The following is a 115,343-nucleotide window of genomic DNA, read 5'->3' as shown; positions in this document are numbered from 1 at the left end:
GCGACGCCAGCGTGCCGCGCACGCTCGAGGGGCTGACCATCGTGGTCACCGGTTCCCTGGCGGGTTTTTCGCGCGACGACGCCAAGGAGGCGATCGTGTCGCGCGGCGGCAAGGCCGCGGGATCGGTGTCGAAGAAGACCGATTACGTCGTCGCCGGCGACGCGCCGGGTTCCAAGTACGACAAGGCGGTGGAATTCGGCGTGCCGATCCTCGACGAGGACGGGTTCCGAAAGTTGTTGGCCGACGGTCCTTCCGAGGCCGAAGAGTGAGCCTCACCTCCGTTGCCGACGTGATCGCGCGCATGCGCGCGATCGCGGCACAACAACCGCCCAGTGACGGTGCCGAGGTGTTCAACGGCGTCTATCTGCGGGTGACCGAGATGATGGCGGACCGGCTCGCGACGAGCGGCGTGTTTCACGACAACGCTTTCGTCACCGACCTCGATGTCCGGTTCGCCGGTTACTGGTTCGACGCGTACGACGCCGCCGGCGCCAAGCCCGACGCGTGGGAACCGCTGTTCGCCGCCCGAAAAAGCCCGCGCGTGTTGCCGATTCAGTTTGCGCTCGCCGGCATGAACGCCCACATCGAGCACGACCTGCCACTCGCCGTGATCGCCACCTGCGCCGCACGCGGATGCACGCCGGACAGCCCGGGCGTGCACGCGGATTACCAGACAATCAACGACGTCCTCGCCAGCGTCGAGGCCGATATCCGGCGGTCCTTCCTCACCGACCTCGAACGGGCCGTCGACGATCACCTCGAGCCGGTCGCGCACCTGATCACCTCGTGGGACATCGCGAAGGCACGCGATTTCGCCTGGCTGACCGCGCAGACGATGTGGGAGCTACGACGCGTCAGCGGGCTGTTCGACGCGTATGCCGATGGGCTGGCACACACGGTCGGGATGGGTTCCCGGCTGCTGCTGACCCCGCTGACCTGAACGCGTCAGCGCAGCATCGTCGCGACGATTCCCGCCAGATAGCCCAGCCGGGCGATCTCCGACGGCCGGAACTCCGGGCCGGGACGGCCCAGGACCACCGCCGTGTGCGGGTCGCCCAGCGGCGCTGCGACCATCGTGGTGTCCATGTCGCGCCACGCCTGCGGCACCCACTCGCCGGTGTGGTCCAGCGCCGTCGCGCGCTCGATCGGCAGCCACGGCGCCGAATCCGCCCGGGTTTCCGGACACCCCGGGCTGCCGGCGAGGCGCTCCAACTGCCCCTCCGAACTGCGCAGCACCGCGCACCAGCTGACGCGCAGCACCTTGGGCGCCCCGTTGACCAGGACTTTCAGCCGCGACTCGTTGTCGCCGGCGGCGGCGACGTGGTCGAGTAGCTCCAGCTCGCGGTGCGCCTCCAGCAGCCCGGTGTGCGGGCGCACGCTGTCCACCCGGACGTTGGGCAGCGACTCCGCGGCGGTGATCAGCCGGTCCGGCATCGCCCCCGGCGGCAGCTCGATGACCAGGTCGTCGATCGCATAACCCGAGCTGCGCTCCACCACGTCGAGCGACAGGATGTCGGCGCCCGCCGAACCGAGCGCCACGGCCAGCGAGCCCAGGCTGCCCGGGCGGTCGGCCAGCTCGATGCGCAACAGATACGACGGCACGGCCAACACTTTTACACAGCGATGTATCCACAGCATTTCGGCGAGCCCTGAGTGCCCGGCGGTCTCGGCCGCCCGACTAGGCTTTCCGGTCGTGTCCCAGATCTCCCGCGACGACGTGGCGCACCTCGCCCGGCTGGCCCGGCTGGCGCTGACCGATGCCGAGCTGGACAGCTTCGCCGGCCAACTCGACGCCATCCTCACCCACGTCAGCCAGGTCCAATCGGTCGACGTCACCGGCGTCGAGCCGACAGACAACCCGCTGAAAGACGTCAACGTCACCCGCCCGGACGAGATGACACCGTGCCTGACGCAGGCCGAGGCGCTGGCCGCGGCGCCCGAGGCCGTCGAGGGCCGCTTCGCTGTGCCGCAGATCCTGGGGGACGCCGAGTGAGCGCGCCCTCCGACATCGTCCGATCCGACGCGGCGACGCTGGCCGCCCAGGTCGCCGCCGGGGAGCTGTCGTCCACGGAAATCACCCGGGCCTGCCTGGACCAGATCGAGGCGACCGACGACCGTTACCACGCTTTTCTGCACGTGGCGGCCGACGAGGCGCTGGCTGCCGCGGCCGCCGTCGACGACGCGGTGGCCGCCGGCGAGCCGCTGCCGTCGGCGCTGGCCGGGGTCCCGCTGGCGCTCAAGGACGTGTTCACCACCCTCGACATGCCCACCACGTGCGGCTCCAAGATCCTCGAGGGCTGGCGTTCCCCCTACGACGCGACCGTCACCGCCCGCCTGCGCGCGGCCGGGATCCCGATCCTGGGCAAGACCAACATGGACGAGTTCGCGATGGGCAGCTCGACGGAGAACTCCGCCTACGGCCCCACCCGCAACCCGTGGGACCTCGACCGGGTGCCCGGCGGTTCCGGCGGCGGCAGCGCGGCGGCGCTGGCCGCGTTCCAGGCCCCGCTGGCCATCGGGTCCGACACCGGCGGTTCCATCCGCCAGCCGGCCGCACTGACCGCGACCGTCGGCGTCAAACCCACCTACGGCACGGTGTCTCGCTACGGGCTGATCGCCTGCGCGTCGTCGCTGGACCAGGGCGGCCCCTGCGCGCGCACCGTGCTGGACACCGCCCTGCTGCACCAGGTGATCGCCGGGCACGACGCCCGCGACTCGACGTCCGTCGACGCCGCGGTGCCCGACGTCGTCGCCGCCGCCAGGGCGGGCGCGGGCGGCGACCTCAAGGGCGTGCGCGTCGGGGTGGTCTCCCAGCTGCGCGGCGAGGGTTACCAGCCTGGGGTGCTGACGTCGTTCGAGGCCGCCGTCGAGCAGCTGACGAAGCTGGGCGCCGAGGTCAGCGAAGTCGACTGCCCGCACTTCGATCACGCGCTGGCCGCCTACTACCTGATCCTGCCGTCCGAGGTGTCCAGCAACCTGGCCCGCTTCGACGCGATGCGCTACGGGCTGCGGGTCGGCGACGACGGCACGCATTCCGCCGAGGAGGTCATGGCCATGACGCGCGCCGCCGGCTTCGGCCCGGAGGTCAAGCGGCGCATCATGATCGGCACCTACGCGCTGTCCGCGGGTTATTACGACGCCTACTACAACCAGGCGCAGAAGGTCCGCACGCTGATCGCGCGCGACCTCGACCGGGCCTACGAATCCGTCGACGTGGTGGTGTCGCCGGCGACCCCGACCACGGCGTTCCCGCTGGGGGAAAAGGTCGACGACCCGCTGGCCATGTACCTGTTCGACCTGTGCACGCTGCCGCTGAACCTGGCCGGCCACTGTGGCATGTCGGTGCCGTCCGGGCTGTCCCCGGACGACGGCCTGCCGGTCGGGCTTCAGATCATGGCCCCCGCGCTGGCCGACGACCGCCTGTATCGGGTGGGCGCTGCCTACGAGGCGGCGCGCGGGGCGCTGCCGAGCGCGGCCACCGTCTAGCGCGCAAATTTGCGCCAGGTCGCGCCATTCGTGCCCCGTGCGGGCAAGATAAACAGATGCGGATCGGAATTCTCACCGGGGGCGGCGACTGTCCCGGGCTCAACGCCGTCATCCGGGCGGTGGTGCGTACCTGCGACTCGCGGTACGGCTCGTCGGTGGTCGGATTTCAGGACGGGTGGCGCGGGCTGCTGGAGAACCGGCGCATCCAGTTGCAAAACGACGACCGCAACGACCGCCTGCTCGCCAAGGGCGGAACGATGCTGGGCACCGCGCGCGTGCACCCCGACAAGCTTCGGGCCGGGCTGAACCAGATCAAACAGACCCTGGACGACAACGGCATCGACGTGCTGATCCCCATCGGCGGCGAGGGCACGCTGACGGCCGCGCACTGGCTGTCCGAGGAGAACGTTCCCGTCGTCGGCGTGCCCAAGACCATCGACAACGACATCGATTGCACCGACGTGACTTTCGGGCATGACACCGCGCTGACCGTGGCCACCGACGCCATCGACCGGTTGCATTCCACGGCCGAATCCCACCAGCGCGTGATGCTGGTGGAGGTGATGGGCCGCCACGCCGGATGGATCGCCCTGAACGCCGGGCTGGCGTCCGGAGCGCACATGACCCTGATCCCCGAGCAGCCGTTCGACGTCGAGGACGTGTGCCGGCTCGTCAAACGGCGCTTCCAGCGCGGGGATTCGCACTTCATCTGCGTGGTCGCCGAGGGCGCCAAACCGATCGCCGACTCAATCACGTTGCGCGAGGGCGGGATTGACGAGTTCGGCCATGAAAGGTTCACCGGCGTCGCCCAGCAACTCGGCGCCGAGGTCGAGAAGCGGATCAACAAGGAGGTCCGGGTGACCGTGCTGGGCCACGTCCAGCGCGGCGGCACCCCGACGGCCTACGACAGGGTGCTGGCGACCCGCTTCGGCGTCAACGCCGCCGACGCCGCCCACGCCGGCGAGTACGGCCAGATGGTGTCGCTGCGCGGCCAGGACATCGGCCGGGTGTCGCTGGCGGACGCCACGCGCCAGCTCAAGCTGGTGCCCGACAGCCGCTACGACGACGCGGCGGCCTTCTTCGGCTAAGCGGCGGCGAACAGCCGGTGGCACCGACCTGGCCACCGGCTGAATTTGCCGCCGCCGCCGGAAGCTCAGGCCGGGTCGTCTCGATATTCGTGGTTTTCCGCCAGCTCGAAGCGGTTATACCGACTCCTATGAGCAACCGCGGATCGATTCGCGGAGTCATTCACCAGCCGGGGTCGGGCCCGCGAGACCGTCAGCGGCCGCCGCCGCGCGGGCGCGACGACCCCAATTGGACGTCCGCGACGGTGCCCCGACCGCCGCAGCCTCCACCCACCGCGCCGGCACCGGCGCGGCGGGTCCCCCCGCGGTCCCGCCCGGAGCTGACCGTCGGCGGGACGGCCCTCGACAGCCTCGAGCTGCAGGCCGTCGAGGACTCGGTCGGGTTCAGCTGGCGGGACCTGGTCCGGCGCCTCACCGGCATCGACCTCGGCCCGGGCAAGGGCTCGGCGTACGAGCAGGAGCTGCGGGAGCGCGTCCGCACGCCCGTGGGCGGCGCGTTCCCCATCGCCGTCCTCAACCTCAAGGGCGGTGTCGGCAAGACCGTCGTAGTCGAGGCGCTCGGTTCGACCTTCGCCGCCGTCCGCGACGACCGGGTGGTCGCCGTGGACATCGACGCCGGCGACCTGGCCGAGCGCCACGGCCGCCGCAATCCGCTGAGCATGGCCGAGCTGTTGCGGGACGGCGCGGCCACTCACTATTCGGATGTGCGGGCGCACACCTACATGAACAGCTTCGGCCTGGAGGTGCTCGGACTGCCGGACTACGCCCGAACTGACTGGCGGCTCGAGCGGCAGGACGTCGTCAGGGCGTTTTCGATTCTGCGCAAACATTATTCGGTGGTGTTGGTGGACTGCGTGAAGGCGGTCAATTCGGCCGTGATGGACGCCGTCCTGCCGGAGTCGCGCGCCCTGGTGGTGGTCACCAGCACCTCCATCGATGCGATACGCAAGACCAGGACCACCCTGGACCTGTTGCGCAACAAGGGATATCAGCGCCTGATGAGGCGGACCGTGCTGGCGATCAACCACGTCGAGGCGGGCAAGGTCGCCGTCGTCGCCGCCAAGGAGCTCGACCAGTTGTCCGCTCGCGTCGGCGCCACCGTCGTGCTGCCGTTCGACCGGCACGTGCACGACGGCAAGGAGATCGGCCTGGATCGGCTGAGCAAGGAAAGCCGGCGCAGCTATCTGGAGATGGCGGCCACGCTGGCCGACATGTTTCCCGGCGCGGGCGTGGAGCAGGAGCTCCGGCTGGGGGCCCGCCGACCGCCGCCCGGATCCTGACGCGCGATTCTAGTTAGGATCGACGGCATGAGTATTGCCACCGGGTCCGAGCTGCTGGATTACGACGAGGTCATCGCGCGTTTCGACCCCGTCCTCGGCCTCGAGGTGCACGTCGAGCTGTCCACCGCGACGAAGATGTTCTGCGGCTGTTCCACCACATTCGGCGCCGAACCCAACACCCAGGTGTGCCCGGTGTGCCTTGGGCTGCCGGGCTCGCTGCCGGTGCTCAACCAGGCCGCGGTCGAGGCGGCGATTCGGATTGGGCTGGCGCTGAATTGCGAGATCGTGCCGTGGTGCCGATTCGCCCGGAAGAACTACTTCTACCCGGACATGCCCAAGAACTACCAGATTTCGCAGTACGACGAGCCGATCGCCATCAACGGCTATCTGGAGGCGCCGCTGGAAGACGGCTCCACCTGGCGGGTGGAGATCGAGCGGGCGCACATGGAGGAAGACACCGGCAAGCTCACCCACCTGGGCAGCGAGACCGGCCGCATCCACGGCGCCACGACGTCGCTGATCGACTACAACCGGGCCGGCGTGCCGCTGATCGAAATCGTCACCAAACCGATCGTGGGCGCCGGCGAGCGGGCCCCGCAGATCGCCCGCGCCTACGTCACCGCGCTGCGAGACCTGTTGCGCGCCTTGGGCGTGTCCGACGTCCGGATGGATCAGGGCTCGATGCGCTGTGACGCCAACGTGTCGCTGATGCCGACCGGGACAACCGAGTTCGGCACCCGCACCGAAACCAAGAACGTCAACTCGCTCAAGAGCGTCGAGGTCGCCGTGCGCTACGAAATGCGGCGCCAGGCCGCCGTGCTGTCCTCCGGCGGACGGATCACCCAGGAAACCAGGCACTTTCACGAGTCGGGCTACACCAGCCCCGGCCGCACCAAGGAAACCGCGGAGGACTACCGCTACTTCCCCGAGCCCGACCTCGAGCCGGTCGCGCCCAGCCGCGAGTTGGTCGAGCAACTGCGCCAAACCATCCCCGAGCTACCGTGGTTGAGCCGCAAGCGAATTCAGGAGGAGTGGGGCGTCTCCGACGAGGTGATGCGTGATCTGGTCAACGCCGGGGCCGTCGAACTGGTCACCGAGACCGTCAAGCATGGCACGGCGAGCGAGCAGGCCCGCGCCTGGTGGGGAAACTTCCTGGTGCAGAAGGCCAACGAGGCCAACATCGAGTTGGACGAGCTGGCCATCACCCCCGCTCAGGTGGCCGCGGTGATCGCCCTGGTCGACGAGGGCAAGCTGTCCAACAAGCTGGCCCGCCAGGTCGTGGAGGGCGTGCTGGCCGGGGAGGGCGAACCCGAACAGGTGATGACCGCCCGCGGCCTGGCGCTGGTGCGCGACGACTCGGTGACGCAGGCCGCCGTCGACGAGGCGCTGGCCGCCAATCCGGATGTCGCCGAGAAGATTCGCGGCGGCAAGGTGGCCGCGGCCGGCGCGATCGTCGGCGCGGTGATGAAGGCCACCCGTGGGCAGGCGGACGCCGCCCGGGTCCGCGAGCTCGTGCTCGCCGCCTGCGGGCAGGGCTGACCGCGAGGGGCCCCGCCGTGTTCGACGACTTGATGGCCATGCTGGACAGCCCGGTGTTCGTCGTGACGACCCAAACCGATGCTCAACCGTCGGGTTGCCTGATCAGTTTCGCCACTCAAACCAGCGTGCAGCCGCCGAGTTTCATGGTCGTGGTGCCCCGCAGCAGCGCCACCTGCGAGGCGGCCCGCCAATCCGAGCACCTGGCGGTGCACGTGCTCTCGCAACGCCACGTCGCGCTGGCCGAGCTGTTCGACGGCGAAACGGACGAGCAGGCCGACAAATTCGCCCGCTGCTCGTGGCGGGTCGGCCCGCACGGGATGCCGATCCTCGATGAGGCGATCGCCTGGTTCGTCGGCAGGACCGCGCATTGGATCGACATCGGGGATCACGTCGCCTACATCGTGGAGCCCGTCGCCGGATGGGTTCCGGATTCCTACGAGGACGTGCTTTACCTCTCGGATCTCGACGAGATCGAACCCGGCACCGAGGCCCCGGAGCGGTTCGTCTTGCACAAGCCGGCCGCCGAGCCGCGCAAATACGGCGTGAGGTTCACCCTCGAGGGGCCCGTTTAGGTCTTGTCGTCGTTGTTGCGCGGGAAGCCGCCGCCCTGCGGGAACAGCGGGAACACCACGTCGTCGAGCTTCTCGGCGTCGCCGGCCGTCTTGTTAACCGTTGCGCCCCAAACGTTTCCGTCCGGCGACATCCGCAGCGCCCAGGCATGGGCGTGGGTGTCCTTGCGCACGACGTCGGGTTCGCCGGTGACCGCGCCCGTCTTCGGCGCGAGCCGCACCGCCACGGTCAGCTTGGTGTTGATCAGGTTCACCAGCACGGTCCCGTCCATCGCCGCGCACCCGGCCACGCCGGGCTTGTCCGGCCACGTCCACACCGTGGAGACCTCGGAGGTCTTGGTGATGCGCTGCAGGCGGTCCGCGGTGGGGGTGCGGTCGGCGACGTACAGCGAGCCGTCGACGGGGTCGATGCACATGCCGCCGCCGGAGCCCACGCCGGACAGCGCGGTCGTCGGCGGCGCCTGACCGATGGTGGTCGGCTGCTCGATGCGCAGCACCTTGCCCGCCAGGGACCTGGGGTCGGCGGCCATCGCCGGGTTGCCCGCGTCGCCGGTCATCACGACCAGCGTGGTCGGGCTGGTGAAGATCAACGCCCCGGTGTTGCCGGTGGCGCCCTTGGGGATCCCGGTCAGGATGTCCTTCGGGATGTCGCCGTCGGCTACGCGGATCACCCGGTTGTCGGTGGGCGTGCTGATGTAGGCGTACATCAGGCGGTCCTGCTGATAGGTGGGCGACAGCACGATGTCCATCAGCCCGCCGTCACCGGACGGGTCGACCGGGATGACCATCTTGACCTTCGGCTCGGCGTTGACCGAGATGTCCTTGACGGCGCCGGTGGTGCGCTCGGCCACCAGCGCGGTTTTGCTGTCGGGACCCATGATCAGGCCGCTGGTGCTCTCCAGGCAGCCCTGCATGACCCCGGGCGCCGGGCACGCTTTGGGAAAGGGCGTGGGCGGCAGCGGCGGCGGCGGGGGAGGCGTCGAGCTGGGCTGCGGCTTGAGTTCGGGGGCGGTCGTGAACGGCTGGGATTGGGCGTCATTGAATCGCGCGCACCCGCTGGCGACCAATACCACCGCGGAGAGGGCGGCGAGCGCGCCGCGAACCGAGCCCCGTATCCGCATGACCGACAGGCTACGGACTGCGCGGGCACCGCCGCCACACGCCCGCCCCGGGTGCCGCCGTAGCTCGGCCGGTCGGGCGCCATTTCGCGCTTTTTGGGCCTCCGGGAGGGGCGGAAACGGCGATTTGGGCCCCATCCGGGGTGTTTTGGCGGACTAAGTGCGCGAAAGCGCCGCTCAAATCCCCGATTCGGGCGCGTTTGCCCTTACCCTGACACCCGTGACCAGTCAATCGAATGACGCACATTGGAGCCGGTCCGGCGAATCCGCGGAGCCGGTCGCGGGGCGCCCCGCCTCGGCGCGCTTGGTCGACCCCGAGGATGACCTGACGCCGGTCGGGTACCCGGGCGACTTCGGAAACACCACCGTCATCCCGTACGTCGACCCCGCCGGCTCGGGCGCCCCCGGGTCCGGCGGATATCACCTGCTCGACCAGCAGGAGCCCCTGCCGTACGTGCAGCCGACGTCGGTGGCGCAGCCGACACCGATCAACGCCACCGAGCCGGCCCAGATCGACGGGGACACCGACGACGAGCGGCACCGCGAGGTCGGCAAGCGCGGCACGCAGCACCTGGGTTTGCTGGTGCTGCGGATTGGGCTGGGCGTGGTGCTGGGGGCGCACGGGCTGCAGAAGCTGTTCGGCTGGTGGGGCGGCTCGGGGGTGACCGGTTTCAAGAACTCGCTGTCCGACGTCGGCTACCAGCACGCCGACGTGCTGGCCTACGTGAGCGCCGGCGGCGAGACCGTGGCCGCCGTGCTGCTGGTGCTGGGGCTGTTCACCCCGATCGCCGCGGCGGGCGCGCTGGCGTTCCTGATAAACGGCCTGCTCGCGACCATCTCCGCTCGCCCGCACTCGCACACGTTCGCGTACTTCCTGCCCGACGGGCACGAATACCAGATCACCCTGATCGTGATGGCAGTGGCCGTCATCCTGTGCGGACCGGGCCGCTACGGCCTGGACGCCGGCCGGGGTTGGGCCCACCGCCCATTCATCGGGTCGTTCGTGGCCCTGCTGGCCGGCATCGCCGCCGGAGTCGCGGTCTGGGTCATGCTCAACGGGGTCAACCCGATCGCCTGACCCTCACCGGTAGGGGTTGGGGACCCGTCCCGCGCTGGCCTCGGTGAGCTGCGGCAGCGTGGCGAAAGTCACCGCGGGCAGGCGCAGCTCGTCGCCGCTTTTCAGGCGGGCGCGCGCCCAGGAACCGCGGTTGAAGCGCAGCCCGTCGATGTCTTCCCAGCGCACCGTGCGGCTGCCGAGCAGTGTCCGAACGGTCACGCCCTTCTCGTCGGCGACCGTGCGCAGCCGGATGATCAACGCGGACAACACCACCGGGATGACCAGCAGCGGTGCCGTCACCGGCCAGGCCAGCACCGGTATCAGCAGGCCGAGGGTGAAGAACCCGACGGCGAAGTGGGCCATCGGGGACACTTTGATCACGACGCGCGAATCGGTAACCACCCTGGCATCATCGCATCGCGCCGCGTCGGTGCACGGCGCGACCGGATTTGACTGTTGAGCTGTGCGAAGGCTACCGTCGGACGTTATGGAAACCGCCGGAAAGCCCGGGATGCTCGTAGTACTTAGTCAGCGCGTTGGTGCCTGACTGAGCCCTTCAGCATTTGAAGCGATCCAGCACCAACGCGCAACCCTCGTTCAGCCGATGAGCTGGCGGGGGTTTTTTCTTGCGCAGCAACGAAACTTCTAAGAGTGAATAGGACCCCAGGACAGTGAGCGCTCCCACCAGGCCACCCGCCACGCAGGCGCAGGATCCGGCCAGCGTCGCCACGGATGCCGTGAAACCCGCCGCGAAAACCCCCGCCGCGCAACAGAAACGCGTTGCTCCGGAGCAACTTACCGGTGCGCAGTCGGTGATCCGGTCGCTGGAGGAACTCGACGTCGAGGTCATCTTCGGGATCCCCGGCGGCGCCGTGCTGCCGGTCTACGACCCGCTGTTCGACTCGAAAAAGCTGCGGCACGTGCTGGTTCGCCACGAGCAGGGCGCCGGCCACGCCGCCAGCGGCTACGCGCACGCCACCGGCAAGGTCGGTGTGATGATGGCGACCTCGGGTCCCGGCGCCACCAACCTGGTCACCCCGCTGGCCGACGCGCAGATGGACTCCATCCCCGTCGTCGCCATCACCGGGCAGGTCGGGCGCGGGCTGATCGGGACCGACGCCTTCCAGGAGGCCGATATCTCGGGCATCACGATGCCGATCACCAAGCACAACTTCCTGGTCCGCTCCGGCGACGACATTCCCCGGGTGCTGGCCGAGGCCTTCCACATCGCCCGTTCGGGACGCCCGGGCGCCGTGCTCGTCGACATCCCCAAGGACGTGCTGCAGGGTCAGTGCACGTTCAGCTGGCCCCCGAGGATGGATCTGCCCGGCTACAAGCCCAACACCAAGCCGCACAACCGGCAGGTCCGGGAGGCCGCCAAGCTGATCGCGGCCGCACGCAAACCGGTGCTGTACGTGGGCGGCGGCGTCATCCGCGGCGAGGCGACCGAGCAGCTGCGCGAGCTGGCGGAGCTGACCGGTATCCCGCTGGTCACCACGCTGATGGCGCGCGGCGCCTTCCCGGACAGCCACCCGCAGAACCTGGGCATGCCCGGCATGCACGGCACCGTCGCCGCGGTGGCGGCGCTGCAGCGCAGCGACCTGTTGATCGCGCTGGGCACCCGCTTCGACGACCGGGTGACGGGACAGCTCGACTCCTTCGCCCCCGAGGCGAAGGTCATCCACGCCGACATCGACCCCGCCGAAATCGGCAAGAACCGGCACGCCGACGTGCCGATCGTCGGCGACGTGAAGGCCGTCATCACCGACCTCATCGCGATGCTGGCGCACCACGACGTCCCCGGCAACATCGAGATGACGGACTGGTGGGCCTATCTGCACAGCGTCCAGTCCACCTATCCGCTGAGCTACGGACCGCAGAGCGACGGCAGCCTGAGCCCGGAATACGTGATCGAGAAGCTGGGCGAGATCGCCGGCCCCGACGCGGTGTACGTCGCCGGAGTCGGCCAGCACCAGATGTGGGCCGCGCAGTTCATCTCCTACGAAAAGCCGCGCACCTGGCTCAATTCCGGCGGGCTGGGCACCATGGGCTTCGCCATCCCGGCGGCCATGGGCGCCAAGATCGCCCGCCCGGACGCGGAGGTGTGGGCCGTCGACGGCGACGGCTGCTTCCAGATGACCAATCAGGAGCTGGCCACCTGCGCGATCGAGGGTGCGCCGATCAAGGTGGCGCTGATCAACAACGGCAACCTGGGCATGGTGCGCCAGTGGCAGACGCTGTTCTACCAGGAGCGCTACTCGCAGACCGACCTGGCCACGCACTCGCACCGCATCCCGGACTTCGTGAAGTTGGCCGAGGCGCTGGGCTGCGTCGGATTGCGTTGCGAGCGTGAGGAAGACGTCGTCGACGTGATCAACCAGGCGCGGGCGATCAACGACCGCCCGGTGGTGATCGACTTCATCGTCGGCGCCGACGCGCAGGTGTGGCCGATGGTGGCTGCCGGCACCAGCAACGACGAGATCCAGGCCGCCCGTGGGATCCGCCCGCTGTTCGACGACGAAAGCGAAGGGCACGCCTGATGCAGACGCACACGCTCTCGGTCCTGGTGGAGGACAAACCCGGTGTGCTCGCGCGCGTGGCGGCGCTGTTCTCCCGGCGCGGCTTCAACATCGAGTCGCTGGCCGTCGGCGCGACCGAACAGAAGGACATGTCGCGGATGACCATCGTGGTCTCCGCCGAGGAGACCCCGCTCGAGCAGATCACCAAGCAGCTCAACAAGCTGATCAACGTGATCAAGATAATCGAGCAGGACGACGACAACTCGGTGTCCCGGGAGTTGTCGCTGATCAAGGTGCGGGCCGACGCCGGCACCCGTAGCCAGGTCATCGAGGCGGTGAACCTGTTCCGCGCCAAGGTGATTGACGTGTCGCCGGAATCGCTGACCATCGAGGCCACCGGTGACCGCGGCAAGATCGAGGCGTTCCTGCGCGTGCTGGAGCCGTTCGGCATCCGCGAAATCGCTCAATCCGGAATGGTGTCGCTATCCCGCGGTCCGCGCGGTATCGGCACAGCCAAATAGCAAACAAGGAGAAAGTTCACCGTGGCATTAGAGATGTTCTACGACGACGACGCAGATCTGACGATCGTCCAGGGCCGCAAGGTCGGCGTGATCGGGTACGGCAGCCAGGGGCATGCGCACTCGCTAAGCCTGCGTGACTCGGGCGTGCAGGTGCGCGTCGGGCTCAAGGAGGGTTCGAAGTCGCGGGCCAAGGTCGAAGAGCAGGGCCTGGACGTCGACACCCCCGCCGAGGTCGCCAAGTGGGCCGACGTCATCATGCTGCTGGCCCCCGACACTGCTCAGGCCGACATCTTCAAGAACGAGATCGAGCCCAACCTGAAGGCCGGCGACGCTTTGTTTTTCGGTCACGGGCTCAACATCCACTTCGACCTGATCAAGCCGCCCGCCGACGTCACCGTCGCGATGGTCGCCCCCAAGGGGCCCGGCCACCTGGTGCGCCGCCAGTTCGTCGACGGCAAGGGCGTGCCGTGCCTGATCGCCGTCGACCAGGACCCGACCGGTCAGGGCGAGGCGCTGGCCCTGTCGTACGCCAAGGCCATCGGCGGCACCCGGGCCGGCGTCATCAAGACGACCTTCAAGGACGAGACCGAGACCGACCTGTTCGGTGAGCAGGCCGTGTTGTGCGGCGGCACAGAGGAATTGGTGAAGGCCGGCTTCGACGTCATGGTCGAGGCGGGCTATCCGCCGGAGATGGCCTACTTCGAGGTGCTGCACGAGCTCAAGCTGATCGTCGACCTGATGTACGAGGGCGGCATCGCCCGGATGAACTACTCGGTGTCCGACACCGCGGAGTTCGGCGGCTACCTGTCCGGACCGCGCGTCATCGACGCCGGGACCCGGGACCGGATGCGCGACATCCTGCGCGAGATTCAGGACGGCACCTTCGTCAAGAAGCTCGTCGCCAACATCGAGGGCGGCAACAAGCAGCTCGAGCAGTTGCGCAAGGAGAACGCCGAGCACCCCATCGAGGTCACCGGCAAGAAGCTGCGCGACCTGATGAGCTGGGTCGACCGCCCGATCACCGAGACGGCATAGTCGGTGAGCGGCTGCGCACAAACAAACCTTCGCAGGCCGTATCGGGATGTTTAATTCGACGCGATCCTGATTTGCGCGAATACGGCATCGCCAAGCCGCAACTCATGTACTCTGCGTCGCATTGTCCGTACGTCGTGCAAGGGGGGCACGGGTTGGCAATTGATATTGGACGCCCAGGTGGTGGGAATGTCGGCGGTCGCACTTGACAAGACGCCGGCTGGAGCCACACCTGCGACGCGAACAGCTGCTGGACACGGCAGCCGCGTTGTTCGCCGAAAAGCCATACGAAGTTGTCCAAATGGACGACATCGCCGCGCGCGCGGAGGTGTCGCGAGCGTCGCTTTATCACTACTTTCCGAGCAAGCGAGACTTATACGTAGCGATATTCGAGCGCGCAACTGACCGCTTCCTGGCACACAGCCCCGATCCGCAGCTGCCGCTCGCGGAACAGCTCGCCGCCGGACTAGAGGCCCACATTCAATCGTTCGTCGATCATCCTTATGAAGCTGTCACGATCAACCGCGGTGCATTATCGGATGACCCGGCGATCCAGGCGATCATCTCCGAAGAGCTGAATGTCGTGGGCCAACGCCTGATCGATCAACTCGTCGCGAAGGGATGTGCGCGCGATGCCACCGAGATCGCCGTCGAGGGCTGGTTGGCGTTTGTTCGCGCAGCCTGCGTGAAATGGATTCAGTCGCAGAATATCTCGCGGGCCGAACTCACCGAAATGTGCCTACGCGCATTCGACTGTGCTGTCGGTACCCCAACGGGCCGGTCGCGTCGCTTGAGCGGAGGCCTTGCCACCTCCGCATCCACCAAGAACCGCCGCCTAGGGCCGGCATTCTCCCGCCCGAGATCGTTGACCCGTTTGGCCTCGTCCGCCTTCAATCCACCGAGCTGGTTACGCCACCGGTGACTGGGCGCCGTCCCCAACCGGCGACGCCGCGAGCCGGCCGGCGACCGACACCACCCGGCGGGCCAGGTGCTCGAGGGCGTTGCCGGTGGGCTCGTCGAATTCGTTGATGTTGTCGTGGGTCGACACCAGGCTCACCCCGTACGGGTTGCCGTCGACGAACTTGACCGGGTCGGTGTAGCCGGGCGGCACGATGATGCCGCCGAAATGCATCAGCGTGTAGTAGAGCGCGACGAGCGTGGTCTCCTGGCCGCCATGCAGCGTGTTGGACGACGTGAAGGCCGCGTAGACCTTGTCCGCGAGTTTGCCCTCGGCCCACAACCCGCCCAGCGAGTCCAGGAAGGTGCGCAATTGCGCGGCGGGCGAACCGAACCGGGTCGGCGAGCCGAAGATTACCGCGTCGGCCCAGACGATGTCGTCGCCGGTGGCCGCCGGAAGGTCCTTGGTCGCTTGGTAGTTCGCGGTCCAGGCCGGGTTGTGCGCGAACGATTCCGGGTCGTGGGTCTCGGCGACGTGCCGCAGGCGCACCTCGGCACCCGCCGACTCGGCCGCCGCGGCGACGCGCTTGGCCATCGCGGTGCCGTGACCGGTGGCCGAGTAGTAGATGATCGCGAGTTTGGTCACGGTTCCAGCTTAGGCATGCTCAGGCCGAATTCACGGCGCAACAAGGTGCGCGCGGCGTAGTAGCCGGACATGCCGTGCACGCCGCCGCCGGGCGGGGTGGCCGCAGAGCACAGATATGCCTTCGGAATCGGTGTGCTCCAAGGGTTTAGCCGCGGCGTGGGGCCGGCGATCGCTCGCCAGGCGGAATTTCCGCCCATCCCGATGTCGCCGCCGACGTAGTTCGCGTTGTGGTCGGCCAGCCGGGCGGCGGGCACGGCGCGGGCCGCCACCACGATGTCGCGGAAGCCTGGCGCGAACCGCTCGACGATCCCGGTGACGGCCTCGGTCGCGTCGACGGTGGAACCCGACGGCACGTGGGCGTAGGTCCAGAACGGCCGGCGGCCCACGATGTCGATGCGGCCCGGGTCCGCGATGTGCGGCGAGGCCGCCAGCACCATCGGCCAGTCCGCGTGACGCCCGGCGGCGATGTCGGCCTCGGCCCGCGCCATCTGCGCGCGGGTGCCGCCCAGGTGCAGGGTCGGTGCCTGCCCCAGCCGCGCGTCCGTCCACGGGATGTCCTCGCTGAGCACGAAGTCGACCTTGGCGACCCCGGGGCCAAACGTGTACCGGCGCAACGCCTTGGCGTAGCGCTCCGGCAGCGCGTCACCGTAGATCCGCAGCAGCGCGGTCGGCGCCGTGTCGAACGCGACCACCCCGGCCGGCGGCTCCGTGACCTCGACGCCGGCGATGAGCTCGCCGCCGTGCGCGCGCAGGTCGGCGATCAGCGCCTCGGTGATCGCCTGGCTGCCGCCCACCGGGATCGGCCAGCCGACCGAATGGGCGAGCGTGGCCAGCATCAACCCGGCCCCGGCGGCCGTCAACGACGGCATCCGCGAAATCACATGCGCGGCAACGCCCGTGAACAGCGCGCGGGCGTCCTCTCCGGCCAACGACCCCCAGGCGGGCGTGCCCTGCGCCAGCATCCGAAGGCCCAGTCGCAGCGCTGCCGGCGGCGAGCCCGGCACCGATCGTTTGTCGCCGAGCAACAACCCCACGACCGCGTCGGAATGCTCGACCAGCGGGCCGAGCAGGCGCCGCCAGGACGCGCCGTGCTCCAGTTCCGCGCAGGTGCGCTCGAGATCCCGGTAGGCGATCACCGCCGGGCGGCCCGGCAGCGGGTTCGCGTAGGAGATCTCCGGGACCGCCAGTCGCACGCCGCGCGCGGGCAGGTCGAACGCCGCGAAAAACGGCGACGCCAGCGCCAGCGGGTGAACCGCCGAGCACACGTCGTGTAAGACTCCCGGAGAATCTGGGTCGGGCGCCGTGCGGGCGCCGCCGCCGAAGGTGGGCTGGGCCTCGATGACCTGCACTTTCAGCCCCGCGCGGGCGCAGATGACCGCCGCGGTCAGCCCGTTGGGTCCGCTGCCGATGACGGTGACGTCCACCCGTCAATTACAGCCGATAGGCTGTCCGGGTGAATCTGCCTGTTGTACTTATTGCCGACAAACTCGCCGAATCAACCGTCGCCGCGCTGGGGGACCAGGTCGAGGTGCGCTGGGTGGATGGCCCCGACCGGCCCAAGCTGCTGGCCGCCGTCCCCGAGGCGGACGCGCTGCTGGTGCGCTCGGCCACCACCGTCGACGCCGAGGTGCTGGCGGCCGCCCCCAAGCTGAAGATCGTCGCCCGCGCCGGGGTCGGTCTGGACAACGTCGACGTGGACGCCGCGACCGCGCGCGGTGTGCTGGTGGTCAACGCCCCCACGTCGAACATCCACAGCGCCGCCGAACACGCGATGGCGCTGCTGCTGGCGGCGTCTCGCCAGATCGCGGCGGCCGACGCCACCCTGCGGGAGCACACCTGGAAACGGTCGAAGTTCTCCGGCACCGAAATCTTCGGCAAGACCGTCGGTGTCGTCGGGCTGGGCCGGATCGGCCAGTTGTTCGCGCAACGGATCGCGGCCTTCGGCACCCACGTCGTCGCCTACGACCCGTACCTGGCGCCGGCCCGTGCCGCGCAGCTCGGCATCGAACTGCTCTCCCTGGACGACCTGCTGGCCCGCGCCGACTTCATCTCGGTGCACCTGCCGAAAACCCCGGAGACCGCGGGCCTGATCGACAAGGAGGCGCTGGCCAAGACCAAGCCCGGCGTCATCATCGTCAATGCCGCGCGCGGCGGCCTGGTCGACGAGGCGGCGCTGGCCGACGCGATCAACAGCGGCCACGTCCGCGCCGCCGGCCTCGACGTCTTCTCCACCGAACCGTGCACGGACAGCCCGCTTTTCGAGCTGCCGCAGGTGGTGGTGACACCGCATCTCGGGGCGTCGACCGCCGAGGCGCAGGACCGGGCCGGCACCGACGTCGCGGAGAGCGTGCGGCTGGCGCTGGCCGGGGAGTTCGTTCCCGACGCCGTCAACGTCGGCGGGGGAGTGGTCAGCGAGGAGGTGGCGCCCTGGCTGGACCTGGTGCGCAAGCTCGGCCTGCTGGCCGCCGCGCTGTCCGGCGAGGTGCCGGTGTCGCTGTCGGTGCAGGTGCGCGGCGAGCTGGCCTCCGAAGACGTTGAGGTGCTGCGGCTTTCGGCGCTGCGCGGCCTTTTCTCGGCGGTCATCGACGAGCCGGTGACGTTCGTCAACGCGCCGGCGCTGGCCGCCGAGCGCGGCGTTTCCGCCGAGATCAGCACCGCGTCGGAAAGCCCCAACCACCGCAGCGTCGTCGACGTGCGGGCCGTCGCGCACGACGGGTCCTGCGTGAACGTCGCGGGCACGCTGTCCGGGCCGCAGCTGGTGGAGAAGATCGTCCAGATCAACGGCCGCAACTTCGACCTGCGCGCCCAAGGCACCAACCTGGTGATCAACTACGCCGACCAGCCCGGCGCGCTGGGCAAGATCGGCACCCTGCTGGGCGCGGCCGGCGTGAACATCCAGGCGGCGCAGCTGTCCGAGGACGCGGAGGGCCCGGGCGCGACGGTGCTGCTGCGGCTGGACCAGGACGTGCCCAAGGACGTGCGCGCGGCGATCTCGGCGGCCGTCGGCGCCAACAAGCTGGAAGTGGTTGACCTGTCATGAAGCTCGCGCTCATCGGTGGCGACGGGATCGGGCCGGAGGTAGTCGCCGAGGCCGTCAAAGTCCTCGACGCGGTCGTTCCGAACGTCGAAAAGACCAGCTACGACCTGGGCGCCCGGCGTTTCCACGCCACCGGCGAGCTGCTGCCGGACTCGGTGCTCGCCGAATTGCGCGAGCACGACGCCATCCTGCTCGGGGCGGTCGGCGACCCGTCGGTGCCCAGCGGCGTGCTGGAGCGAGGTCTGTTGCTGCGCCTGCGCTTTGAGCTCGACCACCACGTCAACCTGCGGCCGGGCCGGCTGTACAAAGGGGTGAGCAGTCCGCTCGCCGGAAACCCCGAGATCGACTTCGTGGTGGTGCGCGAAGGCACCGAGGGCCCCTACACGGGCAACGGCGGCGCGATCCGCGCCGGAACGCCCAACGAGGTGGCCACCGAGGTCAGCGTGAACACCGCGTTCGGTGTGCGCCGCGTGGTGCGCTACGCGTTCGAGAAGGCCCGGCTGCGCCGCAACCACCTGACGCTGGTGCACAAGAACAACGTGCTGACGTTCGCCGGGAAGCTATGGACTCGGATCGTCGCCGAGGTCGGCGCGGAATACCCCGACGTCGAGGTCGCCTACCAACACGTCGACGCCGCCACCATCTTCATGGTCACCGACCCCGGGCGGTTCGACGTGATCGTCACCGACAACCTGTTCGGCGACATCATCACCGACCTGTCCGCGGCGGTGTGCGGCGGAATTGGCTTGGCCGCCAGCGGAAATATCGACGCCACCCGCGCCAACCCCTCGATGTTCGAGCCGGTGCACGGCAGCGCCCCCGACATCGCCGGTCAGGGCGTCGCGGATCCGACAGCGGCGATCATGTCGGTGGCGCTGCTGCTTTCCCATCTCGGCGAGGACGCTGCGGCGGCCCGGGTGGACGGGGCCGTCGAGACCTATCTGGCGACTCGTGGGAGCGAACCGCGCGCCACCACCGACGTCGGCGAACGGATCGCAGCCGCGCTGTAGTTTCCAGGCCGGGCGGCAAGAGCCGCACCGGCACCAACGGCACCGCGGCCAGCGGGAACAGCCCGCACAGCAGCCACGCCGACGGGTAGCGTGCCGCGCCGATCAGCACACCGAACAGCGGGGGGCCGACGGCCGCCATGACGCGCTGGGTGGTGTTCTGGATGCCCAGGGCGCGCCCGCTCCAGAATGGCCCGGCGAATTCGGTGATGGCGGTCGCCTCCAGGCCGTTGTCGAGCACGGCCAGCACCGAGACGGCGACCATCAGTGGGATGTCGAACCGCGAGTCGAGGTGGTCCGAGAGGGCCAGCAGGAACAGGGTCAGCGCGGCCGCGGCGGCGATGACGGCGACGGGTTGCATGCGCGAGCCGATGCGATCGGACCAGCGGCCGACCGCGACGCGGCCCACCGCGCCGAGCAGCTGCGACAGGGTGACCAGGCCGCCGGCCGCCGCGACCGACCAGTGCTGGTGGTTCATCAGCCAGACCAGCATGAACGTCACGGTCACCGTTTGCGGCATCATGAGCAGGCCCGCGACGGCGTGGATTCGCCACAGCACCGAAGACCCGCGGTAGGGGCTGGCCAGCTCCTCCTCGGAGGCCGCCGCGCGGGGCTTGCGCGGCGGGTTCACGATGCCGACCGCGCTGACCACCGCGGCCGCCGTGCACACCAGCGCCGGAAACATCAGGCCCGCGTGCACGCCGTGCTCGGCCAGCTCGGGCATGACCAGCGCGCCGGCGGCGATGCCCAACGGCTGCGCGGTCTGGCGGATCCCCATCGCGAGGCCGCGCTGCTGCGGGGGAAACCATGCGGACACCAGCCGGCCGCCCGCGGTGTTGCAACTCGCGGCCGCCATGCCGCCGAGGAACAGGTAGACGGCGACCCACACCATCGAGTGCGCCGACGCCGCGGCGTAGGCGGCGGCCGCGGTGAGCCCCGAGCCCAGCGTCAGCACCAGCCGCTCGCCGACGCGGTCGAGCACGTAGCCCCACGCGATCAGCGTGACCACCATGCCCCAGCTCGGCATCGACGACAGCAGGCCCGCCTCGGCCAGCGGCGTGCCGCGCGTGGCCTCCAGCGACGGGATCAGGAAGGCGACGCCGTTGATGAATAGGAAAGAACTGGTCGTCACGAACAGCGACACGATCATGATCGACCACCGCTTGCCGGCGCCGACGGTGCCACGGTGCCCCTCGGGCATCCGTCCATGCTTGCACAAGCACGGCACCGGTTGGCGGAGCCGCGACTGCCGGTCATTAGGCTCGTGCGAATGCGCCTCGGTCGAATCGCCAGCCCGGACGGTGTCGCGTTCGTCAGCATCGAGGGCGAACTCGACGATCCCGCCGCGATGATCGCCCGCGAGATCGCCGAGCACCCGTTCGGCACCCCGACGTTCACCGGCCGGTCGTGGCCGCTGGCCGACGTCCGCCTGCTGGCGCCGATGCTGGCCGGCAAGGTGGTGTGCGTCGGCAAGAACTACGCCGATCACATCGCCGAGATGGGCGGCTTCGAAACCGGCCCGGCGCCGGCGGACCCGATCATCTTCCTCAAGCCGAACACCGCGATCATCGGGCCCAACGTGCCGATTCGACTGCCCGCCAACGCATCACCGGTGCACTTCGAGGGCGAGCTGGCGGCGGTCATCGGGCGGCCGTGCAAGGACGTGCTGGCCGCCCAGGCCGCCGACAACATCCTCGGCTACACCATCGCCAACGACGTGTCGGCGCGCGATCAGCAAAAGGCCGACGGCCAATGGACCCGCGCCAAGGGCCACGACAGCTTCTGCCCCGTCGGGCCGTGGATCGTCACCGATGTCGACCCGGCGGATCTCGAACTGCGCACCGAGGTCAACGGCGAAGTGAAGCAACACAGCCGCACCTCGCTGATGATCCACGACGTCGGCGCCATCGTGGAGTGGATCTCGGCCGTGATGACGCTGCTGCCCGGCGATCTCATCCTCACGGGCACGCCGGCCGGCGTCGGACCGATCGAGGACGGCGACACGGTGTCCATCACCATCGAGGGCATCGGCAGCCTCGTCAATCCCGTTGTCCGAAAAGGGAAGTCGTGACCGTTCGCGTCCGGTTCTGCCCGTCGCCCACCGGCACCCCGCACGTCGGGATGGTACGAACCGCGCTGTTCAACTGGGCCTACGCCCGACACACCGGCGGCACCTTCGTCTTTCGCATCGAGGACACTGACGCGGCGCGCGACACCGAGGACAGCTACCTGGCCCTGCTCGACGCGCTGCGCTGGCTCGGCCTGGACTGGGACGAGGGGCCGGAGGTCGGCGGACCCTATGGGCCGTACCGGCAGTCGCAGCGCGGCGAGATCTACCGTGACGTGGTGGCGCAGCTGCTCGAGGCCGGCGAGGCCTACTACGCGTTCTCGACGCCGGAGGAGGTCGAGGCGCGGCACATCGCCGCGGGCCGCAACCCCAAGCTGGGCTACGACAACTTCGACCGGCAGCTGACCGATTCGCAGCGCGCGGCGTTCCTGGCCGAAGGCCGGCAGCCGGTGGTGCGGCTGCGGATGCCCGACGACGACCTCGCCTGGGACGACCTGGTGCGCGGCACCACCACCTTCGCGGCGGGCAGCGTGCCCGATTTCGCGCTGACCCGCGCGACGGGAGATCCGTTGTACACGTTGGTCAACCCGGTCGACGACGCGCTGATGAAGATCACCCACGTGCTGCGCGGCGAGGACCTGCTGCCGTCGACCCCGCGCCAGCTGGCGCTGTATCGGGCGCTGATGCGGATCGGTGTGGCCGAACGCACACCGCAATTCGCGCACCTGCCAACCGTGTTGGGCGAGGGAACCAAGAAGCTGTCCAAGCGCGACCCGCAGTCGAACCTGTTCGCCCACCGCGACCGGGGCTTCATCCCCGAGGGTCTGCTGAATTACCTTGCGCTGCTGGGCTGGGCGATCGCCGACGATCACGACCTGTTCAGCCTGGACGAAATGGTGGCCGCCTTCGACGTCGTCGACGTCAATTCCAACCCGGCCCGATTCGACCAGAAGAAGGCCGACGCGCTCAACGCCGAGCACATCCGGATGCTGGACGTCGCCGACTTCACCGCCCGGCTGCGCGACTACTTCGACATGCACGGCCACGACACGGGACTCGATGACGCCGGATTCGCCGAGGCCGCCGCGCTGGTGCAGACGCGCATCGTCGTCCTGAGCGACGCGTGGGAGCTGCTGAAGTTCCTCAACGACGACGAATACGCGATCGAGGAGAAGGCCGCCGCCAAGGAGCTCGGCCCGGACGGCATGGCGGTATTAGAGGCCGCGCTGGCCGCGCTTGCCGGTGTGACGGACTGGAACACGGAACGCATCGAGGGCGCGCTCAAGTCCGCGCTCATCGACGGGCTGGCCCTCAAACCGCGCAAGGCGTTCGGCCCGATCCGCGTGGCCGCGACGGGAACAACGATCAGCCCGCCGCTGTTCGAATCGCTCGAGCTGCTGGGCCGCGAGCGCAGCCTGGCGCGGTTGCGGGCCGCGCGCGACGGGGCGGTCTGACTTTTTGGTAGTCTGCACAGCGGTTTACAAAGGCCGACGACGGCCGGCCACGGCGGCGCGGGAAACCGCAGAACCGTTGTGACCAGCGGTTTTAGGCAGCCAATGGGGTATGGTGTAATTGGCAACACAGCTGATTCTGGTTCAGCCATTCTAGGTTCGAGTCCTGGTACCCCAGCAAGATCGCGGCACGGCTTGCGATTAGGTCGCCTTTCTCCGGTGAGCTATGCTGGCTGCTCGGATCGGTTCAGGCCCCGTCGTCTAGCGGCCTAGGACGCCGCCCTCTCACGGCGGTAGCGTGGGTTCGAATCCCATCGGGGCTACAAACAACTACTGGCCGGTCCCCAGCACCGCCGGTGCGGTCGAGCCGCCCACCGGCATGGCCGGCAAGCCCAGCTTGCGGTGATCCCACGAACGCGCCCGGCGGGCCACGATGCGCACGCACACCCGCTTGTTCATCATCTGCTCGACGAAGGGCTTCATGTCGTCGGTGTAGGGGCCGGTGTAGCGCTCGAACACGCTGACACCCACCCGGTGCGCGACGTCGGGATCGTCGACGATCTCCGCGACGCCCTCGAACGACACCCCGCGCAAGGTGTCGTAGGTGTCGCCGTCCTCGATCAGAAAGCTCACCCGCGGGTCGCGGGTGAGGTTCACCGCCTTCTGCGACTTCGCCTTGGTCTCGAGCCAGACCTCGCCGTCGACGACGGCGTACCACATGGCGGTCAGGTGCGGTTGGCCGTCGGGGCCGACGGTGGCCAGCGTTCCGGTGCGGCTCTTGACGACGAAATCGGCGATCTCGTCCTCCGACATGACGATGCTCGCGCGCTGATTGGTTCCCATGGCCGTCAGTTTGTCAGGTCGCTTTTCGGTGTGCGTGCAGGGCGCCCGGTACGCACGATCTGCGCCCTGACGTCACACGCGGCGCCCGCCTAGAGCCGGCGGGTGAGCGCCTCCGCGGCGGACAGCAGATCGGCGGCCCAGCGCGACCCCGGGCGGCGCCCGATGCGGTCGACGGGTCCGGACACCGATATCGCGCCGACGACGACACCGCGGCCGTCGCGCACCGGCGCCGACACGCTCGCCACCCCAGGCTCGCGCTCGGCAACGCTTTGCGCCCAACCGCGCCGGCGCACTTCGGCCAGCGCCCGGTCGGTGAATTTCGCCGTGGGCAGCACGGCCTTCTGGGTGGCGGCGTCGGCATAGGCGAGTAGCACCTTGGCCCCCGAGCCCGCCGTCATCGGCAGGCGCGCGCCGACCGGAACCGTATCGCGAAGACCCGCAGCCGGTTCCAGGGCGGCCACGCAGACCCGTGACGTGCCCTCGCGGCGATACAACTGGACGCTCTCGCCGGTGGTCTCGCGGAGGCCGGGCAGCACCGCCGCGCTCGCCGCCAGCAGCGGATCGTTGACGCGCGCGGCGAGTTCGGTGACCGCCGGACCGAGCCGCCAACGCCCTTCGTCGTCGCGCGCCAGCAGCCGATGGACTTCGAGGGCCGCCGCCAGCCGGTAGGCGGTGGCCCTCGGCAGCCCGGTTCGCTCGCACAGTTCGGCCAGGCCGCACGGGGATTCCGCGATCGTGTGCAGCACGACCACCGCTTTGTCGAGGACGCCGATGCCGCTATGCTGTCTCACAAGGAGATACTAGCGTCTCGCATTATGAGATGACCAGCCAAAGACCGGATAGGGGCTAATTCGATATGGGATCCGAAGCCAAGCCGCGCACCCTGGCCGAAAAGGTTTGGGACGACCATGTTGTGGCGCCGGGGGGCGATTCAGATCAGGCCGGGGCCCCCGACCTGATCTACATCGACCTGCATTTGGTGCACGAGGTGACCAGCCCGCAAGCGTTCGACGGCCTGCGCCTGGCCGGGCGGGGAGTGCGGCGCCCCGACCTGACGCTGGCCACCGAGGACCACAACGTGCCCACCGTCGACATCGACAAGCCGATCGCCGACCCGGTGTCGCGCACCCAGGTCGAGACGTTGCGGCGCAACTGCGCTGAATTCGGCGTCCGGCTGTATCCGATGGGCGACATCGAACAGGGCATCGTGCACGTCGTCGGCCCGCAGTTGGGTCTCACCCAACCGGGGATGACGATCGTCTGTGGCGATAGTCACACGTCCACGCACGGCGCATTTGGGGCGCTGGCCATGGGGATTGGCACGTCGGAGGTGGAGCACGTGCTGGCCACCCAGACGCTGCCGCTGCGGCCGTTCAAGACGATGGCGGTCAACGTAGACGGGCAGTTGCCCGCCGGCGTGACGGCCAAGGACATCATCCTCGCGCTGATCGCGAAGATCGGCACCGGCGGCGGACAGGGTCACGTCATCGAATACCGGGGCAGCGCCATCGAATCGCTGTCGATGGAAGGCCGGATGACGGTCTGCAACATGAGCATCGAAGCGGGGGCCAGGGCGGGCATGGTGGCCCCGGACGAGACCACGTATGACTTCTTGCGTGGCCGCCCGCACGCCCCGACCGGCGCGCAGTGGGACGCCGCGGTGGCCTACTGGCAGCAGCTGCGCACCGACCCCGGCGCCGTCTTCGACACCGAGGTCTACCTCGACGCGGCGTCGCTGAGCCCGTTCGTCACGTGGGGAACCAACCCCGGCCAGGGCGTGCCGCTGGGCGCGGCGGTGCCGGACCCCGAACTGATGGCCGACGACGCCGAGCGGCAGGCCGCCGAGAAAGCCTTGGCGTACATGGACCTTCGACCCGGCACCCCGATGCGCGCGATCGGCGTCGACGCCGTGTTCGTCGGCTCTTGCACCAACGGTCGTATCGAAGACCTGCGGGTGGTGGCCGACGTGTTGCGGGGACGCAAGGTCGCACCGGGGGTGCGGATGCTCGTCGTGCCGGGCTCCATGCGGGTGCGCGCGCAGGCCGAAGCCGAAGGGCTGGGCGAGGTTTTCACCGCCGCGGGCGCCGAATGGCGCCAGGCGGGATGCTCGATGTGCCTGGGCATGAACCCCGATCAGCTGTCCCCGGGGGAGCGGTGCGCCGCGACGTCCAACCGCAACTTCGAAGGGCGGCAGGGCAAAGGCGGCCGCACCCACCTGGTATCCCCGGCGGTCGCCGCGGCGACGGCGGTGCGGGGCACGCTGTCCGCGCCGGCCGACTTGAACTCCAACTGATTTTGAATCGAGGACGAAAATGGAAGCCTTTCGCACCCACACGGGCATCGGTGTGCCGCTGCGGCGGTCGAATGTCGACACCGACCAGATCATTCCGGCGGTGTTCTTGAAGCGGGTAACCCGAACCGGTTTCGAGGACGGCTTGTTCGCCACGTGGCGGTCCGATCCGTCATTCGTGCTCAATCTCAGCCCCTTTGACCGCGGCTCGGTTCTGGTGGCCGGACCCGATTTCGGCACCGGCTCGTCGCGCGAGCATGCGGTGTGGGCGCTCATGGACTACGGGTTCCGGGTGGTCATCTCGTCTCGATTCGGTGACATTTTTCGCGGCAACGCCGGCAAGGCGGGCCTGCTGGCGGCAGAAGTTTCTCAGGACGGCGTGGAACTGCTTTGGAAGCTCATCGAGGGCAGCCCGGGCTTGGAAATCACTGCCAATCTTCAAGATCGAAATATCACCGCCGGAACGACGGTGCTGCCGTTCAAGATTGACGACCACACCGCTTGGCGATTGCTCGAGGGCCTCGACGATATAGGCCTTACGCTGCGGAAACTCGACAAGATCGAGGCCTTCGAGGCGGCGCGTCCGGACTGGAAACCGCGCACTCTGCCCACCTCCTGACGGGTGGATCGGGAGGGTGATTTCGCCCCCGAGGTTTAGGTAGCCCGTCTTAATTTGGGGCCGCGCCACCGGTCAAGGGCGGCAACCGGATTGCGAAAAATTCGGTTGTTCCGGCTTGAAATTGCGCGTGGCTCTTGGAAATTTGCTGGGTGAGGGTTTACCGTGTTCGCAGTCGGTTCCCAAAAATGGGACCACTGGCTTCGGAGGGTTTGGATGAACAAAGCAGAGCTCATAGATGTGCTCACACAGAAATTGGGCTCGGACCGTCGGCAGGCGACCGCCGCCGTCGAGAATGTTGTCGACACCATTGTGCGCGCCGTGCACAAGGGCGACAGTGTGACCATTACCGGGTTCGGTGTCTTCGAACAGCGCCGGCGCGCGGCGCGGGTGGCCCGCAATCCGCGCACGGGCGAAACGGTAAAGGTAAAGCCGACATCGGTCCCGGCGTTCCGGCCCGGTGCTCAATTCAAAGCGGTTGTGTCTGGCGCACAGCGCCTCCCGGCGGAAGGACCTGCAGTGAAACGTGGTGTGGTAGCAGCCGGCGCAGCCAAGAAGGCGGCGAAGAAGGCTCCGGCGAAGAAGGCAGCGAGCAAGGCTCCGGCCAAGAAGGCTGCGGCCAAGAAGGCTCCGGCCAAGAAGGCCGCGGTTAAGAAGGCTCCGGCCAAGAAGGCCGCGGTTAAGAAGGCCCCGGCCAAGAAGGTCGTGAAGAAGGCTCCCGCCAAGAAGGCCGCGGTGAAGAAGGCTCCGGCCAAGAAGGCCGCGGTGAAGAGGGCTCCGGCCAAGAAGACGGCGAGCAAGGCTCCGGCCCGCAAGGCTCCCGCCAAGAAGGCCGCCGCTCGGCGCGGTCGCCGGTAGGAAGTTCCACACGCGAATACCCTTCGGGGTGGCGCAATGCCACCCGGAGGGTATTTGTGTGTCAGGCCCGCACGTTGGCGGCCAGCGCGCCGCCGATGTGGTCGGCCGCCACCAGACGGCCGCCGGACAGCGACAGCACCCACGTGCTGCCCTTGTGGTTGCGCGACTTGTCGGCGCGCACCCCGTCGCGTTCGCACCACCAGGCGATGAGGTCCGGAATCACCTTGCCCTGCGTGCAAATCACGGGCGTGCCGGCCGCCTCCTCGGCGATGCGCAGCATCCGGTGGCGCGCCCGCTTGGGGCTCTTCGCGTACGACTCCTCGGTGAGGGCGGGCTCGTTGTGGACCGTCACACCCAGTTCCTCGGCGAGCGGCTCGACGGTCTGGTGACAGCGGAGCCGGTCCGCGGCGTACACCTCGGTGGCGCCGAAGGCCAGCAGCTGGGGAACCAGGGCCTCCGCCTGCGCGCGCCCGCGCTTGTCGAGCGGGCGCTTGGTGTCGTCGCCCTTGAAACGTGATTTGCGGCCCGCGGTTCCGTGCCGCACCACCAGCACGGTTCGCGTGTCTTCGGGTTGTTTCGCGAAGTGGCGCAACATCTTTCGATCGTGGGGGTAGCTGAGTCTGTCCTTCGCCCCGGCGACCGGCAGCCACACCAACTCGTCGACCTCGCGTCCCGGCGCGAATTCGCCGCCGGTGTCGCGCGCCGCCCAGTAGTAGACCTTCTTGACGCCCTGCTCGATCGGATAGCTCACCATGTCGAGGCGCCGGCCGAGGATGGCGCGGTGGCCGGTCTCCTCGAGCACCTCGCGGACGGCCGCCACGGGGGCCGTCTCGCCGGGGTCCACCTTGCCCTTCGGCAGCGACCAGTCGTCGTAACGGGGCCGGTGGATCACCGCGACCTCGAGGCTCGCGTTCGCCGGATCGTCGCCGCCGGTCCGCCACAGCACCGCGCCCGCCGCGTACACGATCCGGCTTCCCGACCGCCGACCCGCCGATGAGGTCTGGTTCGACACCTAAACTCCTGCAGGTCAATTCGCTCGCGGTCGTGGATGCGACCTGGAAGCTATCACACGGCGTCAGGGGCTGCGGTGCCGCTCCATCAGCGATACCTGATGGTCGCGCACGGTCTGACCCTCCTGGGGCGACGCGATCCACTGCCCGTCGGAACCCAGTTCCCAGCACCGGGTCGACGGATCCAGCGCGGAGGTGAACAGGTCGTCCAGATATGCGGTGAGCCGCGGATCCTTGACCTGAACCAGCGCCTCGACCCGCCGGTCGAGGTTGCGGTGCATCATGTCGGCGCTGCCGATCCAGAACTCGCTGATGCGGTTGAAATGCATGATCCGCGAGTGCTCCAGGAAGCGGCCGAGGATCGAACGGACCGAGATGTTCTCCGAAAAGCCCTCCGCGCCCGGGCGCAGCGCGCAGATGCCGCGCACCACCACCTCGACTCGCACACCGGCCCGCGACGCGCGATACAACGCGTCGATCACCTGCTCGTCGACCAGAGCGTTCATCTTCATCCGGATCCGGCCGCCGCCGTGTTCGCGGTGGGCGGCAATCTCGCGCTCGACGCGTTCGATGATGCCGGTGCGGATACCGTGCGGGGCGACCAAGAGATTGCGATAGGAAACCTTGCGCGAGTAGCCGGTAAGCGAATTGAACAAATCGGTCAGGTCGGCGCCGATTTCGGGGGACGCCGTGAGCAGACCGACGTCCTCGTACAGTCGCGCCGTCTTCCCGTTGTAGTTGCCGGTCCCGATGTGGCAGTACCGGCGGATCGCCGAACCCTCGCGGCGCACCACGAGGCAGGTCTTGCAGTGTGTCTTCAGCCCGACGTACCCGTAGACGACGTGCACGCCCGCCTGCTCAAGTGTGCGCGCCCAGCGGATGTTGGCCTGCTCGTCGAAGCGCGCCTTGATCTCCACCATGGCCACGACTTGCTTGCCGGCCTCGGCCGCGGAGATCAGCGCCCGAACGATCGGCGAGTCACCGGAGGTGCGGTACAACGTCTGCTTGATCGCCAGCACGTTGGGGTCGGCGGCGGCCTGCTCGATGAAGCGCTGCACGCTGGTCGAGAACGAGTCATACGGATGATGAAGCAGCACATCGCCTTCGCGCAGAGTCGCGAAGATGCTGCGCGGTGTCTCGCGGTCGGCGAAGGCTGGGTGGGTGTCGGGAACGAACGTCGGATCCTTGAGCGCCGGCCGCTCGATCCCGTAGATCTGCCACAACGACGAAAGGTCCAGGAGGCCGGGCACTTCGATGACGTCGCCGGGGTGCACGTCGAGTTCGCGCAGCAGCAGCTCCAGCATGCTCTCGGTCATGTCGTCGGCGATCTCGAGCCGCACCGGCGAACCGAACCGCCGGCGCGCCAGCTCGCGCTCCAGCGCCTGCAGCAGATCCTCGTCGCGGTCCTCTTCAACCTCGTAGTCCGCGTTGCGGGTGATGCGGAAGGCGTGATGCTCAACGATTTCCATACCCGGGAACAGCTCGGGCAAAAAGGCCGCGATCAGTTCTTCCATCGGTAGATAGCGGACGATTCCCGGCCCGTCGTCGGACGCACCGCGGACGTCGAGCTCGACGAAACGATCGACGTTGTTGGGCACCTTGACCCGGGCGAAGTGCTGGCCACCATCCTCGGGCTGGCGCACCATGACCGCCAGGTTCAGGCTCAACCCGCTGACGAACGGGAACGGGTGAGCGGGATCGACCGCCAGCGGCGTCAGGACGGGAAAGACTTGTTCGGTGAAATAGGTGGACAATTCGTCGCGCTCCGCCTGATCCAGATCGGCCCACGTGACGATGCGGATGCCTTCCTCGGCGAGCGCCGGTCGCACCGAATCGAGGAACACCCGCGCGTGGCGGGTGGCGATTCGCTGGGTCTGCTCGCCGATGCGGGCCAGTTGCTCGCGCGGGGTCAGGCCGTCGGCCGACCGGACGGACAGGCCCATCTCGTCGCGGCGCTTGAGGCCGGCCACCCGCACCATGTAGAACTCGTCGAGGTTGGACGCGAAGATCGCCAGGAACTTCGCGCGCTCCAGCAGCGGCAGCGAGTTGTCGGCGGCGAGCGCCAGCACGCGCGAGTTGAAGTCCAACCAGCTCAGTTCCCGGTTGAGGTAGCGGTCCTCGGGCAGCTCGTCGGAGATCGCGGCCGGGGTGGCCGCGGGTGGGGCCGCCACGTCGGCCTCGCCTGAATGCCACGTGGTCTCGTCGGGCCGTGCCTCGGCTTCGGTTTCGGTCACCCTGCGATCATTGCTCATCACCCGCTGGTGCTGCTAGCGCCCGGCGGACATCCATTCGCAGTTGGCGCGCCGTTCATCGCCCGTACAAGTTTGCTGTTGCGGGGTTTCGTTAGAGCTGCGCTCGTGCTATTTGATGGCCCGGGCGGTCGCGGCCCCGACCCCGAGGCGACGCGCGGCCGCCAGGTCGGCGGGGGTGTCGACATCGCATCGCAGGCCGGGCCAGGCGCCGGTGAGCTCGATCGCGCCCGAACGCCGGTGCCGCGCGCACGAATCCGGGCCGAACTGCGGATCCAGCGGGGCGCCGAACGCGCACAGCGCGGCGGTTCCCGTGGCCAGCCGGTCGGCGACGAAGCTGCGCCGGTGCTGGCGGGCGGCGGTAATCGCCTCGGCCAACTCCTGGGTCTGCAGCGCGGGCAAATCACCTTGCAGCACAACGATATTGGTGAACGCCCCGGCCACCGCTCGTTCGGCGGCGGTGATCGCGCTGTTCAGCGGGTCGCGGTCGCCATCGGGTGTGGGGTCGGCCAGCACGCCGGCCCCGAGCTCGGCCGCCGCGGCCGCCGCGGCTTCGTCGGGCGTGACGACGGTGATCGATCCCAGCGCATCGACACCCGACGCGGCGGTCAGGGTGTCGACCAACATGGCCAGCACCACCTTCTCCCGCGTGCGCGCCGAGAAGACCGGGGCCAGGCGGGTCTTGGCGGCGGCGAGCCGCTTGACGGCGATGATCAACGCGACGTCACCCGCGCCGTCGTCCGCCCCCTCGGCCCGTGTGCCGCTCATCCCGCCATCCTGCCAGCGGGATCGATGCGGCTAGGCGTCGCGGTAGCGTGACGGAACACCGTCGCGTCACAGATAGGGGATCAAATGGCCAGCACGGTTGCCGGTTCGGATGGCGCCGTCGCGGTGATGGGTGCCGGCGCCTGGGGGACGGCGCTGGCCAAGGTGCTGGCTGAGGCGGGGGGGCCGGAAGCACAAGTCGCGCTGTGGGCGCGGCGCTCCGACGTCGCCGACGAGATCAACTCCACTCGGTACAACCCCGCCTATCTGCCCGGCACGCTGTTGCCGCCGGGCATCCGCGCCACCGCCGACGCCAGCGAGGCGCTGGCCGGCGCGACGACGGTGCTGCTGGGGGTGCCGGCGCAGACGATGCGCGGCAACCTCGAGCGCTGGGCGCCGATGGTGGCCGACGGCGCGACCCTGGTCAGCCTCGCCAAGGGCATCGAACTGGGCTCGCTCATGCGGATGAGCCAGGTGATCGTCTCGGTGACCGGCGTGGACCCGACTCAGGTCGCGGTCATCTCGGGGCCCAACCTGGCCAGCGAGATCGCGCAGTGCCAGCCCGCCGCCACGGTCGTCGCGTGCAGCGACTCCGGCCGCGCCGTCGCCGTGCAGCGCATGCTGAACAGCGGCTACTTCCGTCCTTATACCAATAGCGACGTGGTGGGCACCGAGGTCGGCGGGGCCTGCAAGAACGTCATCGCGCTCGCCTGCGGAATGGCGGCCGGCGTCGGGCTCGGCGAAAACACGGCCGCGGCGATCATCACGCGGGGCCTGGCGGAGATCATGCGGTTGGGCATAGCCCTCGGCGCCAAGGGGGCGACGCTGGCCGGGCTGGCCGGCGTCGGGGACCTGGTGGCCACCTGCACCTCGCCGCATTCGCGCAACCGGTCGTTCGGCGAATGCCTGGGCCGCGGCGGGACCATGGAGTCGGCCACGCAGGCGGGGGAGGGGCACGTGGTCGAGGGCGTGACGTCGTGCGAGGCCGTGCTCGCGCTGGCGGCCAGCTACGACGTCGAGATGCCCCTGACCGAGGCCGTGCACCGGGTCTGCCACAAGGGGCTGTCGGTGGACGAGGCGATGGCGTTGCTGCTGGGCCGCAGCACCAAGCCCGAATGAGGCGCTCCGGCTAGCGAAAGCCCAGCTGGCGGTCCGGTGCCCGACCCCGGGGCCCCGCACCCGGTAGCCTCTCCAGGTTGTGAATGCCAGCCAGCGCGTGCGCGTCGCCGTCGTCTTCGGCGGGCGCAGCAACGAGCACGCGATCTCGTGCGTGTCGGCGGGCAGCATTCTGCGCAACCTCGACCCGCAGCGTTTCGAGGTGATCCCGATCGGCATCACCCCGCAGGGTTCGTGGGTGCTCACCGACGGCGACCCGGATGCGCTGGCGATCACCGATCGGCAGTTGCCCGAGGTGACCGCCGAATCGGGCACCGAGCTGGCCCTGCCGGCGGATCCGCGGCGCGGCGGTGAGCTGGTCTCGCTGTCGCCCGGGGCCGGTGAGGTGTTGACGTCGGTCGACGTGGTGTTTCCGGTTTTGCACGGCCCCTACGGCGAGGACGGCACGATCCAGGGTCTGCTGGAGCTCGCCGGGGTGCCCTACGTCGGCGCCGGGGTGCTGGCCAGTGCCGCGGGCATGGACAAGGAGTTCATGAAGAAGCTCCTTGCCGCCGAGGGGCTTCCGATCGGTCCGCACGCGGTGCTGCGCGCGCCGCTGGCGGCGCTGAGCCTCGACGAGCGCGAGCGCCTGGGCCTGCCGGTGTTCGTGAAGCCGGCGCGCGGCGGCTCCTCGATCGGCGTCGGCCGGGCCGCGAGTTGGGACGAGCTGGCCGCCGCGGTCGCGAACGCCCGTCGGCACGATCCGAAGGTGATCGTCGAGGCGGCGATCAACGGTCGCGAGCTGGAGTGCGGCGTCCTCGAAATGCCCAACGGCACAGTGCAAGCCAGCACCGTGGGCGAGATCCGGGTGGCCGGGGTGCGGGGCCGCGAGGACTCGTTCTACGACTTCGCGACGAAATACCTCGAGGACGCAGCCGAATTGGACGTGCCCGCGAAGGTCGAGGACGACATCGCCGACGCGGTGCGCGAATTGGCGATCCGGGCGTTCAAGGCGATCGACTGCCAGGGTTTGGCCCGGGTCGACTTTTTCCTCACCGAGAACGGGCCAATCATCAACGAAATCAACACGATGCCGGGCTTCACGACCACCTCGATGTACCCGAGGATGTGGGCGGCCAGCGGGGTCGACTATCCCACCCTGCTCGCCATCATGGTGGAGACGGCGCTGGCGCGGGGCGTCGGTCTTCGCTGACTACGAGCGCGCGGGTGCCGGGTCGATCGGCGCGGCCGGGATGCTGTGGTCGATCGCGTCGGAGAGCTGCTGGATGGGCGTGGGTCCCGATCCCGCGGGCAGCGTGAGCGCCACGTACACCGGCCGGTCGACGGTGTACCACGTGGCCCTGCCGGCCTCGCCCGCGGATTGCTGGCCGGCGGCCACCTCGAACCACTGCACGCGGTCGACGATCTGGATCGGGGACCCCACCACGAACTCGGCGGGGCGGTCGAGCCCGCAGCGCAACACCACCGGCTGGCTGTCCGGCGAGGTCCGCCACGCCGCCGCGCCGTCGGGCGCCGGCTGCGCCAGCTGCGCGCGCTGGTAATCGCCGAGCCGTTGCGGCAGCGCGTCGGCCAGCGCCCGGCAGGCGGCGCTGGTCGCCTGCGGCGCCGGGAAGGCCGCGACGGTAACCGGCTGCGGCGGCGCCTGGCGGGTCGCCGCGATGGCCAGGATCACCCCGATCGCCGCGACGGCCAGCGCGATCGCCGCGATCATCACGGCGCGCGGTGGTCCGGTGTCGGTTGTGGGGCCGCTTGCGGGTTCGGCGTTCACCGCCCGCGCACCTCCTTCTCTTACACTGGCGCGATCGGGCAGAGACCCAACTTACCGGAGGTCGGGGCGACCGCAGAGGGCCGGAGGAGGTGGCGTGCGCGACGACACATCGGGGGAGTCCCCCACGCTGGCGCGGCTCGGCGAGTTCGCCGTCATCGATCGGGCGGTGCGCGGCCGTCGGCAACCCGACGCGGTACTGGTCGGGCCCGGCGACGACGCGGCGCTGGTGTCGGCGGGCGACGGCCGCACCCTGGTCTCGACCGATGTGCTGGTGCAGGACCGGCACTTTCGGCTGGACTGGTCGACGCCCCACGACGTCGGCCGCAAGGCGATCGCGCAGAACGCCGCCGACATCGAGGCGATGGGCGGGCGGCCCACGGCCTTCGTCGTCGGGTTCGCGGCGCCCGGCGATACCCCGGCCGCGCAGGTGGACGCGCTGGTCGACGGGATGTGGGACGAGGCGGCCCGGCTCGGCGCCGGCATCGCCGGCGGCGACCTGGTCAGCTGCCCGCAATGGGTGCTGTCCGTGACGGTGCTGGGTGACCTCGAGGGCCGCGCCCCCGTGCTGCGGTCCGGGGCGAAGGCCGGCTCGGTGATCGCCGTCGCCGGCGAGCTGGGCCGCTCCGCCGCCGGATATGCCCTGTGGCAGAACGGGATCGAGGGTTTCGACGAGCTGCGGCGCCGCCATCTGGTGCCGGAACCGCCCTATGGCCAGGGCGCCGTCGCCGGGGCCGCCGGCGCGCAGGCGATGATCGATGTGTCCGACGGCCTGATCGCCGACGTGCGGCATGTCGCCGACGCGTCCGGGGTCGGCATCGACTTGTCCACCGCGGCGCTGAGCGCGGACCAAGCCGCGCTGGCCGCGGCCGGTCACGTCGTCGGCGCCGACCCGTTGGCGTGGGTGCTCTCCGGCGGTGAGGACCACGCCCTGGCGGCCTGTTTCGCCGGCACGGCGCCGGCCGGCTGGCGCGTGATCGGCCGCGTGCTCGAGGGGCCGGCCCGCGTGCTCGTCGACGGCGCGGAGTGGAGCGGCTACGCGGGCTGGCAGTCTTTCGCCCGGTGACGATGCGGGCCGCGTCGCGGCCCGAGGAGGAGGCGGGCATCGGAGTGGGCGCTAGTGTGACGCGGTGACCGTCTACGCGATCGCCCAACTGAGGTTCACCGACCGGGCAGCCTACGACCGGTACCAGGCGGGGTTCATGGAGGTCTTCCGTCGCCACCAAGGAACGCTGCTCGCCGCCGACGAGTCGCCCGAGGTCGTCGAGGGCGACTGGGACCGCGAGAAGCTGGTGCTGATGTCATTTCCCGACCAGGCCGCGTTCCGCGGTTGGGCGCAATCACCGGAATATCAGGAGATCTCGAAGGACCGGCGGGCGGGGGCCGACACGGTGGTGCTGCTCGTCAAGGGGCTGCAATGACCGCGCGCCCGCTGAGCGAGCTCGTCGAACCGGGCTGGGCCACCGCGCTCAAACCCGTCACCGAGCAGGTCGCCCAGCTGGGGCAGTTCCTGCGGGCCGAGATCGCCGCGGGTCGCCGGTACCTGCCGGCCGGGCCAAACGTGTTGCGCGCCTTCACCTATCCGTTCGACGATGTCAAGGTGCTGATCGTCGGGCAGGACCCCTACCCGACGCCCGGGCACGCCGTAGGCCTGAGCTTCTCGGTGGCGCCCGACGTGCGTCCGCTGCCCCGCAGCCTGGCCAACATCTTCGACGAGTACGCCGCCGACCTGGGCCACCCGCAGCCGGTGTGCGGCGACCTGACGCCCTGGGCGCAGCGGGGCGTGATGCTGCTGAACAGGGTGCTCACCGTGCGGCCCAACAATCCGGCGTCGCACCGGGGCAAGGGCTGGGAGGCGGTGACCGAGTGCGCGATTCGCGCGCTGGCCGAGCGGTCCCTGCCGCTGGTGGCCATCCTGTGGGGCCGCGACGCGTCGACGCTGAAACCCATGCTGGCCGAAGGCAATTGCGTGGCGATCGAGTCGCCGCACCCGTCGCCGCTGTCGGCGTCTCGCGGCTTTTTCGGCTCGCGCCCGTTCAGCCGCGCCAACGAGCTGCTGGTGGGGATGGGCGCCGACCCGATCGATTGGCGGCTGCCGTGACCGAGATGACCGCCCTGCGCGCACATCGGCGGGGCGGCCCCGAGGTGTTGGTCGTCGAGGGCGCGCCGATTCCGGTGCCCGCGGCGGGGGAAGTGCTGATCGCGGTGCACGCCGCGGCCATCACCTTCGACGAGCTGACGTGGGAGGAGACCTGGACGCGTGGCGGCGCCGACCGGACCCCGGTGATCCCGTCGCACGAGGTGTCTGGCGTGATCTCCGAAATCGGTTCGGGCGTAGCCGATTTCACCGTCGGCGACGAGGTGTACGGGCTGACCCAATTCGACCGCGACGGCGCTGCGGCCGAATATGTCACGGTGCCGGCGGCCGACCTGGCCGCCAAGCCGTCCACGGCGTCGCACGTCGCCGCCGCCGCGCTGCCGCTCGCCGGGCTCACCGCGCTGCAGGCGCTGGTCGACCATGCCGCGGTCCGGCCGGGGGAGGACGTCCTGGTGCACGGCGGGGCGGGCGGGGTCGGCGCGCTGACGGTTCAGCTCGCCGCCATCCTCGGCGCGCGGGTCACCGCCACCGTCCGCAGCGACACAAGCGAGCTCGTCATAGGTTTCGGTGCGCAACGGGTCATCGACGTGCGCACCGAGGCGTTCGACGGCGACGGTCCCGCGTACGACGTCGTCATCGACACCGTCGGCGGCGAGACGCTGGACCGGTCGTATGGCGTGCTGCGCCGCGGGGGACGGCTGATCACCCTCTCGGCACCCCCGCCGGAGGGGAAGGCCGACGACTACGGCGTGAGCGCCACCTTCTTCATCGTGACGCCCGATCGCGCGCAGCTCGCCGAGCTAGCCGCGCACGTCGACGAGGGGCGATTGCGCGTTCAGATCGCGCGGACGTTTCCGCTCGAGCGCGGGCGGGATGCGTTCGAAAGCGGTCGGCAACCGGGCCGGAAGCCGGGCAAGACCGTCCTCGTCGTGCGGGATTAGCCGCGAACGACTTTGCCGGCCTTGATGCAGGACGTGCAGACATTCAGCCGCTTCTTGTTGCCACCCGGACGGGTCACGACGTGCACGGTCTGAACGTTGGGGTCCCACCGGCGGCTGGTGCGGCGGTGGGAGTGCGACACCGACTTGCCGAAGCCGGGGCCTTTCCCGCAGATATCGCACACAGCGGCCATTGTTCAAACTCCTCAAATGTTCGGGGGTCCGGCTCGGCGGTCTAGCAAGGCCGGGACAGCCCGGAATGACTCGGGCCTGCCCAGGATACCGACTGACATGGGCAACTACCAAAACGATCAACACCCGCCCGGCGACGCGGACCCGGCATTGTCGCCCGCTCTGGCTAGGCTCGATGGGTCGGCGCACTCAGGCAGCGGGCGCGTTGTCGTGGCTGGCCGCTGGGAGGCTCCGAGGGAGGTGGGTCGCTTGGGCACGTCAGAGGCGCTACTGGACGCCGCGACCCTGCGGGACTGGGCCCACACCGCCGTCAGCGACCTGATCACCCATATCGACGAGATCAACCGGCTCAACGTCTTCCCGGTCGCCGATTCCGACACCGGCGCGAACATGCTGTTCACCATGCGTTCCGCGCTGGCGGAGGCCAACTCCGGGGCCGGCGGCGATGGATGCGTGGCCCGGGTGGCCGCGGCCCTGTCGACCGGCGCGCTGAACGGCGCCCGCGGCAATTCCGGGGTGATATTGTCGCAAATCCTGCGCGGCATCGCTGATGTCACCGCGACCGCGGCGGCTGAGTCCGGCGGCGAGCTGCCCCACCTGGACGCCCCCGTCCTCGGCGCCGCATTGCGGCGCGGCGTGGAACTGGTCATCGCGTCAATGGGCGGCGCCGAAGTCCCGGGGACCATCGTCTCGGTGTTGCGGGCGGCCGCCGAGGCCGTCGAGGAGTGCGCCGCCGAAGGGCTGCCCGCCGCGATCACCGCGGCCGGCGACGCGGCGGTGATCGCGTTGGAAAAGACCCCCGAGCAGCTCGACGTCCTCGCCCACGCCGGCGCCGTCGACGCCGGCGGGCGCGGCCTGCTCGTCCTGCTGGACGCGCTGCGCTGCGCCGTCACGGGCCTGGCGCCCCGCCGGGCGGTGTACGCGCCGTCGCCGCGCGCGCACTGGCCCGAAGCCGCCGCCGAACAGCCGGCGCCGCAGTTCGAGGTGATGTACCGGCTGGACGGCTGCGATTCCGCGGCCGCGGACGAACTGCGAAATCGGCTCGAGGGCCTGGGGGAATCCGTGGCCATCGCCGCGGCGGCCGCGCAGGAGGCCACCACGCTGGACAGCTACTCGGTGCACGTACACACCGACGACGCCGGGGCCGCCGTCGAGGCCGGACTGGCGGCCGGGCGCCTCAGCCGCATCGTCATCTCGGCGCTGACCTCCGGCGCCACCGGGATGCCCGCCGGCGGCTGGACGCGCGAACGCGCGGTGCTGGCCGTCGTGGACGGCGACGGCGCGGCCGAGCTGTTCTCCGGCGAGGGCGCCTGCGTGCTGCGGCCCGATCCGGACATCGGCGACGTCAGCGCCCACCAGCTGGTGCGGGCGGTGGTCGACACCGGCGCCGCCCAGGTGATGGTGCTGCCCAACGGTTATGTGGCCGCCGAGGAGCTGGTGGCCGGCTGCACGGCGGCCATCGGCTGGGGGATCGACGTGGTGCCGATACCGGCGGGATCGATGGTGCAGGGGCTGGCCGCGCTGGCCGTGCACGAGACGGACCGGCAGGCGGTCGACGACGGCTTCACGATGGCGCGCGCGGCCGGTGCGGCCCGGCACGGGTCGGTGCGCGTGGCCACCGAGAGCGCGTTGACGTGGGCCGGCCGCTGCCAGCCGGGCGACGGCCTGGGCATCGCGGGCGACGAGGTGCTCATCGTGGCCGCCGACGTGGCCGCGGCGGCGATCGGCCTGCTCGACCTGCTGCTGGCATCCGGCGGCGACCTGGTGACCGTGCTGATCGGCGCCGGCATGGCGGAGGCCGACGGCGTCGCGGTCGGCGAGGTGCTGCAGGACCACGTGCACGACCACCACCCGGGGACCGAGCTGATGACCTACCGCACCGGTCACCGCGGCGACGCCCTGCTGATCGGGGTCGAGTAGCCGTGGCGTCGCTGTCCGACCGGCTGACCTACGTGGTGGGAGGCAAGGCGGTCAAGCTGCTCGACGAAATATTCGGCATCCGGACCGTGGACGACTTGCTGCGCCATTACCCGCGCGGCTACTCCGAAGGCGCGAGCCTTTGGGGCTTCGGCGACGAGCGGCCCGAAGAGGGCGAGCACATCACCATCGTCGACGTCATCACGGATGCCTTCACGAAGTCGATGAACAAGGACCCGAAGAAGAAATACTGCCGCATCACCGTTGGCAGCGGACGCAACAAGGTGACGGCGACGTTTTTCAACGCGGCCTGGATCAGCAAGGAGCTGACCAAACAAACCAAGGTGATGTTGTCCGGCGAAGTCGGTTACTACAAGGGCGCTATGCAGTTCACGCACCCGGCCTTTCTCATTCTCGATTCACCGGATGGCAAGGCCCACGGCACCAAGTCGCTGGCCAAAATCGCGGGCGCGTCGCGAGCCTCCACCGCCGAAGAGGTCGTGGATGCGTATGAACGCCGCTTCTTCGCGATCTATCCCGCCAGCGCGAAATTGCAGAGCTGGGACATCTTCGCGACCGTCCGCCAGGTGCTCGACGTCCTCGACCCGGTGCCCGATCCGCTGCCGGAAGACCTGCGCGCCCAACTCGGCCTGATGCCCGAGGACCAGGCGCTGCGCGCGATCCATCTCTCGGAAGACGAGCGCGAACGCCAAAGGGCGCGTGAGCGATTGACCTTCGACGAGGCCGTCGGCCTGCAGTGGGCGCTGGTCGCCCGGCGACACGGTGAGTTGTCCGAGTCTGGGCCGCAGGCGCCACCGCGACCCGACGGCCTCGCGGCGGAGTTGTTGCGGCGGTTGCCCTTCGAGCTGACGGCGGGCCAGCGCGAGGTGCTCGACGTGCTGTCCGACGGCCTGGCCGAGAACCGCCCGATGAACCGGCTGCTGCAGGGCGAGGTCGGCTCCGGCAAGACGATCGTCTCGGTGCTGGCGATGCTGCAGATGGTGGACGCGGGCTACCAGTGCGCGCTGCTGGCGCCCACGGAAGTCCTTGCCGCACAACATCTCCGGTCGATCCGAGACGTCCTCGGCGAGTTGGCGATGGCGGGCCAGCTGGGCGGGGCGGACAACGCGACGCGGGTGGCGCTGCTCACCGGCTCGATGACGGCCGCGCAGAAGAAGCAGGTCCGCGACGAGGTCGTCGGCGGTCACGCCGGCATCGTCATCGGCACCCACGCGCTGCTGCAGGACGCGGTGAACTTTCACAACCTGGGCATGGTGGTGGTCGACGAACAGCACCGGTTCGGCGTCGAGCAGCGAGATCAACTGCGCGCCAAGGCTCCCGAGGGCATCACGCCGCACCTTCTGGTGATGACCGCGACGCCGATACCGCGGACCGTCGCGCTCACGGTGTACGGCGACTTGGAGACCTCGACGCTGCGCGAACTTCCGCGCGGACGCCAGCCGATCAGCACCAACGTCATCTTCGTCGACGACAAGCCCACGTGGCTCGAGCGTGCCTGGCACCGCATCATCGAGGAGGTCTCCGCGGGCCGCCAGGTCTATGTGGTGGCGCCCCGAATCGACGAGGCCGACGACCCCGAAAAGGAAAAAGAGGAGGGCCGCCGTCCTTCGTCGACCGCGGTGGGGATGTTCGAGCGATTGCGCTCCCGGGAGCTGGCCGACCTGCGGCTGGCCCTGATGCACGGGCGGCTGTCGGCCGACGAGAAGGACGCCGCGATGGCCGCCTTCCGCGCCGGTGACGTCGATGTGCTGGTGTGCACCACCGTCATTGAGGTCGGAGTCGACGTCCCCAACGCCACGATCATGCTGGTGATGGACGCCGACCGGTTCGGCATCAGCCAGCTGCATCAGCTGCGCGGGCGCATCGGCCGGGGCGAACATCCGAGCCTGTGCCTGCTGGCCAGCTGGGTCCCCCCGGACTCGCAGGCCGGGCGGCGGCTGCGCGCCGTGGCCGAGACCATGGACGGCTTCGCCCTCGCCGACCTGGACCTCAAGGAGCGCCGCGAGGGAGACGTGCTGGGCCGCAACCAATCCGGCAGGGCCGTCACGTTGCGGTTGCTGTCGCTGGCCGACCACGGGACGTACATCGAGGTCGCCCGCGACTTCTGCGTGCGGACCTACGAGCGCGATCCCGACAACCCCGAATTGCGTTTGCTGGCAGCGCGTTTCACGGACACCGACCGGATCGAATACCTGGACAAGGCTTGAACAAGAAGCTGCTGCTGTGGTTGTCGGCGGCCGCGGTGCTCGCGGTGCTGGTCGCCTACCAGACGCTGGGATCGGTTTCGTCCAAGCACGCCGAAGTCGCCGCCCGCGCCGACGTGCCCACGGTGCAACCCGGCGCCGACGTGCTCGCGGGCGTCGGGGTGCTGCCGGAGCGGGTCCACCGCTACGACTACCGCCGCCCGGCGTTCGGCGACGCGTGGGACGACGACAACGACGCCCCGCTGGGGCACAACGGGTGCGACACCCGCGACGACATCCTCGACCGTGATCTCGTCGACAAGACCTACGTTTCGGTCAAGCGGTGCCCCAACGCGGTGGCGACCGGAATCCTGCACGACCCGTACACCAACACCACGGTGATGTTTCAGCGTGGCGCCAAGGTCGGCGAGGCGGTGCAGATCGACCACATCGTCCCGCTGGCCTACGCCTGGGACATGGGGGCCTGGGCCTGGCCGATGCCCGAGCGGCTGCGTTTCGCCAACGATCCGGCCAACCTGCTGGCCGTCGAGGGGCAGGCCAATCAGGACAAGGGCGATTCGCCGCCGGCCCAGTGGATGCCGCCGAACGCCGCGTTCGCGTGCCAGTACGCGATGCAATTCATCGCCGTGCTGCGTGGTTACCAGTTGCCGGTCGACCAGCCGTCGACGACAGTGCTGCGCCAGGCCGCGGCCACCTGCCCGGCGGGATAGCCCAGCCGCTTAAGCGCCGTCGTAGGTGTCCGGGTCCGGGCGCAGCCGGGTGCCGTCGTTGAGGGCGTTGATCGTGTCCATGTGCTCGCCGGCCAATTCGAAATCGAAGATGTCCAAATTGCTGGCGATGCGCTCGGGGTTGCTCGAGCGGAAAACGACCGAATTGCCCAGTTGCACGTTCCACCGGAGCAGCACCTGGGCCGGCGTCTTGCCGTATTCGGCGGCCACCGAGGTCACCGTGGGGTTTTCGGTCAGCTTGCCCAGCGCGAGCGGCGTGTAGGACTGGGTGACGACGTTGTGCTGCGCGTTGGCCTTGCGCATGCCGTCCTGGTTGAGCAGCGGGTGCAGCTCGATCTGGTTGACCGCCGGCGTGACGAACGTCAGGTCGATCACCGTGGAGAGCTGGTCCTCGGTGAAGTTGGACACGCCGATCGAGCGGGCATTGCCGTCTCCGCGGGACTGGATCAAGCCGCCGAAGGCGTCGACGAACAGGCCCTGCGCCGGGGCGGGCCAATGGACCAGGTAGAGGTCGACGTAGTCCAGGCCGAGACGCTCCAGGCTGGCGATGCAGGCCTGCGGCGCCTTGGCGAAACCGTGGTCCGCGGTGGCCAGCTTGCTGGTGACGAACAGCTCCGCGCGCGGAATCCCGGACGCCGCGATCGCGCGGCCCACGGCGGCTTCGTTGCCGTAGGCGGCCGCGGTGTCGATGAGCCGGCAGCCGACTTCCAGCGCGGCCGACACGGCGCGCTCGGTGTCGTCCTCCGACAATTCGGCGACTCCGAGGCCGAGCGCCGGGATGGTGTTTTCGTCATTGAGTGCTATCGACGGTATGGCGGCGCCCGACTCGCGAGTCAACGTCATTCACCTACCTGTGAAATTGAAGGTTCGTGGATCCGGATCCGCCGCGGAAATCACTCGCAATCCGTGTGGGTTCACCGACTTGGGGATCACGATATTACCCAGCTGCGAACGCCAGGTGAGCGACGCCCGCGCGGGCATCCCCTGTGCCGCGCGTTGTCGACGCCCGTAAAGTTGGTCGCAAGGCACGCCGGGTACAGACGGGTACCGGACGACCGTTGTCCGGCGTGACTGGGGGAGCAGGAGAAAGTCATGACCAAGAGTCTCGCGGCGGACCTCGACCTCGGAGCCAAACGCGCATCGATGCGGTGGACGAGCCGCGTGCAGGGCGCCGTGTCCACCATCGGCGTCAAGGTCATTCCGTGGATTCCGACCCCCGCCAAGCGGGCGCTGTTCGGCGGGCGCTCGGTCATCATCGACGGCAACACGCTGGACCCGACGCTGCAGCTGATGCTGTCCGGCTTGCACGCCGTCGGCATCGACGGCCTGGTCTTCGACGACGACGCGGCCGCCTCCCGGGCCCAGCTGCGCGAGACGATGGCGGCCTTGCCTGGACCTCAGGTTCACGTCGAGGTGGACGAGATCTCGCTGCCCGGACCGGCGGGCGAGATCCGCGCTCGCCACTACCGCCCGGTCGACGGGGCGGACGCGCCGCTGCTGGTCTTCTACCACGGCGGGGGATGGGTGATCGGCGATCTGGACACCTACGACCCGCTGTGCCGCCTGACGTGCCGCGACGCCGGCATCCACGTGTTGTCGATCGACTATCGGCTGGCCCCCGAGCACCCGGCGCCCGCCGCGGTCGAGGACGCCTACACCGCCTTCCGGTGGGCGCACGAGCACGCCGCCGAACTCGGCGCGGCCCCCGGGCGCGTCGCGGTCGGTGGCGACAGCGCCGGCGGCAACCTGGCCGCCGTCGTCGCCCAGCTGGCGCGAAACGAGGGCGGCCCCGCCCCGGTGCTGCAGTGGCTGATCTACCCGCGGACCGACTTCACGGCGCAAACCCGGTCGATGAGCCTGTTCGCCCGCGGATTCGTGCTGACCCGGCGCGACATGGATTGGTTCCAGGCGCAGTACCTGCGGGGTTCCGGGGTCGATCCGACCGATCCGAGGCTGTCGCCGCTGCTCGCCGAATCGCTCTCGGACCTGGCGCCGGCGCTGATCGCGGTCGGCGGCTTCGACCCGCTGCGCGACGAGGGCGAGGCCTACGCCGCGGCGCTGCAGGCCGCCGGGACCGCGGTGGACCTGCGCTACCTGGGCTCGCTGACCCACGGCTTCGTGAACCTGTTCCAGCTCGGCGGCGACAGCGCCGTCGCGACCAGCGAACTGATTTCGGCGTTGCGCGCCCATCTGAGCCGCGCCTGAGTCACGGGGCCGCACGCCGGTACGCTAGAGGCGCCTCTCAAGCGTCATCACCGTCCCGAAGGATCAGCGAACCCGTGGCCGACAAACCCAAACGCCCCCCGCGCTACGACCTGAAGTCCGGCACCGGGAAGTCCGGGCGCCTCTACCAGATCGCCGGCACCGCGATTGTCGTACTCCTGCTGGTCGGCGTCGTCTACTGGGCCGTCAGCCACAAGAAGAAGCCGGGCGCCACCGGCGAGGGCGACACGGTGCGGGTGACGTCGAGCAAGCTGGTCACCCAGCCGGGGACCAGCAACCCCAAGGCCGTGGTGACGTTCTACGAGGACTTCCTCTGCCCGGCCTGCGGTAATTTCGAGCGCAACTTCGGGCCCACCGTTTCCAAGCTGATCGACGTCGGCGCCATCGCGGCCGATTACTCAATGGTGGCGATTCTCGACAGCCAGCGGAACCAGAATTATTCGTCGCGGGCGGGGGCGGCGGCCCTGTGCGTCGCCGACGAATCCATGGACGCGTTCCGCCGTTTCCATAGCGCGCTTTACAGCACCGACATCCAGCCCAACGAGCGCGGCACCAGCTTCCCCGACAACGCGCGGCTCATCGAGCTGGCCCGCGAAGCCGGCGTCGTCGGCAAGGTTCCCGACTGCATCAACAGCGGCAAGTACCTTCCCAAGGTCACCGGCGAGGCGGCCGCCGCCAAGATCAACGCCACGCCGACCATCAAGATCAACGGCGAGGACTACGAGCCGTCGACGCCCGACGCGCTGGTCGCCAAGATCAAGTCGATAGTCGGCGACGTGCCGGGCCTGGACACCGCCGTCGCTCCCGCGGCGTGACGACCACCCCGGTGTCCGCGCAACCCGCCGAGGACGGCGGTGAGGCGACGCCGGATTCGCCGGGCCGGGTGCCCGCGCCCAGCGCATGGTGGGTGCTCATCGCCGGGGTTATCGGCCTGGCGGCGTCGATGACGCTGACCGTGGAGAAGATCCAGCTGCTGCTCAACCCGGCGTACGTGCCGACGTGCAACATCAACCCGATCGTGTCGTGCGGGTCGGTGATGGTGACGCCGCAGGCGTCGGTGCTGGGATTCCCCAACCCGCTGCTGGGGTTGGTGGGCTTTTCCGTGGTGATCGTCACCGGTGTGCTGGCCGTCGCGAAAGTCCCTCTGCCGCAATGGTATTGGGTTGGTCTGACGGTTGGGGTGCTGCTCGGTTCGGCGTTCGTGCACTGGCTGATCTTCCAAAGCCTGTATCGCATCGGCGCGTTGTGCCCGTACTGCATGGTGGTCTGGGTGGTCACCATCGCGCTGCTGGTGGTGGCCGCGTCGATCGCGTTTCGTCCGGCGCTGCAACGGCGGCAGGGCGGTCCGGCGTGGGTGCTCTACCAGTGGCGGTGGTCGATCGCCGCGCTGTGGTTCACGGCGGTGTTTCTGCTGATCATGGCGCGGTTCTGGGACTACTGGTCGACGCTGTTGTGAACGCCTGCGCGTGACCCGGATCATCGGCGGCGTCGCCGGGGGACGGCGCATCGCCGTCCCGCCGCGCGGAACCCGGCCGACCACCGACCGGGTGCGCGAATCGCTCTTCAACATCGTCACCGCGCGCCGCGACCTGGCCGGGCTGGCGGTGCTCGACCTGTACGCCGGGTCGGGCGCGCTCGGGCTGGAGGCGCTGTCGCGCGGGGCGGCCTCCGCGCTGTTCGTGGAATCCGACCAGCGCACCGCGGGGGTCATCGCGCGCAACATCGAGGCACTGGGCCTGCCCGGCGCTACCCTGCGGCGGGGCGCCGTGGCGTCCGTCCTGGCGGCCGGGGCCGCGTCCCCGGTGGACCTGGTGCTGGCCGACCCGCCCTACGACGTCGACGCCGCGGAGGTGAACGCCGTGCTGGCGGCGCTGACCGCGCACGGCTGGGTGCGCGACGGAACCGTCGCCGCGGTGGAGCGTGCGGCCAGCGGCATGGCGTTGACGTGGCCCGCGGGCTGGTCCGTGTGGCCCGAGCGCGTTTACGGCGACACCCGCCTCGAGCTGGCCGAATTTGGGTGAACCGGCCGTGTACCGTCGTTCCACATGAGCGGCGCGGTATGCCCGGGCTCCTTCGACCCGGTGACATTGGGCCACATCGATGTCTTCGAACGCGCCGCGGCCCAATTCGACGAGGTGGTCGTCGCGATCCTGGTCAACCCCGCCAAGAAGGGCATGTTCGAGCTCGACGAGCGGATCGCCATGATCGACGAGTCGACGGCGCACCTGCCCAACCTGCGGGTGGAGGCCGGGCAGGGCCTGGTGGTCGACTTCGTCAGGGCGCGCGGCATGACCGCGATCGTGAAAGGCCTGCGCACCGGCACCGACTTCGAATACGAGCTGCAGATGGCGCAGATGAACAAGCACATCGCCGGTGTGGACACGTTTTTCGTCGCCACCACGCCGCGCTATTCGTTCGTGTCCTCGTCGCTGGCCAAAGAGGTCGCGATGCTCGGCGGAAACGTGACGGAGCTACTGCCCGAACCGGTGAATCGCCGCTTGCGCCAAAAGCTTTCGCAGCGGCCCTAGAGCGCGCCGGGTAGCGCGGCCGAAATCAGAACTCGGAAACTCGAAGTTTTGACGCCCATAACGGTGGTCCGTGAGAAACTCCATGCTGGATTTCCCCAGCACCCATATTGAAGGGAATTGGCAGTGGAGGAGCGACCTGCCGTCGTATTGGAGCCTCGCACCGAGCCCGGGGTGACCCCGGTGTTGGGTGGGTGGCGCCCGACCACCGCGTCGGCGGCGTTCGCGCCACCGGACATCGCCCGCATCCTTCAATACGTTCGCCACCCGGTGCACGTGGTCCGCGAGGACGCGACCGGGCAGCTGGGGCTGGCCATGGGCGGTGAGCTGGTGAGCGCCGGCGCGTCGGAGATATCGCTGGTCGCGACCTTGCCTCCGATCTACCCGGAGTGGCTCGGCGACCGCGAGTTCTGCGAGGCCCACGGGACCCGTTTCCCGTACGTCACCGGCGCGATGGCCAACGGCATCGCGACACCGGAGCTGGTGGTGGCGATGGCGCAGGCCGGCATGCTGGGCTTCTTCGGCGCGGGCGGCCTCGCGTACGCGGGCGTGGAGCGCGGCGTGGCCGACATCCGGGCGAGGCTGGCGGGCCGGCCCGGACTCGCCTGGGGCGCGAACCTCATTCACTCACCCACCGAGCCCGGCCTCGAGGCGCGGGTGACGGAGCTGTACATCGCGCAGGACGTCCGCGTCGTCGAGGCGTCGGCGTTCATGAAACTGACCCCCGCGGTGGTCCATTACGCGCTGTCGGGTCTGTCGACCGATCCGGCCGGGGCGATCGTCCGGAAAAACCATGTGATGGCGAAGATCTCGCGGCCCGAGGTCGCCCGCATGTTCATGGAACCCGCGCCGGCGGCGATGGTCTCGGCGCTCGAATCGGCCGGCAAGCTGACCGCGCGAGAAGCCGAACTTGCGCGGCACGTGCCGGTGGCGGAAGACATCACGGTCGAAGCCGACAGCGGCGGGCACACCGACAACCGCCCGCTGGCATCGCTGTTCTCCGAGATCGTCCTGCTGCGCGACGAGCTGGCGCAACGGCACGGCCTGAACGGCCGCGTGCGAGTGGGCGCCGGCGGCGGCATCAGCACGCCGCAGTCCGTTGCGGGCGCGTTCGCGATGGGGGCCGCGTACGTGGTGACCGGCTCGGTCAATCAGTCGTGCGTCGAGTCGGGGCTGTCGGCACGCGCGCGCGAAATGCTCGCCAAGGCTTCGGTGGCGGACGTGATGATGGCCCCCGCTTCCGACATGTTCGAGATGGGCGTGAACCTGCAGGTGCTCAAGCGCGGCTCGATGTTCGGCCCGCGGGCGAGGAAGCTCTACGGGTGGTACGCCGGCTACCCGGACCTGACGGCGGTGACGGGCGAACACGGCGCGGAGCTGGAAAAGATCCTCGGCAAGAGCGTCGACGACGTCTGGGCCGAAACGCAACAGTATTGGGAGCAGCGGGAGCAGGCGGTGCTCGAACTCGCGGCCCGAGACCCGAAGTACCGAATGGCGCTGGTGTTCCGCTGGTATCTGGGCAAATCAAGCCGGTGGGCGATCGACGGCGATCCCGAGCGCGTCCTGGACTACCAGATCTGGTGCGGCCCGTCCATGGGAGCCTTCAACAGCTGGGTGGCGGGCAGCTACCTGGAGGACTGCGCGCACCGCAACGTCGACCAGGTGGCGCTTAATCTGCTCGAGGGAGCCGCCCGAATCAGCCGCGCGCAGCAGGCCCGAACATGCGGGGTACCCGTCGGAGTAAGCGCATTCCGCTATATTCCGGAGCCATTATCGATTGCGCGCGACGGTGCGGTGTCCACCTGATCGTCCCGCCCGACTCGGCTCGAATTGCCGGCGCGGGAGAATTCGACGCGACGGAAATGGTGACCGCGCGGCAAATATTACTTACTGGTAGTTTTTGCCGCCCGCATGCGGCCAGGATGCCGACGAATACCACGGGGCCCGGTGCCTCCCGTCCGGGCGGGCGCCGCCTCGCCGCGAGGACAACCTGAAGTTATTGACATTCCGTCAATACGACCGCCTATGCTCTGGTATCGTCCGGCGAGCGTTCGACCCGTCTTGGCTGATCAATCCGGTAAAACCTTACGGTCAGTCTTTGCGACTCGGGTTGACAGGCGGTGCGGTACGTGTTAACGACGCGAAGGAGACCGGTGGTATCCAAGCATCCCCCCGTTGCCGTTGTCGGGGTGAGCGCGCTGTTTCCCGGGTCTCCGGAGGCCGAGCGCTTCTGGCGCAACATCGTCGGGGGCGCCGACCTGTTCTCCGAGGTTCCGGCGTCGCACTGGAACGTTGACGATTATTACGACCCCGCTCCGGGCATTCAGGGCAAGGTTTACGCCCGCCGCGGCGGATTCTTACCCGATATCGATTTCTCGCCGATGGATTTCGGAATTCCACCGAATGTTGTGCCCGCGACCGACACCGCGCAATTGCTTGGTCTGCGGGTCGCGCAGCAGGTATTAGAGGACGTTGCGGGCGGTGACTTTTCTGCGCTGGATCGCGAGCGCGTCAGCGTGATTCTGGGTGCGTCCGGCGGCACCGAGATGACCAACTACATGGCGGGCAGCCTGCACCGGCCGATCTGGGAGCGCGGGCTGCGCGCCGCCGGGCTCGCCGAGGCCGAGATCACCGCGTTCAGCGAGAGCGTCGCGTCCGGCTACACGCCGTGGCAGGAAAACACGTTCCCCGGCCTTCTCGGCAACGTCATCGCCGGGCGAATCGCCAACCGCTTCGACCTCGGCGGGACGAACTGCGTCATCGACGCCGCGTGCGCGAGCTCGCTGGCCGCGCTCGAGGTCGGGCTACACGAGCTGTATCTGGGCGAGTCGGACATGGTGATCGCCGGTGGGGTCGACGCCTTCAACGACATCCTGATGTTCATGTGCTTCGCCAAGGTCACCGCGCTGTCGCCCACCGGCGACTGCCGCCCGTTCTCCGACCAGTCGGACGGCACCATGCTGGGCGAGGGGCTGGCGATGCTGGCGCTCAAGCGCCTCGACGATGCCGAACGCGACGGTGACCGGATCTACGCCGTTATCCGTGGCATCGGCACGTCTTCGGATGGCCGCGCCAAGAGCATCTATGCCCCGAGCCCGGCCGGTCAGGCCAAGGCCCTTCGCCGCGCCTATGCCGCCGCCGGCTACGGGCCCGAAACGGTCGGGCTGGTGGAGGCGCACGGCACGGGCACCAAGGCCGGTGATGTCGCCGAGTTCACCGCGCTGCGCGAGGTGTTCGACGGCTCGGGGCGGGCGGACCGGCAATGGTGCGCGCTCGGCTCCGTCAAGTCTCAGGTCGGCCACACCAAGGGCGCGGCCGGTGCCTGCGGCCTGTTCAAGACCGTGCTGGCGCTGCACCACAAGATGTTGCCGCCGACCATCAAGGTCGATCGGCCCAACCCCGCCCTCGAAATAGAGCAGTCACCGTTCTACCTCTCGACGCAGGCGAAGCCGTGGGTGGCCGCGGACGGCGTCCCGAGGCGCGCGTCCGTGAGCTCGTTCGGCTTCGGCGGCACCAACTTTCACGTCACGGTCGAGGAGTACACCGGCGGCGGAAACCGCGCGTGGCGCTACCGGTCCTGGGACGCGGAACTGATCGTGCTCGGCGCGCCCTCGGCCGCGGCGCTTTCCGAGCAGGCCGCCCGGCTGTCCGCGTCACTGGTCGACGATCCCGACATGCTCGGCTACCTCGCACGCAGCACCCAATCCGCCTACGACGCTGCCGCGCCGCACCGCCTGGCCGTGGTCGCCGACAGCGTGGCCACCTTGCGCACGATGCTCGACGAAGCCGCGGCGAAACTCGGAAGCCCGGACCTGGCGGCATCGTTCAGCTCGCCACGGGGCTACTACTACTCGGCGCAACCGCCGGGCCCGGTCGCGCTGCTGTTCCCCGGGCAGGGCAGCCAGTACGTCGGCATGGGCGCCGACCTGCCGCAGCTCTACGAGCCGGCGCTGTCGCCGTGGGAACTGGCCCGCGCCGACCGGTTCAACGCCGACCGCGACCTGCACCAGGTTGTCTGGCCGAGAACGGCGTTCAGCGACGACGAGCGCGCGCTGCAGGCGGCCGAATTGACCAGGACCGAGTGGGCGCAACCCGGCATCGGCGCGCACAGCCTGAGCCTGCTGTCCGTCATCCGCGCGCTCGGCATCGCGCCCGTCGCCGTCGGCGGACACAGCTTCGGCGAGGTCACCGCGCTGTGCGCCGCCGGTGTCTTCGGCGACGAGGTCGCCCTGTTGATCGCACGCGCGCGTGGCGCGCTGATGGCCGAAGCAGCGACCAACAGCGACGGGGCGATGTGCGCGGTGACCGCACCCGTCGAGCAGGTCCGCCACCTGATCGAAGAGTGGGGGCTCCCGGTCGTCATCGCCAACCACAACGCGCCCAGCCAGATCGTGCTGTCGGGCGACAGCACGGCGATCAACCATGCCGCCCAACGCTTTGGCGCGGTCGGCATCAACGCGCGGCTCCTCGACGTCGCCACCGCCTTCCATTCCGACATCGTCACCCCGGCCGCGGCTCCGTTCGCCTCGTTCCTCGCCGAGATCCCGTTCGGGGTGCCCGAGGTGCCGGTCTACGCGAACGCGACGGCGCAGCCGTACGCCGGCGACGCCCACCAAATGCGCAACACGCTCGCCAACCAGATCGCGCAGCCCGTGCGGTTCGCCGAACAGATTCAGGCGATGTGGCAGGCCGGCGCCCGCACCTTCGTCGAGGTCGGTCCCGGCGGCGTGCTGACGGGCCTGGTCGGCAAGTGCCTCGCCGGCGAGGAGCACTTCGCGGTATCCCTGGATACCAAGGGCCGCAACGGCATTCGATCGCTATGGCAGGGGCTCGCGCAACTCGCGGCCGCCGGCGTCCCGATGAATTTCGAAGCCCTCTGGGCCGACTACCGCGCCGTCGACGACCCGCGCGCCCGCGAGCGGCCCAAACTCACGCTCAAGATCAACGGATCCAACTATGGACGCCCGCAGGCGAGCGACGAGCCCGTCCAACGGGCCGCCGAAACCCCCACCGACCACAGTGTTCGAAGCAACGGGCACCGGACCGAATCGGAGTATAAATTGGCGCCATCCGAGTCGAATACGACCGCAATCCAGACCAATGGCGCCGACGCCCACGCGCCCGTCGCACCTTCGGCGCCGGCGCTCCAGCTGGGCGCCGACGTGGTGACGGAGCTGATCGCCGCGGTGGGAACCGTGCAGGAGGGGATCGGCCAAATCCAAAGGCTCCTCAAAGCTCTCGTGCCGGAGCCGGCCGTCGCCTCGCCACCCGCCGCGCCCCCCGTCATCCCCAACGGGAAACCGGTGATGCCCACCCCGCCGCCGGCCCCGGCCAACCGCAACGGCGGCCCGTCGATGCCCGCGGCACCCGCGGCCCCGGCCGTCCCCGCCGCCCCGCCCGCCCCCGCCGCCCACAACGGCACCACGGCGGGCCACAACGGGACGGCGGCCCCGGTGAGCACGCTTGCGCCGGTGGTGGTTTCGGTTGCCGGTGGTGAGTTGGTGACGCAGATGCTCGAGGTGGTGGCGGACAAGACGGGTTATCCGGTGGAGATGCTGGATTTGTCGATGGCGCTGGAGGCGGATCTGGGTATTGATTCGATCAAGCGGGTCGAGATTTTGTCGGCGGTGCAGCAGCGGGTTCCGGCGCTGCCGGAGGTGGAGGCCTCGACGATGGCGGCGTTGGGCACCCTGCAGGAGATCGTCGACTATCTGCAGGGCTTGACCGCTCCGGCTGCGAGTAATGGCAGTGCGGTTGCGCCGGTGGCGGTTTCGGTTGCCGGTGGTGAGTTGGTGACGCAGATGCTCGAGGTGGTGGCGGACAAGACGGGTTATCCGGTGGAGATGCTGGATTTGTCGATGGCGCTGGAGGCGGATCTGGGTATTGATTCGATCAAGCGGGTCGAGATTTTGTCGGCGGTGCAGCAGCGGGTTCCGGCGTTGCCGGAGGTGGAGGCGTCGACCATGGCGGCGTTGGGCACCCTGCAGGAGATCGTCGACTACCTACATGGCCTGAGCGCCCCGACCGAGGCCGGTGATCGCCTCCCTTTTGACTTAGCCGGAGCGGGGATCGCGCGCTATGCGGTGCGTGCGATTCCTGCTCCGGCTAGTGGGATGGGGATGCCCGGTCTCTACACCGCCACCAGCGTCGAGATCGTCGCCGCGCCGGACGACGCCACCGGCGCCACCGCCGACGCCCTGGCCGCGATCCTGCGCACGCACGGCGTCAACGCGGCGATCGTGTCCGAGCCGGGCGCGGATGCCGAGGCGGTGATCCTCCTCGGCGGTCTGCGGCGAACCGCCACCCGCGAAGACACGCTGGCCATCAACCGGACGGTCTTCGCGGACGCCCAGCGCATCGCCGCGAGGTTCGCCGAACACGGCGGCGTCTTCGTCACCGTCCAGGACACCGGCGGCACCTTCGGCCTGCTCACCGACCCCGGCCCCCGCGCCTGGGCCGGCGGCGTCGCCGCCCTCGCCAAGACGGCCGCGCAGGAGTGGCCCCAGGCGCAGGTCAAAGCGATCGACATCGCGGTCGAACAGCAGTCGCCGATCACGGTCGCCGAACAGCTCGCGCAGGAGTTGCTTGCCGGCGGGGCCGAGCTGGAAGTCGGCCTGGGCAGCGGGCACGGCCGCGTCACGGTCGTCGCGGACGCCAGCCAGGTGACCTCCCGCGCGCACCGCATCGACCATCGCGACGTGATCGTCGTGTCGGGCGGGGGCCGCGGCGTCACCGCGGCGTCGGTGATCGCGCTGGCACGGGAGACCCAGGCCTGCTTCGTCCTGCTCGGACGCACGGAACTCTCCGACGAACCGCACGAGGCGCTCGGGCTGACGACCGACGCCGAACTCAAACGGGCGCTGCTCAGCGCGGCCGTGACGCGGGGGCTCAAGCCCACCCCCCGGGAGTTGGAACAGCAGGTGCAGCGCATCCTCGCCGACCGCGAGGTGCGGGCGACCGTCGCCGCCCTGACCGCCGCGGGCTCGCGGGTCCGCTACGCCGCGACCGATGTGCGCGACGCGTCGGCGCTCGGCGCCCTACTGCACAGTGTGCGAGCCGAATTCGGGCCGATCACCGGATTGGTGCACGGGGCCGGCGTGTTGGCCGACGCGCCCCTGCACAAGAAGACCCTCGACGGGTTCGACCGCGTCTTCGAGACGAAAGTCGGCGGCTTGTGCGCGATGCTAGACGCCACGGCCGGCGATCCGCTGAAGGTCATCTGTCTGTTCTCGTCGGTGGCGGCACGCAGCGGCAACGCCGGCCAAAGCGACTACGCCATGGCCAACGAGATCCTCAACAAGGTCGCCCTGGCGGAGCAGGCCCGCCGCGGCCCGGCCTGCCTCGTTCGCGCCTTGGGCTGGGGCCCTTGGGATTCCGGCATGGTCACGCCCGGCCTGAAGGCGATGTTCGAGTCCCGGGGCATCGGGTTGATCCCGCTTGCCGACGGCGCGCGGGCATTCGTCTCGGACGTGCTGGACGGAAAGACCGACGATCCCGAGGTCACCCTCGGAGACGGGGTATCGGCCGGCGCGCTGCCCGCCGAAGGCCGGATCGCGCGCGTTCTGGCCCATGTGCGACGGCAGCCCCAGTTGGCGGATCACCGGGTCCGCGGCAACGTCGTGCTGCCGGTGGTGCAGGTCCTGGAGTGGTTCGTGCGGATGGCCGAGGCGTGCCGGCCCGGACAACTGGTGCAGCGGCTTCTCGACCTCAAGGTGCTGCGCGGCGTGACCCTGCACGACTTCGACCAACAGGGCGACCCGATGCTGGTGCGCGCCGCGCCGGTGGACGATCGGCCGGACCGGCTCGCGTGCACGCTGTCCGACGCCTCGGGATCGACCGCCTACTACTCCGCCACGGCCGAAATGGATTCGGCCCCAACCGCTGCGCCCGCCGGACCGACGGCGCCGGCCGGTGGTCACCGGCTGAACCGCGACACCTGCTACGGCAACGGCGCGCTCTTCCACGGGCCCGCCTTCCAGGTCCTCGAGGACGTCGAATGCCAGGCCACGAGCGCGACGGCGGCGCTGCACGGCCTGCCCGCCGCGGGCTGGCAGGGCGACGGCTGGGCCACGGATTCCGCGGCGCTCGACGGCTGCCTGCAACTGGCGTTGGTGTGGTGTTACGAACAGCTGGGCCGCACCGTGCTGCCGCTGCGGGTGGGCGAGATCGTGCGTTACCGCGCCGGGGCGCTGGGCCACGGATTGCGCTGCGTGCTCTCCAACGGCGATGCCAAAAACAGTGGGGCCGTCTGCGATCTGGATCTTGTCGACGCCGAAAACCGCGTGGTGGCCAGCCTGAAACGACTCGAGTTGTACCCCTACGGCGGCTGATGTTTGAGCCCATTGCGATCGTGGGCCAGGGCTGCGTCCTGCCCGGCGGCCTGAGCCCCGACGAGTTATGGCGGACCGTGCGCGACGGCCGCGACGCGCTCGGCTCACCGCGGCCCGGCTATTGGGGGGTATCGGCGGAGCGCATCGTCCGCGACGAGAAGAACGGCCCCTTCCTCGACCACGCCTGGTCGGACCGCGGCGGGTACGTGCGCGGCTTCGACGAGATCTTCGACCCCCACCGCTTCCTGCTCGGCGCCGACGAATTCCGCGGCCTCGACCCGCTGTACCTGTGGGCCGTCGAGGCCGCCCGGCAAGCCCTGGAAAGCGCCGGCTGGCGCCCGGGCGAGGTCCCGGGCCCGGCCGGGGTCGTCCTGGGCAATTTGAGCTACCCGACGAAGTCGATGATCGACCTGGCCGAAAAGGTCTGGCGCGGAGACGAACAGGGGATCGACTGGCGCAACCGCTTCATGTCCGGCCTGCCGGCCCACTTCATCGCCAACGCGCTGGGATTGACCGGGGGCGCCACTGCCCTCGACGCCGCGTGCGCCTCGTCGCTGTACGCGATCAAGCTGGCGTGCGACCGGCTCCACGACGGCACCGCCGACGTGATGGTGGCCGGCGGCGTGAACGGCGCCAGCGACCTGCTGCTGCACGTCGGCTTCAGCGCGCTGCAGGCGCTGAGTCGCACCGGCAAGTCCCGCCCCTTCCACCGCGGGGCCGACGGACTCGTACCCGCCGAGGGCGCGGCATTTTTGGTGCTCAAGAGGCTCGACGACGCGATCGCCGGCGCCGATACCATCCTGGGCGTCATCCGCGCGGTCGGGCTCAGCAACGACGGCCGGGGACAGGGCCCGCTCGTGCCGTCGCAGGAGGGGCAGGAGCGGGCCATGCGGCTCGCCTACGAGATGGCCGAGCTGCGGCCGCGGGAAATCTCGCTCGTCGAGTGCCACGCCACCGGAACCTCGCGGGGCGACCTGACCGAGCTGATGAGCATGGCACGCATCTTCGAGGGCGTGCCGGAGCTACCCATCGGATCGCTGAAATCCAATCTGGGACACTCGATCACGGCGTCGGGCGCCGCGGGGGCGATCAAGGTGCTCGCGGCGATGCGCGCGGGCATCCGGCCCCCGACGCTGCACGCCGACGACCCGTTGCCGTTCCTCGCCGGGTCGCCCTTCCGGCTACTCACCGAGGCCGAACCCTGGGTGTGCAGCGGGCCGCGCCGCGCCGCCGTCAACAACTTCGGCTTCGGCGGCAACAACGCGCACCTGCTGCTCGAGGAATGGATCCCGCCCGCCGGCGGCCCCGACCGGCCGAGGGTCGTCACCTCCCGCGCGGAGGACGACATCGCGATCGTGGGCGTCAGCCTGCTGGTCGGAGACGACGAAACCGTCTCGGTGGCAGAGCATCTGAAGGCCTCCGAACCGATTCCCACCCGCGAGGCCGACGGCACCCGCAGGGCCCGGATGACCGAGGTCCGCCTGGACGTCGCGCAAACACGCTTTCCCCCCGCAGATCTGAAACAGACGCTGCCCCAGCAACTGGCGCTGCTCGGTGCGGCCGTCAACATCGACACGTTGATCGCCGGCCTGCCGCCGGACCGGACCAGCGTCCTCGTCGGGATGGGTTGCGACACCGAGATCACGCGGCTGGGGGTGCGATGGCGGCTGGCCGGCGACATCGATGACCCGGCCGAACTGGCCGCTGCGCGCGACGCCGTCGTGCCGGGGTGGACGGCCGCCGGCGTCGTCGGCGCCATGCCCAACATCGTCGCCAACCGCCTGAACCGCCAATTCGACCTGCGGGGGCCCAGTTTCACGGTGTCCAGGGAAGAACTCTCCGGAACCACTGCGCTGGAGCTGGCCGCCCGCGCCCTGCGGCGGGGCGAGATCGACGCGGCCGTCGTCGGCGCGGTGGATCTCAGCTGCGAGCCGGTGCACGAGGCCGCGGCGCGTGCGCAGCTCGGATCCGGCGAGCAGACGCCCGGCGACGCCGCCGTCGTCGTCGTCCTCAAACGGGCCGCCGACGCGCGCCGTGCCGGTGACACGGTTCTGGCCATCCTGCCCGCGGATCAGAAGGCGCGCGGCGAGTGCCTGCACCTCGGCACCGCGCCAGGCGCGTTGAACCTGTCGTCGGTGCTGGGTCACGCCCACGCAGCGTCGGGCCTTGTGCACGTCGCCGCGGGCGCGCTCTACGGCGTTCTGGGCGTGTGTCCCGACGGCACGCCGTGGACGGCCGAAGAGCGGTCGGTCGTCGTCGCGCTCGCCGCACTCGGCGGCCAGCAGCAGCAAATCGTCCTCGCGCCAACGGCACCCGGGGAGCTGTCGTCCCCGGTGCACCCGGGGAAACACGCACTGCTGCGGTTTCCCGCCCACCTGCCCGACGTCCGGCTGCCGGCGCGCGTCCCGACTCGCCATGCCATCTCTCGACTGGAGCGGCCCATGACAACACACCTGCCCGTCCCGCCGGCTCTGCCCAAGGCCGCGGAGGCGGCGGCGCGGGTGCCGCTGGGCGCTGACCTGTTCGGGCAGTCGCCGCCCGAGCCGGCATCGATCGGCGGCAACGGGACGCCGCCGCCCCAACCGCCGACCCAAGCGCCGGCCAGCGCGGGCGCCTACCGGGCGACCCAGCCGTCCCCGCCCGCCGCCGTAGAGCCGCCCAAGCCCACGGTCAAGCGCGCCCCGGTGGGCCTCACGCTGGACAAGGACGGCCTGCGCGTGCACGCGTCGGGCAAGATATCCGAGATCTTCGGCCCGGCGTTCACCGTGCAGGACGACTACGCGCGGCAGGTACGGATGCCGGAACCCCCGCTGCTGCTGGCGGATCGTCTGCTGGGCATCGACGCCGAACCGGGCAAGGACGGCACCGGAACCCTGTGGACCGAAACCGATGTCACCGCCGACGCCTGGTGGTTGCACGAGGGCCGGATGCCGGCCGGAATCATGATCGAGGCCGGGCAGGCGGACCTGATGCTGATCTCCTGGATGGGTGCGGACTTCGCCAACAAGGGCGAGCGGGTGTACCGCCTGCTGGGCTGCGAGGTGACCTACCTGGGCGGCCTGCCCGAGATCGGCGACACCCTGCGCTTCGACATCCACGTGGACGGCCACGCCCGGCAGGGCGACATCCGCATGTTCTTCTTCCACTACGACTGCACGATCGACGGCGTCGAGCGGATGTCCATGCGCAACGGCCAGGCCGGGTTCTTCTCCGACGAGGAGCTGGCGGCGTCGGGCGGGATCCTCTGGCGCCCCGAGGACGAGACCGTCAGCGGGCCAATGGAATCGACACCGGTGCGAACATCGCGCACGTCGTTGCAGCGCGCCGACCTGGAGGCGTTGGCCGCGGGCGAAATCTGGCACACGCTGGGACCCGGCTTCGAGCGCGGGGCCAGCCACACCCGCACGCCGAGCATTTCGGCCGGCGACATGCTGTTCGTCGACGAGGTGACACATTTGGACTTCGCCGGCGGGCCGTGGGGCCGGGGCCATCTGCGCGCGGTCGCGCACGTGACACCCGAAACCTGGTATTTTGCAGGTCATTTCAAGAACGACCCCTGCATGCCCGGCACGCTCATGTACGAGGCCACGATGCAGACGATGGCCATCTACATGACCGCCCTCGGCATGACCTTGGAGTGCGACGGGTGGCGGTTCGAACCGGTGCCGTTCGAGACCTACAAGCTGGTCTGCCGCGGCCAGGTCACGCCGCAATCGCGCGAGCTGGTCTACGAGGTGTTCGTGCGCGAGGTCATCGCCGGGCCCGAGCCGACGCTGTTCGCCGACCTGCTGTGCACCGTCGACGGTTTGCCGGCCTTCCACTGCCGCCGGATGGGTTTACGGCTCTCACCCGGATGCCCGATGGATATGGGCGTCAAGGAGCTGGACGGCTACGTCGAACCCAAACCCGTCGCCGAAGGCCACGGGGTCAAGTTCGACTACGCCGCGATGCTGGCCTGCGCCATCGCCAAGCCCTCCCTGGCGCTCGGCCCGCTCTACGAGAAGTTCGACACCCACCGCAGGGTGGCGCGGCTGCCCGGGCCGCCCTACCACTTCGTGTCGCGCGTCACCGAGGTCGTTGGCGAACTCGGCGTCGCTAAACCCGGCGCGCAAGTCGTCGCGGAATACGACGTGCCAAGCGACGCTTGGTATTTCGCCGAGAACAAGGGCGCGAACGCGACACCGACAATGCCCAACGCGGTCCTCATGGAGATCGCGCTGCAGCCCTGCGGCTGGCTGGGCGCCTACGCCGGTTGCCCGCTGGACTTCGACGTGGACCTCTTCTTCCGCAACCTCGACGGAACCGGCATCCAGCACCGCGAGATCACACCCTCGACCGGGACGCTGCGGATCAAGGCAGTGCTGAAGAACGTCGCCCAGGCGGGCGGGACCATCATCGTGACGTTCGACGGCGAAATCTCCGCCGACGACGGCATCGTCTACACGTTCGACACGGTGTTCGGCTACTTCCGACTCGAAGCGCTGCAGCAGCAGGTCGGGCTTCCGGTCAGCGGGGAACAGCGCGCCCTGCTGGAGCTGCCCTGCGGGGCACCGGTCGTCGACCTGGGCGCGCGCCCGGCGGGATTCTTCGGCCCGGGAGCGCGGCTCGCCGATCCGATGCTGCTGATGATCGACCGGGTCACGGGCCGCTGGCCCGCCGCCGGCGGCGCCGGCCTGGGCCGGTGGCGCGCCGTCAAGGACATCAACCCCGCCGAGTGGTACTTCAAGGCGCACTTCTACCGCGACCCGGTGCAGCCCGGATCGCTGGGCATCGAAATGCTGCTGCAGCTCCTGCAATTCGCGATGCTCGACCTCGGGTTCGGCGAGGAGATGGGGCCCTCGGCGCGCTTCGAGCCGGTGGCCATCGGAGAAGCGATCACCTGGCGATACCGCGGTCAGATCGTGCCCACCAACAAGCAGATCACCGCGGAGATCGAACTCACCCGCGTCGGGCGCGGCGATGCCGGCGTCCTGGCGGTGGCCGACGCCTCCCTGTGGTGCGACGGGATACGGATCTACAGCGCAACGAATTTGGCCATGCGCATCGCGCCCGGCGCGCCGGACGATCGAGAAGTCCTCGACGCCGGCTCGGCCACCACGCTGGAGATCACCATCGATCCCGCGCGGGACACCTGGGTCCTCGATCACTGCCCGACCTACGTGATCCCTTCGCTGCCAATGATGTCGGTGCTGGACCTGTTCGCCCAGGCGGCCGGCCGCGCGACGGGCGGGGCCAAGGTGGTCGAAATCAGCGACCTGCGCCTGGTGCGCTGGGTCGTCGTCGACGCGCCGACGCGGCTCCGGGTGGTGGTCGAGCCCGTCGACCCGGGCCGCTTCGACGGACGCCTACAGGTGTGGCGCGACGCGCCCAGAGCGGAGTTGTCGCGCTGGGAGACCCACGCGGAGGCCGTGATCTTCACCGCCGACCGCTATTCGGGCGAACCCGTGACACCCGCCCCGCTGCGGGACGCGGTGCCCTACGCCAGCCCGTACGACGGCACAGTGTTCCACGGGCCCGCGTTCCAAACGCTGATGGGCGGGGCCCGGATCGGCCGCAACGGCTCGTCGGGAACGCTCGCGGTCGACCGCTGCCAGGTCCCCGCGGGTCGGCAACACCCGGGGCTGCTCGACGGCGCGTTCCACATCGTTCCCCACACCGCGATGAACATATGGACCACGGACGGCGCGGATGTCGCGTCCTACGCGGACGCGGCGGACACGACCGTCGGATTCCCGCGCCGCGTGATCTGGGCGCGCTTCTACGGCGACGCCCCCCTGGACGGGACCGTCGACGTGCAGACCCGGTTCGTCGGGTTCGACGACGCCGACGACCGACTGCCGATCGTCGACCTCTGGCTCAGCGCCGAGGGCAAGCCCTGGGCCTACCTGCGCGTCGTCGAATTCCTTTTGGACAAGGGGCATCTCGTCCAGGTCAGCGGCGCAAAGCGGCGCGCGTTCATTGCCGAGCGGCGCGCGGTCCCCGGGATGTCGCTGAGCGACCGGGTGGGCCGCGGGGCGGTCGCGCTCGATCCGGCGCGCGCGGCGACGCAGGACTGGTTCAAGGGCACGTTGCGGGCGGTGTACGACACCGAGGGCCAAGGTGATTCGCTGATCGCCGACATCGCCGTCAAAGAGGCCGTCGCGGACGCCGCCCACAGCGCGACCCACCCGGCCCAGGTGCGTGTCGCCGACGGGCGGGCGAGCTGCCCGGCGCTGCCGCTGGAGCGGATCTCCGTCGAACTCGAGCAAGCGGGCACGGGCGAATGCCGGGCGAGCGCGTCGTTGCGGACGGACTGGCAACCGGTGCGCGGCTGGTCGACCGACCGGCTGGGGATTCAGCCGGGCGGGTTCGCCGACCTTGTCCACTGGGCGCTGCTGTCGCGCTACGTCCGGCACGTGATCGTCACGGATCCCGTGGCGATGGCGGCGGTTCGGGGCCGTCCCGTGTTGCTGCTGGGCAACCACCAGGTCCAGGTCGAATCGATCCTGGGCACGTCGATCGCGTCGTGGCTGACCGACACCAAGGTCGTGACGATCGCGCACGCCAAGCACGAAACCCGTTGGGTCGGTGCGCTGACCCGGCTGGCCGATGCCGCGGCGAACGGAAAGCCGGGCAGCACACGCTATTTCGACCAGCGCAACCCCGAGCAGTTCTTGAGCCTGATCGAAGAGATCAAGCGCGACGTCGCCGCCCACGGCGTGTCGACGATGGTGCACGCCGACGGAACCCGGGCGGTGCGCTCCGGCCAGCGCGTCGAGCGGCTGACCTCCACGCTGCTGGACCTGTCGATCGCCGCGTCGCTGCCGATCGTGCCGGTGTACTTCGCCGGGGGCCTGCCCGAGGAACCGGTGGAGCACAAGCTCGAGGTGCCCTATCGGCATGGGGCGCAGGACTACATCTTCGGCCGGCCGATCATGCCCGACGAGGTGGCCGCGTGGCCCTACGCCGATCGCCGGCGCCGTGTCATGGACGCTATCAACGCGCTCGCGCCGTTCAGCGATGCGCCGCACGAGCCGAATCACGCTGTGGAGGACCGGATTGCCGCCGCGGCCCCGGGCGCGTCCTCCCTCGAGTCGATCTGGGATTGCATCGAAGACGCGCTGGACGGTCTCCCGGTGGACTGGCGAAGCACGATCAGCGCCGACGAATGGATGGCGGCCCGGTCAACCCAGCGCCACAGCCCTCAGTCGCATTGATGGCTGTGATCGTGGCCCTCGCTCGCGGCGGGGGAGCCGCCCATCATCCGTAGCATCGGGACTCCGCCGGAGGTGACGAATCGCACGATCAGGACCGCCGCGATGACGAGGAAGGCGATGTTGAGCCAGGTGGTGTAGTTCCACGAGATCGACGCTTCCATCACCGTGGCGTTACGCTGCCGTGGAATGAGACCCGTTGTGCCGAACAGCAATTCGACCAGATAGCCGGCGGCGACCATCGCGGCGTAGAAGGTGCCGAGCAGCGTCAGCATCATCCTGGTGCCGTAGTACTTCCGGTAGATGTTCAGGATCGGCAGGATCAGCAGGTCGGCATAGATGAATGCGATGACGCCGCCGAAGCTGATGCCGCCGTTCCACAGCACCGCGGCCAGCGGCACGTTGCCGATCGAGCAGACGAACGACACGATCGCGACGATCGGCCCCACCAGCGGGCCCCACACCGCCGACCACGTCGGGTGATCGGTCAAAAAGAAGATCCGCCAAAAGCTTTCGGGGACCCACGCCGCGATCGCACCGGCGATCAGCAAGCCCAGGACGAGGTCGCGCAGGATCGCCATCCACTCCATCACGAACACGTGCGAGACCGAGGTGAAGCCCTGCGGGGAGAACAGCCGTCGGGCAAACGAGCCCTCCTTCTGGATGGACATGTCCATGGCGGCATGGCCTTCCATCGAGCCGGCGATGCCGCGCTCGGCCTGCTCCCGGGCCGCATCGACGAGCCGGGACCGCACGAACAGCCGGAACAGGACGGCGAGCACCACGATCATCAGCGGGCCGCCCACGAATTCCGCGGCGGTGAACTGCCAGCCCATCAGCAGCGCCAGGATGATGCCCAGCTCGACCACGAGGTTCGTCGAACCGATCTCGAACGCCATCGCTGCGGTGAAGTTGGCGCCCTTGCGGAACAGCGAGCGGGCCAGGGCCACCGCGGCGTAGGAGCACGACGACGACGCCGCCCCCAGCCCGGCCGCCACCGCCAGCGTGCGCGGCCGGTCGTCGCCCATCAGGGTCACGATTGTCGACCGGCGCACGACGGCCTGCACCACCGCCGACAGCGCGAAGCCCAGGATCAGTGCCCATAGGATTTCCCACGTCATCGACCCCGCCAAGCCCAGGGCGTGACCGACCGCTGCCAGCGCTCTCATCGAGGCCTCCGCTTCGGTTGCGTGATTCGGCGATTTTCTGCCGGTAGCTTATACCCCCCAGGGGTATTAGTCAACGCGAGTGAAGGCCGTTCGCGCGCCGAGGGCGGCCGTGATCCCTAGAATGGCTGCAAATCGGTGCGGGGGCCGGCAAAGAATATGGACGGAACAACCCCGCGCGGCGGTCGGGCCCGCGGAAACGGCGTGAACGGGCATTTTCTATGGATTTCCCAGGCAGCGAATGGGCGCGGAGGGCAAATGCCCGACACACCGCGTCGCCACCGCTGTCACAGACGTAACAGCAGGCACACTGGTAACAACGAGATTTTTGGGCAAGACGCCAGGAGGGTATGGCCGTGTACCGAGTTTTTGAAGCACTGGACGAACTGGGCGCCATCGTCGAAGAGGCGCGTGGCGTGCCCATGACGGCCGGCTGCGTCGTGCCCCGCGGTGACGTGCTGGAGCTGATCGACGACATCAAGGACGCGATCCCCGGCGAGCTGGACGACGCCCAGGACGTGCTCGACGCGCGTGATTCCATGCTGCACGACGCCAAGACGCACGCCGAATCCATGGTTTCCTCGGCGACCACCGAATCGGAGTCGATGCTCAACCACGCCCGCGCCGAGGCGGACCGGCTCCTGTCCGACGCGAAGGCACAGGCCGACCGGATGGTCAGCGAGGCGCGCCAGCACAGCGAGCGGATGGTCGGGGAGGCTCGCGAGGAGTCGATTCGCATCGCCACCGCGGCGAAACGGGAGTACGAGGCCAGCGTCAGCCGCGCGCAGGCCGAGGCCGACCGGCTGATCGAGAACGGCAACATCTCCTACGAGAAGGCCGTGCAAGAGGGCATCAAGGAGCAGCAGCGCCTGGTCTCGCAGAACAGCGTGGTGGAGGCGGCGAACGCCGAGGCCACCCGCCTCATCGACACCGCGCACGCGGAGGCCGACCGGCTGCGCGGCGAGTGCGACGTCTACGTCGACAACAAGCTCGCCGAGTTCGAGGAGTTCCTCAACGGCACGCTGCGGTCGGTGGGCCGCGGCCGCCACCAGCTGCGCACGGCCGCCGGCACCCACGACTACGCCACCCGCTAGCGGTCGGGCGGCGCCCTTTCCTTACGCGCGTGGCGCCGTAGGATTTCCTCTATGACGCGGCATAGCAGCACCACGCAGCGCCGTTCGACGTCGCCTTTGACGGTCGACATCACCCGGCTGGGGCGGCGCCCTGGGGCGATGGTCACCCTGCGCGAGACCGTGCCCAGCCCGTCGCGCACCGGCCTGGACATGATCGCCATCGAGGCGGGCGCCCCGTTGGAGCTGGACTTGCAGCTGCAGTCGGTGTCCGAAGGCGTGCTGGTGACCGGAACCGTGGACGCGCCCACCACCGGCGAATGCTCCCGTTGCCTGAAGCCGGTGACCGGGCGGGTGCAGGTCCGGCTGACCGAACTGTTCGCCTATCCGGACAGCACGACCGAGGCGACCACCGAGGAGGACGAGGTCGGCCACATCGTCGACGACACCATCGACCTGGAGCCGTCCATCATCGACGCCGTAGGGCTGGAGCTGCCGTTCGCGCCGCTGTGCACCCCGGATTGCCCCGGGTTGTGCCCCGATTGCGGCGTCGCGCTCGCGGCCGAGCCCGGCCACCACCACGACCGCATCGACCCGCGCTGGTCCAAGCTGGCCGGGATGCTGCCGGAGCCGCGCGACCCCCACGACACCGCGGGGGACCAGCGGTGACGTCGCGGCAAGCCCTGCTCGAGGCGCTCGGTGTCGAGCTCCCCGACGAGCTGCTGTCGCTGGCCCTGACGCATCGCAGCTACGCCTACGAGCACGGCGGGCTGCCCACCAATGAGCGCCTGGAGTTCCTGGGCGACGCCGTGCTGGGCCTGACCATCACCGACGAGCTCTACCACCGCCATCCCGACCGGTCCGAGGGCGACCTGGCCAAGCTGCGGGCCAGCGTGGTCAACACCCAGGCGCTGGCCGACGTCGCGCGCAACCTGTCCGACGATGGTCTCGGCGTGTACCTGCTGCTCGGCCGCGGCGAGGCGAACACCGGGGGGGCCGACAAGTCGAGCATCCTGGCCGACGGCATGGAATCGCTGCTGGGCGCGATCTACCTGCAGCACGGCATCGACACCGCGCGCGAGGTGATCCTGCGGCTGTTCGGCGCGCTGTTGGACGCCGCGCCGACGCTGGGGGCCGGGCTGGACTGGAAGACGAGCCTGCAGGAGCTCACCGCCGCGCGCGGCATGGGCGCCCCGTCCTACGTGGTCACCTCCACCGGGCCGGACCACGACAAGGAGTTCACCGCCGTCGTCGTCGTGATGGACACCGAATACGGGTCCGGGGTCGGCCGCTCCAAGAAGGAGGCCGAGCAGAAGGCCGCGGCGGCGACCTGGAAAGTGCTGGAGACGCTGGACACCGCGGGCAAGACCTCCGCGTAGTTTGATGACCCCCTAGATGCCCGAACTGCCCGAGGTCGAGGTGGTGCGCCGCGGCTTGGCGGCCCACGTCGTGGGCAAGACGATCACCGCGGTCCGGGTGCATCATCCCCGCGCGGTGCGCCGCCACGAGGCCGGGCCGGCCGACCTCACCGCTCGGCTGCTCGAGGCGAAGATCACCGGGACCGACCGGCGCGGCAAGTACCTGTGGCTGCTGCTGGACGACCCGGACGCGGCGCTCGTCGTTCACCTCGGCATGAGCGGGCAGATGCTGCTGGGCAAGGTGCCGCGCGCCGACCACGTGCGCATCTCCGCGCTGCTGGACGACGGGACCGTGCTGAGCTTCGCCGATCAGCGGACGTTCGGGGGGTGGATGCTCGCCGACCTGGTCACCGTCGACGGCAGCGTGGTTCCGCAGCCCGTCGCCCACCTGGCGCGCGACCCGCTTGACCCGCTTTTCGACGCCGACGCGGTGGTGAAGGTGTTGCGGCGCAAGCATTCCGAGATCAAGCGGCAACTCCTCGACCAGACCGTCGTCTCGGGGATCGGCAACATCTACGCCGACGAGGCGTTGTGGCGGGCCAAGGTGCACGGCGCGCGGATCGCCGACACGCTGAGCCGTCGCCAGCTGACCGCCGTGCTGGACGCCGCCGCCGACGTGATGCGCGAGGCGCTGGGCAAGGGCGGCACCTCGTTCGACTCGCTCTACGTCAACGTCAACGGCGAGTCGGGATACTTCGACCGATCGCTGGACGCCTACGGCCGCGAAGGCGAACCGTGCCGGCGCTGCGGCGCGGTGATACGCCGGGAGAAGTTCATGAACCGCTCCTCGTTCTACTGCCCGAGATGCCAACCGCGCCCGCGGGTTTCGAGTGTGCGCTGACGGCTTTCGGTGTGAGCCCACGGCCGCGACACGCCGAGCCGCGACGCCCGGGGAACACACTCGACGGTCGAGTCCCCGCCGCCAAATCCGCCCGGTAGAAAAGAAGCCATGACGGAACTGTGGGTCGAACGCACCGGGACGCGCCGCTACACCGGATACAGCTCGCGCGGCGCGCAGGTGCTCGTCGGTTCGGAGGACGTCGACGGGGTGTTCACCCCGGGCGAGCTGCTCAAGATCGCGCTGGCCGCCTGCAGCGGCATGTCCACCGACGAGCCGCTGGCCCGCAGGCTCGGCGACGACTACAAGGCCGTGGTCAAGGTCTCCGGCCCCGCCGACCGCGAGCAGGAGCGCTATCCGCTGCTCGAGGAGACCCTCGAGCTCGACCTGTCCGGGCTCTCCGACGAGGAGAAGCAGCGGGTGCTGGTCGTGGCCAACCGGGCGGTCGACCTGGTCTGCACCGTCGGGCGCACGCTGAAGTCCGGCACAGAAGTGAAATTCGAGATCGCCGATGCCTCGGATGCCCCAGCCTGACGTCCGGCTCACCGCCTGGGTGCACGGCAGCGTCCAGGGAGTCGGTTTCCGCTGGTGGACGCGGTCGCGGGCGCTGGAGCTCGGGCTCACCGGGTACGCGGCCAACCAGCCCGACGGCCGGGTGCTGGTGGTGGCCCAGGGCCCGCGCGCGGCCGCCGAGGAGTTGTTGCGGCTGCTGGAAGGCGGCACCGCGTGGCCTGCCAGGCCGGGACGGGTGGACAAGGTCGTCGTCGACTGGTCCGAACCCACGCAGCAATTCGTCGGTTTCGTCGAGCGCTGACGTGGCCCCGCAGTGACTGGTGTGGCCACTGTGGCCAGTGCGTCGGGGTGTGAACGCCAGGCAAATTTGAGGCGCACCGACACCCCTCGGGGAAGCCTGGCACCGGCGATTTGAGCGGTAGTCTGGCGCGCTGTGTACCTCAAGAGTCTGACGCTGAAGGGCTTCAAGTCCTTCGCTTCGCCGACGACTCTGCGCTTCGAGCCGGGCATCACCGCCGTGGTCGGACCCAACGGCTCCGGTAAGTCCAACGTCGTCGACGCCCTGGCCTGGGTGATGGGGGAGCAGGGCGCCAAGACGCTGCGCGGCGGGAAGATGGAGGACGTCATCTTCGCCGGCACGTCGTCGCGGGCCCCGCTGGGCCGCGCCGAGGTCACCGTCACCATCGACAACTCCGACAACGCGCTGCCCATCGAGTACTCCGAGGTGTCGATCACGCGGCGGATGTTCCGCGACGGCGCCAGCGAATACGAAATCAACGGCAGCAGTTGCCGTTTGATGGACGTCCAGGAGCTGCTGAGCGACTCGGGGATCGGCCGCGAGATGCACGTCATCGTCGGGCAGGGCAAGCTCGACGAGATCCTGCAGTCGCGACCCGAGGACCGACGCGCCTTCATCGAGGAGGCCGCGGGCGTGCTCAAGCACCGCAAGCGCAAGGAAAAGGCGCTGCGCAAACTCGACGCGATGCAGGCCAACCTGGCCCGCCTGTCCGACCTGACCACCGAGCTGCGCCGCCAGCTCAAACCGCTGGGCCGCCAGGCCGAGGTGGCCCGTCGCGCCCAGACCATCCAGGCCGACCTGCGCGACGCGAAGCTGCGGCTGGCCGCCGACGACCTGGTCAGCCGGCAGGTGGAGCGCGACGCGATCTTCGAGGCCGAGGCCCTGATGCGTCGCGAGCACGACGAGGCCACCGCCCGCCTGGAGGTCGCGTCGCAGGAGCTCAACGAGCACGAGACGGCGCTCGCCGAGCTCTCCGGCCGGGCCGAATCGGTCCAGCACACCTGGTTCGGGCTGTCCGCGCTGGCCGAGCGCGTCGCGGCCACGGTGCGGATCGCCAGCGAACGCGCGCAGCATCTCGACGTCGAGCCGGTGACACCGAGCGACACCGACCCCGACGCGTTGGAGGCCGAGGCCCAGCAGGTGGAGCTGACCGAGCAGCGGCTGCTGGGCGAGCTGGGCACGGCACGCACCCGACTGGACGCCGCGCGCGCCGAATTGGCCGAGCGCGAGGCGCAGGCCGCCGAGGCCGACCGCGCCCACCTGGCGGCGGTGCGCGCCGAGGCGGACCGGCGCGAGGGCCTGGCGCGGCTGGCCGGGCAGGTGGAGACCATGCGGGCCCGCGTCGAGTCGATCGACGACAGCGTCGCGAAGCTTTCCGAGCGCATCGAAGAGGCCGCCACCCGCGCGCAGCAGACCCGCGCGGAGTTCGAGACCGTGCAGGCGCGTGTCGGCGAGCTGGACCAGGGCGAGGTGGGTCTCGATGAGCACCATGAGCGGACCGTGGCGGCGTTGCGGTCGGCCGACGAACGCGTCGCCGAGCTGCAGGCCGCCGAGCGCGGCGCCGAACGGGAGGTGGCGTCGCTGCGCGCCCGCATCGACGCGCTCTCGGTCGGCCTGGAGCGCAAGGACGGCGCGGCGTGGCTGACGCAAAACCACGCCGGCACAGGGCTTTTCGGCCCGATCGCCAAGCTGGTCAAGGTGCGGTCCGGCTACGAGACGGCGCTGGCCGCGGTGCTCGGTTCGGCGGCCGACGCGTTGGCCGCCGAGAACTTCGGCGCCGCGCGCTCCGCCGTCGCCGCCCTCAAGCAGGCGGACGGCGGCCGCGCGGCCCTGGTGTTGGGCGACTGGCCGGCCGAACCGCCCGCGCAGACCGCCCTGCCCGGTGGCGCCCTGTGGGCGCTCGATCTGGTCGAGGCGCCGCAACGGCTGCGCGGGGCGATGACGGCCATGCTGTCCGGCGTCGCGGTCGTCGGCGACCTCGGCGACGCGCTGGACCTGGTCGCGGCACGCCCACAGCTGCGCGCGGTCACGCTCGACGGTGACCTGGTGGGCGCGGGCTGGGTGAGCGGGGGATCCGACCGCAAGCTGTCCACGCTGGAGCTCACCTCGGAGATCGACAAGGCCGGCGCCGAGTTGACGGCCGCGGAAGCCCAGGTGGCCCAGCTCAGCGCGGCCCTGTCCGGCGCGCTGACCGAGCAGATCGCCCGGCAGGATTCCGCCGAGCAGGCGCTGGCCGCCCTCAACGAATCCGACACCGCCATCTCGGCGATGTACGAGCAGCTGGGCCGGCTCGGGCAGGAAGCCCGGGCGGCCGAGGAGGAGTGGGCCAGGTTGCTGCGCCAGCGCGAGGAGGCCGAGGCGGGGCGCGCGCAGACCGTCGAAGAGGTCACCGCGCTGGAAACCCGGCTGCGCAACGCCCAGGAGACCCAGCACGTGCAGGCGGCCGAGCCCGCCAACCGCCTGCAGATCGCCGCCGCGGCCGAAAGCGCCCGCGGCGTGGAGGTGGAGGCGCGGCTCGCGGTGCGGACCGCCGAGGAGCGGGCCAACGCCGTGCGCGGGCGGGCGGACTCCTTGCGGCGCGCGGCCGCGGCCGAACGGGAGGCGCGGCTGCGGGCCCAGCAGGCGCGCGCGGCGCGGCTGCACGCGGCCGCCGTGGCCGGCGCCGTCGCCGACGGGGGACGGCTGCTGGCGTCGCGGCTGGACCGGGTGGTCGACGCGGCGTCGGCGATGCGCGACGCGCTGGTCGCCGAGCGGCAGCAGCGCACGGCCGCGATGGCCACGGTGCGCGACGAGGTGAACGCGCTGGGGGCGCGGCTGGCCAAGCTCACCGACTCGCTGCACCGCGACGAGGTGGCCAACGCGCAGGCGGCGATGCGCATCGAGCAGCTCGAGCAGATGGTGCTCGAGCAGTTCGGCATGTCGCCGGACGACCTGATCGCCGAGTACGGGCCGGAGAATCAGCTGCCGCCCACGGATCTCGAGATGGCCGAATACGAGCAGGCCAAGGAGCGCGGCGAGCAGGTGTTCGCGCCCGCGCCGATCCCGTACGACCGGGCCACCCAAGAGCGCCGGGCCAAGCGGGCGGAGAAGGAGCTGGCCGAGCTGGGCCGGGTCAACCCGCTGGCGCTGGAGGAGTTCGCTGCGCTGGAGGAGCGCTACAACTTCCTGTCCACCCAGCTCGAGGACGTCAAGGCCGCCCGCAAGGACCTGCTCGACGTCATCGCCGACGTCGACGCGCGCATCCTGCAGGTGTTCAACGACGCGTTCGTCGACGTCGAACGCGAATTCCGGGAGGTCTTCGCCGTGCTGTTCCCGGGCGGTGAGGGCCGGCTGCGGCTGACCGATCCGGGCGACATGCTCACCACCGGCATCGAGGTGGAGGCGCGTCCGCCCGGCAAGAAGATCACCCGGCTGTCTTTGCTGTCCGGCGGCGAGAAGGCGCTGACGGCGGTGGCCATGCTGGTGGCGATCTTCCGGGCCCGCCCGTCGCCGTTCTACATCATGGACGAGGTCGAGGCGGCGCTGGACGACACGAACCTGCGCCGGCTGATCAGCCTGTTCGAACTGCTGCGGGCCAAGTCGCAGATCATCATCATCACCCACCAGAAGCCGACGATGGAGGTCGCCGACGCCCTGTACGGCGTGACCATGCAGGGCGACGGCATCACCGCGGTGATCTCCCAGCGGATGCGCGGCCAGCAGGTGGAGCAGCTGGTCGGCAACCCGTCCTGAGCCCGTCCTGAGCACAGCGTTTTGTTGGGATCGGTAGCGACCCGGCCCTTGTGAGCTCGGGGGGCTCGCCGTGCGGGCAGAAAGGAAGTCCCCCATATGGAGATCAACCGCATCGCTACCGGTGCCCTGGCGGCGGCGGTGGCGGCAGCGCTGGCCGGCTGCAGTGGCGCTTCGTCCGCGCCCACGGCGACGTCAGCGTCGGCCACCCCGACCACCACCACGACCCCGGCTCCGGCTTCTTCGCCGCCGGCACAGCCCAGCGATTACACCCGGTTGTTGATCCAGACGACGGATATCGATGCGCCGATGCCCTTCGTCGCCGGCCAGCCGACAACGAACCCCAATGGCCAACCGGGCGCTGCGATCACCTTCAGCACCCAACCCCACCCCATGGATCAGGACGGCGTCACGGTCAAGGAGGTCCACATCCGCGACACCATCCAGGTCCTGCCGGATGCGGCCGCTGCCACGAGCGCGCTGAACTCGGCAAAGGCGGGACAGGGCATGGTCGTGAATCCCGAAACGGCCCCAGCGAACGTCGGCACCGGTGGAACCACGATGTCGGGCAAGTCTCCGGATGGTTCGAAGGGTGTGACGGCCTTGATGTTCACCGAGGGCCGAGCCTTCGTAACGCTGGAGTTCATTGGCCCGGTGGACCCGCTCCCGCCGCCGGACTTCGTCGTCGACGTCGGCCAGAAGCAGGACGCGGCCGTCAAGAAGGGACTTGGCGGCTGACGGCCTTGCCGTGATGCGCCCCGGTTGTCCGGCTGTGTTCAGCGGACCGGAGGGTTCCTGAAAGAATGCCTCCGTGTCCCAAGGTCTTTGGATCGCGATCGCGGTCGCCGCCACCCTGGTCGTCATCGCCGCGCTGGTCCTGGGCCTGGTGCGGTACCGCCGCCGCAGGATCAGCATCGCGCGGCCCGAGCCCGGGGTGCTCGACCGCTCCGGCGGCTACACCGCGTCGTCCGGCATCACGTTCAGCCGCACCCCGACCCTCGACACCACCGGCGTGCCCGCGGTGGGCGACGACGCGACCGTGCCGCGCGACGCGCCGCGGCGCACGATCTCCGACGTCGAACTGCCCGAGCCCGAGGCCCCGCCGGCCCCCGAGACCCCGCCCACCCCCGACGTCCTGCCGGCCCCCGAGGCCGCCGAGATCGAGGCCATCGCCCCGCCCGAAGGCCGGCTGGAGCGCCTCCGCGGCCGGCTGGCCCGCTCGCAGAACGCGCTCGGCCGCAGCGTGCTGGGCCTGATCGGCGGCGGCGACCTGGACGAGGAATCGTGGCAGGACGTCGAGGACACGCTGCTGGTCGCCGACCTGGGCCCGGTGGTCGCCGAATCGGTGATCACGCAGCTGCGCAGCCGGCTGGCCAGCGGCAGCGTGCGCACCGAGGCCGACGCCAAGGCCGTGCTGCGCGACGTCCTGATCAACGAGCTGCAACCCGACATGGACCGCACGATCCGGGCGCTACCGCACGCCGACCATCCCTCGGTGCTGCTGGTCGTCGGCGTGAACGGCACCGGGAAAACCACCACCGTCGGCAAGCTGGCGCGGGTGCTGGTGGCCGACGGGCGGCGCGTCGTGCTGGGCGCGGCCGACACCTTCCGGGCCGCGGCGGCCGATCAGCTGCAAACCTGGGCCGCCCGGGTGGGCGCGGACGTGGTGCGCGGGGCCGAGGGCGCCGACCCGGCGTCGGTGGCCTACGACGCGGTCGACAAGGGCATCGCGGCCGGCGCCGACGTCGTCGTCATCGACACGGCCGGGCGGCTGCACACCAAGGTCGGCCTGATGGACGAGCTCGACAAGGTCAAGCGCGTGGTGACCCGGCGCGCCGCGGTCGACGAGGTGCTGCTGGTGCTCGACGCCACCATCGGGCAGAACGGGCTGGCCCAGGCGCGGGTCTTCGCCGACGTCGTCGACATCACCGGCGCGGTGCTGACCAAGCTGGACGGAACGGCCAAGGGCGGCATCGTTTTCCGCGTTCAACAGGAACTCGGGGTGCCGGTGAAGCTGGTCGGACTCGGCGAAGGTCCCGACGATTTGGCGCCGTTCGAACCCGCCGCATTCGTGGACGCCCTGCTCGGCTGAAGGCGCTTACACGTCAAGCGCGACGTTAATACCGCCGAAACATGGCGGCACCATCGCCGAAACAACAATTGCGCATGGTTCTCGCAGGCCACAGACGGACGTCTGACGGCCTTTCCTGTGCGACCGGAGGTGATAGCGCGTGGCATTCCCGCAATTGGGCCAACCCGATACGGGCGACACCGCCTGGATGTTGGCGAGTTCCGCTCTGGTGCTGTTAATGACGCCGGGCCTTGCCTTCTTCTATGGCGGCATGGTCCGTACCCGAAGCGTGCTCAACATGATCATGATGAGCATCAGCGCGATGGGCGTGGTGACCGTGCTGTGGGTGCTCTACGGGTACTCGATGTCGTTCGGCAACAGCAAGGGCGGCGTCGTCGGCAGCCCCGGCGACTACTGGGGCCTGAAGGGCCTCATCGGTGGCAATGCCGTCAAGGCCGACCCGAGCAAGGCGCAGGCGGCCGTGGACATCCCGCTGGCCGGCACCATGCCCGCGACGGTGTTCGTGGCCTTCCAGCTGATGTTCGCGATCATCACCGTCGCCCTGATCTCGGGCGCGGTGGCGGACCGGTTGAAGTTCACCGCCTGGCTGGTGTTCGCCGGGCTGTGGGCGACGCTGGTCTACTTCCCCGTCGCGCACTGGGTGTTCGCGGCCGACGGGTTCGCGTCCGAGCACGGCGGTTGGATCAACAACAAGCTGCATGCGATCGACTTCGCAGGTGGAACGGCGGTCCATATCAACTCCGGTGCGGCGGGCCTCGCGCTGGCGATCGTCTTGGGTAAGCGCAAAGGCTGGCCCACGACGCTTTTCCGCCCGCACAACCTGCCGTTCGTCATGCTCGGCGCCGGGTTGCTGTGGTTCGGCTGGTTCGGGTTCAACGCCGGATCGGCGACCAGCTCCAACGGCTCCGCCGGGTCGACCTTCATGACGACGACGATCGCAACCGCGACGGCCATGCTGGCCTGGCTGCTGGTCGAGCGCATCCGGGACGGCCATCCCACCACGCTGGGCGCGGCCTCGGGCATCGTCGCCGGGCTGGTGGCCATCACGCCGTCCTGCTCGTCGGTCAACGTGCTCGGCGCGATCGTGATCGGCTTCGTCGGCGGCGCGGTGTGCGCGCTGGCGGTGGGGCTGAAGTTCAGGTTCGGCTTCGACGACTCGCTGGACGTGGTCGGTGTCCACATGGTCGGCGGTTTGACGGGCACGCTGCTGGTCGGCCTGGTCGCGGCCCCGGAAAGCACGGCCATCAACGGCGTGACCGGGGTTTCGAAGGGCCTCTTCTACGGCGGTGGCTGGTCTCAGCTCGAGCGGCAGGCGGTCGGCGCGTTCAGCGTCCTCTTCTACTCGTTCATCGTGACGCTTATCCTGGCCCTTATCCTGAAGTACACCATCGGGATTAGGCTGGGCGCGGAAGCCGAGGCTGGCGGCATCGACGAGTCGGAGCACGCAGAAACCGCTTACGAGTTCGCAGCTGTCGGGGCCTCGTCCATTCCGCACCGGATCGGCAGCGTGGAGGAAAGCCCCAACGGACAGGACGACGCAGCCAAGAAAGTGGAGGCAGAGACTTCATGAAGCTAGTCACCGCGATCGTAAAGCCGTTCACCCTCGACGACGTCAAGACTGCCCTCGAGGAGGCGGGCGTCCTGGGGATGACGGTCAGCGAAATCCAGGGCTACGGACGGCAGAAGGGCCACACCGAGGTCTACCGGGGTGCGGAATACTCGGTCGACTTCGTGCCCAAGGTGCGCATCGAGGTCGTCGTCGACGATTCGATCGTCGACAAGGTCGTCGACAGCGTCGTCCGGGCGGCCCGCACCGGCAAGATCGGGGACGGCAAAGTCTGGGTGAGCCCCGTGGAAACCATCGTGCGGGTGCGCACGGGTGAACGCGGGACCGATGCCCTCTGACCTTGGCCGTAGCTTGCTGATTCAGGCCGGACGGGCCGGGAGGGTATGAAAGAGGACCCACCCGGCCCGTCCGGGTCATCTGGACCGGGCACGGAAAATGGCTGCGGGGCAAGTGATTTGGTCGCCGCGCGGCGCCAGTTGTTGTCGGATGGCCGCGAGCTGGGGGCCGCCGAGCTGCGCCACGCGTGGCAGGATCTGCACGAGACGTGGCTGACCGCCAAGGCGGACGAGATCGGGATCACCGACGCCAGCGGCTTCGCGATCGTCGGGATCGGCGGGCTGGGGCGCCACGAGCTGCTGCCGTATTCCGATCTGGACCTGATGTTGTTGCACGACGACAAGCCCGCCGAAGTGCTGCAAGAGGTCGCCGACAAGCTGTGGTATCCGTTGTGGGACGCCAACGTTCGGCTCGACCACAGCGTGCGAACGGTTTCCGGGGCGCTGGGTGTCGCCAACACCGACATGATCGCGGCCCTGGGCATGCTGGACGCCCGCCACATCGCCGGCGACGCGCGGCTGTCCGAGGAATTGATCGCCGGCGCAAGAAAGCAGTGGCGCAGCGCAATTCGCTCCCGAATGGGTGAGCTGGTCGAAATCACCCAGGCCCGCTGGCAGCGCTGTGGCCGCATTTCGCAGCGCGCCGAGCCGGACCTCAAATCGGGACGCGGCGGCCTTCGCGACGTGCAACTGCTCGACGCGCTCGGGGTGGCCCAGCTCATCGACCGCCACGGCATGGCGCGCCCCGAAACGCCCGGCGGTTCGCTCGACGAGGCCTACCTGACGCTCCTCGACGTGCGCACCGAGCTGCACCGCGTCTCCGGGCGTGGCCGCGATCAGCTGCTGGCCCAGTACGCCGACGAGATCAGCGCCGCCCTGCACATCGGTGATCGATTCGACTTGTCCCGCAAGCTGTCCGACTCGGGCCGCACCATCGCCTACCACGCCGAGACCGGGCTGCGGACCGCGGAGAACGCGTTGCCGCGCCGTGGTGTTTCGGCCCTGGTGCGGCGGCCCAAGCGTCGCCCGCTGGACGAGGGCGTCGTCGAGTATGCGGGTGAGATCGTGCTCGCCCGCGACGCCTCGCCCGAAACCGATGCCGGGCTGGTGCTGCGGGTGGCTGCCGCGTCGGCGGACACCGGGTTGCCGATCGGCGCCGCCACGCTGAGTCGCCTGGCCGCCGGCCCGCCCGAGATGCCAATCCCTTGGCCCAGCACGGCATTGGACGACCTTCTGGTCGTGCTGTCCGCCGGGCCCACCGCGGTGGCGACGGTCGAGGCGCTCGACCGCACGGGGCTGTGGGAGCGGTTGGTGCCGGAATGGGCCGCGATCCGGGACCTTCCGCCGCGCGACGTCGCGCACAAGTGGACGGTGGACCGTCACGTCGTCGAGACCACGGTCAACGCGGCGCCGTTGGCCACCCGCGTGGCACGGCCCGATCTGCTCGCGCTGGGCGCGCTGCTGCACGACATCGGCAAGGGCAGGGGAGTCGACCACAGCGTGCTCGGGGCCGAGATGGCCCTCGAAATCGGGCCGAGGCTCGGGGTGGCGCCCAAAGACACCGAGTTCCTCTCGAAGCTGGTCCGCCACCACCTGCTGCTGCCGGTGGCGGCCACCCGTAACGACCTCAACGACCCCAAGACGATCGAGGCCGTATCCGAGGCGTTGGGCGGGGATCCGCTTCTGCTGGAGGTGTTGCACGCGCTGACCGAGGCCGACTCGAAGGCGACGGGCCCCGGGGTGTGGAGCGACTGGAAGGCGTCCCTCATCGAAGAGTTGGTGAGTCGCTGCCGGATGGTGATGGCGGGCGAGCCGCTGCCGCAGGCGGAACCGACTGCGCCGCAATATCTTTCGCTGGCGGCCGACCACGGGGTGCATGTGCAGATCGAGGCCGGCGGTGGCGAGCGCCTGAACCTGGTGATGGTCGCGCCGGATCAGCGCGGGTTGGTGTCGAACGCCGCCGCGGTCCTCGCCCTGAACTCGCTGCGCATTCATTCGGCGTCGGTCAACACCCACGAGGGTGTGGCGATCATCGAGTTCGTGGTGTCGCCGCTGTTCGGTTCGCCGCCCGAGACGGGCCTGCTGCGGCAGCTGTTCACCAACGCGCTCAACGGCGACGTCGACGTTCTCGGCACGCTGGAGAAGCGCGACATCGACGCCGCCGGCGCGGCGACCGAGCGGGCCGGTGAGATCCAGGTTGGGGTGCCCGTCGTGCGGTCGACAGCCCCGCCCCACATCCAGTGGCTCGACCCCGCCGCATCGGGCCAGCCTCTGGTCGAGGTCCGCGCGATGGACCGGGTGGGCCTGCTCGCGCTGCTGGCCCGCGCGATGGAACGCGCGGGCGCCGACATCGCCTGGGCCAAGGTTCACACGTTCGGGTCGACGGCGGCCGACGTGTTCTGCGTTGAGCTGCCCGACGAGCCGGACGCGCAGGCGGCGGTCGAGAAGCAGCTGCTGGCGGTGCTGGGCGGCGCGGGAGAAGTCGTCGCGAGCTAGTGGTGTGTCCTGACAGGTCAGCGCTTCTTCTTCGTCGATGAGAACTAGATGCCGGCGAGGCGGTGTCCCGTAAGGGGATCCCCTTACGGGACTTCAGCGGACTCACAGGCCGCCTCTGCCGCAGTAGCCTGAGCGCGCGCCGCCAGCACCTCGTCCCGCCGGCTCGCACCTGCTGCTCACGGTCGATATCGGCCTGCCTGGCCTGGGCCTGGGCTGCCTGCACCTGCTGCCCGGGAGCCTGGACCGCAGCGGAGGCCTCCGCGCGAACCACGGCCAGCCGATGTTCTGATTCCTCCCTCGCACACCAAGGTGTTGTCGGGCACCGCTTCGCGACCACGCCGCAGGCCCACGAGGTCATCATCGTCGGCGCCGGCACCACGCGGCCGGGTTGCTGCCCGCCGTCGACGGCGAGCAGACCACGGCCACCCCGACGAGGACCGCACACCCGCTAGCCCGCACGTTATCCGCGCAACTCCAATTCGGGCGGCACACCACTACCCACTGATCACCGACACCGTGCCACTGTAGAAGTTGGTGACGTAGACGTAGCCGGTGGTGGGGCTGACCGCCACCCCGCCGGGACCGCTGCCGACGGTGATGGGTGATCCGGTGACGGTGTTGGTGGCGGGGTTGATCACCGACACCGTGTCGTTGTAAACGTTGGCGACGTAGACGTAGCCGGTGGTGGGGTTGACCGCCACCCCGACCGGATTGCTGCCGACGGTGATGGGTGATCCGGTGACGGTGTTGGTGGCGGGGTTGATCGCCGACACCGTGCCGCTGCCATAGTTGGCGACGTAGACGTCGCCGCCGGGGTTGACCGCCACCCCGTACGGACTATTGCCGACGGTGATGGGTGATCCGGTGACGGTGTTGATGGCGGGGTTGATCACCGACACCGTGTTGCTGCCACCGTTGGTGACGTAGACGTCGCCGCCCGGGTTGACCGCCACCCCGTACGGAACGCTGAAACCAGTGATGGGTGATCCGGTGACCATGTTGGTTGTGGGGTCGATCACCGACACCGTGCCGCTGGCAGTATTGGTGACGTAGACGTCGCCGCCGGGGTTGACCGCCACCCCGTACGGACTGTCGACGGTGATGGGTGATCCGGTGACGGTGTTGGTGGCGGGGTTGATCACCGACACCGTGTTGCCGCCATAGTTAGCGACGTAGACGTCGCCGCCGGGGTTGACCGCCACCCCGACCGGAAAGCTGCCGACGGTGATGGGTGATCCGGTGACGGTGTTGGTGGCGGGGTTGATCACCGACACCGTGTTGCTGCCACTGTTCGTGACGTAGACGTCGCCGCCGGGGTTGACCGCCACCCCGGACGGATAGCTGCCGACAGCGATGGTGGTGACGTGGCCGGGAGACCCGCCTGCCCCGCCGGCCCCGCCGGCCCCGCCGGCAGCGCCCACGCCCGCGCCGCCGGCCCCGCCGGGCCCGCCGGGCGCGGCAAAGCCGGCGGTGACCGCGCCGCCGACCCCGCCGGCACCGCCGGGACCGCCGGCCCCGCCGACGCCGCCGCCGAGCCCGCCGTGACCACCAACGCCACCGGCACCGCCGTTGCCGCCTGCCACGCCAAAGGTCCCACTGGCCCCGCCGTTCCCGCCGCCACCACCCAGGCCACCGTTACCGAACAGCCACCCACCGGCACCGCCCGCGCCGCCGGCCCCGCCGGCCCCACCGGCCTGCCCGGCAGCACCTGACCCACCATTGCCGCCGTTACCGAAAAGCCACCCGCCGTCCCCGCCGGGCAGGCCACTGCCCGCCGGCGCATTGGCGCCATCGCCAAACAACGGGCGCCCCGTCAGAAACTTCACCGGGGCTATCGCGAAGGCCTGCAGGTCCTGCTCCAGGGTCTGCAACGGAGAGACATTGGCTGCCTCGGCAGCCGCATACGCGCCCGCCGCGCTGTTCAAGGCCTGCACAAACTGGTCATGAAACGCCGCCGCCTGCGCACCGAGTGCCTGAAACTGCTGGCCATGGGCGGAGAACACCGCCGCAATCGCCGCCGACACCTCATCCTCAGCCGCGGCCAGCACCCCCGTCGTCGGGGCGGCCCCTGCCGCTTGCGCGACGCTCAGCGCTGAGCCGATGTTGGACAGATCCGTTGCCGCCGAGGTCATCATCTCCGGCGCAGCGATTACATAAGACATGTCGATCTTCCTGCTGGCTGGCCCCTAGTTGTCACTAGCCTGGCGGTCCTCAACCGTCAGGTAGGTGCAGCGTAAGCAAGGGGCCTGGGGGAAGCATGAGTAGTCGATTACCTAGTTTTCGGGACATCGCGTGGGCGAAGGTCCCCACATTCGGGTCGACGGCGGCAGACGTGTCCTGTATGGAGGCGCCGCAAGACGCGCAGGCTGCTGTGGAGAAGCACCTGATGGTCGCGGTGGGCGGCCCCGACGAGGCCTTCGGCTTGTGTCCTGCGGGCGCGTTGTGCCCAGGAAATCAACTGTCACAACCTGTCGAGGCCGGCGCTTGTTCTTCGTCGATTAGATAGATGTCCGGGAAAGGACTCTGGTACGCAGTCGATAGGAGAACAGCATGAACACTCCCAGGATCGTGCCGCGCTCGGAGTGGCTCGTTGCGCGCACCCAGTTACTCGAACAGGAGAAGGAGCTGACCCGCCGGCGCGACCGTCTGGCATCGGCGCGGCGCGAGATGCCGATGGTCGAAATCGACAAGCCTTACCAGCTGGAGGGCCCGGAGGGAACAGCCCACCTGCGCGATCTGTTCAGCGGGCACCGGCAGTTGATCGTCTACCACTTCATGTTCGAGCCCGACTCGGATGAAGGCTGCCCCAGCTGCTCCTACCTCGCGGACAACTTCACCGGCGCCATCTTGCACCTATCGGCCCGCGACACCGCATTCGCGGTCGTCTCGCGGGCGCCGCTGGCCAAGCTGAGCGCATTCAAGCAGCGGATGGGTTGGACATTCCCCTGGTATTCGTCGTATCGAAGCGACTTCAACGACGACTTCGGTGTCACCGTGGACGCCTCCGCCCCGGATTCCACCTACAACTACCGGTCGACCGCCGAACAGAAGGCGGCGGGAGCCATCTGGATCGAACGCGGCGAATTGCCCGGCCTGAGCGTGTTTCTGCGCGAGGGCGAGCGGATCTTCCACACCTACTCGACCTACTCGCGCGGTCTTGACCAGTTCATCAACACCTACAACTATCTCGACCTGACGCCGCTCGGACGCGGCGCCGACGATGCGGTGCCCTACCCGATGGCGTGGCTGCGTTATCACGACAGGTACGACGCTGCCGAGGAACACCACTGCTCGCGTCACTGAATGGCGGCAGTCTAGCCAATGTGCTTGTCGCACAACATCACTCAAGAGTGCTCGGAGTTCAGCTGCCTCAGCGCTTGGATGCGGTCCTGGATCTGCTCGCGTGTCGCCGCGGCGATCGGTGGGCCCCCGCAGCGGCGCCGCAGTTCGTTGTGGATCCAGCCGTGCGGTTTGCCGGTGCGGTGGTGGGTCGCCGAGACGAGTGTGTTGAGCTCGCGGCGCAGGTCGCGCAGCTGGCCGTGCATCGACGGCACCGGAGCCGGTGGGCCACCGTTGGCGGCCCGCTTCTTGAGCTGCTCGTCCTGGCGCCGGTGCAGCAGGGCGCGCATCTGTTCGGCGTCGAGCAACCCCGGGATGCCGAGGTAGTCGGCCTCCTCCTCGCTGCCGGCCGGGGCGGCGGTGCCGAACGAGGACCCGTCGAAGATGACCTGGTCCAGCTCGGCGTCGGCGCCCAGCGAGGTGAAACCCTTTTCCGTTTCCGTCTTTTCGGTTTGCGCCCGCACGGCGGGGTCGCCGTCGAGGGGATCGGCCTCCTCGCGGTGCGGTTGGCCGAGCACGTGATTGCGCTGGGCCTCCAGCTCGCTGGCCAGCTGCAGCAGGTTGGGCACCGACGGCACGAAGATGCTCGCGGTTTCGCCGGCCCGGCGCGACCGCACGAACCGGCCGATGGCCTGGGCGAAGAACAGCGGCGTCGAGGCGCTGGTCGCGTAGATCCCCACCGACAGCCGGGGCACGTCGACCCCCTCGGAGACCATGCGCACCGCTACCAGCCACCGGCTGGTGCTCTCTGCGAATTCGGTGATCCGGGCCGACGACCCGGGATCGTCGGACAGGACGACGGTCGGCGCCTCCGCGGTCAGCTTCGTCAGCAGGGCGGCGTACGCGCGGGCCGCCGTGCGATCGGAGGCGATGATCATGCCGCCCGCATCGGGGACGTGGACCCGCTTCTGGCGCAGCCGCTCGTCCGCGGCCGCGATCACCGCGGGCATCCACTCGCCGGCGGGGTCGAGCGCCGTGCGCCACGCCCGCGCGGTCTGCTCGGCGGACAGCGGCTCGCCCAGTCGCGCGGCGTGCTCCTCGCCGGCGCTGTCCCGCCAGCGGGCCTGCCCGGAATAGGCGAGGAACACCACCGGCCGCACCACGCCGTCGGCCAGCGCCTCGGTGTAGCCGTAGGTATGGTCGGCCTGCGACCGCAGCACTCCGTCGGCGCCGGAGGTGTAGGTGACGAACGGGATGGGGCTGTCGTCGCTCCGAAATGGTGTGCCCGTCAGGGCGAGCCGGCGGGTGGCGTCGCTGAAGGCCTCCCGGATGGCCTCGCCCCAGGTTTTGGCGTCACCGCCGTGATGGATCTCGTCGAAGATGACCAGGGTCTTGCGCTGCTCGGTGCGCACCCGGTGCAGCGTCGGGTGCGCGGCGACCTGCGCGTAGGTGACCATCACGCCGTGATACTCCGGCGAGGTCTGCGGGCTGGTGTTGGAGAACCGCGGGTCCAGGGCCAGGCCGTGCCGCTGCGCCGCCAGCGCCCACTGCACCTTGAGGTGCTCGGTGGGCACCACGACCGTGACCTGCTCGACGGCGCGCTGGGCCAGCAGCTCGCCCGCCACCCGAAGCGCGAACGTCGTCTTGCCGGAGCCGGGGGTGGCGACGGCCAGGAAATCGCGTGGCTGGGCGGCGAGGTATTTGACCAACGCCCGCCGCTGCCAGCCGCGCAATGCCAAGCCGGTGTCGCTGCCCGCCTGCACCGAAACAGCTCCCCCCAAACTTGCATCCTCGACACGGCCAGCTCGGTTCGGCGGCGGGTGTGAAATGTAGCATGCCAACGCTTTTCGGCGCAGCAGCGACGCACCGGGCCGATCGATGGCGGCGACCCGCCGCGCCCGGCTCCGCCGCGCTTGCGATCGCCGCTAACCGGCTTGGGCCGCCAGGTCGCGGGCGTCGAGCCACGTGTGGATGCGCTTGGCGACGTCAGGCCATCGCGGTTCGAGCATCATGTTGTGACCCATCGCGAAGAACTCCGGCTCGGTCCGGTAGGCGCGCGCGGTGGCGCGCACCGCGCCGACGCTGACGAACCCGTCGTGCACGGCGCCGAGCACCAGCATCGGGGTGGTGACGCGGTCGGTTTTGACGCGGCGGAACATCGGGTCGGTCATCGCCGCGCGGATGCTCTCGGGCCCGGCGCGGTGCCAGCAGGATTGGACGATGTGCTCGGGCGTGTCCTTGCAGAACAGGTAGGCGCGGGCCAGGCCCGACGTGCGGAGGAACTTGACCAGGGTGGGGTCGTTGAACGAGTGCACGGTCATCCAGGGCCGCCGACGCCAGACGCGCAGCGCCGCCCCGAGCACGCCCGACGGCGGCAGGGAGCCGACCAGCACCGCGGCCGGCGCCGTCCGGTCTTCCAGGTAGCGCTGGATCGTGTAGCCGCCCAGGGAATGACCGATCAGCACCGGCGCACCGCCCAGGTCGTCGGCCACCGAACGGACGTCGTCGATGTAGTCCTCGATGCAGACCTTTGGCAGCGGCTTGTCGGTGGGGCTGCTGCCGTGCCCGCGCAGGCTCATCGCGACCGCGCGATAGCCCGCGTCGGCGAAGAAGTCCAGGAAACCGTCGTCCCAGCACCACGCGCCGTGCCAGCCGCCGTGCACGAAGAGCAGCGGCACCGGGTGCGCGTCGGTGCAGGACCCCTTGTCGATCACCTCGAGCATGAGCCGACTTTTCTTCGCTCGCGTCGCGGCGTCAAGCCCCTGCGGCCCCGCGACTGTGCGGCCAGCCGCACGCTGGGCGCCGAACGTGCGGCTAGCCGCACGCTCGGCATTCGCTCCGCAACCACTAGGCTGGCGGGGTGTTTGAATCGCTGTCCGACCGATTGACCGGTGCCCTGCAGGGGCTGCGGGGCAAGGGTCGTCTGACCGACGCCGACATCGAGGCCACCACCCGCGAGATTCGGCTGGCGCTGCTGGAAGCGGACGTGTCGCTGCCCGTGGTGCGGGCGTTCGTCGGCCGGATCAAGGAGCGCGCCAAGGGCGCCGAGGTCTCCGGCGCGCTGAACCCGGCGCAGCAGGTCGTCAAGATCGTCAACGAGGAACTGATCGGCATCCTCGGCGGCGAGACCCGCCAGCTGGCATTCGCGAAGACGCCGCCGACGGTGATCATGCTCGCCGGCCTGCAGGGCTCCGGTAAGACCACGCTGGCCGGCAAGCTGGCCGCCTGGCTGCGCGGCCAGGGGCACACGCCGTTGCTGGTGGCCTGCGACCTGCAGCGCCCGGCCGCGGTGAACCAGCTTCAGGTCACCGGTGAGCGCGCCGGGGTGCCGGTGTTCGCGCCGCATCCCGGAGAGTCGCCGGAGTCCGGACCCGGTGACCCGGTCGCCGTCGCGGCCGCGGGGCTCGCCGAGGCCCGCGCAAAGCACTTCGACGTCGTCATCGTCGACACCGCGGGGCGCCTCGGCATCGACGACGAGCTGATGGCGCAGGCCGCGGCCATCCGGGACGCCGTCGACCCCGACGAGGTGCTGTTCGTCCTGGACGCGATGGTCGGCCAGGACGCCGTCGCCACCGCCGAGGCCTTCGGCGCGGGCGTCGGCTTCACCGGCGTGGTGCTGACCAAGCTCGACGGCGACGCCCGCGGCGGCGCCGCGCTGTCCGTCCGCGAGGTCACCGGCGTCCCAATCCTTTTCGCCTCCAGCGGCGAGAAGCTCGAGGACTTCGACATCTTCCACCCGGACCGGATGGCCAGCCGCATCCTGGGCATGGGCGACGTGCTGACCCTGATCGAGCAGGCCGAGCAGGTCTTCGACGCCCAGCGCGCCGAGGAGGCCGCCGCCAAGATCGGCACGGGCGAGCTGACGCTGGAGGACTTCCTCGAACAGATGCTGGCCATCCGCAAGATGGGCCCGATCGGCAACCTGTTGGGCATGCTGCCCGGCGCCGGCCAGATGAAGGACGCACTGGCCGAGGTCGACGACAAGCAACTCGACCGGCTGCAGGCCATCATCCGCGGGATGACGCCGCAGGAGCGCGCCGACCCGAAGATCATCAACGCGTCGCGGCGGCTGCGCATCGCCAACGGCTCGGGGGTGACGGTGTCGGAGGTCAACCAGTTGGTCGACCGCTTCTTCGAGGCCCGCAAGATGATGTCGTCCATGCTCGGCGGCATGGGCATCCCCGGCCTCGGCCGCAAGTCGTCGACCCGAAAGGCCAAGGGCGCGAAGGGGAAGAAGGGCAAGAAGGGCGGACGGGGCCCGACGCCGCCCAAGGCGCGCAATCCGCTCATGGGCGGCATGCCCGCCGGCTTCCCCGATTTGTCGCAGATGCCCAAGGGCCTCGACGAGCTGCCCCCCGGCCTGGCCGACTTCGACCTGTCCAAGCTCAAGTTCCCCGGCAACCCGGGCAAGAACTAACCCCGCCGTGCGGATGCGCCTGCGGGGTCTGGAGCTGCCCGGCGAGACCGAGATCCAGCTGTGGGTCGTCGACGGCCGCATCAGCACCGAACCGGTCGCCGGCGCCGACACGCTGTTCGACGGCGGCTGGATCGTGCCCGGTCTGGTGGACGCGCACTGCCACGTCGGGCTCGGCGATGACGGCGAGATCCCGCTCGAGGAGGCCGTCGGCCAGGCCGAAACCGAACGCGACGCCGGCGCGCTGCTGTTGCGGGACGCCGGCTCACCGACCGACACCCGCAGCCTCGACGACCGCGACGACCTGCCCCGCATCATCCGCGCCGGCAAGCACCTGGCCAGGCCCAAGCGCTACTCGCGGGGCTTCGCCGACGAACTCGAAGACGAATCCCAGTTGCCCGACGCGGTGGCCCGCGAGGCCAGGCGCGGCGACGGCTGGGTCAAGCTGGTCGGCGATTGGATCGACCGCGGCGTCGGCGACCTCGCCCCGCTGTGGTCCGACGACGTGCTCAAGGCCGCGATCGACGCGGCGCACGCCCACGGCGCGCGCGTCACCGCGCACGTCTTCAGCGAGGACGCGCTGCCCGGCCTGATCAACGCCGGCATCGACTGCATCGAACACGGCACCGGCCTCACCGACGAGACCATCGCCCTGATGCTCGAGCAGGGGACCGCGCTCGTCCCCACGCTGATCAACACCCTCGAGAACTTCCCGGGCATCGCCGACTCCGCGGCCCGCTACCCGGCCTACGCCGCCCACATGCGCGACCTGCACGCCGGGTGTCGCGGGCGCATCGCGGCGGCGCGCGAGGCCGGCGTGCCGGTGTACGCCGGCACCGACGCCGGCAGCATGATCGCGCACGGGCGGATCGCCGACGAGGTCGAGGCCCTCAGGAGCGTCGGGATGAGTCCCACCGACGCGTTGGGCGCGGCGTGCTGGGACGCCCGCCGCTGGCTGGGCCGCCCCGGCCTCGAACACGGGGCGTCGGCCGACCTGTTGTGTTACTCCGAGGACCCGAGGCGAGGCCCCGGCGTGCTGAACCGGCCGGACCTGGTGATATTGCGCGGCAAGGCCTTTCGGCCACGGGGCTAGGCGCGCGCGGCACCGCGATCGTGGTTAGGATCGCGTGATGGCGTTGGCCAGCGGCGCGACCTTCGCCGGTTACCAGGTCGCGCGGAGGCTGGGTTCTGGAGCGACTGGTGCGGTCTATCTTGTCCAGAACCCCCGTTCGTCGCGCTGGCAGGCGTTGAAGGTGCTGGCGCCGACGCTGTCGACGGACGGCGAGTTCCGCCGGAGATTTTGGGCGGAGAACCCGATCGCGACGAACCTCTATCACCCGAACATCGTCGAGGTCCGCGACCGCGGCGAGTTCGACGACGAGCTGTACGTCGCGATGGAGTACGTCGAGGGCATCAACGCCGCGCGGCTCATCGCCGATCGATTCCCGGCCGTCTCGCCCGCGGGCGAGGTGCTGTCCATCGTGACCGCCGTCGCCGGCGCCCTGGACTACGCGCACGGGCGCGGACTGCTGCACCGCGACGTCAAGCCCGCCAACGTCTTGCTGACGGGCCGCGGGGAAGGCGAGCAACGGACCCTGGTGACCGACTTCGGCATAGCCGGGCGCCTCGGCACGGCCGGTTACGCCGCGCCCGAGCTGGCGGGCGCCGGCGCCGACGGCCGCGCCGACCAGTACGCGCTGGCGGCCACCGCGTTCCACCTGCTGGCCAGCGCGCCGCCGCCACCCGGCACCGCGCCGCCCCGGCTCAGCGATCAGCGCCCCGAACTCGCGCGCCTGGACGGCGTGTTCACCCGGGCGCTCGCCACCAGCGCCGCCGACCGGTTCGAGACCTGCCTCGAGTTCGCCGAGGCGCTGAACGAACAGGCCGGCGCCCACAGCCGCGATCGCAGCCCCGAGGCCGTCCTGGTGGCCGAGTACCCGGCCTACTCCTGCCCCCTGCCGCCCGCGCCGGCCCCGCTGGCCGATCGCCCCGGTGACGTCGCGGTGGATCTCTCCGCGGACCCCGACGCGGCCAAGCCCCCGGTGGCCGCACCGAAGCGGCACCGGCGGCGCCGCCGGGCCGTCCTGGGCGCTGCGGCGGTCGTGGTCGTCGCGGGGCTGCTCGCCGTCGGCTTCGTCGCCGGGCGCAAGACCGACGCGACCGCCGCCCCGACGGCCCGCCCGACGGAGAGCGCGCCGGCCCCCCTCGACGGCACGTACCGCCTCGAGGTGCAGCGCACCCGGCAGACGTTCAACCTCACGCCCGACCCCCAACCTCCCGACGTGAGCACCTGGTGGGCCTTCCGCTCGTCGTGCGCGCCCGCCTCCTGCACGGCCGTCGGCGCGCCGCTGGACGACACCGACCACACGCAGCCGAAGGCATCCGTCGGCGGGCCGGTCGTGTTGCAGTTCCGCGACGGTCGTTGGCTCTCGCGCCCGGAACAGTCGACGTTCCCGTGCATCGGGCCGAACGGGACCGAACGGACCCAGGCCACGACGCAGGTGCTGTCGCTGCGCCCGCGCCCGCAAGGCGGGCTCGTCGGGGAGATGACGGTCACCGTGCAAAGCAACGAGTGCGGCCAGCAGGGCGCGGTGCTCCGCGCGCCCGCGGTGGCCACCCGCGGCGGCGACGTGCCGCCGGGCGTGACGGTGCCCGACCCCCCTCGCTGACTTGACCAGGCGTTTCGTGCGCTCAAACACGCCCGAAGAAAAGATTGCGAGTACTTGCTATCTATGTTACGGTTCGTGGCAACCCGACGACCTTGGAGGCAACGGTGACCTACGACGTGATCATTCGCGACGGACTGTGGTTCGACGGCACGGGCCGCGCGCCGCAGACGCGCACGCTCGGCATCCGCGACGGCGTGGTGGCCACCGTGTCCCGCACGCCGCTGGACGAGGCCGGTTGCCCCGAGGTGATCGACGCCGCCGGCAAGTGGATCGTGCCGGGCTTCATCGACGTGCACACGCACTACGACGCCGAGGTGCTGCTGGACCCCGGGCTGCGGGAGTCGGTGCGGCACGGTGTCACGACGGTGCTGCTGGGCAACTGCTCGCTGTCGACGGTGTACGCCGATTCCGAGGACGCGGCCGACCTCTTCAGCCGGGTCGAGGCCGTGCCGCGCGAATACGTCTGCGGCGCTTTGGATTCCACCAAGACGTGGTCGACGGCCGCGGACTACGTCCGGGCGCTCGATGCGCTGCCGCTGGGGCCGAATGTCGGCTCGCTGCTTGGTCATTCGGACCTGCGGACTGCGGTGCTGGGGCTGGATCGCGCCACCGACGACACCGTCCGGCCCACCGACGCCGAGCTGGACAAGATGGCGGCGTTGCTGGAGGAGGCCCTAGACGCGGGGATGCTCGGCATGTCCGGCATGGACGCGGCCATCGACAAGCTCGACGGCGACCGCTTCCGCTCGCGCGCCCTGCCGTCCACGTTCGCGACCTGGCGCGAGCGGCGCCGGCTGATCAAGGTGTTGCGCAAGCGCGGCCGGATGCTGCAGAGCGCGCCCGACGTCGAGAACCCGACGTCCGCCCTGATGTTCTTCCTGACCAGTAGCCGGATCTTCGGGCGCGGCAAGGGAGTTCGGATGAGCATGCTGGTGTCCGCGGACGCCAAGTCCATGCCGCTAGCGGTGCACACCTTCGGGCTCGGCACCCGGTTGCTGAACAAGTTCCTGGGCTCGAGCGTGCGGTTCCAGCACCTCCCGGTCCCGTTCGAGCTGTACTCCGACGGCATCGACCTGCCGGTCTTCGAGGAGTTCGGCGCCGGGACGGCCGCCCTGCACCTGCGCGACCAACTGGAACGCAACGAGCTGCTGGCCGACAAGGAATACCGCCGCAAGTTCCGTCGCGAATTCGACCGGATCAAGCTCGGCCCGTCGCTGTGGCACCGCGACTTCCACGACGCGGTGATCGTCGAGTGCCCCGATAAGTCGTTGATCGGCAAGAGCTTTGGTGCCATCGCCGACGAGCGCGGGCTGCACCCGCTCGACGCGTTCCTCGATGTGCTGGTCGAAAACGGTGAGCGCAACGTCCGGTGGACGACCGTCGTGGCCAACCACCGGCCCAAGCAGCTCAACAAGCTCGCCGCCGATCCCAGCATCCACATGGGCTTCTCCGACGCGGGGGCGCACCTGCGCAACATGGCGTTCTACAACTTTCCGCTCAAGATGCTCAAGCGCACCCGCGACGCCCACCGCGCCGGCGCGCCGTTCATGTCCACCGAACACGCGGTGCACCGGCTGACCGGCGAACTGGCGGAGTGGTTCGGCATCGACGCCGGCACGCTGCGTGAGGGTGATCGCGCGGACTTCGTCGTGATCGACCCCGCCGGCCTCAACGAATCGGTGGACGGCTACCACGAGGAATCGGTGCCGTTCTACGGCGGCCTGCGGCGCATGGTCAATCGCAACGACGACGCAGTGGTCGCGACCGGCGTCGGTGGCGCCGTCGTCTTCGGAAAGGGCGAATTCCGTGCGGGTTACGGCCACACCGTGAAGTCGGGCCGCTACCTGCGCGCCGGCCAGCGCAGCCGGGGGCGCAGCGCGGAGAAGGTCGGGGCCTGAGATGGCCAGGACTCAGCAGCAGCGCCGGGAGGAAACGGTCGGCCGGCTCCTCGGGGCGTGCATCGACACCATCATCGAGGTGGGCTACGCCCGCGCGTCGGCCGCGGTGATCACCAAGCGCGCGGGGGTCTCCGTCGGCGCCCTGTTCCGCCACTTCGAAACCATGGGCGATTTCATGGCGGCCACCGCGTCCGAGGTGTTGCGCCGTCAGCTGGAGTCGTTCACGAAGCGCGTCGCCGAAATTCCGCCCGACCGGCCGGCGCTCGAGGCCGCGCTGGCGATATTGCAGGACATCACCAGCGCCCCGACCAACGCCGTGGTGTACGAACTGCTGATCGCCGCGCGCACCGACGAAAAGCTCAGGGACACTTTGCAACACGAGCTCGGCCAGTACTCGGCGAAGATAGTCGATGCGGCGCGGGCGCTGCCCGGCGCCGAGGGCTTTCCGGCGGAGACGTTTCCGGTGGTCGTCGCGCTGATGACCAACGTGTTCGACGGTGCCGCCGTGGTGGAGGGGGTGCTGCCGCAGCCGGCGATCGCCCAGCGGCGGATCCCCGTGCTGACCGCGCTGCTGAACGCGGTTACAGCGAGCCCACCCCCGTCTCGGGATTGAGCGCGAAACCCCAGTCGAACAGGCTGCCGGCCTGATCCCAATACGTGGGTCCGCCCTGTTTCACCAGCCCGTACATCATCGCGATCACCAGCCGGCGCCCACCGCGGGCGGCGGCGCCGACGAAGGTCTTGCGCGCGGCGTCGGTGAAGCCCGTCTTGCCGCCGATGGCGCCGGGATAGCGCGCTAACAGCTCGTCCTGGTTGGTGATCGGTTCGTTCCCGTGGTCGCCGGGGAACATCGCCGACGGCTCGGCGGTGATCTGCGCGAACACCGGATTGGCCATGGCGGCCCGGAAAATGACGGCCAGGTCGTGCGCCGTCGACGCCCCGGAGCCGGCGGGGCCGTCCAGCCCGGACGGGGTCGACGCAAAGGTGCTCGTCGCCCCCAGGGACGCGGCCTTGGCGTTCATCTTGGCCACGGTGGCGTCGGGGCCGCCCATCAGGTGGGCCAGGGTGTTGGCCGCGTCGTTGCCCGAAACCAGCAGCAGCCCGTCCAGCAACTGGCGCGCGGTGTAGGTGCGGCCGGGCTTGATGCCGACGCAGTTGCACTCGACCTGGGTGTCGGCGACGTCGGCGACGACGGTGGAGTCCAGGCTCACCTGGTCCAGCGCCACCAGCGCCAACAGCACCTTGATGGTGCTCGCGGGCGGGTGGGCGACGTTCGCGTCACGGGCGGCCAGCACCTGACCGTTGTCCAGGTCGGCCACGATCCAGGTCTGCGCGGGCCCGTCCGGGATGGGCACCGAGCCGATCGGCTGCGTGCTGTCGGCCGAGGCCGTGTTCGCGCCGAAGCCGGCCGCGATCATCAGCAGGGCGGCGACTGCGGCCATGAGCTTCCGCATGGCCGCAGAGTTTAACTTCCGGGCTCGCTACCGGCCTAGTGCCACGGCATGTCGCGCCAGGAGTAGTTCGCCCCGTCGCCGATGTCGTGCACGCCGTAGTAGTCCCAGTAGTAGTCGTGGCAGATGTTGCCGTCCCACGGGACGGGCCGGCCCGCCGGGAGGACGTCGCCGGGGCACCAGTGCTGGCAGGATTTCCCGGCCGGGCACGGCGCGGCCTGGGCGGAGGGCGCGGCCAGCCCCGCGCCGCCCAACATCAACAGCGCCGTTGCTAAACCCGCGATTGTTGCTCTCATACCCAGGGGATTATTCCCCTCGGCGGCCGCTGGTGTCCTGCGAAAACGGGAAAATTGCCGCGCTTGGCTCATGTCGGGCTCCTTCGTTGCTGGCGGTCCTGCGGCCAGTGCACACCGCCCGCGTGGCTACCGATCCCAACCCGATGGGCTACACCGCGGCGGAAAGCGGCTCGGGCGTGGTCGTCGTGGTCGCGGGAATGGTGGTGTCGGCGCGCAAGAAACTGCCGGTGCGCCGCGTGCCGAGCACCTCGGTGGGCTGCCCGTTGAGGAACACCGCTTGGCCGCCGACGAGCACCGCGCTGACGGTGTCGTCGTTGCGGTTGACCATCCGCGACAGTCCGCCGTACTGCTCGACCTTCTCCTCGGCGTAGCCGTCCAGCGAGTCATCGAGGTGTTCGGGGTTGATGATCACCAGATCGGCGCGGTCGCCCATCCCCAGATGCCCGGCGTCGATCTGATACCAGTCGGCCAGCTCCCCGGTGAGCCGGTGCACCGCCTGCTCGATGGTCATGAACGGCGTGCCGGCCTTGTCGGCGTCGTGGACGTGGCGCAGCAGACGCAGCCCGAAGTTGTAGAAGGCCATGTTGCGCAGGTGTGCGCCGGCGTCGGAGAAGCCCAGCTGGATGCCCGGCTCGCGGGCCATCTTCTTGAGCACCTCTGGGCGGTGGTTGGAGATGGTGGTGTGCCAGCGCAGTGCGGTGCCGTGCTCGACGACCAGGTCGAGGAAAGCGTCGACGGGGTGCAGCCCGCCACGGTCAATTCCTACCTGCCCGAACGACTTTCCGATCACCGACGGATCGGGGCACTCGACGATCTCAGCGTCGAAGAAGTCCCGGTGCCACACCCGCAGCCCGTACTTGCTGTCGTAGTCCTTGCGGAACCGCCGGCGGTACTCCTCGTCGCGCAGCAGATCTTTGCGCTGCGCCACTTGCTCTTTCAGATGCATGGCGGCCGCGCCGGAGCCGAACTCCTCGAAGATCACCAGGTCGATGCCGTCGGCGTACACCTCGAACGGAACCGGCAGGTGCTGCCAGCGGAAGTCGCCACCCAGCCTGGTGACCAGGCGGGCCGCCGGGCCCATCATATGGATCAGCCACGGGTTGGCCTTGATGTCGGCGGCCGAGAGCAGGCTGGTCTTCAGCGGCTTGCGCACGACGCCCATCGACTGCGCCGCCTGGGAGACGATGTTGAGCGGGTTTTGAATGTCGGGACCGGCCTGCAAGACCCGCCCGCTGCGGCGCAGCATCGACTTGAGCCGACGCAGTTCCCGCGGCTTCGCGTAGGTGGACGGCAGGGTGCGCGAGCGGCAGGTGTCGCCGTCCAGTTTGTCGAAAAGCAGTTGCTGCGAGGACATTCCGACGAACCCGGCCTTTAGCGCCTCGCCGAGCAGCTGCTCCATCCGGGCCTGCTCGGTCCTCGTCGGGCGCACCTCCTTCCTCGTGGCGCGGTCCAGGCCCATGGTCGCGGCCCGCATGTCCGAATGCCCGATGAAGGCAGCGACATTGGGGCCCAGCGGACGCGCCTCGAGCGCGGCGATGTATTCCTCGCAGCTGCTCCAGGTCTTGTGTCGGTCGACGGTGGCGATGACGTGCTCACGCGGGATGGCCTCCACCCGGGCGAACAGGTCGCCGGCGTCCTGACCGTCGACGTGAATGGTCGATAGCGAACATGAACCCACCATCACCGTCGTCACGCCGTGCCGCAGCGACTCCGGCAGCGACGGGCCGTCAAGCACCTCGACGTCGTAATGCGTGTGGATGTCGACCATGCCGGGCAGCACCCACTTGCCTTCGGCGTCGATCACCTGCGGACAGCCCGCGTCGTCGAGCGGCTGCGCGCTGATGGCCGCGACGTGACCGTCACGGATCCCGATGTTGCGGATCGCCGACGGGGCGCCGGTGCCGTCGAACCACCGGCCGTTACGGATCACGGTGTCGAAGCTCATGGGTCGGTCCTTTCCTGGCCTTACTTCTCCGATCCCAGGATGCGGCCACGACAGCGGCGAAGTCTTGACATCTGCGGACGATTATTTGACATTTATTGACATATCGGTCGTGCGCGGAACGTCGCTGTCGGGTTATCCGAGCCTGGTCGCCGAGCTCGGCGGCGACCCGGTCGAGCTGCTGCGGGCCGCCGGCATCCGGCCCGAAGACGTGGGCGAGCACGAAGTCTTTCTGCCGTACCGCAACCTCATCGTGGCCGTCGAGACTGCGGCGACGGCAACCGCGACCCCCGATTTCGGGCGACGGTTGGCACTGCGGCAGGGCATCGAAATCCTCGGGCCAGTTGGCGTCGCCGCGCGCACCGCGGCCACCGTCGGCGACGCGTTCACGATTCTCGAAACTTTCATAGCGGCCTACAGCCCGGCCATCTCCGGGCGACTCACCCCGGGCGCCAACCCCGAACAATCGTTCTATGCCTTCGAGATTTTGATCGAGCGGCCGCCGCCGCACGCGCAGACCATCGAACTGTCCCTTGGGGTTTCGCTGGGGGTGATGCGGTTTCTGCTTGGCGCGCAGTATGCACCGTTGACGGTGCACCTTCCGCATCACCCGCTCACCGCGACGGCCGACTATCTGACTTACTTCGGCTGCCGACCGTGCTTCACACAACCGACAGCGGGCTTCACCCTGCGCACAGCCGATCTCGCGTGCTCGCTCAACCAGGACGCGCTCGCCCATCAAGCGGTCGTGCAGTACTTAGCCGGGGTCACCACACACCAACCCGGCATGACTGAATCGGTACGCCGAATGGTCCGCCAACTCCTGCCCACCGGCGCCGCCAGCCTCGAGCTGATCGCCGCCCAGTTCGATCTGCATCCCAGGGCACTGCACCGCCGCTTGTCCGCGGAGAAAACCAGCTTCGGGGCACTCATCGACGGCGTGCGCCGCGAAACCGCCGAACACTATCTGCGCGACACCGACATCACTCTGTCGCACCTCACGAGGGAGCTCGGCTATTCCGAGCAGAGCGTGCTGAGCCGGTCGTGCAGGCGCTGGTTCGGCTGCGGTCCCAGCAGTTATCGCAACGCGATGCGTTCGGCCCCGCAGGATCGTGTTCAATCAACGACATGCTGAGCCTGGAAGAGATCTCGGATCGCCTGGAAATCCAACAGCTGCTGGTGGACTACTCCACCGCCATCGACAACCGCCGATTCGATGACCTTGACAAGGTCTTCACGCCCGACGCGTACATCGACTACACCGCCCTCGGGGGCATCGAGGGCCACTATCCGGAGGTCAAGAAATGGCTGTCGGAGGTGCTGCCGAACTTCCCGGTGTACGCGCACATGCTCGGCAATTTCTCGGTGACCATCGACGGGGATAAGGCCTCATCGCGGGTGATCTGCTTCAACCCGATGGTGCTGGGCGGCGACAAGGACCAGATCCTGTTCTGCGGCCTGTGGTACGACGACGAGTTCGTGCGCACCCCCGAGGGCTGGCGGATGACGCGGCGGGTGGAGACCAAGATCTACCAGAAGGTGCAGTAGCTGCAGCCCGATGGCGGCGACCCGCAGCGCCCGGCTCCGCCGCGCTTGCGATCGCCGCGAATTTCCGGCACGCAGCCTCGTTCTGGCACAATGGGCGGCTGTCCGCCGCGCAACTACGGCTGCCCGGGGGTCACACACGCGAGGCAAAACCGGACCCCGGCATCCCGCCCGGGTCGCTGAATTGCAGCGTGACACACACAGGAGAAGTCGCTTAACCATGGCTGTGAAAATCAAGCTGACCCGGCTTGGCAAGATCCGCAATCCGCAGTACCGCATCGCCGTCGCCGACGCTCGGACCCGCCGCGACGGCCGCTCGATCGAGGTCATCGGCCGGTATCACCCCAAGGAAGACCCGAGCCTGATCGAGATCAACTCCGAGCGCGCCCAGTACTGGCTTTCGGTGGGCGCCCAGCCGACCGAGCCGGTCCTCAAGCTGTTGAAGATCACCGGCGACTGGCAGAAGTTCAAGGGCCTGCCCGGCGCCGAGGGCAGCCTGCAGGCCGCCGCGCCCAAGCCGTCCAAGCTGGAGCTGTTCAACGCCGCGCTGGCCGAGGCCGACGGCGCACCCACCACCGAGGCGGCCAAGCCGAAGAAGAAGGCCCCGGCCAAGAAGGCCGCCAAGGCGGCCGAGGCTCCCGAGGCCGCTGAAGAGGCGGCCGAGCCGGCCGCCGAAGCCGCCGCCGAGCCGGCCGCTGAAGCCGCGCCGGCCGACGCACCGACCGAAGGCTGACCGAGGTGAGCACCGTCGTCGTTGACGCAGTCGAGCACCTGGTCCGCGGGATCGTCGACAATCCCGACGACGTCCGGGTGGACATGGTCACCAACCGGCGTGGGCGCACCGTGGAGGTGCACGTCCATCCCGACGACCTGGGCAAGGTGATCGGTCGCGGCGGACGCACCGCGACCGCGTTGCGCACGCTGGTCGCCGGCATCGGCGGCCGCGGCATCCGCGTCGACGTGGTGGACACCGACCAGTAGCGGAGCGCTCCTTGGAGTTAACGGTCGGGCGCGTGGTCAAGGCGCACGGCATCGGCGGCGAGGTGGTCGTGGAAATCCGCACCGACGACCCCGCGGCGCGATTCGCTCCGGGTAATGCGTTGCGCGCCAAGAACTCCCGCAGCGGCGCGGAGCGCACCGTCGTCGTCGACCAAGTCCGCGAGCACGGTGGGCGGCTGTTGGTGCGATTGGCCGGGGTAAACGACCGCGACGCCGCCGACGCGCTGCGGGGCAGCCTGTTCGTCGTGGATTCCGGCGACCTGCCGCCGATCGACGAGCCCGACACCTACTACGACCACCAGCTCGAAGGCCTTGCTGTCCGCACGACGGCGGGGCTCGACGTCGGAGTGGTCGCCGAGGTGCTGCACACCGCGGCCGGGGAGCTGCTGGCGGTGCGCCGGGATTCCGGTGAGGTGCTGGTGCCGTTCGTCAGCGCGATCGTCACGTCGGTTTCGTTGGGCGACGGGCTGATCGAGATCGATCCGCCCGACGGGCTGTTGGATCTGGCATGAGGATCGACGTCGTCACAATCTTTCCCGCCTATCTGGATCCCCTGCGACAGTCGTTGCCGGGCAAGGCGATTGCGTCGGGACTGGTCGATCTGCACGTGCACGACCTGCGCCGGTGGACCTACGACGTGCACCACTCGGTGGACGACGCGCCGTACGGCGGCGGACCAGGGATGGTGATGAAGGCTCCGGTCTGGGGCGAAGCCCTGGACGAGACCTGTTCGGGTGAAACGCTTTTGGTGGTTCCCACGCCGGCCGGCAAGTTGTTCACGCAGGCGACCGCCCAGCGCTGGAGCGCCGAGCAGCACCTGGTGTTCGCGTGCGGGCGCTACGAGGGCATCGACCAGCGGGTCATCGAGGACGCCGCCCGACGGATGCGGGTCGAGGAGGTCTCGATCGGGGACTACGTGCTGCCCGGCGGGGAGTCGGCGGCCGTGGTGATGATCGAAGCAGTGCTGCGGCTGCTCGCCGGGGTGCTGGGCAATCCCGCTTCGCTGCAGGATGATTCGCACTCGCCCGCCCTGGACCGGCTGCTGGAGGGGCCCAGCTACACGCGCCCGCCGAGCTGGCGCGGGCTCGACGTCCCCGAGGTGCTGTTGTCGGGTGATCACGCGCGTATCGCGGCCTGGCGTCGCGAGGTTTCGCTTCAGCGCACCCGCGAGCGCCGCCCCGACCTGCTGGGCTGAGGGACTGGCGAGCCCGTCAGATCCGGCCGTTGGGAAATATCGTCTTGACGGCCTGGGTGATCGTCTGCCGCGCGGTGGCGTCGTCGGACGGCTGCAGCGACTGCACCACCATCACGTAGCGGTGGTCGGCGCCGATCACACCGGTCGACAGGTGCACCCAGTCGGCGCCGATGCAGCACATCCAGCCCTGCTTGACCGCCACCGGTTCGGCGAACAGGGCGTCGGGGATACCGAACCGCTGCGGGTAGCCGTCGAGGCCGGTCGGCGTGGACCGGGCCAAGTCGTTGACGATGACGGCGGCTCGCTCGGTCGGCAGCCCGCCCGAGCCGTCGAGCAGCGCGTCGTAGTAGTGGATCAGGTCGGTCAGCGAGCTCATGGTGTTCCACCAGCGCCCGTCGCTGGGCGGGGTGGTGGAGGACAGCCCGTACCGGCTCGCGACCTGGGTGATGATGTTGTCGCCGCCGCCCTGGCCCCAGAACTTTTCGGCCGCGCCGTCGTCGGACGACTGCAACATGACGTCCAGGGCCTGGCGGTCGTCGGGGGACAGGATGGTGCGGCCCTGGGACTCGGCCAGCAGCAGATCGTCGGCGATGAACAGCTTGGCCACCGACGCGGTGCCGATGATTTGGCTGTTGCCGTTGGAAACCAGCTCATGCGTCTTGCGGTCCAGCACGGCGACCGACACGGTGGCCCCGGCGCCGGCGGCCTGGTCGATGGCCTGCTGGATACGCGCCGGCAGGCCGCCGAACACCGTGCCGGACAGCGCCTGCGGCGGCCCGTGCATCGGCAGGGTGTCCAGCAGCAGCTGAACCGTCTCCGGCTGCGTCTGGGACAGCCGAACGGGCTCGGTGCGTTCGGGGTGGCCGGACGGCTTCGATTGGCTTTGCGGCTCCACCAACGCCTCATCGCACCCGGCCAGCACCAGCGTCACCGCCGCCACGGCGGCGAGCACGGCGAGCGGGCGGGTGCGCATGTGTCGGTCTCCTCGGTCTGCGCGGACGTTAAACGCGCACGTGGCGGGGCCGTTTCGGCCCGAATCATGTGTACCACTCACCGGCGCGTTCGGGGCGGTTCGAACCGCGACGTTTACATGTGATTTTCAATGCACGCGGCCCGTCTGGCACAATTGTTCAGTTGTCTCGAACCCGTCAGCGGGCCGGGCCGTTTCCCTGCGGCTGCGAGATACGCACTAAAAGCCCGAAAACCATCGGCTTGATGACCGCCCCACGCCCGCGTGTGGGCAGCCGTCGCAGGCCGCGACCGCAAGGAAGAGTGTTCGTACGATGAACCGGCTGGACTTCGTCGACCAGACGTCGCTGCGCGACGACATCCCGGCCTTTAGCCCGGGCGACACCATCAACGTGCACGTCAAGGTCATCGAGGGCGCCAAGGAGCGTATCCAGGTGTTCAAGGGCGTGGTGATCCGCCGCCAGGGTGGAGGCATCCGCGAGACGTTCACCGTGCGCAAGGAGAGCTACGGCGTCGGCGTCGAGCGGACCTTCCCGGTGCATTCGCCGAACATCGACCACATCGAGGTGGTGACCCGTGGCGACGTCCGCCGCGCCAAGCTCTACTACCTGCGTGAACTCCGCGGCAAGAAGGCCAAGATCAAGGAAAAGCGCTGACCGGGCGCGGTTTATCGGCCCACAAACCACGCTGGCTACGCTGATCTCGTGACCGATACCCCGGACTCACCCGAGCGCCAGCCCGACGCTGGTCAGCCAGAGCCGAAGGTCTCCACCGCCGACCCCGACGCGTCCTCCGAAGCCTCGCCCGAGGCGGCCGAGCCGGAGCCCAAGAAGAAGTCCACGCTGCGCGAGCTCGCGCTGCTCGCGGTGATCGCCGTGGTCCTCTACTACGTCATGCTGACGTTCGTCGCCCGCCCCTACCTGATTCCGTCGGAATCCATGGAGCCCACGCTGCACGGCTGCACGGGTTGTGTCGGCGACCGGATCATGGTCGACAAGCTGAGTTACCGGTTCGGTCAGCCGCACCCCGGCGACGTGATCGTCTTCAAGGGCCCCCCGTCGTGGAACGCCGGCTACAAGTCGATCCGGTCGAACAACACCGCGCTGCGCTGGGTGCAGAACGCGCTGTCGTTCATCGGTTTCGTGCCGCCCGACGAGAACGACCTGGTCAAGCGGGTCATCGCGGTGGGTGGGCAGACCGTGCAGTGCCGGGCCGAGACGGGGTTGACCGTCGACGGCAAGCCGCTCAAGGAGCCGTATCTGGACCCGAACACGATGATGGCCGACCCGTCGAAGTATCCCTGCCTGGGCACCGAGTTCGGGCCCGTCGCCGTCCCGGCGGGACGACTGTGGGTGATGGGGGACAACCGGACGCACTCGGCCGATTCGCGGGCCCACTGCACCAGCATCCCGACCGATGCCCTCAAGGGCATCCTGTGCACCGGCGACCCGAATTCGGGAACCGTGCCCGTCGCCAACGTCATCGGCAAGGCCCAGTTCATCGTGTGGCCGCCGTCGCGGTGGGGCGGCGTCAGGTCGGTGAACCCCCAGCAGAGTCAGTAGCCATGGCCACCACGTGGCCGCCGCGGACCGTAATCCGCAAATCGTCCGGACTGCGCACCCTGGAGTCGGCGCTGTATCGCAGCGGCCTGGGTCCGGTGGCCGGGGTGGACGAGGTGGGCCGCGGCGCCTGCGCCGGCCCGCTGGTGGTGGCGGCCTGCGTCCTCGGCCCGAGCCGACTGGAAAGCCTTGCCGCCCTTGATGACTCGAAGAAGCTCACCGAAAAGGTGCGGGAGAAGCTGTTCCCGTTGATCCGCCGTTATGCCCTGGCGTACCACGTCGTGTTCATCTCGTCGGAGGAGGTCGACCGGCGCGGGGTGCACGTGGCCAACATCGAGGGCATGCGGCGCGCGGTGGCCGGCCTGCCGGTGCGCCCGGGCTACGTGCTCAGCGACGGATTTCGCGTGCCCGGCCTGCCGATGCCGTCGCTGCCGGTGATCGGCGGGGACGCCGTCGCCGCGTGCATCGCCGCCGCGAGCGTGCTGGCCAAGGTCAGCCGCGACCGGCTGATGGTCGCGATGGACGCCGATCACCCCGGCTACGGCTTCGCCGACCACAAGGGCTACAGCACCCCGGCGCATTCGACGGCGCTGACCGAGCTCGGCCCCTGCGCCCAGCACCGCTATTCGTTCATCAACGTCCGGCGCGTGGCGACAGGATCCGGTGCCCGCGTGGTGGCGGAGTGCAAACCGGACCCTCCGGCCGAGCCCGGCGAAGACCGGTGAGGAAAGATGGGACCAGGTTCCCACGTCATGCAGAAGGACGTCTGAGCAGATGAGTGCAGAAGATCTCGAAAAGTACGAAACCGAGATGGAGCTCTCGCTGTACCGCGAATACAAGGACATCGTCGGCCAGTTCAGCTACGTCGTGGAAACCGAGCGCCGCTTCTACCTGGCCAACAGCGTGGAGATGACGCCGCGAAACGCCGACGGCGAGGTGTACTTCGAGCTCCGGCTGTCCGACGCGTGGGTCTGGGACATGTACCGGCCGGCCCGCTTCGTCAAGCAGGTGCGCGTGGTCACCTTCAAGGACGTCAACATCGAAGAGGTCGAGAAGCCCGAGTTGCGGCTGCCGGAGTAGCCCGCGGCTAAGTCGGTTCGCCGTTGACCGGCAATTGGCCGCGGTTCTCGATGACGGCGCGCGCCACGTCGGCGAGCTTGATGTTCAGCGCCTGGGAATGCCGGCGAAGTAGGTCGAACGCCTGGTCCTCGGTCATGTCGTGCAGCAGCATCAACATGCCGACCGCCTTGCCGGTCTCCCGATTGCTCATCAGCCCCCGCCGCAGACTCGCGGCGTCCTCGCCCTTGGCGACCGCGTTGATGGCAACGCTGGCGAACGACGCCAGCACCGCCGCCCGGCCGGCGGATTCGGCGTCGAACAGGTTGGGGGTGTCGCTGAACAGGTTCAGCGCGGCACCCTTGCGCTTGTCGACCAGGAGCCGAAAGCCCATGGCCCCGCGCACCGGCGTCTCCTCGACGAGGACCTTGGCGAGCTTGGGCCACAGCGACGGCGACGTCAGGTCGGTGTCAATCTGGGGAGTCTCCTCCTCAATCGCGTCGATGCACGGGCCGTCGCCGGACCGCCGTTCCAACTCGTCGATGTGCTGCGCCACCTGGTCGCTGGCGCCGACCGTGACGTAGCGGTCGCCTTCGCGCACCAGCAGGCTGGCGTGGTCACAGCCGCGCACGGTCAGGGTCGCGGCGATGCAGATGGCCGCGTACATCTGCTTGGCGTCCGAGCCCTGGTAGATGATCTCGGCCAGCGCGGCGAAGACCGTCGCCGGGTCGGCCTTCTCCCCGCCCGGTGTCGAATTCGATTCGTCTGCCACGCTTTGCCCCGTTCCCGCTCGCGATCCTTCGTCGAGAGTATCGGCATGCGACTTTCGCGAGCGCGGTTTGGTCGACGGTTCCGAAGGGAAGCTCACCCGGGTGGGACTGACAGTGGCGGTGACCGGGCCAACCGGGGAGATCGGCGTCTCGGCGGTGACGGCGCTCGAGCGCGAGCCCGCCGTGGAGAAGATCATCGGGATGGCGCGCCGCCCGTTCGACCCGGTGTCGTGTGGCTGGGTGAAAACCACCTACCAGCAGGGCGACATCACCGACCGGGAGGCCGTCGACGCGCTGGTGGCCGAGGCCGACGTGGTGGTCCACCTGGCGTTCATCATCATGGGTTCGCGCGACGAGAGCCAACGCATCAACCTGGAAGGCACCCGAAACGTGTTCGAGGCGACGGTCGCCGCGCAGCGGCCGCGCCGGCTGGTCTACACCTCGTCGGTGGCGGCCTACGGCTACCACTCCGACAACCCCGTTCCGCTGACCGAGGACGTGCCGACGCGCGGGACCGCCGAGCACTATTACTCGGCGCAGAAGGCCGCGTGCGAGGCGCTGCTCGCCGACATCACCAAGGGCTCGTCGCTCGAGGTGTTCGTCCTGCGGCCATGCATCGTCACCGGGCCCCGGGCGACGGCGTTGGCCGACGCGATGCCCTGGAACCAGCTGCCCGCACCGGTGCGCGCCGTCACCAAGGTGGCGCCGGTGCTGAAGCCCGTCGTGCCGGATCCGGGCATTCCGTTGCAGCTCGTCCACCACGACGACGTCGCCGAGGCGATCGCCCTGGCGGCGACGGCTCCCGCCCCGCCGGGCGCCTACAACCTCGCCGGTGACGGGGTGGTGACGGTGTCGGAGGTGGCCAAGGCGCTCGGTGGCCGGCCGGTGCGGGTGCCCGCGCTCGCCGCCTCGGCGGCCTCGGCGGCGATTTCCAAGGTGCCGTTCGTCCCGTCCATGCTGGAATGGCTGCACTCCGCGCGGACATCGGTGGTGATGGACACCACCAAGGCGCGGACCCAGCTGGGGTGGCGGCCGGTCCACTCGGCGGAGGAGACCCTCGCGGCGCTGGCCGAGGTAGTTTGAGTGCGTGGGTCAGGTAACGGCGCGCCGGCGCGCGCGGCATCTCACCGCCGACCGCGCCGTCACCCGGCCCGAAACGCTGGCCGTCGAGGAGCCGCTGGAGATCCGCGTCAACGGCGCCCCGGTCACGGTGACGATGCGCACGCCGGGATCCGATTTCGAACTGGCGCAAGGCTTTCTGCTCACCGAGGGGGTCATCGGCGGGCGCGACGACGTGCGGACCATCCGCTACTGCGGCGCGGGCGTTGAGCCGAACACCTACAACGTCCTGGACGTCACGCTGGCGCCCGGTGTCGCGCCGCCGGACCTCGACGTCACCCGCAACTTCTACACCACGTCGTCGTGCGGGGTCTGCGGCAAGGCGTCGCTGGACGCGGTGCGGTTGATCGGGCGCTTCTCGCCCGGCTCGGATCCGGCGACCGTCTCCGCGGCCACGCTGAAGGCGATGCCGGGCCAACTGCGCTCCGCGCAAAAGGTTTTCGACAGCACCGGCGGGCTGCACGCCGCGGCGCTGTTCGGCGTCGACGGCGTGCCGCTGGTGGTGCGCGAGGACATCGGCCGGCACAACGCGGTCGACAAAGTCGTCGGCTGGGCGCTGGAACACGGCCGCATCCCGCTGCAGGGGTGCGTGCTGCTGGTCAGCGGGCGGGCATCGTTCGAGTTGACGCAAAAGGCCGTGCTGGCGGGCATTCCCGTGCTGGCCGCGGTGTCGGCGCCGTCGTCGCTGGCGGTGTCGCTGGCCGAGGAGTCCGGCGTCACGCTGGTGGCATTCCTGCGGGAGGACTCGATGAACGTCTACACCCGGGCCGATCGGATCGGGTAGGGCCATGTCGCGGTTCAAGACCGAAATGGCGACCTGTCCGGCCTGCCGGCGCGAGGCCGAAGCCACTGTCGAGTACACCTACGACAGCGACGGCAACGTCACCGGCAGGCGGGTGCGCGACGTGCACTGCCGGTCCGCCGACTGCCCGGGCAACGACGTGCCGCCGCATTGGAGCTAGCTTTCCGCGTCAGCCGGCTTTCGCGGCTGTGGATGGACGCCTGACTGGGGATAACCCGCTGCCGCACCGAGCTCCAGGCCGCCGACGAGACCGCGGGTGTCAGCGCCGCCGGGCACCGTGGCCCCCATGACGACCGAACAGAGCATGACCCGGGTGCAGCTGGGCGCGATGGGCGAGGCGCTCGCGGTGGATCACCTGACGCGGATGGGGTTGCGGATCCTGGCCCGCAACTGGCGCTGCCGCTACGGCGAGCTGGACGTGATCGCCACCGACGACGCCACCCGCACCGCGGTGTTCGTCGAGGTGAAGACCCGCACCGGGGACGGTTATGGCGGGCTGGCGTACGCGGTGACCCCGCGCAAGGTGTCCCGGCTGCGCCGGTTGGCCGGGCTTTGGCTGGCCGGCCAGGACGAGCGCTGGGCGGCGCTGCGGCTCGACGTGATCGGCGTGCGGGTGGGGCGTAAGCGCACCCCGGAGATCACCCACCTGCAGGGAATCGGCTGATGGCGCTGGGGCGGGCGTTCTCGGTCGCGGTCCGCGGATTGGACGGCGCCACGGTGGAAATCGAGGCCTTCATCACCAACGGCCTGCCGGGTGTGCACCTGGTCGGGCTGCCCGACGCCGCCCTGCAGGAGTCGCGCGACCGGGTCCGGGCGGCCGTCACCAACTGCGGAAACGACTGGCCCCAGGCCCGGCTCACGCTGGCACTGTCGCCGGCGACACTGCCGAAGATGGGGTCCGTCTACGACATCGCGCTTGCGGCCGCGGTGCTTTCGGCGCAGCGCAAGCAGCCGTGGGAGCGCCTGGAGAAGACGGTGCTGCTGGGTGAGCTGTCGCTCGACGGCCGGGTGCGGCCCGTGCGCGGGGTGCTGCCCGCTGTGCTGGCCGCCAAACGCGACGGCTGGCCGGCCGTCGTCGTCCCGTCCGACAACCTGGCCGAGGCCAGCCTGATCGACGGGATCGAGGTCTGGGGCGTGCGCACGCTGCGGCAACTGCAGGGCTGGCTCGGCGGCTCGGGCGGCCTGGACCGCCGGATCAGCGGGGGAGTCACCGAGCCGGAGCCGGCGGCCGACCTGGCCGACGTGGTCGGGCAGGCGCAGGCGCGGTTCGCGGTGGAGGTCGCGGCCGCCGGGGCGCACCACCTCATGCTGACAGGGCCCCCGGGGATCGGCAAAACGATGCTGGCGCAACGCCTTCCGGGGCTGCTGCCGCCGCTGTCGGAGGACGAGTCGCTGGAGGTCACCGCGATTCACTCGGTGGTCGGGCTGCTGTCGGCGGACACGCCGCTGATCACCCGGCCCCCGTTCGTGGCGCCGCACCACAGCTCGACCGTCGCCGCGCTCGTCGGCGGGGGATCGGGGATGGCCCGCCCGGGCGCCGTCAGCCGGGCGCACCGCGGGGTGTTGTTTTTGGACGAATGCGCCGAGATCAGCGTCAGCGCGCTGGAAGCGCTGCGAACGCCGTTGGAGGACGGGGAGATTCGCCTTGCCCGGCGCGACGGGGTGGCGTGTTACCCCGCCCGCTTCCAGCTGGTGCTGGCCGCCAACCCGTGCCCGTGCGCGCCGGCCGATCCGCGGGACTGCGTCTGCGCGGCCGCGGCGAAACGCCGCTACCTGGGCAAGCTGTCCGGGCCGTTGATGGACCGCGTCGACCTGCGGGTGCAGATGAATCCGGTGCGCGCCGGGGCGATCTCGGTCACCGACGGCGAAACGACCGCCCAGGTTCGCCGGCGGGTGGCGGCGGCGCGCGACGCGGCCGCCGAGCGTTGGCGGCCACACGGATTCCGCACCAACGCCGAGGTCAGCGGGACCCTGCTGCGGCGGAAGTTCCGTCCCAGCAACGCCGCGATGGACCCGCTGCGCAGGGCGCTGGACCGCGGGCTGCTCAGCATCCGCGGCCTGGACCGCACGCTGCGGGTCGCCTGGAGCCTGGCCGACCTGGCCGGCCGGCCCATGCCGGGCGTCGAGGAGGTCGCCACCGCGCTCAGCTTCCGGCAGGCGGGGGTGCGGCGATGACCGATCACGTGTCGCGGGCGTGGGCTTACCTGTCCCGGGTGGCCGAACCGCCCTGCTCGCCGCTCGCCGAACTGGTGCGACGCGTCGGCCCGGTCGAGGCCGCCGACCGGGTCCGGCGCGGATCGGTCGACGCCGAGCTGGCAGGCCACACCGAGGCGAGGCGCGAGATAGACTGCGCCGCAGCTGATCTCGATCTCATCGCCGGCCGCGGCGGCCGGTTGATCACACCCGACTGCGACGAGTGGCCGCTGCTCGCGTTCGCCGCCTTCGGTAATGCCGAGGTCAGGGCCCGCGGCGGCCCGCCGATGGTGTTGTGGGCGATCGGTCCCGCGCGTCTCGACGAGGTGGCCCAACGCGCGGCGGCCGTGGTCGGGACCCGCGCGTCGACGATGTACGGCGAGCAGGTCGCCGACGACCTGGCGGCCGGGCTGGTCGAGCGCGACGTGGCGGTGGTCTCCGGCGGCGCCTACGGCATCGACGGCGCGGCGCACCGCGCGGCACTGAACGGCGACGGAATCACCGTGGCCGCGCTGGCCGGCGGGCTCGACATCCCCTATCCGGCGGGCAATTCCGGGCTATTGCACCGCATCGGCCAGCGCGGGCTGTTGTTCAGCGAATACCCGCCGGGTGTGCGCCCGGCCCGGCACCGGTTCCTCACCCGCAACCGCCTGGTCGCCGCGGTGTCGGGTGCCGCGGTGGTGGTCGAAGCCGGCCTGCGCAGCGGCGCGGCGAACACCGCGGCCTGGGCGCGGGCGCTGGGCCGGGTGGTGGCCGCGGTGCCCGGGCCCGTGACCTCGTCGGCGTCGGCGGGTTGTCACGCGCTGTTGCGCAACGGCGCCCAGTTGGTCACCCGCGCCGACGACGTCGTCGAGCTCGTCGGCCGCATCGGTGAGCTGGCGCTCGAAGAACCCCACCCCAGCACGGCGCTCGACGGGCTGGCCGACGCCGAGCGCCGGGTGTACGAGGCGTTGCCCGGTCGCGGCGCTGCAACGGTCGACGAGATCGCCGTCGCGTCGGCGCTGCCGCCCGAACAGGTACTCGGGCCGCTCGCGATGCTCGAGATGGCCGGTTTGGCGCGCCGCGACGACGGGCGGTGGCGAATCGTCCGCGCCGGCGCGGCCCGGGCCGCCACGGCGCGGCTCGTATAGTCGACGGGGGGTCGGGCCCCGACAGGAGGACAAGTGGCAGGTCGACCTCTACAAAGCTTCGAAGTAGCTCGCACCGAGCAGCTCACCCGGCACATGGTTCGGGTCGTGCTGGGCAGCAATCACTTCGACACGTTCGCGCCCAGCAAGTTCACCGACTCGTACGTCAAGCTGGCCTTCGTTCCCGAGGACGTCGACATGGCGGCGTTGCCGCGGCCGCTGACCCTGGACAGCTTCGCCGACCTGCCACCGGAGAAAAAGCCGTCGGTGCGGACCATGACCGTGCGCGACGTCGACGTGGCCGCCGGCGAGCTCACCATCGACATCGTCGTGCACGGCGAGCACGGCGTCGCGGGCGCCTGGGCGGCGTCGGCCCAACCCGGCCAGCCGATCTATCTGATGGGACCCGGCGGCGCCTACACCCCCGACCCGGCGGCCGACTGGCACCTGCTGGCCGGCGACGAGTCGGCGCTTCCGGCCATCGCCACGGCCCTGGAAGCCTTGCCCCCCAACGCCGTTGGCAAGGCGTTCATCGAGGTCGCCGCCCAGGAAGACGAGATCCCGCTGACGGCGCCGGACAGCGTCGAGGTGAGCTGGGTCTACCGCGGCGGGCGCGCCGACCTGGTGCCCGAGGACCGCGCCGGTGACTTCGCGCCGCTGATCGAGGCGGTCACCACCGCCCAGTGGCTGCCCGGGCAGGTGCACGTGTTCATCCACGGCGAGGCGCAGGCCGTGATGCACAACCTGCGGCCCTACGTCCGCAAGGAGCGCGGCGTGGACGCGAAGTGGGCGTCGTCGATCTCGGGGTACTGGCGGCGCGGCCGCACCGAGGAAACCTTCCGGCAGTGGAAGAAGGAGCTGGCCGAGGCCGAGGCGGGGGCTTAGGACGGGCATGGCGCATTTCGGGGACTACCAGAACGAGATCTACCTGCAGGGGCTGGCCGGCATCGTCCCGCCGCTGCCGATGGCGTTCGCGGAGCTGGAAGCCAAGGCGGCCACCGCCCTGCCGCCGTCGGTGTGGTCCTACGTCGCGGGCGGGGCCGGCGACGAGCGCACCCAGCGGGCCAACTGCACGGCCTTCGAAGGCTGGGGCCTGATCCCGCGCATGTTCGTCGGCGCCGCGAAGCGGGACCTGTCCGTCGACCTGTTCGGCATGACGCTGCCGTCGCCGCTGTTCATGGCGCCGATCGGCGTCATCGGCCTGTGCGCCCAGGACGGCCACGGCGACCTGGCCACCGCCCGCGCCGCCGCCCGGACCGGCGTCCCGATGGTGGCCTCCACGCTGACCGTCGACCCGATGGAAGACGTCGCCGCCGCCCTCGGCGACACGCCCGGCTTCTTCCAGCTCTACACACCGACCGACCGCGACCTGGCCGCCAGCCTGGTGAACCGCGCCGAGGCCGCCGGTTTCAAGGGCATCGTCGTCACCCTCGACACCTGGGTTACGGGGTGGCGTCCGCGCGACCTGAGCACCTCGAACTTCCCCCAGCTGCGCGGGCACTGCCTGGCCAACTACACCAGCGACCCGGTGTTCCGCGCCGGCCTGCCGCGGCCGCCGGAGGAGGACGCGCAGGGCGCGGTGCTGCGTTGGATACAGCTGTTCGGAAACGCGCTGACCTGGGACGACCTGCCCTGGCTGCGCTCGCTGACCGACCTGCCGCTGCTGGTCAAGGGCATCTGCCACCCCGACGACGCCCGGCGCGCCCGGGACGGCGGCGTCGACGGCATCTACTGCTCCAACCACGGCGGCCGGCAGGCCAACGGCGGCCTGCCCGCGATCGACTGCCTGCCCGGCGTGGTCGAGGCGGCCGGCGGGCTGCCCGTGCTCTTCGACTCCGGCATCCGCAGCGGCGCCGACATCATCAAGGCCCTCGCGCTGGGCGCCACCGCGGTGGGGATCGGCCGCCCGTACGCCTACGGCCTGGCCCTCGGCGGCGTCGACGGCCTCGTGCACGTGCTGCGCACCATGCTGGCCGAGGCCGACCTGATCATGGCCGTCGACGGTTATCCGACGCTCAAAGATCTCACCCCGGAAACGCTTCGGCGCGTCAGCTGAGCCGAACCGACCCCGCCTGCGACCGTAAGGGCGTGGAGGCCGTCCTCGAGGAGTTCGACGAGTACCTGGCGCTGCAGTGCGGGCGCTCGGCGCACACCCGCCGCGCGTACCTGGGCGACCTGCGCTCGCTGTTCGCATTCATCGACGGCCGGGGTCTCGAGGCGTTGAGCCTGCCGGTGCTGCGGGCGTGGCTGGCCTCGGGCGCCGGGGCCGGCGCGGCCCGCACCACGCTGGCCCGTCGCACCTCGTCGGTCAAGGCGTTCACCGCGTGGGCGGCGCGGCGCGGGCTGCTCACCGCGGACCCGGGCGCGCGCCTGCAGGTGCCCAAGGCGCACCGGACCCTGCCGTCGGTGCTGCGCCAGGATCAGGCGCTGCAGGCCATGGCGGCCGCGAAATCCGGTGCCCAACAAGGGGACCCGCTGGCGTTGCGGGACCGGCTGATCGTCGAGATGCTGTACGCCACCGGGATCCGGGTCAGCGAGCTGTGCGGCCTGGACGTCGACGACGTGCACGCCGGCGATCGGCTGGTTCGCGTCCTCGGCAAGGGAAACAAAGAGCGCACCGTGCCGTTCGGGGCGCCGGCCGCCGATGCGCTGCAGGCGTGGCTGGCCAACGGGCGCCCGGCCCTGGCGACCGCGGAGTCCGGGCCGGCGCTGCTGCTGGGCGCGCGCGGCCGGCGGCTCGACGTGCGCCAGGCGCGCACCGTCGTGCACCAGACCGTCGCTGCGGTGGACGGCGCCCCCGACATGGGGCCGCACGGGTTGCGCCACAGCGCGGCCACCCACCTGCTCGAAGGCGGGGCCGACCTGCGCGTCGTCCAGGAGCTGCTGGGCCATTCGAGCCTGGCGACCACGCAGCTCTACACCCATGTCGCGGTGTCCCGGCTGCGGGCGGTGCACGACCAGGCCCACCCACGCGCCTGAGGGGCTCACCCGCCCAGCGGCTTCAGCCGGATCGGCGTGGACTTCAACAGCCCCAGCGGGTCCACATACTGCGCGCGCGACGCCGGGCCCCACATCGCGCCCCAGTGCAGGCACGCGGCGCCCCGGCAGCCGGCGTGCCCGGCCACCAGCGAGCCGATCACCGTCTCGGCCGTCACCGCCTGACCCACCCGCACGGCCGCCCGCACCGGCTCGTAGCTGGTGCGCAGGCCGCCGGGATGGGCCAGCGACACCACCGGGCGGCCGGCCAGCTCCCCGGCGAACACCACGGTCGCCGCGCCGGCGGCGTACACCGGCTGACCTGAACTCCCGGGCAGGTCCACGCCGCGGTGACCGGGATGCCAGTCGGGCGAGGGCGCGTCGAATCCCCGGGCGACCGCCGGGGGCGGCCGCAGCGGCCAATCCAGTCGCATGTCGTCGGCGACCGCCGGCACCGCGCTGACCAGCCCCAGCATCAGCACCACCGCCATCCACCGCACCGGATCAGTTCAGCGCCGCGGCGCCGATCCGGCCAGCCAGCGCTGTGGACAAAGCACCTGGCGAAACGGTGTAAACTCCTTTCCGCGGTCCGTGTAAACGGGCTGACTTCGCGTGTCTGCACAACAACCGGATGCCGAGCGGTCCCGAGTAAGGGTTCGACATCTCAGCAGGCGCCAGGGCCCGGCCTCACCCGATGCCGGGCGACAACCGACAACAAAGGAATGGCGGCAATGGCTGTCGTAACCATGAAGCAGCTGCTCGACAGCGGCACCCACTTCGGGCATCAGACCCGTCGCTGGAATCCCAAGATGAAGCGGTTCATCTTCACCGACCGCAACGGCATCTACATCATCGACCTGCAGCAGACGCTGACCTACATCGACAAGGCGTACGAGTTCGTCAAGGAGACCGTCGCCCACGGCGGCAGCGTCATGTTCGTCGGCACCAAGAAGCAGGCCCAGGAGTCCGTCGCGTCGGAAGCCCTCCGGGTCGGGATGCCGTACGTGAATCAGCGCTGGCTGGGCGGCATGCTCACCAACTTCTCCACCGTGCACAAGCGCCTGCAGCGCCTCAAGGAACTCGAGGCAATGGAGCAGACCGGTGGCTTCGAGGGTCGCACCAAAAAAGAAATCCTGATGCTGACCCGGGAGAAGAACAAGCTGGAGCGCAGCCTCGGCGGCATCCGCGACATGAACAAGGTGCCGTCGGCGATCTGGGTCGTCGACACCAACAAGGAGCACATCGCCGTCGGCGAGGCCCGCAAGCTGGGCATCCCCGTCATCGCGATCCTGGACACCAACTGCGACCCCGACGAGGTCGACTACCCGATCCCGGGCAACGACGACGCGATCCGCTCGGCCGCGCTGCTGACCAAGGTGATCGCCTCCGCGGTCGCCGAGGGCCTGCAGGCCCGCGCCGGCGTGGGCCGCGGCGACGGCAAGCCCGAGGCGGAGTCCGCCGAGCCGCTCGCCGAATGGGAGCAGGAGCTGCTGGCCTCCGCGACGACGACGGCCACCGCCCCCGCCGACGCGGGCGCAACCGAATCAACAGCAGACCCCTCTTAAGGAAGGCTGACCATTGGCGAATTTCACCGCTGCCGACGTCAAGCGGCTTCGGGAGCTGACCGGCGCCGGCATGTTGGACTGCAAGAACGCGCTGGCCGAAACTGACGGCGACTTCGACAAGGCCGTCGAGGCGCTGCGGATCAAGGGCGCCAAGGACGTCGGCAAGCGCGCCGAGCGGGCGACGGCCGAGGGCCTGGTCGCGGCCAAGGGCGGGGCGCTGATCGAGCTCAACTCCGAGACCGACTTCGTCGCCAAGAACGCCGAGTTCCAGAAGCTCGCCGACGAGATCGTCGCCGCTGCGGCCGAATCCAAGGCCGCCGACGTCGATGCCCTGAAGGCGGCCAGCACCGGCGACACGACGGTCGAGCAGGCCATCGCCGACCTGTCGGCCAAGATCGGCGAGAAGCTCGAGCTGCGTCGCGTGGCGTTCTTCGACGGCACCGTCGAGACCTACCTGCACAAGCGCGCGGCGGACCTGCCGCCCGCGGTCGGCGTGCTGGTGGAGTACAGCGGGGCGAACGGCCAGGAGGCAGCGCACGCCGTCGCGCTGCAGATCGCGGCGCTCAAGGCGCGCTACCTGTCCCGCGACGACGTGCCCGAGGACGTCGTGGCCAGCGAACGGCGCATCGCCGAGGAGACCGCCAAGGCCGAGGGCAAGCCCGAGCAGGCGCTGCCCAAGATCGTCGAGGGCCGGCTCAACGGCTTCTTCAAGGACACGGTGCTGCTCGAGCAGCCGTCGGTGTCCGACAACAAGAAGACCGTCAAGGCCCTGCTCGACGAGGCCGGCGTCACGGTGACGCGGTTCGTTCGCTTCGAGGTGGGCCAGGCCTAGCCGCAAAGCGCGAGCGGCTAGCGTCGTGTCATGCGACGCGTGCACGCTTTCGGCGACGATGCCCTCGGTGATCTCGATGCGGTCGGCCTGGCCGACGCCCTAAGGGCCGGCTCGGTCAGCAGAGCCGAGGTCATCGAGGCCGCCATCGCCCGCACCGAGGCCGTCGACCCGGCCCTCAACGGCCTGGCGTACGCGGCGTTCGACCAGGCGCGCGCCGCCGCGTCGGCCGCCCCGCCGGACGGCTTCTCGCGGTTTTTTGAAGGCGTGCCGACGTTCATCAAGGACAACATCGACATCGCCGGTCAGCCGACGATGCACGGCACGGACGCGTGGCGGCCGTGGAACGCCACGACTGACAGCGAGTTCACCCGGGTGTTTTTGGACACCGGGCTGCTGCCCGTCGGCAAGACGCAGTTGTCGGAGTTCGGGTTCAGCGCGTCCGCCGAACACCCCCGCCTGGGTCCGGTCCGCAACCCGTGGGACACCGACTACAGCGCGGGCGCCTCGTCGTCGGGGTCCGGCGCGTTCGTCGCCGCGGGGGTGGTGCCGATCGCGCACGCCAACGACGGTGGCGGCTCGATCCGCATCCCGGCGGCCTGCAACGGGCTGGTCGGGCTGAAACCGTCGCGCGGCCGGTTGCCGCTGGACCCGCACCTGCGCCGGATGCCGGTGGGCGTCGTCGCCAACGGCGTGGTGACGCGGTCGGTGCGCGACACCGCGGCGTTCTACCGCGAGGCCGAGCGCGCCTGGCGCAACCACAAGCTTGCGCCGGTCGGCGACGTCACCGGGCCCGGCCGGCAGCGGCTGCGGATCGCCGTGCTGACCCGATCGGTGCAACGGGAGAGCAGCCCGCAGGTGCGGGAGCTGACGCTCAAGTCGGCCGCGCTCCTCGAGGAGCTGGGCCACCGCGTCGAGCACATCGACGAGCCGCCGGTGGCGGCCAGCTTCGTCGACGACTTCGTGCTGTATTGGGGTTTCCTGGCGCTGGCGCAGGTCCGCGGCGGCCCGCGGATGTTCGGCAAGACGTTCGACCGCGCGCGGCTGGACAGCCTGACCCTGGGCCTGGAGCGGCACTGCACCCGCAACCTGCACCGGCTGCCGCTGGCGATCATGCGGCTGCGCCGGGCCCGGCGGCGCACCGCGCGGTTCTTCGGCACCCACGACGCGGTGCTCACGCCCACCCTCGCCGACGAGACGCCCCGCATCGGGCACCTGGCACCCACCGACTACCACCAGGTCATCGAGCGGCTGATCGACTGGGTCTCGTTCACCCCGCTGCAGAACGTCACCGGCGAGCCCGCGATCTCGCTGCCGATGGCGCAGTCCGCCGACGGCCTGCCGGTGGGCATGATGCTCTCGGCCGACCTCGGCCAGGAGTCGCTGCTGCTGGAGCTGGCCTACGAGCTCGAAGAGGCCCGGCCGTGGGCCCGCATCCAGGCGTGAAAATGCGCAAATGCGTTACGAATAAAAGAATTTCGGCGCAAATTCGACATTAATTAACGCGTCCGACTATATATTAGTCAGGCTCACTTTCCCGTGGGCGCATCGATTGGCAGTAGCCAGGTGAGTTTAAGGGTTAAGGAGTAGCCCGTGCCTTTTGTCATCGCAGCGCCGGAGTTTGTGACCGCGGCGGCCGCAGATCTGCAGAATCTGGGCTCGGCGCTCAGCGCGGCCCACGCCGCCGCGGCGCCGGCGACGACCGGCGTGGCCGCGGCGGCCGCCGACGAGATATCGGCCGAGATCACGGCGATCTTCAACGCGTTTGCCCAGGATTACCAGGCGCTCCTAACCCAGGCCACCGCGTTCAACGCGCAGTTCGCGACCCTGTTGAACACCGGCGCGGCGAGCTACCTCGGCACCGAGATCGCCAACGCCGGCCAGACCCTGGCGAACCTGGGTCTGCCCCCGCTGCCGACGCCGCAGGGTGTCCTCCAGGCGATCAACGCGCCGTTCCTGCAATACACCGGGCGCC

Annotated in this window: 99 protein-coding genes, 2 tRNA genes and 4 pseudogenes (2 of these 105 only partly in view); 81 read left to right on the top strand and 24 right to left on the bottom strand. The window is 69.8% G+C overall.

Translation table 11 applies throughout. From position 1 onward, the window contains the following. A protein-coding gene (gene ligA / locus AC5Y7V_RS10500) for an NAD-dependent DNA ligase LigA (RefSeq protein WP_499879966.1) crosses the window boundary here: on the top strand, positions 1-269 show its 3' portion. Its footprint begins 1,819 nt before the window's first position; the window shows 269 of its 2,088 coding nt (coding positions 1,820-2,088); the start codon falls outside the window, past its left edge; the stop codon is at positions 267-269. After that, the gene (locus tag AC5Y7V_RS10495; RefSeq protein ID WP_499879965.1) at positions 266-940 is read left to right on the top strand and encodes a DUF5995 family protein; all 675 of its coding nucleotides are present in this window, start codon (positions 266-268) and stop codon (positions 938-940) included. Before ligA ends, AC5Y7V_RS10495 begins: the two co-directional genes overlap by 4 nt. 5 nt (positions 941-945) lie before the next feature. Here AC5Y7V_RS10495 and AC5Y7V_RS10490 read toward each other — a convergent pair whose 3' ends face one another. Next, a complete protein-coding gene (locus AC5Y7V_RS10490) occupies positions 946-1,602 on the bottom strand; it encodes an ACT domain-containing protein (RefSeq protein ID WP_499879964.1) in 657 nt (218 codons plus the stop codon). A 91-nt stretch (positions 1,603-1,693) separates the two neighbouring features. Between AC5Y7V_RS10490 and gatC the strand changes: the two genes are divergently transcribed. From gatC to AC5Y7V_RS10460, 6 genes are all read left to right on the top strand, one after another. Beyond that, a complete protein-coding gene (gene gatC, locus AC5Y7V_RS10485; RefSeq protein WP_499879963.1) occupies positions 1,694-1,993 on the top strand; it encodes an Asp-tRNA(Asn)/Glu-tRNA(Gln) amidotransferase subunit GatC in 300 nt (99 codons plus the stop codon). Further along, positions 1,990-3,486 carry an Asp-tRNA(Asn)/Glu-tRNA(Gln) amidotransferase subunit GatA gene (gatA, locus tag AC5Y7V_RS10480; RefSeq protein WP_499879962.1) on the top strand — a complete coding sequence of 499 codons (1,497 nt, stop codon included), beginning with the start codon at positions 1,990-1,992 and terminating at the stop codon, positions 3,484-3,486. Before gatC ends, gatA begins: the two co-directional genes overlap by 4 nt. 56 nt (positions 3,487-3,542) lie before the next feature. After that, positions 3,543-4,574, top strand: a complete 1,032-nt coding sequence (locus AC5Y7V_RS10475) for an ATP-dependent 6-phosphofructokinase (RefSeq protein ID WP_067153321.1) — start codon at positions 3,543-3,545, stop codon at positions 4,572-4,574. A gap of 128 nt (positions 4,575-4,702) precedes the next feature. Then, positions 4,703-5,851: a MinD/ParA family ATP-binding protein gene (locus AC5Y7V_RS10470; RefSeq protein ID WP_499879961.1), complete on the top strand. Its 1,149-nt coding sequence runs from the start codon at positions 4,703-4,705 to the stop codon at positions 5,849-5,851. Positions 5,852-5,878: 27 nt separating this feature from the next. Continuing rightward, complete coding sequence (gene gatB / locus AC5Y7V_RS10465; protein ID WP_499879960.1) at positions 5,879-7,390, top strand: Asp-tRNA(Asn)/Glu-tRNA(Gln) amidotransferase subunit GatB; 1,512 nt, start codon at positions 5,879-5,881, stop codon at positions 7,388-7,390. Between the two features lie 32 nt (positions 7,391-7,422). After that, positions 7,423-7,962 (top strand): flavin reductase family protein, encoded by a 540-nt coding sequence (locus AC5Y7V_RS10460; protein ID WP_499880173.1) that lies wholly within the window; start codon positions 7,423-7,425, stop codon positions 7,960-7,962. On the opposite strand, the gene AC5Y7V_RS10455 is transcribed toward AC5Y7V_RS10460, so the two are convergent. After that, positions 7,959-9,080 (bottom strand): PQQ-dependent sugar dehydrogenase, encoded by a 1,122-nt coding sequence (locus AC5Y7V_RS10455; protein WP_499879959.1) that lies wholly within the window; start codon positions 9,078-9,080, stop codon positions 7,959-7,961. The two genes, AC5Y7V_RS10460 and AC5Y7V_RS10455, sit on opposite strands and share 4 nt — an antisense overlap. Before the next feature lie 217 nt (positions 9,081-9,297). Between AC5Y7V_RS10455 and AC5Y7V_RS10450 the strand changes: the two genes are divergently transcribed. Then, positions 9,298-10,155, top strand: coding sequence for a DoxX family protein (locus AC5Y7V_RS10450; protein ID WP_499879958.1), 858 nt, complete (start codon positions 9,298-9,300; stop codon positions 10,153-10,155). 3 nt (positions 10,156-10,158) lie between these two features. Here the strand turns inward: AC5Y7V_RS10450 and AC5Y7V_RS10445 are convergent, their stop codons facing one another. Next, positions 10,159-10,497 (bottom strand): PH domain-containing protein, encoded by a 339-nt coding sequence (locus AC5Y7V_RS10445; protein WP_499880172.1) that lies wholly within the window; start codon positions 10,495-10,497, stop codon positions 10,159-10,161. Positions 10,498-10,805: 308 nt separating this feature from the next. On the opposite strand from AC5Y7V_RS10445, the gene AC5Y7V_RS10440 reads away from it, so the two are divergent. From AC5Y7V_RS10440 to AC5Y7V_RS10425, 4 genes are all read left to right on the top strand, one after another. Next, complete coding sequence (locus AC5Y7V_RS10440) at positions 10,806-12,674, top strand: acetolactate synthase large subunit (RefSeq protein WP_499879957.1); 1,869 nt, start codon at positions 10,806-10,808, stop codon at positions 12,672-12,674. Then, on the top strand, positions 12,674-13,174 hold the full coding sequence (ilvN, locus tag AC5Y7V_RS10435) for an acetolactate synthase small subunit (protein WP_067153334.1): 501 nt from the start codon (positions 12,674-12,676) through the stop codon (positions 13,172-13,174). Before AC5Y7V_RS10440 ends, ilvN begins: the two co-directional genes overlap by 1 nt. A gap of 33 nt (positions 13,175-13,207) precedes the next feature. Continuing rightward, positions 13,208-14,209: a ketol-acid reductoisomerase gene (gene ilvC, locus AC5Y7V_RS10430; RefSeq protein WP_081665585.1), complete on the top strand. Its 1,002-nt coding sequence runs from the start codon at positions 13,208-13,210 to the stop codon at positions 14,207-14,209. Between the two features lie 202 nt (positions 14,210-14,411). Continuing rightward, positions 14,412-15,128: a TetR/AcrR family transcriptional regulator gene (locus AC5Y7V_RS10425; protein ID WP_499879956.1), complete on the top strand. Its 717-nt coding sequence runs from the start codon at positions 14,412-14,414 to the stop codon at positions 15,126-15,128. On the opposite strand, the gene wrbA is transcribed toward AC5Y7V_RS10425, so the two are convergent. Both wrbA and AC5Y7V_RS10415 read right to left on the bottom strand, forming a co-directional pair. Beyond that, complete coding sequence (gene wrbA, locus AC5Y7V_RS10420; protein ID WP_499879955.1) at positions 15,114-15,749, bottom strand: NAD(P)H:quinone oxidoreductase; 636 nt, start codon at positions 15,747-15,749, stop codon at positions 15,114-15,116. The two genes, AC5Y7V_RS10425 and wrbA, sit on opposite strands and share 15 nt — an antisense overlap. Then, complete coding sequence (locus tag AC5Y7V_RS10415; protein ID WP_499879954.1) at positions 15,746-17,173, bottom strand: phytoene desaturase family protein; 1,428 nt, start codon at positions 17,171-17,173, stop codon at positions 15,746-15,748. The genes wrbA and AC5Y7V_RS10415 overlap by 4 nt, the downstream gene beginning before the upstream one ends. Before the next feature lie 29 nt (positions 17,174-17,202). On the opposite strand from AC5Y7V_RS10415, the gene serA reads away from it, so the two are divergent. Both serA and AC5Y7V_RS10405 read left to right on the top strand, forming a co-directional pair. Then, on the top strand, positions 17,203-18,789 hold the full coding sequence (serA, locus tag AC5Y7V_RS10410) for a phosphoglycerate dehydrogenase (protein ID WP_499879953.1): 1,587 nt from the start codon (positions 17,203-17,205) through the stop codon (positions 18,787-18,789). Further along, a complete protein-coding gene (locus tag AC5Y7V_RS10405; protein ID WP_499879952.1) occupies positions 18,786-19,796 on the top strand; it encodes a 3-isopropylmalate dehydrogenase in 1,011 nt (336 codons plus the stop codon). Before serA ends, AC5Y7V_RS10405 begins: the two co-directional genes overlap by 4 nt. Before the next feature lie 133 nt (positions 19,797-19,929). On the opposite strand, the pseudogene AC5Y7V_RS10400 reads toward AC5Y7V_RS10405, so the two are convergent. Further along, positions 19,930-20,943: pseudogene (locus tag AC5Y7V_RS10400) on the bottom strand (MFS transporter); the annotation flags it as partial. A 120-nt stretch (positions 20,944-21,063) separates the two neighbouring features. On the opposite strand from AC5Y7V_RS10400, the gene AC5Y7V_RS10395 reads away from it, so the two are divergent. From AC5Y7V_RS10395 to AC5Y7V_RS10380, 4 genes are all read left to right on the top strand, one after another. Then, positions 21,064-21,864, top strand: coding sequence for a fumarylacetoacetate hydrolase family protein (locus AC5Y7V_RS10395; RefSeq protein WP_499879951.1), 801 nt, complete (start codon positions 21,064-21,066; stop codon positions 21,862-21,864). After that, positions 21,861-23,315, top strand: a complete 1,455-nt coding sequence (gltX, locus tag AC5Y7V_RS10390) for a glutamate--tRNA ligase (RefSeq protein WP_499879950.1) — start codon at positions 21,861-21,863, stop codon at positions 23,313-23,315. The genes AC5Y7V_RS10395 and gltX overlap by 4 nt, the downstream gene beginning before the upstream one ends. A gap of 103 nt (positions 23,316-23,418) precedes the next feature. Next, positions 23,419-23,490, top strand: a tRNA-Gln gene (locus AC5Y7V_RS10385). 72 nt (positions 23,491-23,562) lie between these two features. Then, positions 23,563-23,635: transfer RNA gene (locus AC5Y7V_RS10380), tRNA-Glu, on the top strand. Between the two features lie 7 nt (positions 23,636-23,642). Here AC5Y7V_RS10380 and AC5Y7V_RS10375 read toward each other — a convergent pair. Together AC5Y7V_RS10375 and AC5Y7V_RS10370 are read right to left on the bottom strand one after the other, a co-directional pair. Continuing rightward, a complete protein-coding gene (locus AC5Y7V_RS10375) occupies positions 23,643-24,155 on the bottom strand; it encodes a pyridoxamine 5'-phosphate oxidase family protein (RefSeq protein ID WP_499879949.1) in 513 nt (170 codons plus the stop codon). 89 nt (positions 24,156-24,244) lie between these two features. Next, positions 24,245-24,946 carry an IclR family transcriptional regulator gene (locus AC5Y7V_RS10370; RefSeq protein ID WP_499879948.1) on the bottom strand — a complete coding sequence of 234 codons (702 nt, stop codon included), beginning with the start codon at positions 24,944-24,946 and terminating at the stop codon, positions 24,245-24,247. Positions 24,947-25,011: 65 nt separating this feature from the next. Here AC5Y7V_RS10370 and leuC point away from each other — a divergent pair, with 65 nt between their 5' ends. The 3 genes from leuC (at position 25,012) to AC5Y7V_RS10355 (ending at position 27,919) form a co-directional block, all read left to right on the top strand. Further along, positions 25,012-26,448: a 3-isopropylmalate dehydratase large subunit gene (leuC, locus tag AC5Y7V_RS10365; RefSeq protein WP_499879947.1), complete on the top strand. Its 1,437-nt coding sequence runs from the start codon at positions 25,012-25,014 to the stop codon at positions 26,446-26,448. Positions 26,449-26,467: 19 nt separating this feature from the next. Beyond that, on the top strand, positions 26,468-27,064 hold the full coding sequence (gene leuD, locus AC5Y7V_RS10360) for a 3-isopropylmalate dehydratase small subunit (protein WP_499879946.1): 597 nt from the start codon (positions 26,468-26,470) through the stop codon (positions 27,062-27,064). A gap of 213 nt (positions 27,065-27,277) precedes the next feature. Continuing rightward, positions 27,278-27,919 (top strand): HU family DNA-binding protein, encoded by a 642-nt coding sequence (locus AC5Y7V_RS10355; RefSeq protein WP_499879945.1) that lies wholly within the window; start codon positions 27,278-27,280, stop codon positions 27,917-27,919. 61 nt (positions 27,920-27,980) lie between these two features. Here AC5Y7V_RS10355 and mutT1 read toward each other — a convergent pair whose 3' ends face one another. From mutT1 to cofC, 3 genes are all read right to left on the bottom strand, one after another. Beyond that, positions 27,981-28,931 (bottom strand): 8-oxo-(d)GTP phosphatase MutT1, encoded by a 951-nt coding sequence (mutT1, locus tag AC5Y7V_RS10350; protein WP_499879944.1) that lies wholly within the window; start codon positions 28,929-28,931, stop codon positions 27,981-27,983. 63 nt (positions 28,932-28,994) lie between these two features. Then, the gene (locus AC5Y7V_RS10345) at positions 28,995-31,184 is read right to left on the bottom strand and encodes an RNA degradosome polyphosphate kinase (RefSeq protein ID WP_499879943.1); all 2,190 of its coding nucleotides are present in this window, start codon (positions 31,182-31,184) and stop codon (positions 28,995-28,997) included. 105 nt (positions 31,185-31,289) lie between these two features. Then, on the bottom strand, positions 31,290-31,946 hold the full coding sequence (gene cofC, locus AC5Y7V_RS10340; RefSeq protein WP_499879942.1) for a 2-phospho-L-lactate guanylyltransferase: 657 nt from the start codon (positions 31,944-31,946) through the stop codon (positions 31,290-31,292). Between the two features lie 84 nt (positions 31,947-32,030). On the opposite strand from cofC, the gene AC5Y7V_RS10335 reads away from it, so the two are divergent. Beyond that, positions 32,031-33,062 carry an NAD(P)H-dependent glycerol-3-phosphate dehydrogenase gene (locus tag AC5Y7V_RS10335; protein ID WP_499879941.1) on the top strand — a complete coding sequence of 344 codons (1,032 nt, stop codon included), beginning with the start codon at positions 32,031-32,033 and terminating at the stop codon, positions 33,060-33,062. 79 nt (positions 33,063-33,141) lie between these two features. Continuing rightward, positions 33,142-34,251, top strand: a complete 1,110-nt coding sequence (locus AC5Y7V_RS10330; protein ID WP_499879940.1) for a D-alanine--D-alanine ligase family protein — start codon at positions 33,142-33,144, stop codon at positions 34,249-34,251. Here the strand turns inward: AC5Y7V_RS10330 and AC5Y7V_RS10325 are convergent, their stop codons facing one another. Next, positions 34,252-34,770 (bottom strand): DUF3515 domain-containing protein, encoded by a 519-nt coding sequence (locus AC5Y7V_RS10325; protein WP_499880171.1) that lies wholly within the window; start codon positions 34,768-34,770, stop codon positions 34,252-34,254. It abuts the gene before it with no gap. Between the two features lie 151 nt (positions 34,771-34,921). On the opposite strand from AC5Y7V_RS10325, the gene AC5Y7V_RS10320 reads away from it, so the two are divergent. From AC5Y7V_RS10320 to AC5Y7V_RS10305, 4 genes are all read left to right on the top strand, one after another. Further along, positions 34,922-35,890, top strand: coding sequence for a thiamine-phosphate kinase (locus AC5Y7V_RS10320; protein WP_499879939.1), 969 nt, complete (start codon positions 34,922-34,924; stop codon positions 35,888-35,890). A gap of 64 nt (positions 35,891-35,954) precedes the next feature. Further along, positions 35,955-36,245, top strand: a complete 291-nt coding sequence (locus AC5Y7V_RS10315; RefSeq protein WP_499879938.1) for a DUF1330 domain-containing protein — start codon at positions 35,955-35,957, stop codon at positions 36,243-36,245. Next, positions 36,242-36,925, top strand: a complete 684-nt coding sequence (locus AC5Y7V_RS10310) for a uracil-DNA glycosylase (RefSeq protein ID WP_499879937.1) — start codon at positions 36,242-36,244, stop codon at positions 36,923-36,925. The genes AC5Y7V_RS10315 and AC5Y7V_RS10310 overlap by 4 nt, the downstream gene beginning before the upstream one ends. Before the next feature lie 5 nt (positions 36,926-36,930). Beyond that, complete coding sequence (locus AC5Y7V_RS10305) at positions 36,931-37,863, top strand: NADP-dependent oxidoreductase (RefSeq protein WP_499880170.1); 933 nt, start codon at positions 36,931-36,933, stop codon at positions 37,861-37,863. Here the strand turns inward: AC5Y7V_RS10305 and rpmB are convergent. Further along, positions 37,860-38,054, bottom strand: a complete 195-nt coding sequence (rpmB, locus tag AC5Y7V_RS10300) for a 50S ribosomal protein L28 (RefSeq protein WP_066930307.1) — start codon at positions 38,052-38,054, stop codon at positions 37,860-37,862. The two genes, AC5Y7V_RS10305 and rpmB, sit on opposite strands and share 4 nt — an antisense overlap. A gap of 247 nt (positions 38,055-38,301) precedes the next feature. On the opposite strand from rpmB, the gene AC5Y7V_RS10295 reads away from it, so the two are divergent. From AC5Y7V_RS10295 to AC5Y7V_RS10285, 3 genes are read left to right on the top strand one after another with little or no spacing between them, the layout of a single operon-like run. Next, the gene (locus AC5Y7V_RS10295; RefSeq protein ID WP_499879936.1) at positions 38,302-39,972 is read left to right on the top strand and encodes a DAK2 domain-containing protein; all 1,671 of its coding nucleotides are present in this window, start codon (positions 38,302-38,304) and stop codon (positions 39,970-39,972) included. 2 nt (positions 39,973-39,974) lie between these two features. After that, on the top strand, positions 39,975-42,197 hold the full coding sequence (gene recG / locus AC5Y7V_RS10290; protein ID WP_499879935.1) for an ATP-dependent DNA helicase RecG: 2,223 nt from the start codon (positions 39,975-39,977) through the stop codon (positions 42,195-42,197). Then, positions 42,194-42,904 (top strand): HNH endonuclease family protein, encoded by a 711-nt coding sequence (locus AC5Y7V_RS10285; RefSeq protein ID WP_499879934.1) that lies wholly within the window; start codon positions 42,194-42,196, stop codon positions 42,902-42,904. The genes recG and AC5Y7V_RS10285 overlap by 4 nt, the downstream gene beginning before the upstream one ends. Before the next feature lie 9 nt (positions 42,905-42,913). Here the strand turns inward: AC5Y7V_RS10285 and AC5Y7V_RS10280 are convergent, their stop codons facing one another. Beyond that, positions 42,914-43,759 (bottom strand): aldo/keto reductase, encoded by an 846-nt coding sequence (locus AC5Y7V_RS10280; protein WP_499880169.1) that lies wholly within the window; start codon positions 43,757-43,759, stop codon positions 42,914-42,916. 255 nt (positions 43,760-44,014) lie between these two features. Between AC5Y7V_RS10280 and AC5Y7V_RS10275 the strand changes: the two genes are divergently transcribed. The 8 genes from AC5Y7V_RS10275 to AC5Y7V_RS10240 all read left to right on the top strand — a co-directional run bounded on the left by AC5Y7V_RS10275 (position 44,015) and on the right by AC5Y7V_RS10240 (position 63,196). Next, complete coding sequence (locus AC5Y7V_RS10275; protein ID WP_499879933.1) at positions 44,015-45,127, top strand: alpha/beta hydrolase; 1,113 nt, start codon at positions 44,015-44,017, stop codon at positions 45,125-45,127. Positions 45,128-45,201: 74 nt separating this feature from the next. Further along, positions 45,202-45,960 carry a DsbA family protein gene (locus AC5Y7V_RS10270; protein ID WP_499879932.1) on the top strand — a complete coding sequence of 253 codons (759 nt, stop codon included), beginning with the start codon at positions 45,202-45,204 and terminating at the stop codon, positions 45,958-45,960. 11 nt (positions 45,961-45,971) lie between these two features. Next, positions 45,972-46,601: a vitamin K epoxide reductase family protein gene (locus AC5Y7V_RS10265; protein WP_499880168.1), complete on the top strand. Its 630-nt coding sequence runs from the start codon at positions 45,972-45,974 to the stop codon at positions 46,599-46,601. A 10-nt stretch (positions 46,602-46,611) separates the two neighbouring features. Beyond that, positions 46,612-47,166, top strand: a complete 555-nt coding sequence (rsmD, locus tag AC5Y7V_RS10260; RefSeq protein ID WP_499879931.1) for a 16S rRNA (guanine(966)-N(2))-methyltransferase RsmD — start codon at positions 46,612-46,614, stop codon at positions 47,164-47,166. Between the two features lie 24 nt (positions 47,167-47,190). Beyond that, a complete protein-coding gene (coaD, locus tag AC5Y7V_RS10255) occupies positions 47,191-47,673 on the top strand; it encodes a pantetheine-phosphate adenylyltransferase (RefSeq protein WP_499879930.1) in 483 nt (160 codons plus the stop codon). A 123-nt stretch (positions 47,674-47,796) separates the two neighbouring features. Next, positions 47,797-49,476 carry a PfaD family polyunsaturated fatty acid/polyketide biosynthesis protein gene (locus tag AC5Y7V_RS10250; protein ID WP_499879929.1) on the top strand — a complete coding sequence of 560 codons (1,680 nt, stop codon included), beginning with the start codon at positions 47,797-47,799 and terminating at the stop codon, positions 49,474-49,476. 347 nt (positions 49,477-49,823) lie between these two features. Beyond that, a complete protein-coding gene (locus AC5Y7V_RS10245) occupies positions 49,824-56,000 on the top strand; it encodes an SDR family NAD(P)-dependent oxidoreductase (protein ID WP_499879928.1) in 6,177 nt (2,058 codons plus the stop codon). Further along, entirely contained in the window at positions 56,000-63,196 is a 7,197-nt protein-coding gene (locus AC5Y7V_RS10240; RefSeq protein WP_499879927.1) for a beta-ketoacyl synthase N-terminal-like domain-containing protein, read from the top strand. Before AC5Y7V_RS10245 ends, AC5Y7V_RS10240 begins: the two co-directional genes overlap by 1 nt. Here AC5Y7V_RS10240 and AC5Y7V_RS10235 read toward each other — a convergent pair. Next, entirely contained in the window at positions 63,184-64,362 is a 1,179-nt protein-coding gene (locus AC5Y7V_RS10235; protein ID WP_499879926.1) for a permease, read from the bottom strand. The genes AC5Y7V_RS10240 and AC5Y7V_RS10235 overlap by 13 nt on opposite strands. 353 nt (positions 64,363-64,715) lie before the next feature. Here AC5Y7V_RS10235 and sepIVA point away from each other — a divergent pair, with 353 nt between their 5' ends. The 12 genes from sepIVA (at position 64,716) to AC5Y7V_RS10175 (ending at position 78,715) form a co-directional block, all read left to right on the top strand. Continuing rightward, positions 64,716-65,453 (top strand): cell division protein SepIVA, encoded by a 738-nt coding sequence (gene sepIVA / locus AC5Y7V_RS10230; RefSeq protein WP_499879925.1) that lies wholly within the window; start codon positions 64,716-64,718, stop codon positions 65,451-65,453. Positions 65,454-65,504: 51 nt separating this feature from the next. Next, positions 65,505-66,098: a YceD family protein gene (locus AC5Y7V_RS10225; protein WP_499879924.1), complete on the top strand. Its 594-nt coding sequence runs from the start codon at positions 65,505-65,507 to the stop codon at positions 66,096-66,098. Continuing rightward, positions 66,095-66,808 carry a ribonuclease III gene (rnc, locus tag AC5Y7V_RS10220; RefSeq protein WP_499879923.1) on the top strand — a complete coding sequence of 238 codons (714 nt, stop codon included), beginning with the start codon at positions 66,095-66,097 and terminating at the stop codon, positions 66,806-66,808. The genes AC5Y7V_RS10225 and rnc overlap by 4 nt, the downstream gene beginning before the upstream one ends. A gap of 16 nt (positions 66,809-66,824) precedes the next feature. Beyond that, a complete protein-coding gene (gene mutM / locus AC5Y7V_RS10215; RefSeq protein ID WP_499879922.1) occupies positions 66,825-67,688 on the top strand; it encodes a DNA-formamidopyrimidine glycosylase in 864 nt (287 codons plus the stop codon). Positions 67,689-67,796: 108 nt separating this feature from the next. Further along, complete coding sequence (locus tag AC5Y7V_RS10210) at positions 67,797-68,219, top strand: OsmC family protein (protein ID WP_499879921.1); 423 nt, start codon at positions 67,797-67,799, stop codon at positions 68,217-68,219. After that, positions 68,206-68,499 (top strand): acylphosphatase, encoded by a 294-nt coding sequence (locus AC5Y7V_RS10205; RefSeq protein ID WP_499879920.1) that lies wholly within the window; start codon positions 68,206-68,208, stop codon positions 68,497-68,499. Before AC5Y7V_RS10210 ends, AC5Y7V_RS10205 begins: the two co-directional genes overlap by 14 nt. A gap of 132 nt (positions 68,500-68,631) precedes the next feature. Next, positions 68,632-72,228: a chromosome segregation protein SMC gene (gene smc, locus AC5Y7V_RS10200; RefSeq protein ID WP_499879919.1), complete on the top strand. Its 3,597-nt coding sequence runs from the start codon at positions 68,632-68,634 to the stop codon at positions 72,226-72,228. A 96-nt stretch (positions 72,229-72,324) separates the two neighbouring features. Beyond that, on the top strand, positions 72,325-72,963 hold the full coding sequence (locus tag AC5Y7V_RS10195; protein WP_499879918.1) for a hypothetical protein: 639 nt from the start codon (positions 72,325-72,327) through the stop codon (positions 72,961-72,963). Positions 72,964-73,036: 73 nt separating this feature from the next. Continuing rightward, positions 73,037-74,317 carry a signal recognition particle-docking protein FtsY gene (ftsY, locus tag AC5Y7V_RS10190; RefSeq protein ID WP_499879917.1) on the top strand — a complete coding sequence of 427 codons (1,281 nt, stop codon included), beginning with the start codon at positions 73,037-73,039 and terminating at the stop codon, positions 74,315-74,317. Positions 74,318-74,504: 187 nt separating this feature from the next. Beyond that, the gene (locus tag AC5Y7V_RS10185) at positions 74,505-75,887 is read left to right on the top strand and encodes an ammonium transporter (protein ID WP_499880167.1); all 1,383 of its coding nucleotides are present in this window, start codon (positions 74,505-74,507) and stop codon (positions 75,885-75,887) included. Then, positions 75,884-76,222, top strand: coding sequence for a nitrogen regulatory protein P-II (gene glnB / locus AC5Y7V_RS10180; protein ID WP_499879916.1), 339 nt, complete (start codon positions 75,884-75,886; stop codon positions 76,220-76,222). The genes AC5Y7V_RS10185 and glnB overlap by 4 nt, the downstream gene beginning before the upstream one ends. Before the next feature lie 45 nt (positions 76,223-76,267). Continuing rightward, positions 76,268-78,715, top strand: coding sequence for a [protein-PII] uridylyltransferase (locus AC5Y7V_RS10175; RefSeq protein ID WP_499879915.1), 2,448 nt, complete (start codon positions 76,268-76,270; stop codon positions 78,713-78,715). Positions 78,716-79,209: 494 nt separating this feature from the next. Here the strand turns inward: AC5Y7V_RS10175 and AC5Y7V_RS10170 are convergent, their stop codons facing one another. Beyond that, the gene (locus tag AC5Y7V_RS10170) at positions 79,210-80,877 is read right to left on the bottom strand and encodes a PE domain-containing protein (protein ID WP_499879914.1); all 1,668 of its coding nucleotides are present in this window, start codon (positions 80,875-80,877) and stop codon (positions 79,210-79,212) included. A 125-nt stretch (positions 80,878-81,002) separates the two neighbouring features. Between AC5Y7V_RS10170 and AC5Y7V_RS10165 the strand changes: the two are divergent. Both AC5Y7V_RS10165 and AC5Y7V_RS10160 read left to right on the top strand, forming a co-directional pair. After that, positions 81,003-81,116, top strand: a pseudogene (locus tag AC5Y7V_RS10165) (hypothetical protein); the annotation flags it as partial. 149 nt (positions 81,117-81,265) lie between these two features. Next, complete coding sequence (locus tag AC5Y7V_RS10160; protein WP_499879913.1) at positions 81,266-82,018, top strand: DUF899 domain-containing protein; 753 nt, start codon at positions 81,266-81,268, stop codon at positions 82,016-82,018. A gap of 41 nt (positions 82,019-82,059) precedes the next feature. Here AC5Y7V_RS10160 and AC5Y7V_RS10155 read toward each other — a convergent pair whose 3' ends face one another. Both AC5Y7V_RS10155 and AC5Y7V_RS10150 read right to left on the bottom strand, forming a co-directional pair. Next, a complete protein-coding gene (locus AC5Y7V_RS10155; RefSeq protein WP_499879912.1) occupies positions 82,060-83,775 on the bottom strand; it encodes a DEAD/DEAH box helicase in 1,716 nt (571 codons plus the stop codon). 144 nt (positions 83,776-83,919) lie between these two features. Beyond that, on the bottom strand, positions 83,920-84,717 hold the full coding sequence (locus AC5Y7V_RS10150) for an alpha/beta hydrolase (RefSeq protein ID WP_499879911.1): 798 nt from the start codon (positions 84,715-84,717) through the stop codon (positions 83,920-83,922). A 137-nt stretch (positions 84,718-84,854) separates the two neighbouring features. Here AC5Y7V_RS10150 and ffh point away from each other — a divergent pair, with 137 nt between their 5' ends. From ffh to AC5Y7V_RS10125, 5 genes are all read left to right on the top strand, one after another. After that, complete coding sequence (gene ffh / locus AC5Y7V_RS10145; RefSeq protein ID WP_499879910.1) at positions 84,855-86,411, top strand: signal recognition particle protein; 1,557 nt, start codon at positions 84,855-84,857, stop codon at positions 86,409-86,411. A gap of 13 nt (positions 86,412-86,424) precedes the next feature. Continuing rightward, the gene (locus AC5Y7V_RS10140) at positions 86,425-87,501 is read left to right on the top strand and encodes a metal-dependent hydrolase family protein (RefSeq protein ID WP_499879909.1); all 1,077 of its coding nucleotides are present in this window, start codon (positions 86,425-86,427) and stop codon (positions 87,499-87,501) included. Between the two features lie 37 nt (positions 87,502-87,538). Continuing rightward, positions 87,539-89,077: a serine/threonine-protein kinase gene (locus tag AC5Y7V_RS10135; protein ID WP_499879908.1), complete on the top strand. Its 1,539-nt coding sequence runs from the start codon at positions 87,539-87,541 to the stop codon at positions 89,075-89,077. 92 nt (positions 89,078-89,169) lie between these two features. Further along, complete coding sequence (locus AC5Y7V_RS10130; protein ID WP_499879907.1) at positions 89,170-90,975, top strand: N-acyl-D-amino-acid deacylase family protein; 1,806 nt, start codon at positions 89,170-89,172, stop codon at positions 90,973-90,975. A gap of 1 nt (position 90,976) precedes the next feature. Beyond that, the gene (locus AC5Y7V_RS10125; protein ID WP_499879906.1) at positions 90,977-91,588 is read left to right on the top strand and encodes a TetR/AcrR family transcriptional regulator; all 612 of its coding nucleotides are present in this window, start codon (positions 90,977-90,979) and stop codon (positions 91,586-91,588) included. Here AC5Y7V_RS10125 and AC5Y7V_RS10120 read toward each other — a convergent pair. The 3 genes from AC5Y7V_RS10120 to AC5Y7V_RS10110 all read right to left on the bottom strand — a co-directional run bounded on the left by AC5Y7V_RS10120 (position 91,557) and on the right by AC5Y7V_RS10110 (position 94,667). Next, complete coding sequence (locus AC5Y7V_RS10120) at positions 91,557-92,429, bottom strand: D-alanyl-D-alanine carboxypeptidase family protein (RefSeq protein WP_499879905.1); 873 nt, start codon at positions 92,427-92,429, stop codon at positions 91,557-91,559. The genes AC5Y7V_RS10125 and AC5Y7V_RS10120 overlap by 32 nt on opposite strands. A gap of 35 nt (positions 92,430-92,464) precedes the next feature. Next, positions 92,465-92,722, bottom strand: a complete 258-nt coding sequence (locus tag AC5Y7V_RS10115; protein WP_499879904.1) for a hypothetical protein — start codon at positions 92,720-92,722, stop codon at positions 92,465-92,467. Between the two features lie 148 nt (positions 92,723-92,870). Beyond that, positions 92,871-94,667, bottom strand: a complete 1,797-nt coding sequence (locus AC5Y7V_RS10110) for an N-acyl-D-amino-acid deacylase family protein (protein WP_499879903.1) — start codon at positions 94,665-94,667, stop codon at positions 92,871-92,873. A 100-nt stretch (positions 94,668-94,767) separates the two neighbouring features. Between AC5Y7V_RS10110 and AC5Y7V_RS10105 the strand changes: the two genes are divergently transcribed. From AC5Y7V_RS10105 to trmD, 6 genes are all read left to right on the top strand, one after another. Next, positions 94,768-95,799 carry an AraC family transcriptional regulator gene (locus AC5Y7V_RS10105; RefSeq protein WP_499880166.1) on the top strand — a complete coding sequence of 344 codons (1,032 nt, stop codon included), beginning with the start codon at positions 94,768-94,770 and terminating at the stop codon, positions 95,797-95,799. Further along, a complete protein-coding gene (locus AC5Y7V_RS10100; protein WP_499879902.1) occupies positions 95,793-96,212 on the top strand; it encodes a nuclear transport factor 2 family protein in 420 nt (139 codons plus the stop codon). The genes AC5Y7V_RS10105 and AC5Y7V_RS10100 overlap by 7 nt, the downstream gene beginning before the upstream one ends. Before the next feature lie 217 nt (positions 96,213-96,429). Further along, positions 96,430-96,942: a 30S ribosomal protein S16 gene (gene rpsP, locus AC5Y7V_RS10095; protein ID WP_499879901.1), complete on the top strand. Its 513-nt coding sequence runs from the start codon at positions 96,430-96,432 to the stop codon at positions 96,940-96,942. Positions 96,943-96,947: 5 nt separating this feature from the next. Next, positions 96,948-97,190 (top strand): RNA-binding protein, encoded by a 243-nt coding sequence (locus tag AC5Y7V_RS10090; protein WP_029114920.1) that lies wholly within the window; start codon positions 96,948-96,950, stop codon positions 97,188-97,190. 11 nt (positions 97,191-97,201) lie between these two features. Further along, positions 97,202-97,720: a ribosome maturation factor RimM gene (rimM, locus tag AC5Y7V_RS10085; protein ID WP_499879900.1), complete on the top strand. Its 519-nt coding sequence runs from the start codon at positions 97,202-97,204 to the stop codon at positions 97,718-97,720. Next, complete coding sequence (gene trmD, locus AC5Y7V_RS10080; protein WP_499879899.1) at positions 97,717-98,403, top strand: tRNA (guanosine(37)-N1)-methyltransferase TrmD; 687 nt, start codon at positions 97,717-97,719, stop codon at positions 98,401-98,403. Before rimM ends, trmD begins: the two co-directional genes overlap by 4 nt. 16 nt (positions 98,404-98,419) lie before the next feature. Here trmD and AC5Y7V_RS10075 read toward each other — a convergent pair whose 3' ends face one another. Continuing rightward, positions 98,420-99,376, bottom strand: a complete 957-nt coding sequence (locus AC5Y7V_RS10075) for a serine hydrolase (protein WP_499879898.1) — start codon at positions 99,374-99,376, stop codon at positions 98,420-98,422. Positions 99,377-99,686: 310 nt separating this feature from the next. On the opposite strand from AC5Y7V_RS10075, the gene rplS reads away from it, so the two are divergent. The 4 genes and pseudogenes from rplS to AC5Y7V_RS10055 all read left to right on the top strand — a co-directional run bounded on the left by rplS (position 99,687) and on the right by AC5Y7V_RS10055 (position 102,011). Next, positions 99,687-100,028, top strand: a complete 342-nt coding sequence (gene rplS, locus AC5Y7V_RS10070; protein ID WP_066930268.1) for a 50S ribosomal protein L19 — start codon at positions 99,687-99,689, stop codon at positions 100,026-100,028. 48 nt (positions 100,029-100,076) lie between these two features. Further along, positions 100,077-100,934 carry a signal peptidase I gene (lepB, locus tag AC5Y7V_RS10065; protein WP_499879897.1) on the top strand — a complete coding sequence of 286 codons (858 nt, stop codon included), beginning with the start codon at positions 100,077-100,079 and terminating at the stop codon, positions 100,932-100,934. A gap of 2 nt (positions 100,935-100,936) precedes the next feature. Then, a pseudogene (locus tag AC5Y7V_RS10060) lies at positions 100,937-101,696 on the top strand (ribonuclease HII); the annotation flags it as partial. 9 nt (positions 101,697-101,705) lie between these two features. Further along, the gene (locus AC5Y7V_RS10055) at positions 101,706-102,011 is read left to right on the top strand and encodes a DUF2469 domain-containing protein (protein WP_003875077.1); all 306 of its coding nucleotides are present in this window, start codon (positions 101,706-101,708) and stop codon (positions 102,009-102,011) included. A gap of 7 nt (positions 102,012-102,018) precedes the next feature. On the opposite strand, the gene AC5Y7V_RS10050 is transcribed toward AC5Y7V_RS10055, so the two are convergent. Continuing rightward, positions 102,019-102,759: a GAF and ANTAR domain-containing protein gene (locus AC5Y7V_RS10050; RefSeq protein WP_499879896.1), complete on the bottom strand. Its 741-nt coding sequence runs from the start codon at positions 102,757-102,759 to the stop codon at positions 102,019-102,021. Between the two features lie 100 nt (positions 102,760-102,859). On the opposite strand from AC5Y7V_RS10050, the gene AC5Y7V_RS10045 reads away from it, so the two are divergent. From AC5Y7V_RS10045 to AC5Y7V_RS10005, 9 genes are all read left to right on the top strand, one after another. Then, entirely contained in the window at positions 102,860-103,840 is a 981-nt protein-coding gene (locus tag AC5Y7V_RS10045) for an NAD-dependent epimerase/dehydratase family protein (protein ID WP_499879895.1), read from the top strand. A gap of 4 nt (positions 103,841-103,844) precedes the next feature. Beyond that, entirely contained in the window at positions 103,845-104,660 is an 816-nt protein-coding gene (gene fdhD, locus AC5Y7V_RS10040) for a formate dehydrogenase accessory sulfurtransferase FdhD (protein WP_499879894.1), read from the top strand. A 4-nt stretch (positions 104,661-104,664) separates the two neighbouring features. Then, positions 104,665-104,838, top strand: a complete 174-nt coding sequence (locus AC5Y7V_RS10035; RefSeq protein WP_499879893.1) for a 5'-phosphate oxidase — start codon at positions 104,665-104,667, stop codon at positions 104,836-104,838. A 126-nt stretch (positions 104,839-104,964) separates the two neighbouring features. Continuing rightward, entirely contained in the window at positions 104,965-105,342 is a 378-nt protein-coding gene (locus AC5Y7V_RS10030) for a YraN family protein (RefSeq protein ID WP_499879892.1), read from the top strand. Then, complete coding sequence (locus tag AC5Y7V_RS10025; RefSeq protein WP_499879891.1) at positions 105,342-106,853, top strand: YifB family Mg chelatase-like AAA ATPase; 1,512 nt, start codon at positions 105,342-105,344, stop codon at positions 106,851-106,853. The genes AC5Y7V_RS10030 and AC5Y7V_RS10025 overlap by 1 nt, the downstream gene beginning before the upstream one ends. Beyond that, positions 106,850-108,001, top strand: coding sequence for a DNA-processing protein DprA (gene dprA / locus AC5Y7V_RS10020; protein WP_499879890.1), 1,152 nt, complete (start codon positions 106,850-106,852; stop codon positions 107,999-108,001). Before AC5Y7V_RS10025 ends, dprA begins: the two co-directional genes overlap by 4 nt. Before the next feature lie 33 nt (positions 108,002-108,034). After that, on the top strand, positions 108,035-108,883 hold the full coding sequence (locus AC5Y7V_RS10015) for a siderophore-interacting protein (protein WP_499879889.1): 849 nt from the start codon (positions 108,035-108,037) through the stop codon (positions 108,881-108,883). A 7-nt stretch (positions 108,884-108,890) separates the two neighbouring features. Next, positions 108,891-110,054, top strand: coding sequence for a lactate 2-monooxygenase (locus AC5Y7V_RS10010; RefSeq protein WP_499879888.1), 1,164 nt, complete (start codon positions 108,891-108,893; stop codon positions 110,052-110,054). A 32-nt stretch (positions 110,055-110,086) separates the two neighbouring features. Continuing rightward, a complete protein-coding gene (locus tag AC5Y7V_RS10005; RefSeq protein ID WP_499879887.1) occupies positions 110,087-110,977 on the top strand; it encodes a tyrosine recombinase XerC in 891 nt (296 codons plus the stop codon). Positions 110,978-110,991: 14 nt separating this feature from the next. Here AC5Y7V_RS10005 and AC5Y7V_RS10000 read toward each other — a convergent pair. After that, positions 110,992-111,435 (bottom strand): annotated as a pseudogene (locus tag AC5Y7V_RS10000) (M23 family metallopeptidase); the annotation flags it as partial. Between the two features lie 270 nt (positions 111,436-111,705). Here AC5Y7V_RS10000 and rpsB point away from each other — a divergent pair. The 4 genes from rpsB to AC5Y7V_RS09980 form a co-directional block, all read left to right on the top strand. Next, a complete protein-coding gene (gene rpsB, locus AC5Y7V_RS09995; protein ID WP_499879886.1) occupies positions 111,706-112,539 on the top strand; it encodes a 30S ribosomal protein S2 in 834 nt (277 codons plus the stop codon). 13 nt (positions 112,540-112,552) lie between these two features. After that, a complete protein-coding gene (tsf, locus tag AC5Y7V_RS09990) occupies positions 112,553-113,371 on the top strand; it encodes a translation elongation factor Ts (RefSeq protein ID WP_499879885.1) in 819 nt (272 codons plus the stop codon). A gap of 30 nt (positions 113,372-113,401) precedes the next feature. After that, positions 113,402-114,814: an amidase gene (locus AC5Y7V_RS09985; RefSeq protein ID WP_499879884.1), complete on the top strand. Its 1,413-nt coding sequence runs from the start codon at positions 113,402-113,404 to the stop codon at positions 114,812-114,814. A gap of 147 nt (positions 114,815-114,961) precedes the next feature. Further along, positions 114,962-115,343: the 5' portion of a PE family protein gene (locus AC5Y7V_RS09980; protein ID WP_499879883.1), read on the top strand. 2,264 nt of this gene lie beyond the right edge of the window; 382 of the gene's 2,646 nt are visible here — the first part of the coding sequence; the start codon lies at positions 114,962-114,964; its stop codon lies off the right edge, out of view.

Source organism: Mycobacterium sp. NGS34, assembly GCF_059812845.1.
Note: the sequence above shows the minus strand (reverse complement) of the source record. Positions and strands in the feature narration are given on the sequence as shown.

What these genes read in the sequence shown, in the direction of transcription:
- AC5Y7V_RS10475 (WP_067153321.1), top strand. Translation starts at nt 3,543, where the DNA reads ATGCGGATCGGAATTCTCACCGGGGGCGGCGACTGTCCCGGGCTCAAC.
- AC5Y7V_RS10470 (WP_499879961.1), top strand. Translation starts at nt 4,703, where the DNA reads ATGAGCAACCGCGGATCGATTCGCGGAGTCATTCACCAGCCGGGGTCG.
- gatB (WP_499879960.1), top strand. Translation starts at nt 5,879, where the DNA reads ATGAGTATTGCCACCGGGTCCGAGCTGCTGGATTACGACGAGGTCATC.
- AC5Y7V_RS10460 (WP_499880173.1), top strand. Translation starts at nt 7,423, where the DNA reads ATGGCCATGCTGGACAGCCCGGTGTTCGTCGTGACGACCCAAACCGAT.
- AC5Y7V_RS10455 (WP_499879959.1), bottom strand. Translation starts at nt 9,080, where the DNA reads ATGCGGATACGGGGCTCGGTTCGCGGCGCGCTCGCCGCCCTCTCCGCG.
- AC5Y7V_RS10445 (WP_499880172.1), bottom strand. Translation starts at nt 10,497, where the DNA reads ATGGCCCACTTCGCCGTCGGGTTCTTCACCCTCGGCCTGCTGATACCG.
- ilvN (WP_067153334.1), top strand. Translation starts at nt 12,674, where the DNA reads ATGCAGACGCACACGCTCTCGGTCCTGGTGGAGGACAAACCCGGTGTG.
- ilvC (WP_081665585.1), top strand. Translation starts at nt 13,208, where the DNA reads ATGTTCTACGACGACGACGCAGATCTGACGATCGTCCAGGGCCGCAAG.
- AC5Y7V_RS10405 (WP_499879952.1), top strand. Translation starts at nt 18,786, where the DNA reads ATGAAGCTCGCGCTCATCGGTGGCGACGGGATCGGGCCGGAGGTAGTC.
- AC5Y7V_RS10395 (WP_499879951.1), top strand. Translation starts at nt 21,064, where the DNA reads ATGCGCCTCGGTCGAATCGCCAGCCCGGACGGTGTCGCGTTCGTCAGC.
- AC5Y7V_RS10375 (WP_499879949.1), bottom strand. Translation starts at nt 24,155, where the DNA reads ATGGGAACCAATCAGCGCGCGAGCATCGTCATGTCGGAGGACGAGATC.
- leuC (WP_499879947.1), top strand. Translation starts at nt 25,012, where the DNA reads ATGGGATCCGAAGCCAAGCCGCGCACCCTGGCCGAAAAGGTTTGGGAC.
- leuD (WP_499879946.1), top strand. Translation starts at nt 26,468, where the DNA reads ATGGAAGCCTTTCGCACCCACACGGGCATCGGTGTGCCGCTGCGGCGG.
- AC5Y7V_RS10355 (WP_499879945.1), top strand. Translation starts at nt 27,278, where the DNA reads ATGAACAAAGCAGAGCTCATAGATGTGCTCACACAGAAATTGGGCTCG.
- cofC (WP_499879942.1), bottom strand. Translation starts at nt 31,946, where the DNA reads ATGAGCGGCACACGGGCCGAGGGGGCGGACGACGGCGCGGGTGACGTC.
- AC5Y7V_RS10335 (WP_499879941.1), top strand. Translation starts at nt 32,031, where the DNA reads ATGGCCAGCACGGTTGCCGGTTCGGATGGCGCCGTCGCGGTGATGGGT.
- AC5Y7V_RS10325 (WP_499880171.1), bottom strand. Translation starts at nt 34,770, where the DNA reads ATGATCGCGGCGATCGCGCTGGCCGTCGCGGCGATCGGGGTGATCCTG.
- AC5Y7V_RS10310 (WP_499879937.1), top strand. Translation starts at nt 36,242, where the DNA reads ATGACCGCGCGCCCGCTGAGCGAGCTCGTCGAACCGGGCTGGGCCACC.
- AC5Y7V_RS10305 (WP_499880170.1), top strand. Translation starts at nt 36,931, where the DNA reads ATGACCGCCCTGCGCGCACATCGGCGGGGCGGCCCCGAGGTGTTGGTC.
- rpmB (WP_066930307.1), bottom strand. Translation starts at nt 38,054, where the DNA reads ATGGCCGCTGTGTGCGATATCTGCGGGAAAGGCCCCGGCTTCGGCAAG.
- AC5Y7V_RS10275 (WP_499879933.1), top strand. Translation starts at nt 44,015, where the DNA reads ATGACCAAGAGTCTCGCGGCGGACCTCGACCTCGGAGCCAAACGCGCA.
- coaD (WP_499879930.1), top strand. Translation starts at nt 47,191, where the DNA reads ATGAGCGGCGCGGTATGCCCGGGCTCCTTCGACCCGGTGACATTGGGC.
- AC5Y7V_RS10240 (WP_499879927.1), top strand. Translation starts at nt 56,000, where the DNA reads ATGTTTGAGCCCATTGCGATCGTGGGCCAGGGCTGCGTCCTGCCCGGC.
- AC5Y7V_RS10235 (WP_499879926.1), bottom strand. Translation starts at nt 64,362, where the DNA reads ATGAGAGCGCTGGCAGCGGTCGGTCACGCCCTGGGCTTGGCGGGGTCG.
- AC5Y7V_RS10225 (WP_499879924.1), top strand. Translation starts at nt 65,505, where the DNA reads ATGACGCGGCATAGCAGCACCACGCAGCGCCGTTCGACGTCGCCTTTG.
- mutM (WP_499879922.1), top strand. Translation starts at nt 66,825, where the DNA reads ATGCCCGAACTGCCCGAGGTCGAGGTGGTGCGCCGCGGCTTGGCGGCC.
- AC5Y7V_RS10210 (WP_499879921.1), top strand. Translation starts at nt 67,797, where the DNA reads ATGACGGAACTGTGGGTCGAACGCACCGGGACGCGCCGCTACACCGGA.
- AC5Y7V_RS10205 (WP_499879920.1), top strand. Translation starts at nt 68,206, where the DNA reads ATGCCCCAGCCTGACGTCCGGCTCACCGCCTGGGTGCACGGCAGCGTC.
- AC5Y7V_RS10195 (WP_499879918.1), top strand. Translation starts at nt 72,325, where the DNA reads ATGGAGATCAACCGCATCGCTACCGGTGCCCTGGCGGCGGCGGTGGCG.
- AC5Y7V_RS10185 (WP_499880167.1), top strand. Translation starts at nt 74,505, where the DNA reads ATGTTGGCGAGTTCCGCTCTGGTGCTGTTAATGACGCCGGGCCTTGCC.
- glnB (WP_499879916.1), top strand. Translation starts at nt 75,884, where the DNA reads ATGAAGCTAGTCACCGCGATCGTAAAGCCGTTCACCCTCGACGACGTC.
- AC5Y7V_RS10175 (WP_499879915.1), top strand. Translation starts at nt 76,268, where the DNA reads ATGAAAGAGGACCCACCCGGCCCGTCCGGGTCATCTGGACCGGGCACG.
- AC5Y7V_RS10170 (WP_499879914.1), bottom strand. Translation starts at nt 80,877, where the DNA reads ATGTCTTATGTAATCGCTGCGCCGGAGATGATGACCTCGGCGGCAACG.
- AC5Y7V_RS10160 (WP_499879913.1), top strand. Translation starts at nt 81,266, where the DNA reads ATGAACACTCCCAGGATCGTGCCGCGCTCGGAGTGGCTCGTTGCGCGC.
- AC5Y7V_RS10150 (WP_499879911.1), bottom strand. Translation starts at nt 84,717, where the DNA reads ATGCTCGAGGTGATCGACAAGGGGTCCTGCACCGACGCGCACCCGGTG.
- AC5Y7V_RS10140 (WP_499879909.1), top strand. Translation starts at nt 86,425, where the DNA reads ATGCGCCTGCGGGGTCTGGAGCTGCCCGGCGAGACCGAGATCCAGCTG.
- AC5Y7V_RS10135 (WP_499879908.1), top strand. Translation starts at nt 87,539, where the DNA reads ATGGCGTTGGCCAGCGGCGCGACCTTCGCCGGTTACCAGGTCGCGCGG.
- AC5Y7V_RS10125 (WP_499879906.1), top strand. Translation starts at nt 90,977, where the DNA reads ATGGCCAGGACTCAGCAGCAGCGCCGGGAGGAAACGGTCGGCCGGCTC.
- AC5Y7V_RS10120 (WP_499879905.1), bottom strand. Translation starts at nt 92,429, where the DNA reads ATGCGGAAGCTCATGGCCGCAGTCGCCGCCCTGCTGATGATCGCGGCC.
- AC5Y7V_RS10115 (WP_499879904.1), bottom strand. Translation starts at nt 92,722, where the DNA reads ATGAGAGCAACAATCGCGGGTTTAGCAACGGCGCTGTTGATGTTGGGC.
- AC5Y7V_RS10110 (WP_499879903.1), bottom strand. Translation starts at nt 94,667, where the DNA reads ATGAGCTTCGACACCGTGATCCGTAACGGCCGGTGGTTCGACGGCACC.
- AC5Y7V_RS10100 (WP_499879902.1), top strand. Translation starts at nt 95,793, where the DNA reads ATGCTGAGCCTGGAAGAGATCTCGGATCGCCTGGAAATCCAACAGCTG.
- rpsP (WP_499879901.1), top strand. Translation starts at nt 96,430, where the DNA reads ATGGCTGTGAAAATCAAGCTGACCCGGCTTGGCAAGATCCGCAATCCG.
- trmD (WP_499879899.1), top strand. Translation starts at nt 97,717, where the DNA reads ATGAGGATCGACGTCGTCACAATCTTTCCCGCCTATCTGGATCCCCTG.
- AC5Y7V_RS10075 (WP_499879898.1), bottom strand. Translation starts at nt 99,376, where the DNA reads ATGCGCACCCGCCCGCTCGCCGTGCTCGCCGCCGTGGCGGCGGTGACG.
- rplS (WP_066930268.1), top strand. Translation starts at nt 99,687, where the DNA reads ATGAACCGGCTGGACTTCGTCGACCAGACGTCGCTGCGCGACGACATC.
- AC5Y7V_RS10055 (WP_003875077.1), top strand. Translation starts at nt 101,706, where the DNA reads ATGAGTGCAGAAGATCTCGAAAAGTACGAAACCGAGATGGAGCTCTCG.
- AC5Y7V_RS10035 (WP_499879893.1), top strand. Translation starts at nt 104,665, where the DNA reads ATGTCGCGGTTCAAGACCGAAATGGCGACCTGTCCGGCCTGCCGGCGC.
- AC5Y7V_RS10030 (WP_499879892.1), top strand. Translation starts at nt 104,965, where the DNA reads ATGACGACCGAACAGAGCATGACCCGGGTGCAGCTGGGCGCGATGGGC.
- AC5Y7V_RS10025 (WP_499879891.1), top strand. Translation starts at nt 105,342, where the DNA reads ATGGCGCTGGGGCGGGCGTTCTCGGTCGCGGTCCGCGGATTGGACGGC.
- dprA (WP_499879890.1), top strand. Translation starts at nt 106,850, where the DNA reads ATGACCGATCACGTGTCGCGGGCGTGGGCTTACCTGTCCCGGGTGGCC.
- AC5Y7V_RS10010 (WP_499879888.1), top strand. Translation starts at nt 108,891, where the DNA reads ATGGCGCATTTCGGGGACTACCAGAACGAGATCTACCTGCAGGGGCTG.
- rpsB (WP_499879886.1), top strand. Translation starts at nt 111,706, where the DNA reads ATGGCTGTCGTAACCATGAAGCAGCTGCTCGACAGCGGCACCCACTTC.
- AC5Y7V_RS09985 (WP_499879884.1), top strand. Translation starts at nt 113,402, where the DNA reads ATGCGACGCGTGCACGCTTTCGGCGACGATGCCCTCGGTGATCTCGAT.